Source organism: Nonlabens xylanidelens (assembly GCF_002934445.1).
In the GTDB taxonomy this organism is placed as follows: Bacteria; Bacteroidota; Bacteroidia; order Flavobacteriales; family Flavobacteriaceae; genus Nonlabens; species Nonlabens xylanidelens.
Window position 1 is genome coordinate 178,406 of record NZ_PTJE01000002.1, and the last position, 115,343, is coordinate 293,748.

The 115,343-nt window shown below is 34.1% G+C and carries 105 protein-coding genes and 2 tRNA genes (2 of these 107 running past the window's edge); 58 read left to right on the forward strand and 49 right to left on the reverse strand.

What is annotated here, in order from left to right; all coding sequences use genetic code 11:
- Positions 1–327, reverse strand: the beginning of a protein-coding gene (locus tag LY01_RS05900; RefSeq protein ID WP_104514903.1) for a hypothetical protein. 636 nt of this gene lie to the left of the window's left edge; 327 of the gene's 963 nt are visible here — the first part of the coding sequence; the start codon lies at positions 325–327; the stop codon falls past the left edge of the window.
- Positions 328–428: 101 nt separating this feature from the next.
- Here LY01_RS05900 and LY01_RS05905 point away from each other — a divergent pair, with 101 nt between their 5' ends.
- Together LY01_RS05905 and LY01_RS05910 are read left to right on the forward strand one after the other, a co-directional pair.
- Positions 429–1,028 (forward strand): CDP-alcohol phosphatidyltransferase family protein, encoded by a 600-nt coding sequence (locus LY01_RS05905; protein WP_104514904.1) that lies wholly within the window; start codon positions 429–431, stop codon positions 1,026–1,028.
- A 15-nt stretch (positions 1,029–1,043) separates the two neighbouring features.
- Entirely contained in the window at positions 1,044–1,397 is a 354-nt protein-coding gene (locus LY01_RS05910; RefSeq protein WP_104514905.1) for a hypothetical protein, read from the forward strand.
- Here the strand turns inward: LY01_RS05910 and LY01_RS05915 are convergent.
- Positions 1,389–2,627: a TlpA disulfide reductase family protein gene (locus LY01_RS05915; protein ID WP_104514906.1), complete on the reverse strand. Its 1,239-nt coding sequence runs from the start codon at positions 2,625–2,627 to the stop codon at positions 1,389–1,391. The genes LY01_RS05910 and LY01_RS05915 overlap by 9 nt on opposite strands.
- 95 nt (positions 2,628–2,722) lie before the next feature.
- Between LY01_RS05915 and LY01_RS05920 the strand changes: the two genes are divergently transcribed.
- Complete coding sequence (locus tag LY01_RS05920) at positions 2,723–3,298, forward strand: pseudouridine synthase (RefSeq protein WP_104514907.1); 576 nt, start codon at positions 2,723–2,725, stop codon at positions 3,296–3,298.
- Here LY01_RS05920 and LY01_RS05925 read toward each other — a convergent pair.
- The 7 genes from LY01_RS05925 to LY01_RS05955 all read right to left on the reverse strand — a co-directional run bounded on the left by LY01_RS05925 (position 3,282) and on the right by LY01_RS05955 (position 10,525).
- Positions 3,282–4,088, reverse strand: a complete 807-nt coding sequence (locus tag LY01_RS05925; protein WP_104514908.1) for a hypothetical protein — start codon at positions 4,086–4,088, stop codon at positions 3,282–3,284. The two genes, LY01_RS05920 and LY01_RS05925, sit on opposite strands and share 17 nt — an antisense overlap.
- Positions 4,081–4,692, reverse strand: coding sequence for a hypothetical protein (locus LY01_RS05930; RefSeq protein WP_104514909.1), 612 nt, complete (start codon positions 4,690–4,692; stop codon positions 4,081–4,083). The genes LY01_RS05925 and LY01_RS05930 overlap by 8 nt, the downstream gene beginning before the upstream one ends.
- 184 nt (positions 4,693–4,876) lie before the next feature.
- Entirely contained in the window at positions 4,877–6,187 is a 1,311-nt protein-coding gene (murA, locus tag LY01_RS05935) for a UDP-N-acetylglucosamine 1-carboxyvinyltransferase (protein WP_104514910.1), read from the reverse strand.
- A gap of 197 nt (positions 6,188–6,384) precedes the next feature.
- Entirely contained in the window at positions 6,385–7,557 is a 1,173-nt protein-coding gene (locus LY01_RS05940; RefSeq protein WP_104514911.1) for a porin, read from the reverse strand.
- 2 nt (positions 7,558–7,559) lie between these two features.
- Positions 7,560–8,288: an SdiA-regulated domain-containing protein gene (locus LY01_RS05945; RefSeq protein ID WP_104514912.1), complete on the reverse strand. Its 729-nt coding sequence runs from the start codon at positions 8,286–8,288 to the stop codon at positions 7,560–7,562.
- A gap of 29 nt (positions 8,289–8,317) precedes the next feature.
- Entirely contained in the window at positions 8,318–9,991 is a 1,674-nt protein-coding gene (locus LY01_RS05950; protein WP_104514913.1) for a hypothetical protein, read from the reverse strand.
- A gap of 213 nt (positions 9,992–10,204) precedes the next feature.
- Entirely contained in the window at positions 10,205–10,525 is a 321-nt protein-coding gene (locus LY01_RS05955) for a DUF5063 domain-containing protein (RefSeq protein WP_245890647.1), read from the reverse strand.
- Positions 10,526–11,072: 547 nt separating this feature from the next.
- On the opposite strand from LY01_RS05955, the gene LY01_RS05960 reads away from it, so the two are divergent.
- Positions 11,073–13,157 carry a DUF3857 domain-containing transglutaminase family protein gene (locus LY01_RS05960; protein WP_170034527.1) on the forward strand — a complete coding sequence of 695 codons (2,085 nt, stop codon included), beginning with the start codon at positions 11,073–11,075 and terminating at the stop codon, positions 13,155–13,157.
- A gap of 156 nt (positions 13,158–13,313) precedes the next feature.
- On the opposite strand, the gene panB is transcribed toward LY01_RS05960, so the two are convergent.
- Positions 13,314–14,132, reverse strand: coding sequence for a 3-methyl-2-oxobutanoate hydroxymethyltransferase (panB, locus tag LY01_RS05965; protein ID WP_104514916.1), 819 nt, complete (start codon positions 14,130–14,132; stop codon positions 13,314–13,316).
- A 60-nt stretch (positions 14,133–14,192) separates the two neighbouring features.
- On the opposite strand from panB, the gene LY01_RS05970 reads away from it, so the two are divergent.
- Complete coding sequence (locus tag LY01_RS05970; RefSeq protein ID WP_104514917.1) at positions 14,193–14,681, forward strand: hypothetical protein; 489 nt, start codon at positions 14,193–14,195, stop codon at positions 14,679–14,681.
- Between the two features lie 354 nt (positions 14,682–15,035).
- On the opposite strand, the gene LY01_RS05975 is transcribed toward LY01_RS05970, so the two are convergent.
- The 12 genes from LY01_RS05975 to LY01_RS06030 form a co-directional block, all read right to left on the reverse strand.
- Positions 15,036–16,718 carry a DUF7619 domain-containing protein gene (locus LY01_RS05975; protein WP_104514918.1) on the reverse strand — a complete coding sequence of 561 codons (1,683 nt, stop codon included), beginning with the start codon at positions 16,716–16,718 and terminating at the stop codon, positions 15,036–15,038.
- 111 nt (positions 16,719–16,829) lie between these two features.
- Positions 16,830–17,645, reverse strand: coding sequence for a prohibitin family protein (locus tag LY01_RS05980; RefSeq protein WP_104514919.1), 816 nt, complete (start codon positions 17,643–17,645; stop codon positions 16,830–16,832).
- Between the two features lie 12 nt (positions 17,646–17,657).
- A complete protein-coding gene (locus tag LY01_RS05985; RefSeq protein ID WP_104514920.1) occupies positions 17,658–19,676 on the reverse strand; it encodes a hypothetical protein in 2,019 nt (672 codons plus the stop codon).
- A 15-nt stretch (positions 19,677–19,691) separates the two neighbouring features.
- Positions 19,692–20,438 carry a 3-oxoacyl-[acyl-carrier-protein] reductase gene (gene fabG, locus LY01_RS05990; protein WP_104514921.1) on the reverse strand — a complete coding sequence of 249 codons (747 nt, stop codon included), beginning with the start codon at positions 20,436–20,438 and terminating at the stop codon, positions 19,692–19,694.
- A 78-nt stretch (positions 20,439–20,516) separates the two neighbouring features.
- Positions 20,517–21,389: a succinate--CoA ligase subunit alpha gene (sucD, locus tag LY01_RS05995; protein ID WP_104514922.1), complete on the reverse strand. Its 873-nt coding sequence runs from the start codon at positions 21,387–21,389 to the stop codon at positions 20,517–20,519.
- A gap of 37 nt (positions 21,390–21,426) precedes the next feature.
- Positions 21,427–21,795, reverse strand: a complete 369-nt coding sequence (locus tag LY01_RS06000; protein WP_104514923.1) for a nuclear transport factor 2 family protein — start codon at positions 21,793–21,795, stop codon at positions 21,427–21,429.
- A complete protein-coding gene (locus LY01_RS06005) occupies positions 21,796–22,722 on the reverse strand; it encodes a UDP-3-O-(3-hydroxymyristoyl)glucosamine N-acyltransferase (RefSeq protein WP_104514924.1) in 927 nt (308 codons plus the stop codon).
- Positions 22,723–23,289, reverse strand: a complete 567-nt coding sequence (gene efp / locus LY01_RS06010; protein ID WP_104514925.1) for an elongation factor P — start codon at positions 23,287–23,289, stop codon at positions 22,723–22,725. It lies immediately after the preceding gene.
- A gap of 3 nt (positions 23,290–23,292) precedes the next feature.
- Entirely contained in the window at positions 23,293–24,078 is a 786-nt protein-coding gene (lpxA, locus tag LY01_RS06015; protein ID WP_104514926.1) for an acyl-ACP--UDP-N-acetylglucosamine O-acyltransferase, read from the reverse strand.
- Positions 24,078–25,478 carry a bifunctional UDP-3-O-[3-hydroxymyristoyl] N-acetylglucosamine deacetylase/3-hydroxyacyl-ACP dehydratase gene (locus LY01_RS06020; RefSeq protein ID WP_104514927.1) on the reverse strand — a complete coding sequence of 467 codons (1,401 nt, stop codon included), beginning with the start codon at positions 25,476–25,478 and terminating at the stop codon, positions 24,078–24,080. Before LY01_RS06020 ends, lpxA begins: the two co-directional genes overlap by 1 nt.
- A gap of 8 nt (positions 25,479–25,486) precedes the next feature.
- A complete protein-coding gene (gene lpxD, locus LY01_RS06025; protein ID WP_104514928.1) occupies positions 25,487–26,500 on the reverse strand; it encodes a UDP-3-O-(3-hydroxymyristoyl)glucosamine N-acyltransferase in 1,014 nt (337 codons plus the stop codon).
- A 23-nt stretch (positions 26,501–26,523) separates the two neighbouring features.
- Positions 26,524–27,750 (reverse strand): HD domain-containing protein, encoded by a 1,227-nt coding sequence (locus tag LY01_RS06030; RefSeq protein ID WP_104514929.1) that lies wholly within the window; start codon positions 27,748–27,750, stop codon positions 26,524–26,526.
- 32 nt (positions 27,751–27,782) lie between these two features.
- Between LY01_RS06030 and porX the strand changes: the two genes are divergently transcribed.
- The 6 genes from porX (at position 27,783) to LY01_RS06055 (ending at position 32,226) form a co-directional block, all read left to right on the forward strand.
- Positions 27,783–29,333: a T9SS response regulator signal transducer PorX gene (porX, locus tag LY01_RS06035; protein WP_104514930.1), complete on the forward strand. Its 1,551-nt coding sequence runs from the start codon at positions 27,783–27,785 to the stop codon at positions 29,331–29,333.
- Between the two features lie 6 nt (positions 29,334–29,339).
- A complete protein-coding gene (gene tsaE, locus LY01_RS06040) occupies positions 29,340–29,738 on the forward strand; it encodes a tRNA (adenosine(37)-N6)-threonylcarbamoyltransferase complex ATPase subunit type 1 TsaE (protein WP_104514931.1) in 399 nt (132 codons plus the stop codon).
- A 168-nt stretch (positions 29,739–29,906) separates the two neighbouring features.
- Positions 29,907–30,068: a hypothetical protein gene (locus tag LY01_RS15100; protein ID WP_170034529.1), complete on the forward strand. Its 162-nt coding sequence runs from the start codon at positions 29,907–29,909 to the stop codon at positions 30,066–30,068.
- A 68-nt stretch (positions 30,069–30,136) separates the two neighbouring features.
- Positions 30,137–30,628 carry a hypothetical protein gene (locus tag LY01_RS06045; protein ID WP_211289279.1) on the forward strand — a complete coding sequence of 164 codons (492 nt, stop codon included), beginning with the start codon at positions 30,137–30,139 and terminating at the stop codon, positions 30,626–30,628.
- Positions 30,629–30,644: 16 nt separating this feature from the next.
- Positions 30,645–31,844, forward strand: coding sequence for an alanine dehydrogenase (locus tag LY01_RS06050; RefSeq protein WP_104514933.1), 1,200 nt, complete (start codon positions 30,645–30,647; stop codon positions 31,842–31,844).
- A 7-nt stretch (positions 31,845–31,851) separates the two neighbouring features.
- A complete protein-coding gene (locus tag LY01_RS06055) occupies positions 31,852–32,226 on the forward strand; it encodes a hypothetical protein (RefSeq protein WP_104514934.1) in 375 nt (124 codons plus the stop codon).
- Between the two features lie 11 nt (positions 32,227–32,237).
- On the opposite strand, the gene LY01_RS06060 is transcribed toward LY01_RS06055, so the two are convergent.
- Entirely contained in the window at positions 32,238–33,410 is a 1,173-nt protein-coding gene (locus tag LY01_RS06060; protein ID WP_104514935.1) for a proline dehydrogenase family protein, read from the reverse strand.
- Between the two features lie 141 nt (positions 33,411–33,551).
- Here LY01_RS06060 and aroB point away from each other — a divergent pair, with 141 nt between their 5' ends.
- The 3 genes from aroB (at position 33,552) to LY01_RS06075 (ending at position 35,296) form a co-directional block, all read left to right on the forward strand.
- Positions 33,552–34,616, forward strand: a complete 1,065-nt coding sequence (gene aroB / locus LY01_RS06065; protein ID WP_104514936.1) for a 3-dehydroquinate synthase — start codon at positions 33,552–33,554, stop codon at positions 34,614–34,616.
- Between the two features lie 80 nt (positions 34,617–34,696).
- Positions 34,697–35,002, forward strand: coding sequence for a hypothetical protein (locus LY01_RS06070; protein ID WP_104514937.1), 306 nt, complete (start codon positions 34,697–34,699; stop codon positions 35,000–35,002).
- A 57-nt stretch (positions 35,003–35,059) separates the two neighbouring features.
- Positions 35,060–35,296 (forward strand): L-rhamnose/proton symporter RhaT, encoded by a 237-nt coding sequence (locus tag LY01_RS06075; RefSeq protein WP_104514938.1) that lies wholly within the window; start codon positions 35,060–35,062, stop codon positions 35,294–35,296.
- 89 nt (positions 35,297–35,385) lie between these two features.
- Here the strand turns inward: LY01_RS06075 and sucC are convergent, their stop codons facing one another.
- Complete coding sequence (gene sucC, locus LY01_RS06080; RefSeq protein ID WP_104514939.1) at positions 35,386–36,582, reverse strand: ADP-forming succinate--CoA ligase subunit beta; 1,197 nt, start codon at positions 36,580–36,582, stop codon at positions 35,386–35,388.
- A gap of 201 nt (positions 36,583–36,783) precedes the next feature.
- Here sucC and lysA point away from each other — a divergent pair, with 201 nt between their 5' ends.
- Positions 36,784–38,007, forward strand: a complete 1,224-nt coding sequence (gene lysA / locus LY01_RS06085) for a diaminopimelate decarboxylase (protein ID WP_104514940.1) — start codon at positions 36,784–36,786, stop codon at positions 38,005–38,007.
- Between the two features lie 201 nt (positions 38,008–38,208).
- Here lysA and LY01_RS06090 read toward each other — a convergent pair whose 3' ends face one another.
- A complete protein-coding gene (locus tag LY01_RS06090) occupies positions 38,209–42,849 on the reverse strand; it encodes a LamG-like jellyroll fold domain-containing protein (RefSeq protein WP_104514941.1) in 4,641 nt (1,546 codons plus the stop codon).
- A 341-nt stretch (positions 42,850–43,190) separates the two neighbouring features.
- Positions 43,191–44,417, reverse strand: coding sequence for a glycosyltransferase (locus LY01_RS06095; RefSeq protein ID WP_104514942.1), 1,227 nt, complete (start codon positions 44,415–44,417; stop codon positions 43,191–43,193).
- 200 nt (positions 44,418–44,617) lie between these two features.
- Between LY01_RS06095 and LY01_RS06100 the strand changes: the two genes are divergently transcribed.
- The 8 genes from LY01_RS06100 (at position 44,618) to LY01_RS06135 (ending at position 51,456) form a co-directional block, all read left to right on the forward strand.
- The gene (locus LY01_RS06100) at positions 44,618–45,382 is read left to right on the forward strand and encodes a ParA family protein (RefSeq protein WP_104514943.1); all 765 of its coding nucleotides are present in this window, start codon (positions 44,618–44,620) and stop codon (positions 45,380–45,382) included.
- A gap of 5 nt (positions 45,383–45,387) precedes the next feature.
- A complete protein-coding gene (locus LY01_RS06105) occupies positions 45,388–46,284 on the forward strand; it encodes a ParB/RepB/Spo0J family partition protein (protein WP_104514944.1) in 897 nt (298 codons plus the stop codon).
- On the forward strand, positions 46,277–46,861 hold the full coding sequence (locus LY01_RS06110; protein WP_245890648.1) for a DUF5683 domain-containing protein: 585 nt from the start codon (positions 46,277–46,279) through the stop codon (positions 46,859–46,861). Before LY01_RS06105 ends, LY01_RS06110 begins: the two co-directional genes overlap by 8 nt.
- A gap of 1 nt (position 46,862) precedes the next feature.
- Positions 46,863–47,564, forward strand: a complete 702-nt coding sequence (dapB, locus tag LY01_RS06115; RefSeq protein WP_104514945.1) for a 4-hydroxy-tetrahydrodipicolinate reductase — start codon at positions 46,863–46,865, stop codon at positions 47,562–47,564.
- A gap of 39 nt (positions 47,565–47,603) precedes the next feature.
- Complete coding sequence (gene lepB, locus LY01_RS06120; protein ID WP_104514946.1) at positions 47,604–49,244, forward strand: signal peptidase I; 1,641 nt, start codon at positions 47,604–47,606, stop codon at positions 49,242–49,244.
- A 12-nt stretch (positions 49,245–49,256) separates the two neighbouring features.
- A complete protein-coding gene (locus tag LY01_RS06125) occupies positions 49,257–49,871 on the forward strand; it encodes a WbqC family protein (RefSeq protein WP_104515202.1) in 615 nt (204 codons plus the stop codon).
- Positions 49,872–50,720 carry a DUF1853 family protein gene (locus LY01_RS06130; RefSeq protein WP_104514947.1) on the forward strand — a complete coding sequence of 283 codons (849 nt, stop codon included), beginning with the start codon at positions 49,872–49,874 and terminating at the stop codon, positions 50,718–50,720.
- A gap of 244 nt (positions 50,721–50,964) precedes the next feature.
- Complete coding sequence (locus tag LY01_RS06135) at positions 50,965–51,456, forward strand: Dps family protein (RefSeq protein WP_104514948.1); 492 nt, start codon at positions 50,965–50,967, stop codon at positions 51,454–51,456.
- A gap of 73 nt (positions 51,457–51,529) precedes the next feature.
- On the opposite strand, the gene LY01_RS06140 is transcribed toward LY01_RS06135, so the two are convergent.
- Both LY01_RS06140 and LY01_RS06145 read right to left on the reverse strand, forming a co-directional pair.
- Positions 51,530–52,201, reverse strand: a complete 672-nt coding sequence (locus tag LY01_RS06140; protein WP_104514949.1) for a DUF4290 domain-containing protein — start codon at positions 52,199–52,201, stop codon at positions 51,530–51,532.
- A gap of 63 nt (positions 52,202–52,264) precedes the next feature.
- Positions 52,265–52,552, reverse strand: a complete 288-nt coding sequence (locus LY01_RS06145; RefSeq protein ID WP_104514950.1) for a DUF493 family protein — start codon at positions 52,550–52,552, stop codon at positions 52,265–52,267.
- A gap of 68 nt (positions 52,553–52,620) precedes the next feature.
- Between LY01_RS06145 and LY01_RS06150 the strand changes: the two genes are divergently transcribed.
- The 5 genes from LY01_RS06150 (at position 52,621) to LY01_RS06170 (ending at position 57,139) form a co-directional block, all read left to right on the forward strand.
- A complete protein-coding gene (locus tag LY01_RS06150) occupies positions 52,621–53,148 on the forward strand; it encodes an AAA family ATPase (protein WP_104514951.1) in 528 nt (175 codons plus the stop codon).
- 2 nt (positions 53,149–53,150) lie between these two features.
- Positions 53,151–55,037, forward strand: a complete 1,887-nt coding sequence (locus tag LY01_RS06155; RefSeq protein WP_104514952.1) for a RecQ family ATP-dependent DNA helicase — start codon at positions 53,151–53,153, stop codon at positions 55,035–55,037.
- Positions 55,030–55,983, forward strand: a complete 954-nt coding sequence (fmt, locus tag LY01_RS06160; protein ID WP_104514953.1) for a methionyl-tRNA formyltransferase — start codon at positions 55,030–55,032, stop codon at positions 55,981–55,983. The genes LY01_RS06155 and fmt overlap by 8 nt, the downstream gene beginning before the upstream one ends.
- A gap of 153 nt (positions 55,984–56,136) precedes the next feature.
- Complete coding sequence (locus LY01_RS06165; protein ID WP_104514954.1) at positions 56,137–56,409, forward strand: HU family DNA-binding protein; 273 nt, start codon at positions 56,137–56,139, stop codon at positions 56,407–56,409.
- 169 nt (positions 56,410–56,578) lie between these two features.
- Complete coding sequence (locus LY01_RS06170; RefSeq protein WP_104514955.1) at positions 56,579–57,139, forward strand: YqgE/AlgH family protein; 561 nt, start codon at positions 56,579–56,581, stop codon at positions 57,137–57,139.
- Here the strand turns inward: LY01_RS06170 and LY01_RS06175 are convergent.
- On the reverse strand, positions 57,136–57,972 hold the full coding sequence (locus LY01_RS06175) for an aminotransferase class IV (protein WP_104514956.1): 837 nt from the start codon (positions 57,970–57,972) through the stop codon (positions 57,136–57,138). The two genes, LY01_RS06170 and LY01_RS06175, sit on opposite strands and share 4 nt — an antisense overlap.
- 49 nt (positions 57,973–58,021) lie before the next feature.
- Positions 58,022–58,411 carry an START-like domain-containing protein gene (locus LY01_RS06180; RefSeq protein ID WP_104514957.1) on the reverse strand — a complete coding sequence of 130 codons (390 nt, stop codon included), beginning with the start codon at positions 58,409–58,411 and terminating at the stop codon, positions 58,022–58,024.
- Between the two features lie 148 nt (positions 58,412–58,559).
- Between LY01_RS06180 and LY01_RS06185 the strand changes: the two genes are divergently transcribed.
- Positions 58,560–58,633, forward strand: a tRNA-Met gene (locus tag LY01_RS06185).
- Positions 58,634–59,146: 513 nt separating this feature from the next.
- The gene (locus LY01_RS06190; protein WP_104514958.1) at positions 59,147–64,498 is read left to right on the forward strand and encodes a LamG-like jellyroll fold domain-containing protein; all 5,352 of its coding nucleotides are present in this window, start codon (positions 59,147–59,149) and stop codon (positions 64,496–64,498) included.
- A gap of 77 nt (positions 64,499–64,575) precedes the next feature.
- On the opposite strand, the gene hisS is transcribed toward LY01_RS06190, so the two are convergent.
- Complete coding sequence (hisS, locus tag LY01_RS06195) at positions 64,576–65,946, reverse strand: histidine--tRNA ligase (RefSeq protein ID WP_104514959.1); 1,371 nt, start codon at positions 65,944–65,946, stop codon at positions 64,576–64,578.
- 122 nt (positions 65,947–66,068) lie between these two features.
- On the opposite strand from hisS, the gene LY01_RS06200 reads away from it, so the two are divergent.
- Together LY01_RS06200 and LY01_RS06205 are read left to right on the forward strand one after the other, a co-directional pair.
- Complete coding sequence (locus LY01_RS06200) at positions 66,069–67,310, forward strand: ABC transporter permease (protein WP_104514960.1); 1,242 nt, start codon at positions 66,069–66,071, stop codon at positions 67,308–67,310.
- Positions 67,303–67,836: a methylated-DNA--[protein]-cysteine S-methyltransferase gene (locus LY01_RS06205; RefSeq protein WP_104514961.1), complete on the forward strand. Its 534-nt coding sequence runs from the start codon at positions 67,303–67,305 to the stop codon at positions 67,834–67,836. Before LY01_RS06200 ends, LY01_RS06205 begins: the two co-directional genes overlap by 8 nt.
- 4 nt (positions 67,837–67,840) lie before the next feature.
- Here the strand turns inward: LY01_RS06205 and LY01_RS06210 are convergent, their stop codons facing one another.
- Complete coding sequence (locus LY01_RS06210; protein WP_104514962.1) at positions 67,841–68,443, reverse strand: PhnA domain-containing protein; 603 nt, start codon at positions 68,441–68,443, stop codon at positions 67,841–67,843.
- Positions 68,444–68,697: 254 nt separating this feature from the next.
- On the opposite strand from LY01_RS06210, the gene LY01_RS06215 reads away from it, so the two are divergent.
- The gene (locus LY01_RS06215) at positions 68,698–69,873 is read left to right on the forward strand and encodes a hypothetical protein (protein WP_146080371.1); all 1,176 of its coding nucleotides are present in this window, start codon (positions 68,698–68,700) and stop codon (positions 69,871–69,873) included.
- A gap of 83 nt (positions 69,874–69,956) precedes the next feature.
- Here LY01_RS06215 and LY01_RS06220 read toward each other — a convergent pair whose 3' ends face one another.
- The 6 genes from LY01_RS06220 to aroC form a co-directional block, all read right to left on the reverse strand.
- Complete coding sequence (locus LY01_RS06220; RefSeq protein WP_104514964.1) at positions 69,957–70,790, reverse strand: N-formylglutamate amidohydrolase; 834 nt, start codon at positions 70,788–70,790, stop codon at positions 69,957–69,959.
- 214 nt (positions 70,791–71,004) lie between these two features.
- Positions 71,005–71,883, reverse strand: coding sequence for a hypothetical protein (locus LY01_RS06225; protein WP_104514965.1), 879 nt, complete (start codon positions 71,881–71,883; stop codon positions 71,005–71,007).
- Positions 71,883–73,721, reverse strand: a complete 1,839-nt coding sequence (locus LY01_RS06230) for a hypothetical protein (protein ID WP_146080372.1) — start codon at positions 73,719–73,721, stop codon at positions 71,883–71,885. The genes LY01_RS06225 and LY01_RS06230 overlap by 1 nt, the downstream gene beginning before the upstream one ends.
- 103 nt (positions 73,722–73,824) lie before the next feature.
- On the reverse strand, positions 73,825–75,276 hold the full coding sequence (locus LY01_RS06235; RefSeq protein WP_104514967.1) for a dicarboxylate/amino acid:cation symporter: 1,452 nt from the start codon (positions 75,274–75,276) through the stop codon (positions 73,825–73,827).
- Positions 75,277–75,366: 90 nt separating this feature from the next.
- Positions 75,367–75,879, reverse strand: coding sequence for a hypothetical protein (locus LY01_RS06240; protein WP_104514968.1), 513 nt, complete (start codon positions 75,877–75,879; stop codon positions 75,367–75,369).
- A gap of 1 nt (position 75,880) precedes the next feature.
- Positions 75,881–76,945, reverse strand: a complete 1,065-nt coding sequence (gene aroC / locus LY01_RS06245) for a chorismate synthase (protein WP_104514969.1) — start codon at positions 76,943–76,945, stop codon at positions 75,881–75,883.
- 71 nt (positions 76,946–77,016) lie between these two features.
- Here aroC and LY01_RS06250 point away from each other — a divergent pair, with 71 nt between their 5' ends.
- The 3 genes from LY01_RS06250 (at position 77,017) to LY01_RS06260 (ending at position 79,155) form a co-directional block, all read left to right on the forward strand.
- Positions 77,017–77,787, forward strand: a complete 771-nt coding sequence (locus LY01_RS06250; RefSeq protein ID WP_104514970.1) for a hypothetical protein — start codon at positions 77,017–77,019, stop codon at positions 77,785–77,787.
- Between the two features lie 109 nt (positions 77,788–77,896).
- Positions 77,897–78,361, forward strand: a complete 465-nt coding sequence (locus tag LY01_RS06255) for an energy transducer TonB (protein ID WP_104514971.1) — start codon at positions 77,897–77,899, stop codon at positions 78,359–78,361.
- A gap of 2 nt (positions 78,362–78,363) precedes the next feature.
- On the forward strand, positions 78,364–79,155 hold the full coding sequence (locus LY01_RS06260; protein ID WP_104514972.1) for a chorismate synthase: 792 nt from the start codon (positions 78,364–78,366) through the stop codon (positions 79,153–79,155).
- Positions 79,156–79,291: 136 nt separating this feature from the next.
- Here the strand turns inward: LY01_RS06260 and LY01_RS06265 are convergent.
- A tRNA-Arg gene (locus tag LY01_RS06265) sits at positions 79,292–79,365 on the reverse strand.
- A gap of 131 nt (positions 79,366–79,496) precedes the next feature.
- Between LY01_RS06265 and LY01_RS06270 the strand changes: the two genes are divergently transcribed.
- The 3 genes from LY01_RS06270 (at position 79,497) to LY01_RS06280 (ending at position 81,404) form a co-directional block, all read left to right on the forward strand.
- Complete coding sequence (locus LY01_RS06270) at positions 79,497–80,384, forward strand: phosphatase PAP2 family protein (protein ID WP_104514973.1); 888 nt, start codon at positions 79,497–79,499, stop codon at positions 80,382–80,384.
- 65 nt (positions 80,385–80,449) lie between these two features.
- Positions 80,450–81,049, forward strand: a complete 600-nt coding sequence (gene folE / locus LY01_RS06275) for a GTP cyclohydrolase I FolE (RefSeq protein WP_104514974.1) — start codon at positions 80,450–80,452, stop codon at positions 81,047–81,049.
- 52 nt (positions 81,050–81,101) lie between these two features.
- On the forward strand, positions 81,102–81,404 hold the full coding sequence (locus LY01_RS06280; RefSeq protein WP_104514975.1) for a hypothetical protein: 303 nt from the start codon (positions 81,102–81,104) through the stop codon (positions 81,402–81,404).
- Positions 81,405–81,437: 33 nt separating this feature from the next.
- Here LY01_RS06280 and msrA read toward each other — a convergent pair whose 3' ends face one another.
- Positions 81,438–81,965: a peptide-methionine (S)-S-oxide reductase MsrA gene (gene msrA, locus LY01_RS06285; protein ID WP_104514976.1), complete on the reverse strand. Its 528-nt coding sequence runs from the start codon at positions 81,963–81,965 to the stop codon at positions 81,438–81,440.
- Positions 81,966–82,078: 113 nt separating this feature from the next.
- On the opposite strand from msrA, the gene LY01_RS06290 reads away from it, so the two are divergent.
- The 10 genes from LY01_RS06290 to LY01_RS06335 all read left to right on the forward strand — a co-directional run bounded on the left by LY01_RS06290 (position 82,079) and on the right by LY01_RS06335 (position 93,444).
- Complete coding sequence (locus LY01_RS06290; protein ID WP_104514977.1) at positions 82,079–84,532, forward strand: DUF5916 domain-containing protein; 2,454 nt, start codon at positions 82,079–82,081, stop codon at positions 84,530–84,532.
- A gap of 20 nt (positions 84,533–84,552) precedes the next feature.
- On the forward strand, positions 84,553–85,212 hold the full coding sequence (locus tag LY01_RS06295; protein WP_104514978.1) for an ABC transporter ATP-binding protein: 660 nt from the start codon (positions 84,553–84,555) through the stop codon (positions 85,210–85,212).
- Entirely contained in the window at positions 85,213–85,980 is a 768-nt protein-coding gene (locus LY01_RS06300) for a TIGR02757 family protein (protein ID WP_104514979.1), read from the forward strand. It abuts the gene before it with no gap.
- A 74-nt stretch (positions 85,981–86,054) separates the two neighbouring features.
- Complete coding sequence (locus LY01_RS06305) at positions 86,055–87,257, forward strand: sensor histidine kinase (protein WP_104514980.1); 1,203 nt, start codon at positions 86,055–86,057, stop codon at positions 87,255–87,257.
- A gap of 48 nt (positions 87,258–87,305) precedes the next feature.
- Positions 87,306–89,207: a vWA domain-containing protein gene (locus LY01_RS06310; RefSeq protein WP_104514981.1), complete on the forward strand. Its 1,902-nt coding sequence runs from the start codon at positions 87,306–87,308 to the stop codon at positions 89,205–89,207.
- Positions 89,204–90,454, forward strand: a complete 1,251-nt coding sequence (locus LY01_RS06315) for a dihydroorotase (protein ID WP_104514982.1) — start codon at positions 89,204–89,206, stop codon at positions 90,452–90,454. Before LY01_RS06310 ends, LY01_RS06315 begins: the two co-directional genes overlap by 4 nt.
- On the forward strand, positions 90,447–90,809 hold the full coding sequence (locus LY01_RS06320) for a hypothetical protein (protein ID WP_104514983.1): 363 nt from the start codon (positions 90,447–90,449) through the stop codon (positions 90,807–90,809). Before LY01_RS06315 ends, LY01_RS06320 begins: the two co-directional genes overlap by 8 nt.
- A gap of 5 nt (positions 90,810–90,814) precedes the next feature.
- Positions 90,815–91,489: an alpha/beta hydrolase gene (locus LY01_RS06325; RefSeq protein ID WP_104514984.1), complete on the forward strand. Its 675-nt coding sequence runs from the start codon at positions 90,815–90,817 to the stop codon at positions 91,487–91,489.
- A 32-nt stretch (positions 91,490–91,521) separates the two neighbouring features.
- Positions 91,522–92,118 carry a hypothetical protein gene (locus LY01_RS06330; RefSeq protein ID WP_104514985.1) on the forward strand — a complete coding sequence of 199 codons (597 nt, stop codon included), beginning with the start codon at positions 91,522–91,524 and terminating at the stop codon, positions 92,116–92,118.
- 9 nt (positions 92,119–92,127) lie between these two features.
- Positions 92,128–93,444: a DEAD/DEAH box helicase gene (locus LY01_RS06335; protein ID WP_104514986.1), complete on the forward strand. Its 1,317-nt coding sequence runs from the start codon at positions 92,128–92,130 to the stop codon at positions 93,442–93,444.
- A gap of 262 nt (positions 93,445–93,706) precedes the next feature.
- Here LY01_RS06335 and LY01_RS06340 read toward each other — a convergent pair whose 3' ends face one another.
- Positions 93,707–94,222 carry a hypothetical protein gene (locus tag LY01_RS06340; RefSeq protein ID WP_104514987.1) on the reverse strand — a complete coding sequence of 172 codons (516 nt, stop codon included), beginning with the start codon at positions 94,220–94,222 and terminating at the stop codon, positions 93,707–93,709.
- Positions 94,219–95,022: an MBL fold metallo-hydrolase gene (locus tag LY01_RS06345; protein WP_245890649.1), complete on the reverse strand. Its 804-nt coding sequence runs from the start codon at positions 95,020–95,022 to the stop codon at positions 94,219–94,221. Before LY01_RS06345 ends, LY01_RS06340 begins: the two co-directional genes overlap by 4 nt.
- Before the next feature lie 48 nt (positions 95,023–95,070).
- Here LY01_RS06345 and LY01_RS06350 point away from each other — a divergent pair, with 48 nt between their 5' ends.
- A complete protein-coding gene (locus LY01_RS06350) occupies positions 95,071–96,555 on the forward strand; it encodes a nicotinate-nucleotide adenylyltransferase (protein ID WP_104514988.1) in 1,485 nt (494 codons plus the stop codon).
- A 98-nt stretch (positions 96,556–96,653) separates the two neighbouring features.
- Here LY01_RS06350 and bcp read toward each other — a convergent pair whose 3' ends face one another.
- Positions 96,654–97,103, reverse strand: a complete 450-nt coding sequence (gene bcp, locus LY01_RS06355; protein WP_104514989.1) for a thioredoxin-dependent thiol peroxidase — start codon at positions 97,101–97,103, stop codon at positions 96,654–96,656.
- A gap of 37 nt (positions 97,104–97,140) precedes the next feature.
- Here bcp and LY01_RS06360 point away from each other — a divergent pair, with 37 nt between their 5' ends.
- The gene (locus LY01_RS06360; protein ID WP_104514990.1) at positions 97,141–97,803 is read left to right on the forward strand and encodes an endonuclease III domain-containing protein; all 663 of its coding nucleotides are present in this window, start codon (positions 97,141–97,143) and stop codon (positions 97,801–97,803) included.
- A gap of 105 nt (positions 97,804–97,908) precedes the next feature.
- Positions 97,909–99,210, forward strand: coding sequence for a hypothetical protein (locus LY01_RS06365; protein ID WP_104514991.1), 1,302 nt, complete (start codon positions 97,909–97,911; stop codon positions 99,208–99,210).
- 164 nt (positions 99,211–99,374) lie between these two features.
- Here the strand turns inward: LY01_RS06365 and LY01_RS15105 are convergent, their stop codons facing one another.
- Positions 99,375–99,521, reverse strand: coding sequence for a hypothetical protein (locus LY01_RS15105; protein ID WP_170034531.1), 147 nt, complete (start codon positions 99,519–99,521; stop codon positions 99,375–99,377).
- A 74-nt stretch (positions 99,522–99,595) separates the two neighbouring features.
- On the reverse strand, positions 99,596–100,180 hold the full coding sequence (locus LY01_RS06370; RefSeq protein WP_104514992.1) for an RNA polymerase sigma factor: 585 nt from the start codon (positions 100,178–100,180) through the stop codon (positions 99,596–99,598).
- A 207-nt stretch (positions 100,181–100,387) separates the two neighbouring features.
- Here LY01_RS06370 and uvrA point away from each other — a divergent pair, with 207 nt between their 5' ends.
- The 5 genes from uvrA to LY01_RS14995 all read left to right on the forward strand — a co-directional run bounded on the left by uvrA (position 100,388) and on the right by LY01_RS14995 (position 106,922).
- The gene (gene uvrA, locus LY01_RS06375) at positions 100,388–103,189 is read left to right on the forward strand and encodes an excinuclease ABC subunit UvrA (protein WP_245890650.1); all 2,802 of its coding nucleotides are present in this window, start codon (positions 100,388–100,390) and stop codon (positions 103,187–103,189) included.
- A gap of 91 nt (positions 103,190–103,280) precedes the next feature.
- Complete coding sequence (gene corA, locus LY01_RS06380; RefSeq protein WP_104514993.1) at positions 103,281–104,357, forward strand: magnesium/cobalt transporter CorA; 1,077 nt, start codon at positions 103,281–103,283, stop codon at positions 104,355–104,357.
- Positions 104,348–105,667 (forward strand): SH3 domain-containing protein, encoded by a 1,320-nt coding sequence (locus LY01_RS06385; RefSeq protein WP_104514994.1) that lies wholly within the window; start codon positions 104,348–104,350, stop codon positions 105,665–105,667. The genes corA and LY01_RS06385 overlap by 10 nt, the downstream gene beginning before the upstream one ends.
- Before the next feature lie 286 nt (positions 105,668–105,953).
- The gene (locus LY01_RS06390; RefSeq protein ID WP_104514995.1) at positions 105,954–106,532 is read left to right on the forward strand and encodes a hypothetical protein; all 579 of its coding nucleotides are present in this window, start codon (positions 105,954–105,956) and stop codon (positions 106,530–106,532) included.
- Between the two features lie 111 nt (positions 106,533–106,643).
- Positions 106,644–106,922 carry a hypothetical protein gene (locus LY01_RS14995; RefSeq protein WP_146080373.1) on the forward strand — a complete coding sequence of 93 codons (279 nt, stop codon included), beginning with the start codon at positions 106,644–106,646 and terminating at the stop codon, positions 106,920–106,922.
- Between the two features lie 87 nt (positions 106,923–107,009).
- Here the strand turns inward: LY01_RS14995 and LY01_RS06395 are convergent, their stop codons facing one another.
- The 3 genes from LY01_RS06395 to LY01_RS06405 all read right to left on the reverse strand — a co-directional run bounded on the left by LY01_RS06395 (position 107,010) and on the right by LY01_RS06405 (position 111,695).
- Entirely contained in the window at positions 107,010–108,266 is a 1,257-nt protein-coding gene (locus tag LY01_RS06395) for an aminotransferase class I/II-fold pyridoxal phosphate-dependent enzyme (protein WP_104514996.1), read from the reverse strand.
- 200 nt (positions 108,267–108,466) lie between these two features.
- Positions 108,467–109,507 (reverse strand): PLP-dependent cysteine synthase family protein, encoded by a 1,041-nt coding sequence (locus LY01_RS06400; RefSeq protein WP_104514997.1) that lies wholly within the window; start codon positions 109,505–109,507, stop codon positions 108,467–108,469.
- 136 nt (positions 109,508–109,643) lie between these two features.
- On the reverse strand, positions 109,644–111,695 hold the full coding sequence (locus tag LY01_RS06405; RefSeq protein WP_104515205.1) for a S9 family peptidase: 2,052 nt from the start codon (positions 111,693–111,695) through the stop codon (positions 109,644–109,646).
- A 146-nt stretch (positions 111,696–111,841) separates the two neighbouring features.
- Between LY01_RS06405 and LY01_RS06410 the strand changes: the two genes are divergently transcribed.
- On the forward strand, positions 111,842–112,156 hold the full coding sequence (locus LY01_RS06410; RefSeq protein ID WP_104514998.1) for a YbaB/EbfC family nucleoid-associated protein: 315 nt from the start codon (positions 111,842–111,844) through the stop codon (positions 112,154–112,156).
- Positions 112,157–112,233: 77 nt separating this feature from the next.
- Here LY01_RS06410 and LY01_RS06415 read toward each other — a convergent pair whose 3' ends face one another.
- A protein-coding gene (locus LY01_RS06415) for a PQQ-dependent sugar dehydrogenase (RefSeq protein WP_104514999.1) crosses the window boundary here: on the reverse strand, positions 112,234–115,343 show its 3' portion. Its footprint extends 1,153 nt past the window's final position; the window shows 3,110 of its 4,263 coding nt (coding positions 1,154–4,263); its start codon lies off the right edge, out of view; its stop codon occupies positions 112,234–112,236.

Genomic DNA, 115,343 nt, shown 5'->3' on the forward strand with positions numbered 1-115,343 from the left:
AAAACGCACTCCATCTTTTCCTAGTTGTCTTAGGTTTCTTACTGTTTCTACTAGATATTCTTCCATACTCTTAATAGAATTTACATGAGTAGTAGCCTCGCCTAGTGCACTTAATTTTACATCTTGCACCATAATATTATCCAGTGAGAACTGCCCTGTTTTTGCCAGTTCCATAGCTTCATCTGCTGTTAATTTTGCCTTGCCTTGAATACGTCTATAGGCAGCATCATAACTTATATCTAAGACATTTGCTACTTGTTGTATAAAAGATGTTTGATCGGTTACGCTTTCGCGAAAGCGATTAATAATTAAGTCTTGTTTTTTCATTTTGCGTTATTCACAAATTAAAAGTACGAAATACTTATTTAACGCAAATCTTGTTTTAAAAAACACAATAGATTTGGAATATAATAAAAAAACTACCTATTATGAATATTCCTAAAGTGCTCATTCTATTCCGTTTATTACTTGCTCCCATTATTTTAGGACTTGCCTATTTTATAGGTGACGATTCTAAAACAACCATAATAGTGCTCATGTATCTAGGGTTGATCTCTGACATTCTAGATGGTATAGTAGCTAGAAAACAAGGTGTCTCCAGTACTAGTTTAAGAAGAATGGATAGTCAGACAGATATGGTGTTTTGGCTTTCTATAGGATTTGCCACGTGGATACTCTATCCACAACTTATTGCAAATAATTACGTTTCTATATATGTAATTCTTGTCATGGAGGTAGCATGTTATGTGATAAGTCTGGTTAAGTTTAAAAAGGAGACTTGTACGCATGCATTTCTATCAAAATTGTGGGGTATTACTTTACTCGTTGCTTTTACATCGTTGATAGGTTTTAATCATTCAGGAATTCCCTTTGCACTAGCGATAGTCATGGGAATTATATCACATATAGATAGAATACTTATCACTATCATACTTCCTAAATGGACGCATGATATACCGAGTGCATACCATGCTTATTTGATAAGAAAGGGTATCGATTTTAAAAGAAATGATTTATTAAACGGCTAACTAAAGACAATAATTATGAAAAACCTAGTACAACAATATTATGCCATATTTGAAGAAAAGGTATCTACTACTACATTTACACAACTGTGGATTATGCTACAAAAAAATCTAGGCACAAGTTACTTAGACTTAAAGCTAGACGAATTGTGCAACACAAAGAGAAAACAATTACTCTCTTTAATGCCTAGCCACATAAAGGTAGGAAAAGAGTCGGTATTGAGTATTCAATTAACCAATTCTAAAATTGAAGAATTGAGAATGGTTTTATTAACCTCTGGACTTTCTTTACTTAAATTAATTAGAATACCTGTTACTATGAAAGAGCAAGAACTCGCTATACCACCACAAATAATGAGAGATCTATTCTAGAGTTTCTGCTTGCAGTTCTCCTAAGAACTCGTAGAATTCTTCTTTAAATCGTTCATGCTTCTGACCAGTTGCCAGTCCATTATAACCGGTGTGTATACGTCTCACTTTACCAAATTTATCTATATAAATACTGGTAGGGTATGATAATACATGGTTAAGCATTGGCAACTTTTCATTTGCTGTTTTCTTATCTGTAGAACCATATTGAGCTAATAAAATAGGATACGTAACATTCTCTGCATCAATAAGTCTTTTTATAGATTGCAAAGCAGCTTTTTCGGTAGGTGCATATTCAAATGCTAGACCTATAAATTTTACATTAGGGTTTTGAGAGTTGATATATTCTTGAAAAAATCTAGTCTCTTCTAGACAGTTAGGACACCAGCTACCTAATAACTGCACTACAACAACCTGATCTTTAAATTCTGCATCTTGTAAGCTAACTTGCTTTCCATTTACATCTTTAAAACTAAAATCTACAGAATCATACCCTTCTTTTAAATAAGTAAGCGTTGTAGCATCTGGTAGATTATAATCGTTATTAAGAATTGCAGTAAATGGTTCTTTCCAGTGATTACCACTATAAAAATATCCTTCTAGAACACTGTCTTTTACAGCTGCTTCAAATAGAAAAGCATGAGCACCGTCAAAGGTGGATAACTTTAAAGTATCATTTACCACAGCACCTTCAAGAAATCTATAATCTCCGGTTGTAGTTTCAAAAGTACCTGTAACTTTATTTCCTTCTTGAGTAAAAACACCTTTTGCAATGTAACGATCTGATTCACTGTCTGGACTGAAAACAGTTTCATAGCTACCAGATAAAAAGGAAGATGTTGTAGCATCTTCAATCGACGCAAAACGATAATCTTTTCCTGCAGTCATTGTAAATGGTACTACTCTATCTAGACTAGGTTTAACGTGTTCTCCTGTTATTAACTCATTAGATTGAAATTCACCTTTAAAGTATCCTTCAAAAACTGGAGGTTTTATAAAAATAGAGTCTCCTTCTATGGTGATCTCTGTAACGATAATTTCTTCATTTGCATTAAACATCGTTAAGGTATGGTCTTCATTTACCTTTAATTGTACCGGTAATTCTTTGTCATTACCTAAATCAAAGGTTAGTCTCCAGTTGCCAGGAGATAATGATAAAGCTACGGCTTGGGTAGACTCTTCTTTACAAGAGGAAAGTAGTATAACGAGCGAAAGAAATAGTAATTTTTTCATACTGCAAGTTTATTGCATAATTATCACGTAATTATTACGATTCAATTTATTAATATTTATTTAGTAAATCGGCTATATTTTAAGAACTTCGCCACATGGAGCATCGACACTTTTTAATCTACAAACCTTATAAAATGCTTAGTCAGTTCATGACTAACGACAGGCATCAAAAAAACAAGAAGTTTTTAGGAGAGCTATTTGATTTCCCGACAGATAGCATGGCTGTAGGCAGACTAGATGAAACTAGTGAAGGCCTATTAATGATTACTACAGACGGCAAATTAAGCAGTCATATTAATAAACACGGTAAGGTAGAGAAAGAATACTATGCACAAGTAGATGGAGTGATTACAAAAGAGGCAATTGAAAAAATAACCTCTGGACTAGAGATAAGTATAAATGGCTCTATTTACTTAACCAAAGAATGTCAGGCAAAAATAGTAGAACAAACCCCTGATTTACCAGCAACGTTACAACGTGTACGAGACGATCGCCACGGTCCTACTTCTTGGGTTTCTGTGACTTTAAAAGAAGGAAAATTTAGACAGGTACGTAAGATGTGCGCTGCAGTAGGATTTCCTGTATTGCGACTTGCTCGTGTACGCATAGGAGCATTTACCTTAGAAAATCTTAATAAAAAAACTGTTGTGGAAATTACCGACCTATTATAGTTTTCCTAACGAGAGGATCTACTTCTTTCCATGGATTTGTAATTGATCTCCATTCAGAAGCAGTGTTTTTTAATCCATTCATAGCCATTGCAGTGGATTTTATTTCATAACTCAAATTGGGATCAAATCGCATATTACCACCACATTCCCAATAACCTATTTCAAAATTGCCTTGATAGGGCTTCAAATAAGTCCTAAACATTTCTCCTTTTGAATTTCTTATAGTAACCTCATACCAGACCTTATAACTCAAGAGAAAATAATTAGGCTCGAAGCCCACCAAAAGTGTAAAACCTACTGAAGATGATTGCTTTAATTCCTTTGCACCTACTATCTCTTTGTAATCTAAGTGTAAATCTTTGTGTACACTATAATCCTTTACAGAGTCTACAATAAAAAATTTACCTTTCCATCTTTTTTTTTCAAACCATTCATCAGGTAAGTCAGCAAATTTTTCATCATTATATTTAAACTGAGAATAAAAAAAATACTTAGTTCCCATTTTTAATGGACAGTCAGGCTTTAATAGTATTTGAGCATGTAAATTTATTCTTGTAGAATCAAAAATAAGTAGGTCGATTATTTCACCTTGTTCAGATCTTAAGGAGTAATCAAAATTATTAATAGAAAATAGGCTCTTCTCAGTTTCCATTCCATTTTGTAGCATAAATAGTTGATCTACATCAATATTATGATTTTCAGGAAATAACTGCGTAGTACTTATTCCGCACTCCATTCCTAAAGATAAAAATGGAATAAAAAATAAAATTACTACTAAAGCCTTACTCATTCTTCAAAATAATCAAAGTAGCTTTTACACCAGACGCAAGGTTCCATATGTTTTGTTGTACTACTTTACCTTTAGTATCCATCACTTTAAACTCTGCTGTGTTGGGACCAGAAGACCCTTGGTTTAAGGCTTCAATTTCTATTTTATTGAATCCATCTTTAAGAGGTATACTAACTCCTTGATAGACATTTCTTAGGTATATTTTTTCCACAAGAATCTTATCATCTTGCCATATACGCACTAGATCTCCATCTTCAAATTGGTGATCTCTACAAACAAGCCTAAGTAATTTCTCACCGGTTCTTATTTCGCCTAGAAAAGTATCACTTCTAAAACCTGCACCTACCGGAGCATCTTTTTTAAATTTTTGCTTTTGATACTTAATACCTGGATCTACAAGATCGGTCTCTTGACGCATTTTGATCTCGTTATTTTCTTTGGGTCTGGTATATGTTTTAGTCTCCTTCTTTTCTGGAAACAACATAGATCCACCTGTAGTAGTTTGTGGAACTGGTTCTATAGTACGTGGAGCTGTGTTAGGAATCTCTTGTGCAAAAGAATACCCTGTAGATAAAATAAATATGAATGCAATAACCTTTCTCATACCTGCAAGTTATCAAATTCCCTGCCTAAAATGATCACAGAGAAGTTATTTTAAGTTAAAATGTCGTGATAACTCGTTGTTTTTAAGCAAGATTTAAACAAATGAAATTTATTATTAATTATCTATTCTGGTTACGCTTTCGCGAAAGCGTAACCTAAAACAGAAAAATTATAGCTTTTAAATTTTAATCTAATCGCTTGATTTTGGCACCTATTGCACGCAGTCTGCTATCTATGTTTTGATAACCACGATCGATTTGTTCAATGTTGTGGATGGTACTTGTCCCTTTTGCACTTAAAGCGGCGATAAGTAAAGAAATACCAGCTCTAATATCTGGGCTAGTCATAGTGGTAGCCTTTAATTGAGATTCAAAATCATAACCTATTACACTTGCTCTATGTGGATCGCAAAGAATAATTTTTGCTCCCATATCGATAAGCTTATCCACAAAGAATAAACGGCTTTCAAACATTTTCTGGTGTATTAATACACTACCTCTAGCCTGTGTTGCTACAACTAGAACGATACTCAATAAATCTGGAGTAAAACCTGGCCATGGAGCGTCAGAAATGGTAAGAATAGAACCATCGATGTAATTCTGGATTTCATAACCATCATTGTGTGCAGGAATAAAAATATCATCTCCACGACGTTCTATAGTAATCCCTAGTTTTCTGAAAGTTGCTGGAATGATACCCAACTCGTCATAAGCTACATTTTTAATGGTAACCTCTGACTTAGTCATCGCAGCAAGACCTATCCAGCTACCTATTTCAATCATATCAGGTAGAATGCGGTGTGTTGTACCACCTAATTTTTCCACTCCTTCTATAATCAGCATATTAGAACCTATACCAGAGATATTTGCACCCATGCGCACTAGCATGTTACATAGTTGCTGTAAATAAGGCTCACATGCAGCGTTGTAAATAGTTGTTTTTCCTTTGGCAAGAACTGCTGCCATAACAATATTTGCTGTACCTGTAACTGATGCCTCATCTAGTAGCATATACGCTCCATGAAGCTCGTCTGCCTCTACACCATAGAAATATTCTTCTTTGTTGTATCTGAATTTTGCTCCTAGTTTAATGAAACCTTCAAAGTGTGTGTCTAGACGACGACGTCCTATTTTATCACCACCTGGACGTGGAATATATCCTTTTCCAAAACGTGCTAATAATGGACCTACTAACATGATAGAACCACGTAGTCCACGACCTTGTATTTTATACTCTTCAGACTGTAACCAGTCTAGATTTATATTATCTGCTTGAAAAGTGTAAGATTCCGGACCATTTTTAGTCACTTTTACACCTAGGTTATTCAATAAAGCAATCAGTTTATTAACGTCGATAATGTTCGGAACATTATTAATCTCTACTGGCTGGTCTGTTAGTAAAACGGCACAAAGTATTTGAAGTGCTTCATTTTTAGCTCCTTGTGGTTGTATATCACCTTTTAATTGATGTCCACCTTCTATTATAAATGTTCCCATGTATTTCTTTAATTGTAATTTTTAAAAATAACGAACTCGCCGAAGTTTTTAAAACATTATGAAGGTTATAATTCATAATTAATGAACAAGATTTTTAAGTACTTAATAGAAGTAGAAATCAAGTTCAAATAACAAAAAAAGCTTCAAATAATTATTACTAATTATTTGAAGCTTACTAACTAAGTAGTTTTTATTAACTATAAATTAAATTGCAGCCCTAATCTTATCTGTTGATTCCAGTCCAAAGGATCTAAACTCTCCTGATCGTTTAGGTTATTGAAGTATTGCAATTTTACCATCGCGTCAAATCCATCGATTTGATATGCTATGGCAGCAGACATTCTTTTTGAATCACCGGCATTAAGATCATTAAGATCTAATTGTTCATAACGAACAGAAACAATGGTATTATAATCCTTTACAAAATAATTAAGTTGTGAGAAGTATCCACCTGCAAGGACTCTACCCTCTGTTTGTGCAGGAGTAAGTCCTAAAAATAAAGGATCGTTCTCATTTTGTGGTTGTGCATTAATTTGATGAATTTCAAACTGCCCAGAAAAGCCTTTATATTGAAAAGTAAAATCCATACCATAAGTATATTTTTTACCATCCACAATCTTTAATCCATATTCACCAGCTGCGCCGTCAGGAAAAGCCTCACCATCTGGTAAATTTTTATTAGTATAACGTCCATTGAGACCTAATGAAAAAAGCGGTATCGATGAGTGTACATAATCGATTTCACGATTTTTCATAGGTGCTGGATAAGATACATCTACCCTAGCTACAAATTCTGGATTACCACTAGCATCATTATCACCTGAAAGGGAAGATTCACCTAGACCTGTATAAACACCAGCAAAAGCGTTTACACGTTTTTGCCAGAAATCTTTATAAAGTGTAACTCCTACATCTCTACGACTAAAGAAATCACCACGAACAATCTGTGCTCGTTGCCAGTACGTTGAATAAGGAAATGGAGTTATAGAACTTCTAGAATAAGGTAATTTACTGTAACCTAATTTAATATTGAACGCTTCTAATCCTTTGTAAGTAACAAAAGCATCCATCAGACCTGGGTTTTCAGCATCAATCTCACCAGTGTTATTAGAACCTATGTCTGCAAAATCTACTTGCACTTCATATTCCCAATCGTCTCTGATACGACCTTCAATAATAAGTTGTGCATCTCTTAATCTAAACCTGTTCTTATCGCGCTCTTCTTCACCAGGTTTTAAAAAACGCTGGTTGTAATAAGTAGATATTCTTGAAGAAATCTCTATGTTATGTTCACCATTAGAAATTGATATTTGTGCTTGTCCAAGACTTCCAATCAATAGAATGAAAAGTAAGTAAATTGTTTTTTTCATCTCTAATTATTTTCTGGATTGCTGAAATAGTATAAACGTTGTAATGCGTCAGACGCTACAATGAAATTTCCTTTTGCGTCAAAGGCAAGACCTTCTGCATTTAAAACAGGAATTTTCCATTTAGAAATAACACTGTAATCATTTGGATTTAGTTTAAAAACAGTACTGTCCTCATCACTCAATAACCACAAATGGTTATCGTAATAAGTCGCTGAAGAAATATCTCTAGCGATGTCGCCTAGATTAATTTCATTTACTTTTTCCAACTTCTCATTCAGTTCAAAAACATAAATCGGATCCTTTTCTACTACTAATGTAAAAACGCCTTTGGCTTTGTTATAAGTAAACCCTTCATAAGCCTTGTTTCTAGCACCATTATAAGGCACATTCACTGTTTTTTCCAATACTAAATCTGGCAGTCTGAACATTTTTATTTTACGTGAGAATTCCTCAACAACATAAACATGAGATTCATTTACATAAACAGCCTCATCATCAAGACCTTTATAATCTGCCTTACGTAAAATGGTTCCTTCTAGATCTGTTTCAAACAAATAACCATTATCACTTACCATAAAGAGGCTTTTACCATCTACACTAAAGGCTATGTCTGATGGTTCAGGAACCTGAATGCATTTTTTCTGAGTAGGCTTTAATTTTATGATCTCTTGAGCATGAACGCTAGAGAAACACAATCCTATTCCTAAGATGGCAATTATTGTTTTTTTCATAAGTTTATAATTGGGTAGTCTAATAAAATCTATAAGCTGTCTCCTTCTAGGCTTAAATTGTCAAAACGACTATTTCCGCTAGTTGCCGCTGCACTAATTGCATCAAAGGTTATTCGTACCTTAAAATTTGCATTGTTATTCACATCAGTTATAGAACTTAAATCAAATTCACGCAGTTCATAATCTTCTATAACTGTGTACGTAGTAGGACTAATACCAGTATCTATATAATTGGTTCCATCTACAGTGTAAGCTATATCAAAGGTCTGAGAACCACTTCCAGAACGTGTCACTGCAAATTTGAGAGAGAGATTTTTATATCCTGTAGATGGAAGATTCATGATAAAATCACCTGATGGATTTCTTAATCGCAATGCTCTACCATCAGCATCCATATTTCTTGCGTTGATATCGCTACCACCTACGTCATCAAAAGAAGCGCCATTGTATTCTAACACTCCATTACCTACATTAGGTGTGATTAATGTCACTAAGTCAGTATCATCATTAAAATTCCAATATTGAAACAACTCAAATTGTGAATTAGATGCCTGTGGCGTACTGTTATCCACTTCTCCTTCTACACTTAAATTATCAAAACGGCTATTACCGCTAGTTGCAGTACTACTAGTTTGATCAAAAGTAAGTTTTACCTTAAAATTAGGATTATTATCAACTCCAGCGATACCAGTAAAGTCAAATTCTCTTAATTCATAAGATTCTATAATAAGAAAATTAGAAAGAGAAAGACCAGCATCTGTATATGTTGTACCATCTGTAGTGTAAGAAATATTAAAATCTTGTGAGCCACTACCAGAACGCGTTATAGCAAATTTAACTTCAATATTTTTACGACCTGTAGTAGGTATATTCATTATAAAATCAGCAGACGGATTACGCAATCTCAATCCTTTTCCTGCATCAGCCAGATTTCTCGCGTTTAAATCGCTACCGTTTACATCATCAAAAGTAGCACCAAAATAAGATAAACTTCCATCGCCCACATTAGGCGTTATAAGTGTAATTAAATCCGTATCATCATTAAAATCCCAATAGTGAAACAATTCACTTTGTCCAGCAGCGTCAACTGTAGGAACAGCATCTAGAGTAAAATTATCAAAGCGAGAATTACCGGTAGATCCATCTGCATTGATGTTAAATTCAATTCTTATTTTAAAATTAGGATTATTATCAGCCTCTGGAATGTTTGTAAAATCAAACTGGCGTAAAACATAAGTCTCCGTAACCCCATAGCTGGTGTTTTCTAATCCAGCCTGAGTAAAAGTTGTACCGTCCGTAGTATAAAAAAACGTTTGTTGTTGAGCACCACTACCAGAACGTTTTGCAGCATAAGTAACTATTGCATCTTCATAACCGTTCGTAGGAAGATCTACTGTAAAGTTGCCAGAAGGGTTTCTTAACCTCAAAGCATCTCCTTCAATATCATTATTCCTTGCGTTCAGTAAAATAGAATCATCTACGTCATCAAATCGATCTCCTTCATAAGTCATTAACGCTCCTCCTGTAGTTTGAGTAGGTGCAATCAATGTCTCAAGACTTGATATATCATTAAAATTCCAATAATGAACCAACTCAAAAGTAGGATCTTCAGGAGCTGTTATACTATCAATTTCAAAATCCCTATCTGTCGTGCATGCAAACAGAATTGAAACAAAAGCAATTAGAGCAAGGTATTTATTCATTATAATAAATTTTGCGCAAAACTACTCTGGTATTGATGACCTAATGTTATCTCTACATTAACTTATGGTTAACTTGTAAATGATTTATAAATATGATAAAAAGTTCGCTTTCGCGAAAGAGGAATAGTATTATCTATCCTAATTTATATTTTCATTCAATCAATTATCTAAAATAGTGCTGTAAAAAATAGTCTTTTTAAAGATGGTAATTGATTAGCCTTTTTTGTCTTTTAAGTATTTCAGAAGATCTACAAAATGTTGCTCAGAGTGAATTTGCATTAAATTACAGAAAACCCATATAGCGTTCTTTTGAGTAGTATTTTCAAAACACCATTTTACTTCTAGTAGATCTTTAATTATATCTGTTAAGTCGTTAATGGCATCTCCTGTTACTAAAGAAGTATCTGGCAGGATTTTATGTGATTCTTGAACAGAATGATACCAATCAAAATCAGGGAGATTTGCCTCAACATTTTTCTTTATGATATCATAATCAAAAGATGGTTCTCCGTCAAATTCTGCTTCTAAATTCAAATATTCAGAATAAAGTCTCACCAAGAGTTGCTGGATTTCAAATTCTTTGTTGTTCGATTGAATTTTGTCATTAAGACCGAACAATGTAATTCTATTGATTATTTCTTTTAAAGTATGCTGAGTTCAACCCATAAGTGCAACGCATTTATTATTTATTTTAATCTTGATACTAAAAAAGATTTTCCTACGGCAAGATAAATAATTATGATATCGATTATAGAAGTGTATTTGTGAGAAATTAGGTAGATTTCATTTGTTTTTACTGCTATTATTTACTGAGTTTAATTATTTTAACTGTATATCCGTTAAATATCATAACCCTGTAATGTTAGCAATAACTACTCTTTCAAAGAGTCTGTCTTCAAAATATCTTCGATTGATCTTGTAAACGAACTCGCCGAAGTTTTTAAAACATTATGAAGGTTATAATTCATAATTAATGAACATGCTAGATTCTTACCTTAATATCTATTTTAAAAGCGGTTTATATCTCTTAAAATAGTATAGAATTATATTTTACATTTGTTACCAACCAAAACCAACCTTAGTGAAAACCATTACCTTATCCATTGCCTTTTTACTTACAGCTTTATTCTCAATAGCTCAAGTAGAAACGGGAATCGCACCCAACTGGCTAGAAAAAGTAACTTACAGCCCTACTCCAGATGTTAATTATGATGATTTAAATCAAGGAACCTTAACCTTAATTTACGATCATCAAGTAAACATACCTAAACAAGAGTCCTACACAAAATATGCTACTAAAATATTTGAAAATGTAGGCGTACAACAAGCATCTACCATAAATGTAAGTTATGACCCTAAGTATCAAACCTTAAAATTCCATTCTATAAAAGTCCTTAGAGATGGAGAAGTTATCGATAAATTAAAGCCAGATAATTTTCAATTAATGCGCCGTGAATCTGATGCAGAAAATTATATGTACGACGGTACAATGTCTGCCGTTATGAATATTTCTGACGTTAGGTCAGATGATATAGTGGAATACAGTTATACTATTAAAGGTTTTAACCCTATTCATAAAAACAAATTTTCTGACTCTTATTACCTCAATAGTTATGAACCTATAGGTAAAATGTCTATCACATTACTATCAGAAAATGAGTTACATATTAAAGGTATCAACAACCCTAGTGAGCCACAAATCACTACTGTTAATGGTTTAAAAAAATACCACTGGAATAATGAGAACACAAAAACAGTTACTTATGAAGATTACAGTCCTAACTGGAAAATAGATTACCAACTAGTAATTGTTAGTGATTATGATTCATGGAAAGACGTGGTAAAATGGGGAATCGATACTTTTACCTTAAAAGAAAAACCAAATAAAGAATTATTAAAAACAATTAATAACATCAAACAAGAAAATTCTACTGATGGAGAGAAAATAGCTGCTACTTTAAATTTTGTTCAAGATGATATCAGGTATCTAGGTCTTGAAGACGGTATAGGAGCCTATAAACCTTTTATGCCTAATCAGGTCATTGAGCAGCGCTTTGGTGACTGTAAAGATAAAAGTTTACTCATGTCTTCTATGCTCAATGAAATGGGAATAGAAGCCTACCCTATGTTAGTTAGTAGTTTTTTAAAGCAATCTATCACAGAGTTTCTTCCATCACCTATTTTCTTTGATCACTGTGTAGTAAAAGTTATTGATGCTGCAGGAACAGATTTATATTATGACCCTACCATAAGCAATCAAGGTGGTGTTTATGATAAAACACATTTCCCAGATTACCAGTATGGACTGGTTATTAAACCAGAAAACACAGACTTAGATCAAATTACGAGTCATTCTAAGAACACAGTAGAGGTTTATGATGTCTATGAACTAGAAGAAACTGGCAAAGGAGCTACTTTAAAAATTAAAACTGTCTTCTATGACTATGAGGCAGATGCTATGCGAGGATACTTTAAAAACAATAGTATCAATACGATAACCAAAGAATATAAAAACTATTATTCTAACTATTATTACAATATTGAGTCTACTAAAAAACCAGAGTTTAAAGACGATTTAGAGCTCAATAAATTTGAAGTAACCGAAGAATACAAGATCGATAGTCTATGGAGACCTATGCCAGAAAAAGATGGCTACATCATGGCACATTTTACACCTTCTAGCATAGAAGGTATTTTATATACTCCTAATAAGGAAGAGCGCAATGATCCTTTAGATTTATATTACCCATCAACTAAGCAACATAAAATCAAAGTGATATTAGGCTCTAGATGGGATGTGAATAACGAGCAAGAAGAATTTAACTGTACTGCTTTTGACTATAAATGGGATGTAAAATATAACAAGCGTAAAAACGAAATAGACCTTACCTACTTATTGAAGTACAAAAAAGACCATATCAACCCATCTGAATTTAAGGAATATTCAAAACAAGTAAATAAAGTAAATGAAACCCTAGGTTACCAGATATACATCCCTTCTAGCATGGCTGTAGGAAATAGTTTCATTAATAAAGCTAGTAAATCTTCTAATACAGTAGAGACTTTTATGATCATGCTTTTAGTTCTATTTGTAATCATTGTTATCATCTTATTAATAGTCTGGTACAGTCAGCGTAATAAGAAACATATCGACCCTTTTTATTAATATTAACCCTTTACATTTTTCGACTATTCATTCTGTATAAATAATAAATAGAAAAATATCTGATTAAGTACAAACTTAAAAAGGCTGAAAACTATACCGTATAGTTTTCAGCCTTTTTATATATCAACTATTTAAAGTTCGTAGTAATTAAATTCCTTAATACTGCTCCTCATCATTAGGAAAATCTACAGCCTTAACATCCTTAACGTAATTAGCAACAGCATTACCCATCTCTTCATAAAGATTTAAATAGCGTCGTAAAAAACGTGGGTTAAACTCATGTGTCATACCGAACATGTCGTGAGATACAAGAACCTGTCCATCTACACCAGCGCCTGCCCCTATACCTATTACAGGAATAGTAAGCTGCTCTGCAACCTTTTGTGCAAGTGCAGCAGGTACTTTTTCTAGTACTAGAGCAAAACAACCCCATCTTTCTAACGCTAGCGCGTCTTGTACTAGTTTTTCAGCCTCTTCAGCTTCTTTAGCTCTTACCGTATACGTACCAAATTTATAAATAGATTGTGGCGTTAGACCTAGATGTCCCATAACCGGTATACCAGCATGTAGAATACGTTTAATAGATTCTTTTACCTCGCTACCACCTTCTAACTTCACACTATGGCCACCACTCTCTTTCATAATACGTATCGCACTACGTAAAGCCTCTTTTGGGTCACTTTGATAACTACCGAATGGTAAATCTACCACAACCAGTGCACGCTCCACAGCTCTCACCACACTACTCGCATGATAAATCATCTGGTCCAGCGTTATAGGTAACGTAGTCTCATGTCCAGCCATTACATTACTCGCACTATCACCTACCAGAATAACATCTATACCAGCACTATCGATAATCTTTGCCATGGTATAGTCATAAGCCGTTAACATCGAGATCTTCTCGTTGTTTGCTTTCATTTCAGTAAGTGATTTTACAGTCACTCTTTTATATTGCTTCTTTGCAGTAGACATAAAACTTGTTTTAAGTGTAGCAAAAGTACTAATATTACAGCTCAATTAAATTGTAAGATTATGAGACATCTATTTATTATTGTTTTCGTTCTCGCTTTCGCGAAAGCTAACTCTCAACAAACTGTACCACAAGACACTACACAAGTAGAAATTAAAGAAGAAATAAAAACACCTACCGCTGTAGATGCCGTAAAAAGCTTTTTTAAGAATTTTCATGCCCGCGATACTAGCGCATTGAAAGAATCGATGCTTCTAGATATCCAACTCACGTCTATGACCATAAAAGGAGAAGAACGTAAAATAAGTACTACAGGAACCTCTCTTTTCTTAAAAAATCTAGCCGCAATACCAGACAGCATTCCATTTGAAGAGCGACTTATCGAGCTTAGTTATGACAGCGATTCTCAAATAGCGACCGTTACCGCTACCTATGAGTTCTATTATAATGAATTTCTATCCCACATAGGAACAAATAAGTTCACGCTGTTTTTTATAGACGACAAATGGGTGATCGTAGGTATTGCTGATACTCGTATTTATGGGTCGTAGATAAATTTAAACTTAAACCTAAACTTAAGTTGAAGTTGAAGCTGAAAATTACTTTGCAAACAGATTCAAGGCTTCATTCCTTAGAACATTTTGTAAAGCTCTTTTATTACTTGCAGCAATGCGCATTGCAAATGCTCAGATAGTTCAAACGTATCACAGATGCGCTCGACTTAGTAAAAATTAAAAATGTATTTATGATTGATTAATTTCAGGAGGTAATTATAAAAATATCTAAATACAGTATTTCCCTTCAGATGAAGGGAAAAAAGTTAAGTAGCTTGCTACTAACGAAAAGGGTTTGACACGTTGCTTGTTGATAATCCAAGTGCTTTAACTTCACAACCCAAACAATCTTTATTTCTTAATAAACTTCAAGGTTTCCTGACCTTGATCGCTTTTTACAACAAGAAAATAAACACCTTGATTTAATTTTGCAATAGAAATAGGTGCTTCAAAATCAGTTGTTGACTCATCATATTGAGATTGCAGCCTTCCTTGGACATCATATATCACAAGCGAATTAATCGTGAAAGAAGCATCAAGACTTATAAAGTCTTGAGATGGATTAGGAGATAGTAAGATGCTATTTTCAGAATGTTCATCCACACTTGCGGTATTTGAAATAGTTACTGTCTCTGTATTCGTGATTATAGGAAAGTTGAAGTCAAAATAGATTTCGGCTGTATTATCAAAGCTATCGCCTACTGTTAAAGAACTCAATGTTTTGATTTTAAATAAAACATAACCATCATTTGTCGCATCATTAAAATCTAAATTGATGTCGTCAAAGTGAAACTCTATTTCGTTACCGTTTGTAATACTCGCATAATACTCATGACTGGAGCTAAGCGGCACAAAACTGTCTATATCAAACTTAGAGGTATCGATGACATCTTTAACTCTTACGTTAATAGCGCTTGCCGTTCCTGTATTCTCAAAACGTATCATATAATCCAAGTACTCGCCTATCATATCTGGCCCGATCGTGTTGCCTTGTAGACAAGTTTTATCATTAGGATCGTAGCTGTTCACAAGGGTTTGATACAATTGATCCGTATTATTTAATAAATTCACGTCTGCTCCAGTAAGATAAGTCGATGCGCTGAAATTTATAACATCTCCTCCATTAAGCGGAAAAGTAGGATGCGTAGGCGGATTTAAATTGAAACTTATTTCATAGGTTAAGCTTTGTAAAGGCTGTAAAGAATAATCCCAGCTCAAACTATTTGCGGTTGAAGCGGTAACCGAAGGAACGGCTGTCAATAGATTCATTACATCGTTAGGATAAGTAAATAGAAGAGCATCTGAAACAGGTACTGTTCCTTGGTTCATTACTGTAATTTCATAACTAACATCAAATCCTGGTCTTGCTTGAAACAATGGTATAATACTTACCGCAATATCTTCCTCTATAGCTGTAGGTGTTAAACAAAAGTCTTGTGTAGCACTATTTGTAGCATTAGGAAAATTAATGGTTGCAGACGCTGGTAAAGCCGAAATACTGGAATTTAAAAACACACTGCTTACATTGAATATACCATCAGGAACGTAAAGTGTATAATCACCATTTACATCAGTAACCGCATAAAAATCAATTCCTGAAGAAGCATCTGTAGCAGTAATTAGTAAACCGGTAGCTCCAGGATCTGAAGTCGTACAGCCATTCAAATCAATGTCATAAGAAACATTTCCTGAGATAGAATTATAATTTCCAGGAACTAATAATGGACCAACAAATGTAGACGACTCACTACCGCAAATAGATCTCACATAAAATTCATATTGAACACCAGGAGTTAAACCTGATATAATCATATTGTTTGCCGCTGTGGCAATTATAACTCCGCCAGAACCTTGTGTATAGGGAGCAACACCGAATTCAACTTCCCATAATGTGGCTGATCCAGTACTCTGCCAGTTCAATTGGACAGAAGTACCTGTAAAATTTGAGTACTCAAATTGAGTTGCTGGTATACACTGAGATTGTGTAAATTGAAATCCGAACGTAATAAGAACTAAAAGGAAAAATCTAGACATGGTGGTTGTTTAATTGTTTTTAAAGATAAGAAATCATTTCACAATCAATCTATTAGAAATAAAAAAAGCGCAAATCATAAGATTTGCGCTTTTAAAATTTAATAATATCTGTTACTGATTCCCTAAAATAATAGGTAAACCACCGCTTTCGCCACCACCTACAACAACTACTTTGGAGTTAGGAGATTCAGCTAGTTTTAAAGTTGCCTCGATTCCTTTTTCTGTAAGAATCTTATCTGTTAAAGAGGCGCTTAAAATTTTGTTTGCAACCGCTTTACCTTCGGCATCAATTTTTTGTCTTTGAGCTTCTTTTGTTGCTCTAGCAAGTCTGAACTCGTATTCTAATGCTTCTTGTTCTTGTTCTAGTTTACGCTCAATAGCTGCCTTAATTTTAATTGGTAAAGTAACGTCCTTTACGAGAACTTCACTTACTATTATGTATTGAGAAGCTAGTTTATTTTGTACTTCTTCTAGAATTTCGTTTTGTATCACATCGCGCTTACTAGAGTATAATTGTTCTGGTGTGTAACGTCCTACCACACTTCTTGCAGCAGCACTTATACCTGGTATTAAGATATCGTCTTTGTAAGTACGACCCTTTTCTTGATGTAAATAAGGTAATTTTGAATACTCTGGCTTATACCATACCGTTGCATCTACCGTTACTTCTAGTCCATTTACAGATAGAACTTTCATTTGATCAGAAACAGAAAGTTGTCTTACTGGATAAATAATCATATCATTCCATGGGGCAATGATATGAAAACCTTCGCCATAAGTATTCTCTCTATCGATACCACTATTTAAAGTTTGAAACAAAACTCCTGCCTGCCCAGATTCTATTACTACCGAACTTTTAATAATGACGATAATAAGTAATACAACGCCTGCTAATGCAAACACTACTGCCTTGGGTAATTTTTCCATAATTCTATTTTTTTAAACTAATCCGTTATATTTTCTTAAAAACCATTCTAAACCGAGCAATAATAGGATAATACCTAGTAAGTACTGCCAGTCTATAAGGCTGCTCTGTTTAATCGTTGCTCTCTCGATGGTTTGTAATAAAGGGTCGTTATTTAATTTATTAATTAACTGATTAACTTGTCCTTGATACATTACGTTAGACGGACCGACTAATTTTTTCATACCAGCATCGCTAGCATTTACTTGTTGTTTTTCTATATCGTATTCTAGAATACTGAAAGAGCCCGACCTAGATAATTGATCATTTTCTACTTTTACCGTAAATGTGTAATCACCAGCATTTAAACCACTTAAATCTACCGAGTACGAGTTACCACTCAATACAAATGGTCTTGTGACACTTTCTTTAGATTCCTTATTTTTTAAAACTATATTTAAGATTCCATTATCTTCAAACTCATAGTTTTTATCTAGGTATTGAGCATTAATTTCTATCGCTTTATTTTGATAGTAAAATGTCTCATAAGTAACCTCTAGTCTATTGCGTTTTTTATTACTCGCAAGGTATTGCACCTGACTGCTCACAAGATCATCAAAGTTTTTAAAGTCTTTATTATTTAAAAAGCTTTGAGCTCTCCACCTCCATAACCCACTTGCTAGAGTCACCGCATGTTTAGTTTCTCCATTTTCATACGTAAACCATATAGGTTGTGTAGTCGCAATACTACCTATTTGCTTATAGAAAAGAACATCTATATTAGTATTAAATTTAATATCACCGAATGGTACCGCCACAGGTGGATAATCTTCAAAATTGAGTTGATCTAAATTAAATGTTGCGTAAGAATCATTGAGTATAGGTTGTGCGTCATCATACTCGTTATCTGTTTCTATTTGAAATGCTTTATTATTAGCATTGAGATAACCTAAATCTGGATCTGGTCCAGTAATTACCCAAGTATTTTTATTCAATGCAGCTTGTTGTGAGTACGCTTTCGCGAAAGCGGAACCTACACCATACATCACAACCAAATTATAATCATTAAGATCATAAGATTGAGATGTGTTTTTAATAGTCACTTTACGTTGCTGGTTAGACTCAATAGCCTTTTTTAAATTACCGATATCAGGATGCATGATATCACTTAATATCAACACATTAGTTTGTTGATCGATCACCTCTACGGCAAAGCTGCGGTAATTATTCTTAGTATTTTTTTCACTAGATAGTGTTGCAATGGCAGCAACCATAGACTGTGTACCTACTGAAGTACTGGTCAAATTAAAACTAGCAATAGCAGACCTGTGCGTAGCATCAAAGTTAAACGACTCTTTATATAAGGTCTTATTGCCTTGAGTAATGGTAAAATTGCGTGTCACATTTTCATTTCCTTGATAAGAGATAAACACCTCTACTGGGAACTCGTTATCTAGATAAGAATATCTATTAACGTTTATGTTGGTAATTTGTAAATCGGCATATTGGGTGGTATCACCGTAAATAATAGGATATAAACTAGTCTTAGCATCTAACTTAGAGTATTCATAGCTGTTACCGGTAGTCTGGTTACCATCGGTAAGTACCACTATAGCTTTATTTCTATTTTTGAATAGTTCTTGTGGTTGTGTAATAGCTTTACCTAAATCGGTATCAGCCTTATTAAATCCTAAGGAGTCTATGGGTTTTATATCTTCAGAAAATTGGAAAACCTGAATATCAAATTTAGATTGTAGATCTTCATTTTCTAGTAATAGATCGAGATCATTTTTAATGGTGCTTTTAGCTTCTAAATAATCTACAGATTTAGAATCGTCTACCATAACGATAAGTTGTGGTAATAAAGACTCATAAGTTTTTGAGTCAAATCGAGGGGCAATAAATAGCAATAGAATACAAAAAACCGTGAGAAAGCGCAATAACGCAAACCACGGTTTTTTCTTAGTATTCTTAGTCTTACTTATGTAACCGTATTGAAAAAGAGCTATTAAGGCAGCTACTACTGCAGCAATAATCATTAAAATTACGGTCATGAAATAATTCTTTTATTATGTTAGCATTCCGCCATCCACGTTAAGTGTCTGACCTGTAACGTATGCAGATAAATCACTAGCTAGAAAAACACAAGCGTTTGCAACGTCTTCTGGAGTACCACCACGTTTAAGTGGAATGGCATCTCTCCAGCTTTGTACTGTTTCTTCATTAAGAGCACCAGTCATTTCAGTTTCTATAAATCCTGGGGCTATCGAGTTACAACGTATATTACGAGAACCTAATTCTAGTGCTACAGATTTACTAAAACCTATGATACCAGCTTTACTGGCAGCATAGTTAGTCTGTCCAGCATTACCTTTAACACCTACTACACTACTCATGTTAATAATGCTACCTTTACGTTGCTTTAACATGGTACGTTGTACAGCTTTAGTCATGTTAAAAACAGACTTAAGATTTACTTCTATCACTTTATCAAAGTCGTCTTCACTAATTCTCATTAATAAATTATCCTTAGTGATACCTGCGTTATTGATAAGTACATCTATACTATCAAAATCCTTACTAACAGCATCTACTAATTCTTGAGATTGTGTAAAATCGGCAGCGTTACTTTTGTACGCTTTTGCCTTTACACCAGCCGCAGTAAGTTCTTTTTCTAATTCTAGAGCTGGACCTTCAGAACTGGCATATGTGAAAGCTATATTTGCGCCATGTTGTGCAAATACTTGTGCAATCCCTTTACCTATACCACGACTGGCACCGGTAATGATTACGTTTTTACCTTCTAATAATTTCATAAGTAGTTGGTTTAATATAAAAAGCCAAAATAATTATTATCCACGAAATGAATAATAATTATTCTGGCTCAATAAAATTTATGCTAAAACTTCAGCAACTTTTTTACCTATTTCAGCTGGAGAATCTACTACGTGGATTCCACATTCTTTCATAATAGCTTTTTTAGCTTGAGCAGTATCTTCAGAACCACCTACTATAGCACCAGCGTGTCCCATAGTACGACCTGCAGGAGCAGTTTCACCAGCGATAAAACCTATAACAGGTTTTTTGTTACCAGTTTCTTTGATCCATTTTGCAGCATCAGCTTCTAACTGTCCACCTATTTCACCTATCATAACGATAGCTTCAGTTTCTGGGTCATTCATGAAAAGCTCTACAGCTTCTTTAGTCGTAGTACCTATGATTGGGTCACCACCTATACCTATAGCAGTAGAAATACCATAACCTTGTTTTACAACCTGGTCAGATGCTTCATAAGTAAGTGTACCTGATTTAGAAACGATACCTACTTTTCCTTTTTTGAATACAAAACCTGGCATGATACCTACTTTTGCTTCACCTGGAGTAATTACACCTGGACAGTTAGGACCTACTAAACGACAATTTTTATCTTTAATATAATCTGCAGCTTTAACCATATCTGCTACTGGAATACCTTCAGTAATTGTAATAATTACTTTAATTCCTGCATCAGCAGCTTCTTTAATAGCATCAGCTGCAAAAGCTGGTGGTACAAAGATGATTGTTACATCTGCTCCTGCTTTCTCAACAGCTTCTTGTACGGTGTTAAAAACTGGTTTTCCTAAGTGTTCCTGTCCTCCTTTACCTGGAGTAACACCACCTACTACATTCGTTCCATAGTCGATCATCTGACCTGCGTGGAATGTACCTTCACTACCAGTGAAACCTTGTACTATTATTTTAGAATCTTTGTTTACTAAAACGCTCATTTATATATATTTAAGTTGAGTTTCTATTTATATTTTATTAACTAGTATGACTAGTCTGGTATACTTCTATGATTTTATTTTCTGAAAGCCTAAAGATAGAGATAAAATAGCCTACTGGTATTTCTTCTTGAGGATTTTCTAGTGTTTTTACGAACACTGTAAATCGAGCCACTACTTCGTCCTTTTCACTTAACAAATGTGACACCTCAGATCTTGTACTTACATAAGAAGAAGATACTGCTTCTGTAAGTCTTAGATAATCTTTATAATCAAATTCTCTATATCCAGAACTGGCGTGCCAGTGCATGATAAAATCTGGATGTATGAATTCGCCAAATTCTTTGGGATCTACAAAAACATCTGAATCTAAAAAGCCTTTTACTATTTTCTTAGCTGCTGCTGACATCTATTTATTTTTGATAAAGTTAGGTAACATTCTTATAGCAGCCAGCTCTCTAAACTTTACTTTAGCATTTGAAGCTGGTGAGCCGAAAAGTACATCACCTGGTTGAACATCTTTTGAGACACCACTTTGTGCCATTATCTCGCATCCTTTGCCTAATCGTATGTCACTACGTATACCTACCTGACCCCATATTTTGACTTCATCTTCTATCACCACACAACCAGAAATACCGGTCTGACTGGCTACTAGAACATGCTTACCTAATACGGTATCATGACCTATATGTACTTGGTTATCGATTTTACTTCCATAACCTATAGTAGTATCACCACTGACACCACGATCTATAGTACATAAACCACCTATTTCAACATGATCATCTATGACCACGCGTCCATTACTTAGTAGTTTATCATAACCTTCTGGTCTTCGCTTGTAATAGAAAGCATCTGCTCCTAAAACTGTTCCAGAATGTATAATAACATTATCTCCTATAATACATCTATCATTTATCGACACATTACTGTGTATGATACAGTTTTTACCTACTACAACATCGTTACCTAAAAAGGCATTAGGCTGCACAATCGTTCCTTCTCCTATAATAGGTGGATTGGATTCCGCTTTCGCGAAAGCGGAAAAAGGAGCAAAATATTGTGTTAACTTATTAAAATCTCTAAACGGATCGTCTGATATAAGTAAAGCCTTACCGTCGGGACAGTCTACCTCTTTATTAATTAATACTATGGTAGCCGCACTTTCTAGCGCCTTATCATAGTATTTAGGGTGATCCACAAAAACAATATCACCAGCTGTAACCACGTGAATTTCATTCATACCTTGAACAGGAAATGAAGCATCACCGACGTATTTACAATCGATGATTGTAGCGATTTCAGAAAGCGGATATGTTTTAGCGAACTTCACTTATTTTTTCATTCTTTCGTGATAGTTCCCTTTTTCAGTATCAATTCTAATGATGTCACCTTCGTTGATAAAAAGTGGTACCATAACCTCTGCTCCAGTTTCTACTGTTGCAGGTTTTGATGCATTAGTAGCTGTGTTACCTTTTAAACCAGGCTCTGTAGCTGTTACTTCCAACACTACATATTGAGGCATGTCTACAGATAATGGAGAATCATCTTCTGTATTGATTTGAATTTTAACAACCTCACCTTCTTTAAGTAAACCAGGTGCATCTAGTACAGATTCTTGAAGCTGTATTTGCTCATAAGTCTCTGTATTCATGAAGTGATATCCTTCTTGATCTTGATAAAGAAATTGAAAAGCTTGTGTTTCTACACGTATATCTTCAATCTTATGTCCTGCAGAAAAAGTATTATCAATAACTTTTCCTGTAGTAATAGATTTTAACTTTGTTCTTACAAATGCAGGTCCTTTTCCAGGTTTTACATGAAGAAATTCAATGATTTTAAAAATATCGTGATTATAATGAATACATAATCCTTTTCTAATGTCGCTTGTACTTGCCATATCTTATTGTTTGCTGATGTATCCTCTCATGATACCTCGCTTTGTATTTTTAATAAATTCTAATATTTCATCACGCTCTGGAGTTGCGCTCATCTCTGCCTCAATGATTTCTACACCTTGGGAGACGTTATAATTTTTTTGATATAAAATTCTGTAAATATCTTGAATTTCGCGTATTTTTTCAAGGTCAAATCCTCTTCTACGCAATCCTACAGAATTGATACCCACATAACTTAAAGGTTCACGACCTGCTTTTACAAATGGTGGTACATCTTTACGTACCAAAGAACCACCTGTTACAAAGGCATGACTACCTATCTGACAGAATTGTTGCACTGCTGCCATACCTGCTAATACAACATAGTCTCCTACAGTAATATGTCCTGCTAGAGTACTGTTGTTAGAAAATATACAGTTATCACCTACGATACAATCATGAGCAATATGGCAATATGCCATAATCCAACAATTTTTACCGATTACGGTTTTCATTCTATCTGAAGTACCTCTATTAATAGTAACACACTCTCTTATGGTTGTGTTATCACCTATTATTGTTACTGTATCTTCATCTTCAAACTTCTTATCTTGAGGAATGGCACTTATTACGGCACCAGGAAAAATACTTACATTTTTCCCAATACGTGCACCTTCCATGATGGTTACGTTTGATCCTATCCATGTACCTTCACCTATAACTACATCGTTATGAATGGTAGTAAAAGGCTCTATGACTACATTTTTGGCGATTTTAGCGCCTGGATGTACGTATGCTAGTGGTTGATTCATTATTTAACTTTTGAAATTTGTGCCATCAACTCAGCCTCGGCACAAAGAATACCATTTGCATAAGCATAAGCTTGCATGTGACATATTCCTCTTCTTATAGGGGATATTAAATCACATTTAAATATAAGTGTATCTCCAGGAGATACTTTTCTTTTAAACTTAACATTATCCATTTTCATGAAAAAAGTTAAATAATTTTCTGGATCCGGAACGGTACTTAAAACTAAAATACCACCAGTTTGCGCCATTGCTTCTACAATAAGAACACCTGGCATAACTGGTTGCCCTGGAAAGTGTCCTACGAAGAATGGCTCATTCATCGTTACATTTTTTAAACCTACAACATGACTGTCTGATAGTTCAAAAATCTTATCGATTAAAAGAAATGGTGGTCTATGTGGTAAAACCTCCATTATTTTTACAACATCCATAAGTGGCTCTTGATTAATATCCACTTGTGGCACGTTATCTTTAATATCTTTTTTAATGATTTTAGCTAACTTTTTGGCAAATTGAGTATTCACAAAATGTCCAGGTTTAGTAGCTATAACCTTTCCTCTAATTCTATAACCTGTAAGAGCAAGATCACCTATCACATCAAGTAATTTATGACGTGCCGCTTCATTAGGATGATGCAGTTCTAGGTTATCTAGAATTCCATTAGGTCTAATGGTAATGTTATCTTTATTAAATGCTTTTTTAAGGCTCTCCGTAGTTTTTTCAGAAAGTTCTTTATCAACATAAACGATAGCATTGTTAAGATCGCCACCTTTTATAAGACCATGTTCTAAAAGCATTTCTATTTCATGAAGAAAACTAAATGTTCTAGAACTAGAGATTTCTTCTTTAAAATCTGAAATTTTATTTAGAGTCGCATTTTGAGTACCTAATACTTTAGTACCAAAATCAACCATAGCTGTAATCTGGTAAGAGTCTGAAGGCATGATCATGATCTCGCTCCCAGTCTCTTCATCTTTATAAGAGATGATGTCTTTGATTACATATTCTTCTCTAAATTGCTCTTGTTCAATTTTACCTGCTTTTTCTAGAGCTTCAATAAAGAATTTTGAAGAACCATCCATAATAGGTGGTTCACTACTGTCTATCTCTATTAAACAGTTATCTATTTCTAGACCTACTAATGCCGCCAGTACATGTTCACAAGTGTTTATTTGCACACCTCTTTTATCTAGTGTAGTACCTCTTTTAGTATCTGTCACGTATGCTGCAGATGCTTCAATAATGGGACTTCCTTCTAGATCTACACGTTGAAATGCATAACCATGATTCTCTGGGGCTGCCTTAAAAACTAACGTTACTTCTTTACCTGTGTGCAATCCTACACCAGATAAGGTCACTTCATTTTTAATCGTGGTCTGCTTAAATTCTGTTACCGTCATTTATGCTATTATTTTTTTTCAAGAGTTGAAATTCTTGATTCTATTTTTCTAAAATTCTTAAATAAAACGTATGACCTATTCCAGTCACCAAAATCAAATGCTGGCGAACCTTGTACGGTCTCTCCTTCTTTTAATCTTCTGCCTATACCGCTTTGCGCCTGTATATTTACAAAGTCTTCTATAACTATGTGTCCAGCTATACCTACCTGACCACCTATTTTACAATTCTTACCTATTTTAGTAGAACCTGCTATACCGGTTTGTGCTGCGATCACTGTATTCTCACCTATCTCTACATTGTGCGCTACCTGAATTTGATTATCCAGCTTTACACCTGCTTTTATAATAGTACTTCCTAAAGTAGCTCTATCTATAGTAGTAAGAGCACCCACGTCTACGTTATCTTCTAAAACAACATTCCCTATTTGAGGTACTTTTTTAAAAGTACCATCTTTATTAGGTGCGAAACCAAAACCATCTGCGCCTATAACGCAACCTGAATTTATCACCACATTCTTACCCATTACTGTGTCAGACATAATGTTTGCACCTGCATGGATAATAGAATTATCACCTATAGTCACGTTGCTACCTATATTAACGTTAGAAAATATCTTTACATTATCACCGATTTTGACATTTACGCCTACATAGCTAAAAGCCGCAAGATACAAGCCATCACCATAAGTTACCGTTTCATCAATAAAACTAGGTTGTTCAATGCCTTGTTTATTCATTTTGGCCATTTGGTAAAACTCTAAAAGTTTTGAAAATGCATTATAGGAGTCCTCCACCCTTATCAAAGAACATGATACAGGTTGCTCTACAATAAAGTCTTTATTAACTATTACTGCACTCGCTTCTGTCGTATATAAGTAAGGTGTATACTTTGCATTTGATAAAAAGCTCAAACTACCGGTGGTACCTTCTTCTATTTTGGACAGTTTACTGACCTCTACACTTGAATCACCTTCAATAGTTCCTTCAAGGATTTCGGCTATTTGTTTAATGTTAAATTTCATTACCGCAAAAGTACTAATTTATATCAATCTTGTAGCTTAGGATAGCAACAGTAATATTTTCTTACTTCTTTAAGTAATGCTTTAAAGCTATCTTCTTTACCAGCCTTGATTAATTCTGTCAATTTTCCTTTTTTATTTAATATTTGAATAGGTTTCGCTTTCGCGTAAGCGAGATTAACAACAACACCAGAGAAAACAAAATAAGACGCTTCATGCGCAGAAAGATTGCGATAGGACATCAGGTTTTTAAGATGTTTAGCAACCTTGTTTTCTGAAATAGGCTTATTACTGAATTTAATTTTTAACAATTGTCTGTTTAAAATCATATGGCAAAGTTCACTAAGAACAAAATCTTCATGATCTTTACCCAATTTCAATGTTGCAATAATATCAGAATCATCAAGTGAAGCAAATCTTTCTAGATCATTTGTATTATTTACAAAATCTACCTGATCCGTTTTAATGAAGTATTCTAGATTTTTAGGCAGCTCTACCGGTATATTCTTTTCTATCAATTCTTTGATACGTTTAATAACAGATTGTAATAAATGCTCTGCTCCTATACCTGTCTTGTGAAGATACACCTGCCAGTACATCAATCTACGTCCTGATAAAAAGTTCTCTACACTATAAAGTCCCTTTTCTTCTACCACTAACTGGTCATTCACAACGTTTAACATGGTAATTAATCGCTGGCTATTTATATTACCCTCGGCAACACCTGTATAAAAACTATCCCTTTTGAGATAGTCTAGCCTATCCATGTCTAGCTGACTAGAAATTAATTCTAACATAAAAGGACGATGATATTCTCCCTTAAATATTTGAATAGCAAGAGTTAAACTACCGTTAAATTCATTATTCAAATGATTCATGAAATAGGACGACAATTCTTCATGAGTGACACCATTAACTATTTGATATTCTAGTGCGTGAGAAAATGGACCATGTCCTATGTCATGCAATAAAATGGCTTTATAGAGCGCGTCTTCCTCTGCATCTGATATCTCAACAGACTTAGATCTAAGTACTTGTACTGCTTTTTGCATAAGATGCATACAGCCCAGTGCATGATGAAATCTAGTATGGTGCGCACCTGGATAAACCAAGTAACTTAACCCCATTTGTGTTATCCTGCGCAAGCGCTGAAAGTAGGGATGCTCTACTATTTTAAAGATCTCTTCTGAAGGAATCGAAATAAATCCGTAAATAGGATCGTTTAATATTTTAAGTTTGTTCTGTAGTTTCAAAGGAACAGCTATTTAAACACAAATATAATGATATGGCAGAGATCAAAATACTATGGGTAGACGATGAAGTTGATTTACTCAAACCTCATATAATATTTTTAGAGAAAAAAGGATATACTATAGACACAAGAGTCAGTGGTACTGAAGCATTAGAAGCGATAGAAGAAAATAGATATGATTTAATTTTTCTAGATGAAAATATGCCTGGTCTTACTGGATTGGAGACTTTACATGAAATAAAAGAGAAGCAAGCGCAACTTCCTGTCATCATGATCACTAAAAGTGAAGAAGAATATATCATGGAAGAAGCAATAGGTTCTAAAATTGCAGATTATTTGATTAAGCCTGTAAACCCTAATCAAATATTACTTGCCGTTAAGAAGAATCTAGATCATTCTAGACTGGTTAACGATAAAACAACCAGCGACTACCAGAGAGAATTCCGTAAGATAGCTATGGACATGTCCATGATTAATAGTTATGAAGAATGGGTACAATTGTATCAAAGATTAATTTATTGGGAAATAGAACTGGAAGATGTAGATGATTCTGGAATGTTCGACATACTAACTGCTCAGAAGAACGAGGCAAATCAGCAGTTCTGTAAATTTATTGATAAGAACTATCCAGACTGGTTTGATGGTCATGAGAGTAACCCTACCTTGAGTCATGATTTATTTAAAAAGAGAGTTGTTCCACATCTTAAAGAAAAAGAGCCGGTTTTACTGGTAGTAGTAGATAACCTGAGGTATGATCAATTTAAGGTTTTTGAAAATTTAATTAATAACCATTACAAAAAACTGGAAGAGGAAGCCTACTGTTCTATTCTACCTACTGCTACTCAATATGCTAGAAATGCTATTTTTTCTGGATTGATGCCAGAAGACATGAAAAAACGTCATCCAGACTTATGGCTAGACGATACAGATGATGGCGGAAAAAACATGCATGAGAACGCTTTTCTTATCGCACAATTAAAAAGACTAGGCTTAAACATTAAGCACCAATACCACAAAATAACTAATGAAAACAATGGTCGCAAACTAGCAGATAACTTTAAGTCTCAAAAAGACAACGACCTAACTGTGGTCGTTTATAATTTTGTAGACATGCTATCTCATTCTAAAACAGAGATGGAAGTAATTAAAGAGTTAGCAAGTAATGATAAGAGTTACCGCTCATTAACATTGAGCTGGTTTAAAAACTCTCCCCTACTAGATATTATACAGAGAGGACAAGAATTAGGTTTTAAACTTATTCTTACTACCGACCACGGTACTATTAATGTAACGTCACCTAGCAAAGTTATAGGTGATAAGAATACAAGTTTGAATTTAAGGTATAAAACAGGTCGTAGTTTATCCTATGAATCAAAAGACGTACTAGCCGCAACAGACCCTAGCTCTATCAAACTACCTAAAATAAATATGAGCAGCAGTTTCATTTTTGCTAAGGGTGATTTATTCTTTGCCTACCCTAATAACTATAACCATTATGTAAGTTATTATAGAAACACTTATCAGCATGGTGGTGTATCACTAGAAGAGATGTTAATACCGTTTGCTGTTTATGAACCTAGATAGAAGAAAATGAAATATAAATTAGAAGAAATAGATCGTATCGCACGAGAGATTTTAAAAAGATCAAAATCAAAAGTAATTTTATTTGACGCACCTATGGGAGCAGGTAAAACTACATTGATAAAATCCGTTTGTCGAGAGCTAGGTGTAGAGGGAGAAATCACCTCTCCGACCTTTAGTATCGTTAATCAGCACTCTGGAAGAGAAAATAAAATTTATCATTTTGATTTATATCGAATAGAAAATACTAATCAATTGTTTGATATCGGTTTTGAAGATTATCTAGAAAATGATGCATTTTGTCTGATCGAATGGCCAGAAATATCGATTTCATTATTATCTGATTATCAGAAGGTAAAAATAAATATATTAGACCCTGAGACTAGAGAAATCACTTTTATTAATTAAAAAACTGTTAAAACAATGTAACTTTCGTAAGTAATTAACTATTCCTTTTGTCTAAAATAGGTGTTAGATAGAATAAAAAAGTGATTGAACGAAAAAACAAAAAAATGCTATTACCTTTTTGGATATCGTTTGTAAATTGCTGTCACTTATTTACTTAAACCTTACATTATGAACAACAAGTCAATCAAAGCGCTAGCATTATTAGCAATTTTCAGTGTTTCTCTAGCTGGTGCAGCGGTACAGTTTCAACCTGAAACTACCAAAGAAACTAAAAGTAAAAAAATCGAAAGAAAAATGATGGCAAAATTTAAACCGCCAGTTCACGGTTAAAATTTATTTGTTATTAAATAAAAAGCTCACTACATTTACTTGCAGTGAGCTTTTTTAATATACCTCTTATGACAAATAGCCGAATGCCTTCTAATAAAAAACATGCATTAACCTTAGGCAGTGTTATTGCTATAGTTATGGCTACCTTACCATATGTATTTTATTATTATGAAGCATTACCAGATTGGTTATGGGAAACATCTTTATTTAAAGCATTATCAACCTCATTTGAAGAAAACCAATTAATGGCGTCTTGGATATTATTTCAAAAAATCGTCCCGTTATTACTATTATTAATATGGTTTTTCACTTGTAAACACTGGTGGTATCACACCATTTTAATACCTATTAGTCTGTATACATTTCAATTATACACCCTTTTTGTCTCTGCTAATAGTTTTATTGACTCTGGAGAACTTTACTTTGTAGTCCCAGTTGTTATTTTTTCTCTATCCTTAACATATTTAGCTCGTTTAAAAATATTCGATAAAATACATGGTATCGATATAAGTGAAATAGAAGAAAGTGTCAAAAAACCTAGTGATCGCTGGTTCAAATAATAAATAATTTATTCTCATGCCTACTATCTCTACACCTTTTACTAAGGACCAACTCATACCGCAGGAAGAACGTCTTGAAATTAAGCGTACTAAAAAGGAGTTGTTTATAGGTATACCGAAGGAAACGCAACATCAAGAAAAAAGAATATGCTTAACTCCTGATGCCGTTGCCGCTATTTGTGCACATGGACATCGTATTATTATAGAAAAAGGAGCTGGAACTGCTAGTAATTTCTCTGACAAAGATTATAGCAACGCCGGAGCAAAAATCACTACAGATACCGCAAAAGTATTCTCCTGCCCTACTATTTTAAAGGTAGCACCTCCATCTCTAGAAGAAATAAAATTAATGAAACCGCAAACGGTTTTAATATCTGCTTTACAATTAAAAACACGCGATCAAAATTACTTTAATAAATTAGCTGAAAAGAAGATAACGGCTCTAGCCTATGAATTTATAACAGATGATGAAGGCAGATTTACTGCAGTTAATGCATTAAGTGAAATATCTGGTATCGCCTCGATTCTTCTAGCGTCAGAGCTTTTATCTACAGGAGAAAATAGTACAGGTCATCTCTTTGGCAATATTACAGGTGTTCCGCCCGTAGACGTCGTAATACTGGGTGCTGGTGTAGTAGGAGAATTTGCTGCTAGAACTGCCTTAGGATTAGGCGCTAGTGTAAAATTATTTGATAATTCTATATCTAAGTTACGTAACGTACAAAATAATATAAGCCAGCAGCTTTACACATCTACTATACAGCCTAAGTATCTTTCTAAAGCATTAAGACGTTGCGATGTTGCCATAGGAGCATTAAGCGGAGAGAATAGAACACCAGTCGTAGTATCCCAACCTATGGTAGAAAACATGAAAAAAGGTGCCATAATTATAGATGTAAGTATAGATATGGGAGGTTGTTTTGAGACCAGTGAAATTACCAGTCATGCACAACCTACCTTTAACAAATTAGGCGTTACTCATTACTGTGTTCCTAATATTCCCGCTAGATACTCAAAAACAGCCAGCATTGCGTTAAGTAACATATTCACACCGTATATACTCAACATGGCAGACGATGGCGGTATTGAGCATGCCATACGTATGGATAAAGGTCTTAAATGTGGTATTTATCTATATCACGGTATTGTAACTAATAAATCTGTAGGTGAATGGTATAATTTGCCATATAGCGACGTAAATTTGTTGATCTTTTAAACGAAGTATGAAATTTATACAAAGACTTGGATTTTACGGTGGTGGTTTTGCTATAGGAATAGTATTCTTACTCTTTTTTCTAACAGGAAAACGCACACAATGTACCTGGTTACCAGAAGATCGTGTTATCAACGACATACGTAAAAAGAATGCCATAAGATTCTCTCCAGAAATACGCACGATGTTAACCGATCGTAAACTAGATACACTTACCATTCAACTAATTTTAAAATATGGTAAAGTAGATTTTTCTAAATCAAATACCGATACCATACCCTGTAATTTCTACCACATCTCTGGTAGAGAAGAACTAGCAAACACTAGTTTATGGGTTAGAAATTGTGAACGATTTGTAAGAGTAGAAAAAGTTCTTAGTCAGTAAATGAATTAAGACTAAGAAATTCCTCTTCTTTTCATTTCTTGTTTTATTAAAGTAAGCTCTCTACCAGTCTGCCCTGCTACAGAGGTGTTTTCTTGTGCTCTTCTTATTAAGTAAGGCATCACATCTTCTATAGGACCGAATGGCAATATCTTAAACGTATTATGACCCAAAGCCGCAAGATTAAAGGTTAAGTTATCACTCATACCGTATAACTGACCGAACCACACATCTGTAGTATTAGGTTCAATTTCGTTCTCTGTGAGCACCTTCATAGCGTTTAAAGTACTCAGCTCATTATGAGTACCTATGCATAATTTAATAACATCTAGTCTATCTAGAATAAAATGCATCACGTTATTAAACATCTCGTCGGTTGCTTCTTTACTTTCACAAATAGGACTAGGATAGTTTTCCTGAGCAGCTCTATGACGTTCTTTTTCCATATATGCACCACGTACTATTTTTGCCCCTACTATGTAATTATGAGCCTTTGCATGTTCATAAAGCTCCATAATATACTCTAATCTATCATGACGGTAACACTGCACCGTATTATAGATATAAGCTTTACCATGGTTATATTTTTGCATCATCTCACCGATCAACTCATCTGCTGCATCCTGCATCCATGTTTCTTCACCGTCAAAAAGTAAAGAAATATCATTATCCACCGCTGTTTTACACAATAAATCTACTCGATTATATATGCGCTCCCACTCGGCTTGTTCATCTGGAGTTAGTACTTGATTCTCTGTTATTTTTTGCCATATGTAAAAACGTCCTATTCCAGTAGGCTTTACTACTTCAAAGGGTAAGGCATTATTCTCACTAGCCATATGAATTAAGGTAAGCTTCTTCCCTACCACTGCGTCAAAATCGGCCTCGTTCTCTTTTCCTTCTACAGAATAATCTAATATTGAACTCACCCCTTTTTCAAACATTTTACCAACTAAAGGCATACACTCTTCGTCTGTCGTACCACCGCAAAATTGTTGAAAAACAGTATCTCGTATAATACCTTTTACAGGTAAGTGCCATTTTAAGGCAAGCATGGTAGCCTTAGAACCCAAATTCACTAACCAGGGTTTTGACATAGAACTGAATATAAAATGTGCTTTCTTTAGATCTTTATCAGATTTTAAAGAAAAGGCATTTGCCGTATTGTTAAAAGGATTTTCATTCATGTGGCAAATATAATTCCGAAATCGATTTAGTTAATCATATAGATGGTACTTTTGATAATTCTTAGTAAAGAGATTAAATAATTATTTATATTTCGCTTTCGCGAAAGCGGAATCACCACAATATCACAATACTATCATTTAATGAATTCTATAACAAACTCATCTTACAGCATACATTTTAAGGAAGAATCTTATATACAACTCAATAAATTTATAGCAAAGAAGAAACCTAGCTGTATTTTTATTCTTGTAGACGAGAATACGATGCAAAATTGCTATCCGGTTTTAATGCCTCAAATAGAAACTGAAGCACGTATAGAAATCATAGAAGTAGATGCTGGTGAAGAATTTAAAAACATAGAAACATGCACTGGTGTATGGAACGCAATGATAGAACTGGGTTGCGATAGAAATAGTCTAATGATTAACTTAGGTGGTGGCGTCATTACAGATCTAGGTGGTTTTATAGCCGCAACTATTAAAAGAGGAATTTCTTTTATTCACATACCTACTACTGTTTTAGGAATGGTAGATGCAGCTATAGGTGGAAAAAATGGTGTGGACATAGGACATCTTAAAAATCAAATAGGTGTTATTGTACCACCAGTTATGACTTTAATAGATTCTACTTATTTAAATACTCTGGATAATAGACAGTTGCTCAATGGTTCTATCGAGATGTTTAAACACGGACTCATTGCAGACCGTGATTACTGGAAAAACATGAAAGACGTAGGTGCAGATTATTATTCTGTAACGTTTGATAAACTTATTCATCAAAGTGCAGTTATTAAAAGTGATGTAGTAAAAAGCGACCCTTTTGAAAAAGGACCACGCAAAGCACTTAATTATGGTCATACTATAGGTCACGCTATAGAATCTTTCTGTTTATCGAGCGACAGTCATGACTCTCTATTACATGGAGAGGCGATTGCAGCTGGACTGTATCTAGAATCTTACCTAAGTAATTTACACGCAGGCCTGTCTGACACGGATTTTGCCGAAATTGGAGACTGGTATAAAAGTCTGAAAATGAATCTTAACTTTAGCCCGCAGGATATTGAGAACATGCTAGAGTTAATGACTCATGATAAAAAGAATGTAAATGGCGAGATACGTTTTGTTCTTATAGACACAATAGGTTCTTTTATAACCGACCAGACAGTACCAGAAATAGATGTTATCAAAAGTTTCAGCCTGCTGTAAAGTTTAACAATAACTTCATTTTACAGCTTAGTAAATTATCAAAAATGATATAATTTAGATTTACCTAAAATGATATGGTAATGAGAAATATTATTGTTGATTATAAAAAACTAACTCCAGAGCTTCTTGCTTTACTTGTAGAGAAATACCCTGATGGCTATGGTGATGACGATGTGATTACTTTTAAGAATCATAAATATGAAACCATAGAAGCTGTAGAAGTTCTTACAGAAGATACCAAGTATCTCGTAAAGATTTCAAAACGCTTATCCATGCAAATGGAATCCTTTGACGAAGAAGACTATTCTGATAGAGACATGTCAGACCCTGATGCGTTACCAGAAATAACCGCTGACGATCTTAAAAAAGTTGAAGAAAACCTCTAAAAATTATTAAAAAAAAAAAGATCTCTTTTTATTATATTTGGAAAAACTAATTCTAAAATGGAGAATAAAAAACATTATAGAAAAGCTTTACTGATCATAATTCTAGTTAGTTTTTTATTAGGTAGCCTTTTTTACATGAGTAATATCAATTTTCAATTAGAATACTTCAATTGGAAACAATATATGGGTATGATGTTCTTTATGGGTGTTCCTATCACCATAACCGGAATCATTACTATCTATATGTCTAGAAAAGCATTGATAAATAGAAAACAAGATGACACTATTAAATAGCTAGTAATTTTCTTAAATGATTAGAACGCATAAAAAATCCCCTTAAGGCTATCGCTTTAAGGGGATTTTTAATAATATCTATATGATAATTACTTAGCTAGTACAGCCTGTACTTTATCTGCAGCTTCTTGAAATTCAACAGCACTTTGTACATCCATACCACTGTTGTCTATTAATTCCTTAGCGATTTCTGCATTAGTACCTTGTAATCTCACGATCAATGGTACATTCATAGCATCACCCATATTTTTATAAGCATCTACGATACCTTGCGCTACACGGTCACATCTTACAATACCACCAAAGATGTTTACAAGAATAGCCTCTACTTTATCATCTTTAAGAATGATACGGAAAGCCTCTTCAACACGTTTAGCATCTGCAGTACCACCTACATCTAAGAAGTTTGCAGGTTCTCCACCAGCTTGCTTGATAAGGTCCATTGTTGCCATAGCAAGTCCAGCACCATTTACCATACAACCTACGTTACCATCTAGATCTACGTAGTTTAATCCTACCTCTCTAGCTTCTACTTCTGTTGCATTTTCTTCTCTAACATCTCTTAATGCCTCAAGATCTTTGTGACGGAATAAAGCATTTTCATCTAGAGTGATTTTACAATCTACTGCGATGATAGTATTATTAGAAGCTTTAAGAACTGGGTTGATTTCAAACAAAGCAGAATCTGACCCTAAGTAAGCATTGTATAAAGAGTTAACAAACTTTGTCATTTCTTTAAACGCTTTACCGCTTAATCCTAAGTTAAAAGCAATACGTCTTGCTTGAAAACCTTGAAGACCATGTGCAGGATCGATAGTTTCTGTAAAGATTAAATGCGGAGTTTCCTCAGCTACAGTTTCTATATCCATTCCACCTTCTGTAGAATACATGATCATATTTTTACCTTGTCCACGATCTAAAAGTACAGACATATAGAATTCTTCTATTTCTGCCTCTCCTGGTTCGTATACATCTTCTGCAACAAGAACTTGGTGAACTCTTTTACCTTCAGCCGTAGTCTGAGGAGTAACAAGGTCCATTCCTATAATCTGTCCAGAGATTTCTTTTACTTGATCAAGGTTTTTTGCTAGCTTTACACCACCACCTTTACCACGTCCACCTGCGTGTACTTGTGCTTTGATAACGTGCCATCCAGTACCAGTTTCTTCAGTTAATTCTTTTGCAGCAGCTACTGCCTCGTCTGCAGTTGTTGCTACTTTACCTCTTTGTATAGTTACACCATAACTAGCGAGAATTTCTTTTCCTTGATATTCGTGAAGATTCATAAATGTTCTTTAATGTTCAATTTAAGTCTAGCAAAAGTAAGAAAGTGAACCTTGAATTTGAAACAAATCCTTCTAAAAGAATTCTTATTTTATAGATATTCCTCAATTATGCACAAGTATCTTATAATAAATGGAATTTTTAAGAAAATATTGACTTTTAATTCCTCTAGTCTATTACTTTTGTGGGCTTAATTTTTTAACATGAATAATCAAGATTTATTAAACATAGCCCGAGAACACGGTAGTCCGGTTTATGTCTATGATGCAGAGGTCATTGTAGCACAGTATCAACGTTTAGTTTCTGCCTTTGATAAGGCTAAGAATCTAAGAATACATTATGCTGTAAAAGCGCTGTCTAACATCTCTATCTTGAAACTTTTTAAACAGTTAGGCGCTGGACTCGATACCGTGAGTCTACAAGAGGTAGAATTAGGTCTGGCCGCTGGTGTAGACCCTAAGAAAATTATTTTTACTCCTAACGGTGTATCACTAGAAGAAATAGAAAAGGTTGCAGAAAAAGGCGTACAAATAAACATCGATAACCTTTCTATACTAGAACAATTCGGTTCTAAGCATCCTAACACACCTGTTTGTGTAAGGATAAATCCACACGTTATGGCTGGTGGAAATGCAAATATTTCTGTGGGTCACATCGATAGTAAATTTGGTATATCCATTCATCAAATACCACACATCCTACGCATTGTAGAAAACACAGGTATGAATGTAAATGGTGTGCACATGCATACTGGTAGCGATATTCTAGATATAGGTGTATTTCTATATGCAACAGAAATTCTTTTTGAAACTGCTGCAAAATTTAAGGATTTAGAATTCATAGATTTTGGTAGTGGATTTAAAGTACCTTATAAAGAAGGTGATGTTTCTACAGATATTGAAGATCTAGGAGCTCAATTAAGTGAGCGTTTTAATAAATTTTGTAAAGAATACGGCCGTGATATTACCATGGCTTTTGAACCAGGAAAGTTTTTAGTTAGTGAATCTGGTCAGTTTCTTGCACAGGTCAATGTTGTAAAACAGACCACATCTACTGTATTTGCAGGGATAGACTCTGGATTTAATCATTTAATAAGACCTATGTTATATGGTTCTTACCATGGTATAAGAAATATTTCTAACCCAGATGGTAAGAATAGATTCTACAGCATTGTGGGATATATTTGTGAAACAGACACATTTGCAAACAACCGCCAGATAGCTGAAATTACTGAAGGTGATATTCTTTCATTCTCTAACGCTGGTGCTTATTGTTACTCCATGGCTAGTAATTACAACTCTAGATATAGACCTGCCGAGGTACTTTGGTACAATGGTAAATCACACGTTATTAGAGAGCGTGAGACCATGGCAGACATTCTGAAAGGACAGGTTCAGGTTAACTTTGAAGAATCTGTTACAGAATAACGTTACAGTTTCATTTATACTATTAAAGCTCGGTTCATAGAATCGAGCTTTTTTTGTGTTCCGCTTTCGCGAAAGCGGAATTATAACGACTAAAACTCAATTAAATACATACCAGATCGTACTACCTTTTAAAAGTTTGTATAAAAAAAGTCTGTGTTATTGTAAACACAGACCTTTTAATTCATCAAGCGAGTTAATCGTTTATTTAATAATTACCTTTTTAGTAACTACTCCTAGATTGGTATTCATTTTTATAAGATAATTACCACTAGCTATTTGTGATACATCCAATTTAAGGACACCCATTTTTCCAGTCATGTCATATGTTCTTACTTGCTGGCCCAGCATATTGATTAAGTATAAATCACTTATTTCTATTTCTACAGGCTTTTTAATGTGCACCTCAGTAACATGATTAGGAGTAAACACCACAAGATCTGTTTCATCTAGTTGTTCTAATTCATTGCTCAAAGTTTCTGGTAATGTAAACACTACAGAAAACCTGTCTTCATAAGTACCAGCAGTTAATACTGGACTTGTGTAATCGCCGTTCATTAAGTTTACATACGTATTTAAAACATTATCCCTAATAAAAATATTTTGAGTAGGTAATACATTAAGTAAATCATCTATGGTAATACTAAAGTTACTATCATCTTTTAATTTAATAAATAACGGTAACGCTGCTCCGTTCTCAATAGATGGCACTCCTTGTATGGTAAGTTTATCTGTGTTTACTATCCAGGACATATCATCTATTTGCTCATCTAACAGTCTACCATCATAACCTCTATCTACTTGATAAGTAGTCAAAGAATCTACCGTAAGCAATAGCTGTCTGTGAATTAAGTTAGAAGAGTCAAAACCTAATCTTATCTTTAATCTAGTATCTCTTGATGTGTTGATAGCACCATCGCTAAGAATAGGGTCACTACCTGGTGCAGCTACAAATATACTCTCTCCGTCAGATTCTTTTTCAAATTCTCGTTGGCCGTTTCTAAATCTAATTTGTCCACCATCGTTAATACCAGTTACAAAGAACCCCTGACCTACTGGTATGTATCGTTTAGGCAATTTAGTCGGGACACCACCTTGATTTACATCTGGATTAGAAGTTCCAAAAGTCGCATTACCTACACCTCCAGAATAGTTATAAGTGGCATAACCACCTTGATAACTGGCTAAAATATGAGTGTCACCACCCCAATGTTCCCAAAAATAAACTGTTCCATCTGTATCTGGATTATCTGAAATAAAATCATGAGCATCCAAAGCACTAGGATATGGATTACCGATTAAATAATCATTTCCATTATCTATGTCAAGGTTTATATCTCCATTATTAGGCTTACCTACAAAAATGTAGTTCTGTATAGGACCTGAGGCTCCGGTTCCTTTCATAGTCCAACCTTCTCCTGCTAGCTGAATTCCTGTAGGACCAGCATACTCCCAGTTTGCATAGGTATTACTAGTAGTATTACCATATTTATACAACCATCTACCTGAAATGGTAGCAGCAACTGATGCGGTACCAGGTGCACCATCTCTAACTCCTGTACCAGTAAAGGTTATATCTCTAGGATTATCGATTAAAGTACCATCTTTAAGAACACTAGCAATATCAAAACCATTATTGTTAACTCCATCAGTAATAATACTCACTGGTGATGTCCAATAGTTATAATCATACGTATTAGAAGTACCTTGTTGATCTATTTCTATCTTACCTGTAGTAGATGGTATCAAATCACTATCTCTACTTTGAACTAGTTGAGACTCTCCTTGTAAATCGATAAAGCCATCTAAAGTCAAAATATGAGAAACAATTATTGCTCTATCATTATCTGTAGATAACTTACCTGTACTGCTTACATCTAATCCTAGAAACTTATAGTTCTTATTATCGGCAACCATTTCATGATCTACCTCTACTATATTCCAATTAATTACTTTGTTAACGCCATTAATAACTCTTCTTGCACCTGGTACAAAATTAACACTACCATTAACCCAACTACTATCATTATTCCAATTACCGTCTGTAGTAGTAATATATGGTAATGGTGCTGTTTGCTCATTAATACTAAAATTATCTGGCTGTATTAAACTACCTCTATGTCCATTACCAGACGCATCATTTAAGTGAGTACCTATATAAGTATTCATATTAAAATAAGCCTCTAGATCTGTCCATAACATTCCAGAGATATCATTTCTAGTTATAGTTTCTGGTATGACAGAACCTTTTATCCCTGTGCCGCTTTTCTCTAGTTCCTGATTCATTATAAAGCGTAATTCTCTTTGAGTAATACTATTTGAAAATATTCTAATTTCATCTAGACTACCTGAAAAATTATCTACGATAGTATTCTTATCTACATATCTAGATCCGATACAAAATCTTGAATCATTATTTATAGGACTAAGAATATCTTGAGTTATGTCTAAAACGCCATCTATATAAATGTTTGCTGTGCTTCCCGCATAGGTAAAGGTTACATATCTCCATACATTGTTAGAAAGTGCTGTATTTGACATTATGGTAGAAACACCATTATGCGTCATAGCAACACGATTATCATCAGTAAGATAGAAATGATACCCATCTACACCGTTTGCTCTTTTAGAAACAATGGTTTTATTAGTATTACTATCGTTAGACCCATTAGTATTAACCCAAGCAGATATAGAATAATTACCAGTAAATTCAACCTCGTCATCCATTGCTACATAATCATCAGAACCGTCGAACAAGATATCTCTAGGCTCAATTACTTCGTGTGCAACACCGAATTTCACGAACTTAACATTATCAAAATCATGATAAGCCTCTTGATTTGCGCCTACAGTCTTCAAAAACTTAGTTTCAATATTTGTGGTAAAATCTTTATCGTCTGCAATAATCATAACATAAGCATCATTACCGACTAATGCTGGTAAAGAAGCTAAACCTGCAGTAGAAACAGAAATTTTAACCTCTGGTATATCGTTAGCATTTTGTGAAATTTCCTTAAACTTCCAGGTACGTTCTGTTACATCTGTAAATGTAGTTACTAGGCTAGGTCCCAAATTTACTTCTAGAGGACTAGGTAATGCATTTAATGTAGAAATGGTACTACCCCACATTAAGAAATCTCCGCTATCTTCAAACGTATTAGGGTTATTATGGTTAGTGTCATATATATCACCTAATCCTATGGTGATAAAAGTATTAGGGTCAATACTTTTTGCCTGTTTTTGATTTAAAACATTACAGTCATCGCGACCTATACCGGTGACATTATAAGTAAAACCTGGGTGTAAAGTACTATTCCATAGATCATTACCATCAGAGTCTACATAAAAACCAGGCACATGTGGTAGACCTAGAGTCGTGTCAGGAAATAAACCTAGAGTTATACCAAATTTCATGGCTAGATAAGATTCTATACGCTTGCGGTCTACATCTGACTTACGCTCTGAATAGGACATTATTTCAAGAATATCTCCTGTATAACTAGGTCCAAAAAACTCTGACCTACCTAACCAATATCTTGAATTTAAAATATTATTGAAAGTGGCAAGATTTACTTCTTCTGAGAGAGATGGGTCTAAAGTTGCTCCCAAGTCTACACCATCCAGATATAAATCCATAGCATCTCCAGCTGCATTTAAACGAGCGTTAAAAATAACAGGTCGATCATAAACTAATGTTGGATGTATAATGGCTTTACCATATTTGCCCTGTGCTCCTTGATTGTAGGCTACAATATCTTTAGAGGCTCCATATCGTGCAGAAGTATCATTAATTGAAACTCCAGTAATATCTTGATTTTGATCGTCTGAAGTATAGTCATCTCCTAAAAAAACATCTTCTGTAGCTCTTGCTGCACTAATAGTAGCAGTAGGATTTATAACTAAATAAATGTCTTTATTAAAAAAGCCAGATTTCCCAAACATAGACTTTGTTCCATCAAAAGATACTACAGGGTTAAAATTTGTATTATTAGCGACATTATCGTGGTAAGTAGGTTCGCTACCGTTAGTAGACTTGGCGTTAGTCCACTCTGCACTAATATTAGAAACAGGGACTAGTGTAGCACTATTAGTCCATTCACTAACTAAATCACCATCTGACAGACTATTCAATGTTTCTGCATTTAGCCATAATTCTAAATCTTCTTGGATTCCAGAACCACAAGCAGAATAATTATGATTTAATTGAGGATAACCAGTAATTTTAAAATTATCAAAAGCTACACCTACATTTTGAAAACTACCGTTACTATCAAAATTGACACGAAAGTGGACGGCAGATTGATCATCAAAGGCTTGAGAAGGCAAGTCTATTGATGCAGTAAACCAACCACTGCTATTTCCTTGCCAAACACTACGATTAACAGTTGCACCTGAAACAATAAAAGACCTAGAAGTATTATACCAATTAATAGCTTCATCATTTATTTTCCCTAATTTATGCCAGTTTACTCCATTATCATTGGTATACTCTATCTCCATTCCATCGTTAGTAAATGTATTTATGCTAATGTCTAACGATAAAATCAATCTTTCGTAACCTGTTAAATCAATATTAGGCGATGTGGTAGAGATATTTGTATTGTTATTATAAAGACCAGAATTCATTCCTGTAAATTGATAACTAGTTATGCCACCAGCATGAGAACCAGTTGTACCTCTTTGAAAAGGTAAACCGCTAACTGTTTGGTAAGTCCATGCACTGTCTCCTAACCCTGTAGTAAAATCTGCATTAAAAACAGTGATCTGTCCATATGCAGGTATCGCAAGGATTATCAGTAATCCTAATAGAAAACTTTTCTTTTTATTGAGTAATTTTTTAATCATATCCCTATACTTTAAAACAAGTCAACAAGTATAAATAATCGATGAACTACAAAAAAGCATTTCATTATGCTATGCATACACAATAATCAACTACCTTACCTAAAACACTGTATAACAGCAATATAGTTTAAATTTAATTTTAAATATTCAGTTAAAAATACGTTTTTCATCGATAAAATGAGTAATAGTTAAGTTTTTATACGGTAAAACCTATTGTTAATTTTCCCTTTTTAAGTGAATAAAGAGAATGTATTACTCTCAAAAAGCATATAAAACGACATACCGTTTTAATTATCGATGAAATACGTAGTGGTTAATCAATTGTAAAAACAACACCATAATTAATAAGAATTATTCTTTAAATCGATCCATTTAGAAAGGTATTTGTAACGAGAATTTGAATGAAAATTTAGCATTTTTATAAAAAAATCATCCTTGCTTGATAAATCATTATTAACATTTGTTAAACTAGATATTTTAAATAATAACGCTTTCGCGAAAGCGGAATGGGAATAATTATTTTCTAAAATTCTTGAAGAACTATCGCTTAACTCATGCCATTTTCTAGGATTTTGATACAAGCTTATCACTTTACCTACATAAGCATCTATATCGTCCTCGGTAAAACCAAATTCTTGCTTACCATTAAACATTCCTTCGGCTGCTATTTGTGACATTGCTACTGGTGTAGCGGCATGCAAAGCGTCAAATATCTTACCCTTCAAACCTGCACCAAAACGTAATGGAGCTAATAACAATCGATATTCCTGCAGTGTTTTAATAGCATTTGTTGCAAAACCTTTAACTATAAAACCTTGCTTAAGGTTGTGTAATTGTTCTATGCTTTGATTTTGATAAGCACCGTAAATATGTACTTCTACATCTGGTAATTGCTTTCTAATCTGTGGCCATATCTCATTTTTAAGATACAAGATAGAATCATAATTAGGTTGATGGAGAGAATTACCTATCATCACAACATTAGATCTCTCGTTAAAAGATTTAGGTAAAGAGGTTTTTAATTTATCAGCCTTATATAAGAAAGGAATGTAAACTAGTTTATTTACCGGTATGTCAAAACTGTTTATCAAAACATCATGCTCTACCTTTGATATGATTATACTAAGATCACAGCGATAAATAGCTGCAATTTCTCTTATGGCAGCATCATTATAAAAACTAACATCAGTCCCATTTTTAACAGCTACTTCCCTAGCCTTTCTTAAAAAATGTAAATCTTCTGTATCTAGAATATGTAAAGTATCTGGACTGTTATCTTTTACTCGCCAGCTGTATTGCTCTTCGGTCATGAAGCGATCATATAACACTATATCAGGTCTTAATTCCTTTATATATTGATCAAAACTAGAGTCATTAAGCAAGATCTCTTTTTCAATAATATCTAAGGCTCCTAAATCTACAGAGTATGCCGATTTAAATCCTGCGCAACTAAAAATAACTTGATAACCATCTTCTTGAAAAACCTCTAATAACTGTAATATTCTATATCCTGCAGCAGTGGTTTGCGGTTCTGGCCAGTTTTTACCTATTACTAGTAGTTTTTTCATTTTACAAAGTTAGTTCTTAAGGAGAACTAGTGCGATAAAAGTTAAAATGTATATTTTCAAAATTACATTCTAGAGCTCAAAATCAATGAAATAACGATTTCTATTCTTTATTGTTGAAAAGCAAACTACCTAAAAGAAGATTATTGATAAAAATCCGCTGTAAAATATTTACTTTAGCGTTTTAAAATCATAAAGATTCCATGGGTAAAATAATTGCTATAGCAAATCAAAAAGGTGGCGTAGGTAAAACAACTACAGCAGTTAATCTTGCAGCATGTCTAGGAGTATTAGAAAAGAAAGTATTGTTAATAGATGCAGATCCGCAGGCTAATGCTACTTCTGGACTAGGCTTAGACGTTGAAGAAATAGAACAAGGTACTTACCAACTTATTGAAAACTCTGTCCCTGCCGCAGACCTAGTGTTACAAACAGAATCTCCTAATGTAGATATTATACCTGCTCATATAGATCTAGTGGCTATAGAAATAGAACTAGTAGACAAAGAGAGTCGTGAATACATGATGCGTACAGCACTTGCTAGCATTCAAGATAACTATGACTATATTATTATAGACTGTGCTCCTTCACTAGGATTATTAACTTTAAATGCCCTTACTGCTAGTAATTCTGTTCTTATACCTATTCAATGTGAATACTTTGCACTAGAAGGTCTAGGTAAATTATTAAACACAGTAAAAAGTGTACAGAAAATCCATAATACAAATTTAGATATAGAAGGTCTATTACTAACTATGTACGACAGCAGGTTAAGGCTTTCTAATCAGGTAGTAGAAGAAGTAAATCAACATTTTGAAGGATTAACTTTTAAGACAATCATTCAACGTAATGTGCGTTTAAGTGAAGCACCTTCTTATGGTGAGAGCATTATTAATTATGACGCATCTAGTAAAGGATCTGAGAATTACCTGAGCCTTGCTAATGAACTTATACAGAAAAACGCTTAAGCAAAATGGCCAAAGCAACTAAAAAACAAGCGCTAGGAAGAGGATTATCTGCTCTTTTAAAAGACCCTAGCAACGATATTAAATCTACTGCAGATAAAAATGCAGATAAGATAGTAGGTAACGTGATCGATCTTCCATTGAAGGATATCGACATGAACCCTTTTCAACCTAGAACTAGTTTTAATGAAGAGCAACTTAAAGAGCTGGCTTCTTCTATTAAAGAACTAGGTGTTATACAACCTATTACAGTACGTAAGAAAGGTTTTGGTAAATATGAACTAGTTTCTGGAGAACGTAGATGTCGTGCTTCTAAGTTATTAGGACTAGAAACTGTACCAGCATATGTACGTCTAGCAAACGATCAAGAATCACTAGAAATGGCACTGGTAGAAAATATCCAGCGTCAGGATTTAGATCCTATTGAAATAGCTCTTTCTTATCAAAGATTAATTGAAGAAATAGATCTTACACAAGAGCAAATGAGTGAGCGTGTAGGAAAATCTAGAAGTGCTATTGCAAACTACTTGCGCCTTTTAAAGTTAGACCCTATCATTCAGACAGGTATGAGAGATGGTTTTATCTCTATGGGACATGGACGTGCTTTAATCACTATAGACAGTCTGGACCAACAGCTAGATATATATCAAAAGGTATTGAGTGGTGGTCTTTCTGTAAGAGAAACTGAAAAAATGGTTAAGGAGTCTAAAACGGACTCGCTTCCGCGAAAGCAGACTAAAACGAAGTCCCTGCCAGAAAATATATCTCAAAAAACATCTGAGCTTAATTCTTTACTAGACACAAAAGTTACTACGACTATGTCAAGCAGTGGTAAAGGAAAAATTACTATTAACTATGCTTCTAAAGCGGACTTTGAACGCATTGTAAAGTTAATCAATGAGTAAATACATAATTTACATAATACTTTTTATAGGCTTTGCTGGATTTGCACAAACACAGCCAGATCCTAACCCTAATTTTGGTCCATTACTTGTGGCACAGGATAGTGTTGCCACTGTATATGATGCAAACCGACCTGCAAAAGCTGCTTTTTATAGCGCTATTGTGCCAGGTTTAGGTCAGGCATACAATAAGAAGTATTGGAAAGTACCTCTTGCCCTAGCTGCAGTAGGTATTCCTATTTATGTGTATACAGTTAATGATAAAGAATACAATCGTTTAAGAGATGCTTTTAGAATACGTCTAGCTGGTGGTACAAATGATGAGTTCTCTAATGCAGACGGAACTCCCATAATAACTACAGAAGGGCTAGAAAGAGCGCAAAGAACCTCACAACGTAATAAAGAATTAAGCCTTTTAATTACAGCAGGTCTATATGTATTGCAAATAATTGATGCAAACGTAGACGGGCATTTGAGCCAGTTTAGTGTAGATCGTAATTTAACTTTTCTACCTTATATGGATTACAACACACTAGCTATAGGTAACACCTACGGATTTAATCTCACCTATAATTTTTAATATGAAAATTGCATTATTAGGATATGGTAAAATGGGTAAAACCATTGAAAAAATAGCTCTAGAAAGAGGACATACTGTGGTTACTAGAATAGGTCGCAATGACTCTATGGAAGACATCACAAAGGCAGATGTTATTATAGAGTTTACTAGTCCAGAAAGCGTAATGAATAACCTCAAATATCTTATTCCTACTCAAATACCTATTATTTGCGGTACTACTGGGTGGAATGAAAATTTAGGCGAGGTAACTGATATGATTAAAGAACATAAATCAAGTATGGTTTATGCGTCTAACTTTAGTCTAGGAGTTAATATTTTCTTTGAACTTAATAAAAAACTTGCCGCAATGATGAGTCAGTTCAAAGAATATGATGTTAAGATGCAAGAAATCCATCATACAGAAAAGAAAGATGCGCCTAGTGGTACGGCTATAACTTTATTTGAAGGACTAGCAAAAAGCGTAAGCAAAGAAAACTGGCATTTAGGAACAGATCTCAAAGAAGATTCTGTTTCAATTGAAGCTTTGAGAGAAGAAGATGTCAAAGGAACTCACAGCGTTACCTATCAAAACGAAATAGATAGTATAGAAATAACTCACACCGCACATACTAGAGATGGTTTTGCATTAGGTAGTGTTATAGCTGCAGAGTGGATTATTAATAAAAAAGGAATTTACACAATGAAAGATGTTTTAGGGTTATAATAATCTCTACAACTATCTATCATACTACAATATAACAATATGAATTGGACAGAATGGTTAATCGTATTTATCTTAATCCAGTTAGTTCACGGATTAGGAACCTGGAAAATGTATGTCGCTGCAGGTTTTAAAGCATGGCAAGCATTTGTACCTGTATTTAATGCGGTTACATTAATGAAAATAATGAATAGACCATGGTGGTGGACTATTTTACTTTTCTTACCGGTAGTAAACCTTTTAATGTTTATAGTTATATGGGTAGATACCTTGAGATCCTTTGGTTACAATAAAGCGATAGATACGACTCTAGGAGTGGTGACTTTTGGTTTTTATATCTATTACATCAACTACACGCAACCACTTAATTATATACATGATAGAAGTTTAGACCCTAGAACTAGTGCTGGAGAATGGACTAATTCTATTCTATTTGCAGTAATAGCAGCAACTATAGTTCACACCTATGTAATGCAACCATTTATTATTCCTACTTCTTCATTAGAAAAAACATTGCTTACAGGTGATTTTCTTTTTGTAAGTAAATTCCATTACGGTGCTAGATTACCTATGACTCCTATCGCCGCACCTATGGTACACGATACCATTCCTGTCTTAGGAGTAAAAAGCTATCTAGCAAGACCACAGTTACCATACACTAGAATACCTGGTTTTCAAAAAATAGAACGCAATGACATCGTGGTATTTAACTATCCTACAGATACCATTAATTCTTATCCTAATGACGATGGTAAATACCATTACAAACCTATTGATAAGAAATCTAATTATGTAAAGAGATGTGTTGCTATAGCTGGTGATACCATGTCTATGAAAGATGGTGTTATATACATTAATGGTGAAGAACTTATTTTACCAGAACGTGCCAGACCACAGCATATTTATAGCGTAATCACAACAAGATTAGATCTTATGGCAGATCAAGCTTATATGATCGAGAAATATGATATAACTGAAAACATATATCAGCCAGATAGAGATGCTAATCCTAACAAACTACAATTAACAGCAACAGATAAAGCCATCGAGCAGCTTACTAAGGATGGTATTATCACGTCTGCCGAAATGCGAAATCAAGAACTAGCAACACCTTATCGCAAAGATTTAAGAGACCGCAATGACATATCTACTATATACAATAAGCCCAATGCTTTTCCATATGATGGTAGATTATCTAACAATAATGATGACCGCGATCCATTTTTAATTCCTGCCGAAGGTATGACCGTAGACATCGACTACAAAAACATCTCTTACTTTGAGAGAATCATTGAAGTTTATGAAGGTAGTGAGATGAATATCTTTAACGATATAACTCTTAAAGGAAATAAAGTGTTACTAAATGGCCAGCCTCTTACCTCTTATACATTTAAGCAAGATTATTACTGGCTCATGGGTGATAATCGTGATAATAGTCTAGATAGTAGATTCTGGGGTTATGTACCATTTAATCACGTAGTTGGTAAACCAGTATTTGTATGGATGAGTTATGACGGTAATAAATCATTTACGTCTGCATTTAGGTTTGAAAGAATGTTTACTACAGTAAATGGATCTGGACAGCCTACTTCTTACTTAGTTTATTTCTTAGTAGTATTAGGTGGTTACTTTGTGGTTAAAAAGATCATGAGTAATAAGAAAAAGAATCAGGAAAACTCTTAATAATCTATGGCTATGAATGATTTGATTATTCATCCCTCCTACTTTGTGGATGTCATTACACTCATTCATATACATCATGCTCAGAATATTATTCTCGAGCAGCAGGATAGTTATGTAAAACAAACTTATAGAAACAGATGTTACATTGCTGCAGCAAATGGTAAACTAGCACTTAACATTCCTATTGTTCATCAAAAAAAAGGACATTCTGTACTGTACAGTTCGATAGAAATAGATAATTCACAAGCCTGGGCTTCTACGCATTTAAAGAGTATAAAGAGTGCTTATTACAGTAGTCCCTATTTTGAATATTATCAAGACGACCTAGAAGAATTATTTAAGGAAATACCATCTTCATTATTAGAGTGGAATATAAAAACCCTTCATTTTTTGATGCACCATCTTCAAATAGATCGCACTATAAATAGAGTTGTTAATTATGAGGATAACGCACTTGCAAAAAGACTCATTACGGCCAAAGGTGATGCCTTATTTCAACTAGACTCATACATTCAGGTATTTCAAGAAAAGCATGGTTTTACACAACCATTAAGTGGCTTAGATCTATTATTTAATCTAGGACCTGCAGCTGGCAGTTATCTTAAAAAACAATACCATAAATTATAAATGGATAACAGTCTAACAAGATTTAAAAACTTTTATAGCACTGCTACCCTATGGTCAGGAACATTATTAGGCCTTGATCAATTTCATTTCTCTAGTCTCAAATTTGACCATTTAAATGAGAAAGCCTCTATTGATTTACCTATAATACCTCAAAAAACAGTTTTAGGTAAAAGAGCTGAACATTTTTTTAAATTCTGTATTGAGCAGTCTAGTAACTATAACTTACTAGTGTCCAATCAACAAGTTTTTAAAGGTAAAATTACCATAGGTGAACTGGATTACATCGTACAAGAAAAACGCAGTAAACAAATTATTCATGTAGAATTAGTTTACAAATTTTATATCTATGATATCGATAAAGATGTACGTGATAAAGACCCAATAAGACAAGAGCTTAGTAAGTATCAAGGGCCTAATGGAAAGGATAATTTAGTCCGTAAAATCGACCACCTTAAAAACCACCAGTTACCCTTACTTTACAATGAACATACACATGATATATTAGATCAATTTGACCTGGACGTTCATAAAATGCATCAGGAGGTCTGTTTTATAGCGCATGTGTTTATTCCTCATAGGCTATGGAATCATTCCTTTAAGTACATTAATAAAGCTAGTATTGTGGGATATTACTTTAAGTATTCCGCTTTCGCGAAAGCGGAAACATCAAACATCTATTTCTTACCTAAAAAGTATGAGTGGAAAATGAAACCTCAAGAGTTAGAGGAATCTTTTACATTTCTTCAAATTTTAGAACTAACTACAGCCAGTCTATCACGTGGATTTGCACCGTTAATATGGATGCAATTAGAAGACAGCACCTTTGAGCGATTCTTTGTGATAAAGTAAAAATCGCTGCATAGAGTTCTACTATATTTTAATCACTCACACCTATTTGTGATTTCATAAACACATTTTAACTCAATATTCAAAACATGAGTTGTTATGTCTAACTACCTTTATATCATCATAAAACCATAAAATAGTCTTCTAGATTTTTAATTAATCTTAGAATTCAAATCGATAATGGTAAAGTAGCGTCTTCTATTAGATGTCAGTGATATAATGTTTAAAAAACTAAAATAACCAAGAAATGAATTATTTAAATTTTGATTTAGAAAAAGCAAAAAACACCAGTAAAGAACTTAATATACTCCTAGCAGATTATCACCTATACTACCAGAAATTGAGAAATTACCACTGGAATATAGTAGGTCGTTCTTTCTTTGATCTTCATGTAAAATTTGAAGAAATGTACAACGACGCAATTTTAAAAATTGATGAAGTTGCAGAGCGTATATTGACCTTAAGATACCAACCTACTTCTAACTACAGTGATTATTTAAAATTATCTAACTTAAAAGAAACTAAGTCAGAGCTTACCGATATAGAAATGGTGAACAACCTGATTGAAGATCATGGAAGTATTCTTACACAAATGGCAAAAGTGGTAGAAACTGCCGGAGAATGTGAAGACGAGGGTACTATTGATTTAATAGGCGCTTATATCAGAGAGTTAGAAACTACAACATGGATGTTAGACGCATGGAGAATGAATACAGAGAGTACTAGAAAGTCTGTATAACTCTCAATTAACACATAAAAAAGTCCCTTTTTATTGCAAAAAGGGACTTTTTTATGTTTAAGAATTAAAAGAATTAGTTTCTTCTTCTTCTATTATTGTTGTTATTGTTATTACTGCGACCACCTTTTTTATGATGACGATGGTTTTTATTACTAACACGATTACTACTCGTGTTACGGTAAATCAAAGACTTAGATTCCAGAAGATCTTCTTCTTTGGCAGCAAGATTAATCTCTCCATTACTTAATTCAAACAAGTGTTTGAAAATAACAGCATCATCTACAGAGTCTTTATTCCAGTTAAGGAAAGATTTCTTCATGTGATTTGCTATTATATAACTTAAAGCCTCTCGCTTCTCTCCTTTCTCCCATCCTAAAGCGATGTTAATCATGCTCTGGATATTATTTCCATAAAACCTATAACGAGGTCTTTTTTGAGGATAAGTCATTCTCGCTGGTCTCGCTGCAAGAACTTCCTTATCTGGAATAGGATAAGGTGAGTCTACATCTAGATCAAAATTTGCAATTACAAATAATTGATCCCACAGTTTATGTTGAAAATCTGCTACATCTCTTAAATGCGGATTCAGATTTCCCATCACACCTATAATGGCAGTTGCCATACGGTTGCGTTCTTCCTTAGTTTCTAGCGCTCTACAGTGCTCAACTAGTTTTTGAATATGTCTTCCATATTCAGGTATAACGAGCTGGTTACGCTCTGTATTATATTCTAGTGATGATATCAAATTGAAAATGTATTACTTGTTGTGAAGTGTTGCAAAATACATAAAAAGTTGTAATTAATCTACTTAAAGTGATATAACACCTTCTACAGTACTTACCTCTTTGTATTTTTCTATAACAGCATCAGGATCTTTTAACTTTACCATGATAGAAACACTTGTATAAGTTCCTTTACTAGATTCTTTAGTTTTAATCACAGCACCTGTATTATCAAATATATCTTCTATCTCTTTAATTTGCGTCCCTTGAGACGGAACTATAAATTTATATAGATATTTTGCTGGCCATGAACTGGTATCAGCAAGTTGTAGTTTCAACTTTGCGTAAAATTCTTCAGATTTTTTTCCTTCCATCATATCGATGCAAATATAATTCATGATAGACACGATTACTAAGCATAGATTTAGTTATTTTGTACTTTATGGAAAAGTTGAAAAGAATCTTAATAATAGGTGGTCCAGGATCTGGTAAAACTAGTGTCCTTAAAACGATAGAACTTAATGGTTTTAAAGTCCATCATGAAATATCTAGAGAAGTAACCGCAAAGGCTCAAGAAGAAGGCATCGATCAATTATTTTTAACAGACCCTTTTGCTTTTAGTAATCAACTACTTGCTGGCCGTATTATTCAATATAACGAGGCAGTAAATGGAATAAACTTTTATGACAGAGGCATTCCAGACGTACCTTCTTATCATGTATTTACCGGTGATGATATCCCAGATGAATACATGACTGCATGTGACGACCACAGGTACGACCAGGTGTTTTTCTTACCACCATGGGAAGAAATCTATGAAAGCGATGCAGAGCGTTATGAAAGCTATGAAGAAGCGGTCGTATTAGGTGATATTCTTAAACGCTTTTACACTAAATTAAACTATACTCCTATAGAAGTGCCTAAACTAGACATAGAAGGCAGGTTTAACTTTATAAAGAACCATTTATAATATTGATCAACAAATCGTTAGACATATTAAACACGGTTTACGGTTATGAGAACTTTAAACCTTTACAAAAGGACATAATCTCTAACGTATTAGATGGTAAAGACACGCTTGCTCTATTACCTACAGCTGGTGGTAAATCTATTTGTTATCAAATACCAGGCATACAATTAGATGGAATATGTATAGTTATTTCGCCTCTTGTTGCATTGATAAAAGACCAGGTAGACCAACTTAAAAAACGCAATATAAAAGCGGTAGGTATTACAGGTGGTATATCCTATCAAGATCTAGATAATGTTTTAGATAACTGTATTTATGGCAGTTATGATTTTCTATACTTAAGTCCAGAGCGTTTACAGCAGTCATTAGTAAAAGAACGCATTCTTAAAATGAATGTGAACCTTATCGCTGTGGATGAGGCACATTGTATTAGTGAATGGGGACATGATTTTAGACCTGCATATCGAGAGATACATATATTAAAAGAATTACATCCCAGAGTACCTGTTATAGCTGTTACCGCTACAGCAACTCCTACCGTAGAAAAAGATATTATAGAAACCCTAGAATTTGATAATTATAGAGTTTTTAAATCTAGTTATGAGCGATGTAATATAGATTATCATATCCATAAAACTGGTGATAAAAGAAGCTCGCTCAATAGTTTTTATGCGACACATCCAGGTAGTAGCATTACCTATGTAAGAAGTAGAAAAAATGCTGTAGAATACACGCAACAGCTGTTACATAATGGTATTACAGCAGGATTTTACCACGGCGGTTTAAACAATAAATTAAGAGCAAAAACATCAGATCAATGGCTTCATAATCAGTTGCTGGTCATGGTAGCGACTAACGCCTTCGGTATGGGAATAGATAAACCAGATGTGCGTACAGTAGTCCATATGCAATTACCAGATAGTATAGAAAGTTACTATCAAGAAACAGGGAGAGCCGGTAGAGATGGATTACCTAGCATAGCCTACAGCATTTATAATCGCAACGACCTCGAGCATGCTTATAATCAGTTCATAAAATCACAGCCTACTCCTGCTTACCTCAAGTTTATATACCGCAAATTATCTAATTATTTGAGAATAGCACTAGGTGAAGGTGAACAAGAAACACATCCTTTATCATTTTCACAATTTTGCAGTACCTATCAATTAAACGGTATGCAAGCCTACAGCGCATTAACCGCATTAGAGCGATTTAGTGTCATAAGTCTTTCTCAAGGTTACCATAGACGGTCTAGTGTCCGCTTTCGCGAAAGCGGAAAACAAATCATGTACTTTGCTCAAAACAGGCCTGTCGTTAATGCTATCATACAGTCCATTTTGCGCACCTATGGTAGTAGTGCAAATCAGGTGCTACAAATCAATGCAGCATTAATTGCAACGAGAAGTAATACTAGTGAGAACGAAGTTTACGAGACCTTACAATTATTACATGATCAAGAATTAATAGAAGCCACTATTACTAACACAGATCTACAAATAACCTATTTAATACCTAGAGATGACGAGCGTGTAATCAATAGTTTTTCTAAAGAACTAGAACGACAGAATGAATTGCGACTGGATAAGTTAAAAGCACTCGTAAGATTGATAACTAATACAGACACCTGTATTAATAGTATGTTACTAGCTTATTTTGGAGAAAAACCAACCTCTAACTGTGGTAAATGTAGCAACTGTTTAAAAGATAAATCACTTACATCTATATCACATAAAGTATGGCATGTTTTACAAAAAGAACCTCTAGATATAGTAGAGATAGAACGACTTATTAAACAGCCCAAATCAATAATCATAACAGAAATAAAATCATTATTAGAAAGCGGTAAAGTAACCGTAACTAATGATAATAAATACCTATTAAATGAATAAATCATTGAGAATTGTATTTTTTGGAACCCCAGAATTTGCAACTGGAGTTTTAGATACTTTAAATAAATCACACCATACTATAGTAGCTGTAGTTACCGCGCCAGATAAACCTGCCGGTAGAGGTAGAAAAATTAACCAAAGTGACGTAAAAAAGTACGCCGTAGAAAATGAGCTACCAGTTTTACAACCTACTAATTTAAAATCAGAAGATTTTTTAAAAGAACTAGCATCTTACAATGCAGACCTGCAGGTTATTGTAGCTTTTAGAATGTTACCACAGGCCGTGTGGAAAATGCCAGAACTAGGTACCTTTAATCTACATGCTAGTTTATTACCTCAATATCGAGGTGCTGCACCTATAAATTGGGCTATTATCAACCAAGAAAAGAAAACTGGTGTCACCACTTTCTTTATCGATGAAAAAATAGATACCGGTGCTATCATTGCAAATCAAGAAACTAATATAGCACCACTAGAAGATGTAGGCTCACTTTATGGCCGTTTAATGGCTATGGGTGCTTCATTAAGTTTAGAAACAGTAAATAATATAGCAGCAGGAACCATAACTACTACTATACAAAAAGACTCGCAGGACTTAAAAGATGCACCAAAATTAAATAATAGCAATACTTTAATTGATTTTAAACAACCTGCAAGCACAGTAGATGCACTTATAAGAGGTTTATATCCATATCCTGTTGCAAAGGCAACCTTAATTAATAAAGAAGCTATGGTGGTTAAGATTCATAAATCTACCGTTATAGAAAAAGACCATAAAATGACTCCTGGTAGTTTTGTTATAGAAGAAGGAAAAATGGTGATAGCATGTGGTAAATACATGATAGAGATAGATGAGATACAAATACCTAATAAAAAGCGTATGAAAGTAAAAGATCTACTCAATGGATATACATTTGATCCTGATGCTAGATTTGACGTGGCTTAAGCGCATTTACCTTCTAAAAGCATATAGTTATTAACAATCTGTCGGTTTTATGAACAAATCATCGAGTTTTACGCTCTAATCCTTGTGTGGTCGCATATTCCGTATAAATTTGTTTCACGTTTTAGTTTAACCAACATTAATTTAAATTCAATTATGAACAAGACAGATTTAATCGAAGGAATGGCAGAGCATGCTGGAATTTCAAAAGCAGCAGCAAAAAAAGCATTAGAATCATTTTTAGGAAATGTAGAACAGTCTCTTAAAAAAGGAGATAGAGTATCTCTAGTAGGATTCGGTTCTTTCTCAGTTTCTAAAAGAGCTGCACGTGAAGGTAGAAACCCACAAACTGGTAAAACTATTAAGATCGCTGCAAAGAAAGTTGTAAAATTCAAAGCAGGTAGTGATTTACAAAAAGCTGTAAACTAATTTTAAATTAGTTTAAACATTTAAAAGTCCCGACTTAACTAGTTTAAGCTCGGGACTTTTCTTTTTAACCTACTTTTTTGATTAATTATCACTAGATACATTCTAAATTGATAAAATTAGTAGGAAATTGGTAAATTTTTATTAAGTTTATTTTAACTAATTAAACTCTATGAAAAATGTAATTCCAGAAAAAGGAAATCTTTTGGTTTCAGAACCGTCTGTTATCGGTGATGATTCATTCTCAAGGTCGGTTATATTACTTACTGAGTTTAATACAGAAGGTGTGGTGGGTTTTATACTTAATAAACCACTAGACTGTACTCTTGATCAATTGATACCTGAAATCTCATTAAAACTAGAAGTCTATCAGGGCGGCCCAGTAGAAACAGATAATCTATATTTCTTACACAACATTCCAGACCTTATACCAGAATCTCATTTAATAGAAGATGGTATATACTGGGGCGGTGATTTTCACGCTGTAAGTGATCTTTTAAAAAAAGGGATTATTACTGGTGAAGAAATAAAGTTCTTTCTAGGTTATTCTGGTTGGGAACGCTCTCAACTAGAAAATGAATTAGACTCTCATTCTTGGGTAGTGGTAGAAAATACAGACAGTAAAGACCTACTATCTGACAATATGCATGATATCTGGAAGAAGAAAATGAAAAACCTAGGTGGTGCTTATGAATTATGGTCTAACGCGCCAGAAAACCCTTCTTACAATTAATGAAAGAAGGTGTCGTTAAGTAATTCTGTTAATTCATTTGCCGTATCCAGGCTATATTCTTTTTTACGATATTTAGTAATGCTTTGAACACCTTTAACCATATTAGTAACAAAGATTTCATCTGCTCTTTGTAATTCAAATGGTGTGATAGTTTCTTCTACAAATTGATAATTAAGCATTTTCTTAAGTTGCTTAATTATTTGAGCTCTCATTATTCCTGTTAAACAACCATCAGAAATAGGTGGTGTTTTAATGACATCACCTTTACGTAAGAATACATTTCCAGATATGGCCTCTACAATCATTTTATTTTGATTGAGTAATAACAAATCATCATAGCTATTCTCTTTGGCAAAAATACCAGCTAGAATATTGATCGCTTTATTAGTAGATTTCAAATTGCTAAGCATAGACGCATAGACTAGATGATCTTTGAATAAGTCTACCTCTTTCTTTCCATCATTTATGTATGTATGTTCTAATGGAGTACAAGAAATAGAATAGTTAACACCGAGATCTTCTGGCGTGTAAAGTCCACCAGATTTTCTCCAAATTGTGATTCTTACTCTAGCGTGATTTTTTTCTAGACCTTTGTTAGTTAAAAGTTCTAAAATACTTTCTTCTAAAAACTCTGGTGTAAAAAAATCTGGAATATCCATACGCAAAATGCGCATGCTAGACATTAATCTAAAATAATGATCTTCAAATAATAATGCTACGCCATTATAGCATCTTAATGTTTCAAACACACCATCACCATAAAAGGTACCTCTATTATCAAAAGGAATTAATGCATCTTGTTCTTCTAAAAATTCTTGATTAACTATTACCATAAAAAAAAGCCCTGTATTTCAGGGCTCAAAATTAATTCTTAATTATCTATTATCTGGATCCTATGACCTTTTTTAGAGCACTAATTTGATTTTCCCAGAACATTTTTTGTTCTTCTACCTCGTCATCATCATCACCGAAATCAGTAATCATTAAGGAAACATCTTTAGTTATTTCATCAACTTGAATTCTGAGTTCAAAGAACTTTTCAGTATCCTCATCATAATCCCATTGAAAACGAGCTCTTTCTCCCGCTACTCTTTTAATTATTTTTGCTACTTCCTCTTGTCCGTCCCAAATAAATTTGAAATATTCTCCACGACTATTTACATTATCAGCAAACCATTCAGACATTCCAGAAGGAGTCGCAACGTGTTGATATAATAAAGTAGGTGAAGCTTGTATAGGAAACTCTAGGTCAAATTTGATTGGTTCTTGCATTTAATAAACTTTTGTGGCAATATAAGGCTTAATTTGTTTCATTAAAAAACAAATTAATCTAAATTTTTAATGAATAACATTTGGATTTCAAAAATTAATTAATGTATATTTGCAGCCGCTTAAAAACGGTAATGTAATTAAGTAAAATGGCGTGGTAGCTCAGTTGGTTAGAGCGCAGCACTCATAATGCTGAGGTCGGCGGATCGTGCCCGCCCCACGCTACAAATCCCTTATTATTTTTAGTAAGGGATTTTTTTTATTTACATACTCTTCTTCCCTACTTAATTTTACCAGCAACTAGATTAGATTTTAGACTTCCTACAATTAAAAAAGAATTTTAAAGTTGAACATTACAACATTTACCTATTGATAAAATAAATTAAATACTTAAATATGGTTATCAATACATTGTTTCTTTAAGATTCTTCCACTCCTATTTAATACATACCTCATCATAGCATCAATTTAGATCAATTTAGATCAATATCTCTTTATACAAATGTTAACCTCCTAAAAAGAATCTATATTTTATCATAAATTCCATTTAACAGTGTATAGTACTAATAATTAGCACGTTTAAACCGATTAAACAACAATTTATCGATACAACCGTACTACTAACAACCGATGAATGGTAAAATAAATGGGTAATTCATCGATATTATTGCTCAAATACAATTTATATCGATAAATGACATTTAAATTCGTGTACCCTGAATTCAATTTTAAGTACACATGAAAAAAATTACCCAACCTGAACAAAACTATTCTCTTGTATTTATTTTATTCTTTCTAATAAGCGTTTCTAGCATAGCACAAACTAGTAGAGTCACTCTGGATATCAATTGGCCCACAAATTCTGGTCAAAATTACGTATTGGTGTATGATCCAGCTGGAACTGAATTAGGTAGATACTGTAATCCTACTAACTGTTATAACGGAGCCAATACATCATACTCAACGACTATCGACTTTGGGTGCCTTCCTGACGCAAACAATTATAGAGTTAGACTTTTTGATAGATTCAATAACGGATGGGGAACCAGCTCTGTTACTGTAAATTCTGGCGGAAGCCCTGTTCTAACTTCTACAATAACTGGTGGTCAAAGTGGCGCGTCCTTTTTCTTCAATGTTTCTGGTGGTGGTTGTGGTGCACCTACTCCAGAAATAGATATCATAGGTAACGGATTAAGCATTTCTAATAATGACAGCACTCCAGATACTGCAGACTCGACCGACTTCGGTACTGCAGATGGATCAACTTCCTTATCAAAAACATTTACTATTGAAAATACTGGAACTGGACCACTTACCTTGTCAGGAGCTCCTGTAACCATTAGTGGTGTTAATGCTGGAGACTTTGCTGTAACATCACAACCTTTAAATAGTATACCTGCAGGATCTTCTAGTGATTTTACCATTGAATTCTCGCGTAGCGTTCCTGGATTAAGTCACGCCACCATAGAATTAAATTCTAATGATGCTGATGAAGGTACTTACAACTTTAATATAACAGCTAGCTCTGCTGGACCAGTATCTACTCTTTATTATGAAAATTTTGATGCTGGGACTGGTGGATGGACCTCTACTTCTATTAGTGGTTTTGAATTTAGCCTTGGTACCGTTTTTAATGAAAAAGGTGAAGGAGATTATTGGTATACTGATAACTGGAACAACTTCCCTTCTAACGCTAGCGCTACCGTAACGAGCCCTATAATATCCACATTAGGTTATACAGATTTAAAATTCTGGATAGATTTCAGGACTAATACTAACGACGGTGATGACGGTATGAGAGTACAATATAGTAGTAATGGTGGTGCTACCTGGAATACTTTGGGGACAGATTCATCTGGCGAGAACTGGTATAATTCTGGAGATGTAGATGGTTTTGCAAATAATGCAGACGGCTGGACTGGTGATAATTCAAATTTAGATAACTCATTAAGTAGATTTGAAGAAGCTAGCCATGACTTACCTACTATTGCTTCTAATAATCCTAATTTGAGATTTAGAATAGCATTTGCAAGTGATGGTTCTAATACAGATGATGGGGTCCTTTTTGACAATATTATTATTACTGGACGCAAAATTATTACAGACACCGCACCTGACGGTCCAGCAGATGTTAACGATAATCTTACTCTGTGGTTAAGATCACAAGATATTGCATCTACCGACGGTACTTTGTTGCCATTATGGGAGGATCAAGCTCTCGATAACGATGCATTTGAAGTCCCTGCCAGCGCACCTGTTTTTGCTAATAACGTCACCAACAATATTAACTTTAACTCTACTGTTGCATTTGATAGATCTCAACAACAACATTTAAGAGGTAAAGGAGGATTTAACTCAAACGATTATTGGATAGTTGTTAGAAGTACCATAGATATGACAGGAGCACTAGCTGGTGAGACTATGTTATTAGGTGCAAAATATGCTCCTGTTAATCCTGCAAAAGATCCTTCTGGATTAGGCTGGGGACCTGTATCTGCACGTTATGATGACGAGGTGATTGCTCATAGTGTTGGAACAGTATCTGAAAATGACCCAGCAGATGGTAGTTATGGAAGAGCACTATCTGATGCTTCAGGAACTTTTGATGATGTACATATTCTGAATGTGAAAAACAACCCTGCAAATAACCAAACTGAAATTTATTTAAACGGTCGTAAAATCGATAATCAGACAGGTGTAACACAAGTGACAAGACAGACATTAAATTTTAGTGGTTTTTCAAATAAACCTTTTTATATAGCTGCTGGTAGATATCAATTAAACGGTCTTCCTTTTGAAACACACCTCAACGGTGAGATTACAGAAGTTTTCAGTTATCGCGATAGAAAGTCAGAATTAGTACAACAAAGAATCTATTCATATCTAGCTATTAAAAATGGGGTTTCTCTTCATCAACCTAGTAGTACACTAGATGATCATAGAGCTGACTGGGATTATCTAGATTCTGATGATAATGTTATATGGGATTATAGCTCAAACACACAATTTAATTATGATGTTGCTGCCATAGCGCGTGACGATAAATCTGAATTATTTCAAAAACAATCTAAAAGCGAGAACTCTACAAGTATAGTAGCAATAGGTCTAGATAAGGTGGAAGATTTAGGTTCTCAAAATTTAGAAGTATTTGAAAATGACAAGGACTTCCTTTTCTGGGGACACAATGGTCAGGACTTGAACGCATACGCTACTGTTATAAATCACGACTTAGGTATTGCAAATTCAGTATCTACTAGTCTCACTAGGGTAAATCGCATATGGAAAATAGAAGAAAAGACTGCTACTGACATTGCTACAACAGAAGTAAGAGTAGCTACTTCTGATTTTTCAGGTTTACCAGCACTAACCGCCAATAGAGAATACGTATTAATAGTAGCAGACGATGCTAATTTCACAACTAACCTAGAAACTCGATTTTTCTCCAATGATGGGTCTTATGAAAGAGCGTCATATAATTTTGACGGAATCAAATACTTCACATTAGGTATTACCGATGTAAAATATGACGATAGAAGTGTTTCTTTTGATGGTGTAGATGACCATATCATCATCGATAATCCACAAGGTTTAGGTAGTAACTTCTCTGCAAGTGCGTGGGTACTTAGTGCAGGACTCAACAGTACTAATACAGAAAGAACTATCGTTGCAAAAAGAGCAGACGGTACTGGTTTTCAATTATCTCTTAAGAATGACAACCGCATTTCCCTAAGATGGAATGGAAGTACCTTACAAGAAATGGTATCTAATACTGCTTTGAGTGATGGTGTATGGAGACATATAGGTTTCTCTTATGATGGGACTACTGCAAAAATTTATATAGATGGTGTTCTAGATATTCAAGAACCCTTCTCTACTCCTTTACCAGATGGAAACCTATTAGGCATAGGTGCTAGAATAGATGAAGATGAAACTGCTCATGATCATTTTAATGGAGAAATAGACGAAATTAGAATGTGGGATATTGCACTAAGTCAAAATCAAATACGATTTATCATGAACCAAGAGCTACAAGAAAATTCAAATCTTGTTGCTGGTAAAACCATACCTACTACCATTACTAAGAATGATATATCTGGATTAAACTGGAATGATCTTACTGCTTACTATAGTATGAACAGCTTTATAGGAACAGCATTAAATGATGAGTCAGTAAACAAAGGATATGGTAGAATGGCAAATGAAAATTATTTTGAATTAAGAAATCAAACGGCGCCATTACCTTACATCAGTGGTGCTGATGGAGTATGGGAAAATACTTCTAGTTGGGAAAACGGCTCTCTTCTCTATACACCTGGTAGTACGAGAGTAATAAATGGAGTCGTTGAAAAGATAAATTGGAACATTGTTAGGACTAAAGACGAAGTAACTATTTCTAATACAGATATAATTCTATTAGGCTTATTTGTAGAAAGTAAAGAAATGAACGTAGATAATGATCATGGTTTAACCATAACTCATGTTCTAGATCTTCAAAGCTCTATAGATTTAAAAGGAGAATCACAATTAGTACAATTAACTAATAGCGATTTATTAGAATCTACAACAGGTTATATAGAAAGAGATCAACAAGGAACAGGTATAACATATGATTATAATTACTGGAGTTCTCCTGTAAGCATTACAACTGTTAACAGCAACAATAATGGATATACTCTAGATAACGTACTTAAAGACGGTACTCTAGTAAATACCCCACGAGATCTCAATTGGACAGGAACTGGAGTAAGAGATGGTATTCCTGGAGACGCTACAACAGCAGCAACTATTTCTGGTAGATGGTTATATAAATACAGTAATTTAACCAGTAATACTTATTCTAACTGGCAGTATGCCGGATCTAATGGGGCTATTAACTCAGGAGAAGGATGGACTATGAAGGGAACAGGATCTGCTACAGAACAGAATTATGTATTTGTAGGTAAACCTAATAATGGAGATATAGATCTTCCTATCAATGCTGGTAATGATTACTTAATAGGTAATCCCTACCCTAGCGCACTAGATGCCCATGAATTTATATCAGATAATCCTAATCTAGATGGTACCTTATACTTTTGGGAACACTGGGGTGGAAACACACACATACTAGCTAGATACCAAGGTGGATATGCGATGTACAACTACTCTGGTGGTGTCGCAAATGCAACGATAGGAACCTCTAATCCTGATGTGAACCAAGGAGGTATTCCTACTAAACGTCCAGAACGTTTTGTACCGGTAGCGCAAGGTTTCTTTGTAACAGGTATAACAGACGGTACTATAAGATTTAGAAATGATCAAAGAAACTTTGTTACCGAAGCCTCAGGTAACAGTTTATTTGTTGCTGCACCTGGAGCAAGTTCTGGTAACGTCGCTTATGATGATTACAACGGTATTAATGACCCTAGACCTAAAATAAGATTAGGTTTTGATAGTCCTAGTACGATTCACAGACAGCTATTACTTACCATAGATGCAAATGCTTCTATGAGTTATGATAATGCTTTTGACGGTGTTCAAATAGATGAACAAATAGACGACATGGCATTTATTTTAGGAAATCAAAACCTTTCCATTCAAGGAATTAATGCTATGGATCCTCTCGTAGAATTACCTCTTATGGTAAAACTAGATGCCGCAGGAAGTATTACTATAAAACTAGATGATATTAAAAATGTAGAATCAACGCAAAAAATATTCTTGAAAGACGCTGTATTAAATACCTATACTGATTTAATGAATGGAGATTACCACAGCCCAATCCTTGCTGCTGGTGTAAACTCTACACGTTACTCTATAGTATTTAACGATCCAGTAACTTTGAGTAATGAAGACGTTGTATTACAAGAAAATGATCTTATCGTTTACACGCCTGCAGGTACAGAAACTCTCAATATAAAGAAAGGACAACAGATTCTAGTAGAAACTTTAACCCTTACTAACATGTTAGGACAGCAAGTAAAAACATGGGACGTTACCGACCAGGATGGTATCATATCCGTGCCAGTAGCTAACCTAGCAAGCGGTAATTACATCATTGTACTAGACACTAACTTTGGTTTACAATCTCGCAAAGTGATTATTAAATAAAGAAATAGCCTGCTATATAATGACAAAAGCCTTTGATTAATTTCAAAGGCTTTTGTTTATATAAAAAATTTACTATTTTAAGAAAATCTAGAAATAATCTCTTCTGGAGTTAATTGTAGTTGTTCACCACTAGCCATATTCTTCAAATTTAGCTTTCCATCATTTATTTCATTCTCACCAGCTAGAATCACATAAGGTATGGCATTACGGTCTGCATAGCTCATTTGTTTCTTCATTTTTGCACTATCTGGATAGAGCTCTGTTTTAATTCCGCTTTCGCGAAAGCGAGATAACCATCCAGCACAATATTGCGCTTCAGACTTACCAAAGTTAATAAACAACACCTCTACTCCTGCTCTAACAGAGTCTGGGAATAGATTTAATTGTTCTATCACTAAATAAATACGGTCCAGTCCAAAACTGATACCTACACCACTCACATCTTTTAAACCAAATATACCAGTAAGGTCATCATAACGACCACCACCGCCTATACTTCCCATAGCAACACCTTCTGGCGCGGCAACTTCAAAAATGCAGCCTGTGTAATAATTAAGTCCACGTGCAAGTGTGATGTCTAGATCTAGAACGGCACTTTTTAATGGCATTTGAGTTATAGAGGAATTTATAAATTCTAATTCTTCAATACCCTTAAGCCCTATTTCAGAATCTTTAAGCAATTCCTTCATGCTTGCAATCTTCTCTGCATAGCTACCGGTAAGTGAAAAAACAGGATCTAAAAGATCGATCGCTTTTTGATCGATTCCCTTGGAAAGCATCTCTTCTTGTACTTTCTCTTTACCTATCTTATCTAGTTTATCAAGAGCTACAGTAAAGTCTATCAACTTATCCTCAGCTCCCATCACCTCGGCAATACCAGCAAGAACTTTACGGTTGTTTATTTTTATAGTGCACGCTTTAAGATCTAGATCTGTAAAAACGGCATCATATAATTGTACCAGTTCTACTTCTTGTAATAAAGAATTACTTCCTACCACGTCTGCATCACATTGTGTAAACTCTCTAAAACGCCCTTTCTGTGGTCTATCTGCACGCCATACATTTTGCATTTGGTAACGCTTAAATGGGAATGTGATATCATTTTGATGTTGTACTACATACCTAGCAAATGGTACGGTAAGATCATAACGCAGTGCTTTTTCAGAAATTTGAGAAGTCAGCTGGTTTTCTTTTCCTGTTTCTAATAGTTCTGGGCTAGCTTTTTTAAGATACTCACCACTATTTAAAATTTTAAATATAAGACGGTCACCTTCTTCTCCATATTTACCCATTAAGGTATCAGAGTTCTCAAAACTAGGTGTTTCTATAGGCATGAATCCATACAACTCAAAATGATGCTGAATTTTATTCATGATGTACTGTCTGCGCTGTACTTCTAGTGGACTAAAATCTCTTGTACCTTTAGGAATGGATGGTTTCTTTGCCATAATAATATTTAAGGATGCAAATATAAACAGTTATCTCATGCTTGTTCATAAACTAATTTTAATAAAAAGATAATTTATACCTAGATCTTGTAACTTTCTATCGATTTATAAGTCTTACTTCCATGTTAGGATTACTACGCCAAAATATAAGCATCGCACAACAGAGCATTAAAGGTCAGTTGTTGCGTACCATACTTACCATTATCATTATAGCCATAGGTATAACTGCCCTAGTAGGTATACTTAGTTCTGTAAATGCATTATCCTCTACCCTTTCCAATGGATTTTCTGGAATAGGGACTAATACGTTTTACATACAGCGGTATGCACAAACTTTTCAACGACGTGGTGGTAACAAGCGTACTGTTGTTAATCCTATTATAACTTATAGAGAGGTTAAGGAATTTGAAGAATTATATGATCCAGCTTATACACAGGTAGGACTTTCTTTTCAGGCCACTAGCGCTGCAGAGGTAAAAAGTGAAGACCGTAAAACAAAACCTAACGTAATCGTTGCAGGCGTTAACGAGCATTATGCAGAAAATGCAGGGATTAAACTAGGAGAAGGACGTATGTTCTCTTCTCTAGATATTAAAAACAAATCAAAAGTCTGTATCATAGGTAGTGATATGGAAGAAGAACTTTTTCAAGGTTTTAACCCTATAGGTAAGACATTAAGTATAAGAGGTAATAAATTTACTGTAGTAGGTATACTAGAAGCAAAGGGTTCTACCTTTGGTAACAATGTTGATTTACGTGTATTAATACCTATCGATGTTGCCCGTGGTATTTACACCTCTCCTAACATTAATTATGATTTAAGTGTTAAGGTGTTTGATCAGAATCTTATGGATACTGCAAAGGATCAGGCTCTTGTTCTTATGCGTAATATTAGAGGTCTATCTCCTGTAGAGTCTACTAACTTTGGTGTTATACAAAGTGACCAATTAATGAGTCAGTTAGATGATCTAAAAGGTATTTTAAATTTTGCCGCTATTATAATAAGTGTCATTACCATCTTTGGTTCTTCTATTGCATTAATGAATATCATGCTGGTTTCTGTAACAGAGCGTACCAGGGAAATAGGTGTAAGAAAAGCTCTAGGTGCAAAACGTAGTACCATCTCATGGCAATTTTTTATTGAGACCTTTTTAATAAGTCAGTATGGTAGCTTTTTAGGTATTTTACTAGGTATGTTAATAGGTTTTCTAGTCTCTTCTGGATTTGAAATACCGTTTGAAATACCGTGGAGTGCGATTATTGCAGCAACCATAGTATCTATCGCCATAGCTATAGCATCTGGTCTTATACCTGCTATTAAAGCTGCAAGACTTGACCCTATCGAGTCATTGCGTTATGAATAACATTATTACAACCTATTATAAATCTCCTGTAGGTGAATTAATTCTAGGCGTCTATAAAGATCAATTGTGCCTAGCAGACTGGCGCTATAGAAAACAACGTCACCAGATAGACACTCGTGTTCAAAGTATTTTAAACTCTAACTATAAAGAAGGGCAACACTCACTTCTAGAATTTACTATAAAACAATTAGATCTCTATTTTAAAGGCGATCTTCAAATATTTGATATACCGCTTTTACTTCTCGGTACAGATTTTCAAAAAACCGTATGGAAATCACTACAGACTATTCCTTATGGAAAGACTTGTAGTTATGTTACCCTTTCGCGAAAGCTAAATAATGAAAAAGCTATACGAGCAGTAGCTGGTGCAAATGGAGCAAATGCCATTTCTATAATTATACCATGTCACCGCATTATAGGTGCCGACGGATCGTTAACTGGGTATGCTGGTGGACTACCTGCCAAAAAAAAACTCCTTCACATGGAAGGAGTTGATTTATCAAATGGGCAACAAAGCCTATTTTAAATTTCTAATCTTCTTTAGAAGTTTTCTTTACAAATTGCGTTAATAAAACCACTTGTGTAGGCCCTACCTTACCTTCTATCTGGTTTGCGTTATCATGCACTAAAGAGATATTACGTACCGCTGTACCTCGCTTTGCGATAAGACTAGAACCTTTAACCGGTAAATCTTTAATGATTACGATACTATCACCTCTTTGAAGAATATTACCATTTACATCTTTATGAATGATTTTAGGACCACGGTGTATACCATCCTCGGCCCATTGTTTAGTACTGTCTTCTAGATACATCATATCAATAAGGTCTACAGGCCATCCATGAGGTCTTAATTGATCTAACATGCGGTAAACTACTACTTGCACAGCAGGCACTGGACTCCACATAGAGTCATTAAGCGCTCGCCAGTGATTTGCGTCTACTAGAGATTCATCTTCTAGTTGTGTTCTACAAGTCTCACAAGCTAGAATAGCTGTGTCTTTAACATTCTTAGGAGAATCTGGTACTTGATAAGTATCGAGGTTAACCTTTACTTCTAGTGTATCTGTTGCAGCACAAAGCTCACAAGCGTTTCCTGATCGGTCTTCTAACTGTTTACGTAAATCTGACATAGCTATTTTTTGGTGTTTGCAATATTACATATTCTCTGAGAGGTACACCTATTTATAGTAAGGTTAATTACCTTGTTTTTAATCTTAATATACATGAAATAGTACTGACTTTGTAGGCTCTTAAAAAATGAGACGATAAAATACCTTTTAATAGGTAATCCTTAATAACTCCCTTTTTAATATATTTAAATTTTAAAATATCAAATAGAAAGTTCTTAAATGCGTTTTAAGAAATGAAAACCAAATTTATTCCCATGCAAAAATTGTTATCGCTCTTACTATTTTGTACCATTACTTTTACCGCACAAGCCCAAGACGACACTATTTCTGAACAGATTAAAACAGAAAGAGATGTTGAACTCAATAAACTACAGAAAGAATTAAATAACAATCAATTCAAAATTACCAATTTAACCGAGCAATTATCGCAAATAAGTGGTAAACAATATGGTCGCAAATTAGACTTGCAAGAACAGATACAGAAGGAACTAGATAACCGAATTAAAATACTAGAAGAAAGTCCTAAAGTAAAGATTAAATCTAACGGACAACTTGCTTTTACTGAACTTATCAAAATCCAAAAAGATATACAACCTGCAAAGTTATATTTATCCTCAAATGGGTTTTATACCAAACTAGGTAAATTTGATAACCTACAAGGCTACTCAGAATTTACAGCATGGAAGTCTGAGTATGATAAATGGTATGTAAAGAAAAAAGGAGACAACGCTACACTCGATTTTATTAATAGAACCGTCTCTTTGATAAGTGATTCTACTAATGACATCCCACTTTTTGGTTCTATTTCACAGTCGGTAACCTCTGGAATCACATTAATTTTATCACAGTTAAAAGGTAGAGACAAAGACCTTATAGAAAAAACACCGAGAGTTTTAATGCTCTTAAACTCTATTGGTCAATTTGAATCTGAAAAATCTATACTCGACAATGAATGGAAAACCATAGACAGCGAGTTAAAAGAACTACAGTCAGAATATGAGGCGCTAGTAGATAAGCAAATTGCTTTTTACAATATAGATAGAACTAAGTACAAGACTTTCCTAACAGCCACTCTAGACTCAGATATCGATGCTTTTAAGTTGTACAGTAGAGATAAAATATTATTGAAATTAAATACCTTAGAAAACGGTAATAATCAAAACTGGATGGGTAATGTAGAAACCTACATGTACCAGGTACAATCTATAAGAATACGTTTTGGAGAGCTTACTGGTCGCATGCTCAACAATATTGAGAAGTATGAAAAGCTATTTGTTAAATTCTCTAATGAAGATAATTTCTCCAAAGAATTTGTAAAAAGAGCCAAAGAATTAAGAGAGGACTTAAAACTTGTAAAAGAAAATTTTATCTTACAATTTAAGCCTACTAAATACATTGAAGACTCTGCAGTGATGTATATTAAGAGATAAGATATACGTACTTATTGCATTATTTTTGGTAATTCCGCTTTCGCGAAAGCGGAACAGTAAAACAACTTCTCGTTATTTAAATATTAATAAGCATCATGTCTATCATAAAAACGATGGGCATGAGCTTTTATATAATATTTGAAAAGATCTTGTATAGAATGCACCACTTCTGGATAAATTTTTCCAGACGTTTCATTACAGTAAATTTTTGCCACATGTGTCGTTAATACTAAAGAATTTAATGAATTTGCAGTTACGTATCTCGAGAAGTAACCATTTCCTTCAAAAACATCGTTTATCTTACACACTACTTTTTGATCTATAGGTAACGACATTCCATCTAAAATATCCTGCCATTGCGTTATAGCGGTGCCATATTTTTCTTTATCGACATTACTAGTACCTATGTTAAAAACAGGCACTACTCTATCCCATCTCTTATAATTATAAGAATGTAAATCATAAAAAACCGTACTCCCGAATAGTTCTTCTAGCTTTACCATAAGGGTGAGCACTACCTTATAAAAATTATCATGTTTACGGATGGATCTATCATGTTGATCTGAATTTAACGGTTTTCTCCAAACATTTTTTCCCAAAGCTGTTTCATAAATAGCATCTTGTGGGTGTCTGTTTAAGTCATACTCAAATCTACTATCTAGAGCTATTAAAGTTATAGGTAAACCAGCTATCATCTGCCCAGTACTAGGGTCTTCTTCATACCAGCGCTCTTGATTATTGAGCAAACAATTATCCCATAGATTTTGTGAAAAATGATGACCGTTATTAATCGCAGCACAAGCATATGGTACGTAGTCATCTATCTTTATTGAAAAAGAATAATCATCTACTACGGCATGGAATATTTCTTCGTTTTCAATTCGTTCTATGATTTCAAGAATAGATAATTTAACCATGTAATGAGATGCTATGAGGGTTTTAAATATATATTAACTAATAAATGGTCTCACTTTTACAAAAAAGCAACAGACCGATAAATAATGATATAAGTAAAATTAACCCTTTTAAGGATTTGTTTTCATAAGATGCATTAAATCTAAGAAGGAATTAACATAATTCATGAATAATCATTTCTTTCTCATAAAATACGATTAGAAAAAAGAATTTGGATTAATTACCTAATACTTCTATGTTGTCTATGTAAAAGAATTCATCACCAGCCCAATTTTGAAATTGAACTCTTATCACTAAAGAAGAACCACTTAAACCGGTAAAAACAACGGTGTCATTTGGGAAATATGGAGCACTACCAGCACCACCGCTTACATAATAAGGTAGCAATGTATGATTTACATTACCATTACCGTTAAAGTCAGTTATGGTAACAAAAGGACTATTATCTACTGAATAAGATACGTTGACATAGTCATTTACCATATTGGTATCGTCAGTTGCATGTAGAGAGGGATTATATTCTAGTGTACCTGATCCACTAATGTCTAGGCTAAAAGAAATATTTGAATACCCAGTAATATCTATAGACTGCGTATCAAATTGTATAGGTCCATTAGTATCATTTGCTTCTAAAACACCAGATTGAGTTTCTACATAATCTGATGACGCTAGGCTCCCCAAAACATCATTGAGAATCCATTTAGACACTGACGAAGGATAATCACCTGAACCACCAGAACTATTAATACCTGTGCCATCTACATAACTTTCAAAGTCTTCAGAATAAAGTATGACTGGGTCTAAATTTAAACAGTTGATTTTTTGCCATACATTTTGAGTACCGTCATAAATTTCTAAACAACGAACTCCACTAGGGTACGTCACAAAAAGCAGAGTACCTTCTGACTCAATAGTCGTTAAAACTAAACTTTTCTGTGCTTCTAGTATGCTCGGAATTAACAAACCGCCAAAATTGATGGTGTTATTACTATCAATATCTAAGACAGTTGAAGGGTGAGGTGAATCTGTATTCACTCCAACCTGAGCTGAGATCATGAAAGGTATAAGGATAAAAAGAGTTTTAAAATATTTCATTATTGATAAAGTCTAAAGTTATCAAAAGCGGCAAGGTCACTACCACCATTAAATCTACCGTACATAACAACACTAAAGGTGGTTACTGTCGCAGGAATATTAACAGTAATCGTTCCTTGTAAGTCAGTATCACAACCAGCGCAAATATTTATCTCACCCTGACTTACTCCATCATAAAATAACTCGTAGCCATATCGGTCTGCTCCAGCGTTTAAATCTTGTGATTCATAATCAAAACTAAAAATAGGATTAATTGCGCCAGAAACATCTACATCTGCAAATGTTAATGTATGTAGAAAATCACCACCTCCAATATTATTATTAAGATCCCGCATACCCCAAAAATTATTATTTAAAGTAGATATAGAGGTCATAGAATTTACAATATCCCAGACATCCTCACCCACATGATATGCATTAGGAGAAACGGTGTATCCCCAATTAACATTAGAGTCAAAATCTTGATTCATTTCCACAAATAATGGTATCTCATCATCAATTATTGTAAATGTAGTAGAAGCATTAGTGCCTATCTCTGCACTTATTCCTCCACTTATATTTTGTAAATCTAAGATTACAGTTTCATCTCCCTCTGACAATAAATCATTAGTAATAAAAAAATCAACTTGTTGAGAGGTAGAGCTACCAGCAGGAAAGGTTAAGGTTATAGGAAAGGTCAATGACGTACCTAGTCCATCAGTATCATAATCAGTACCGTTAACAGCAGTTGAAGATCCATTTAAAACAACCTCTACTGATGTAGCTGTCATACTAGACGGATTTATTATATCCACATCTATAGAACCTACAAGTCCGTCTTCAGTCTCAGAATAAGCAATACTATTAAATTGAACCTGAGTAGCACTATCGTCATCGTTCATTGTAATAGTATGAGATGCATTAGTACCTATTATCGTATTAATTCCTCCTGACTGATTCTGCATATCAAGAATCAAAATTTCATCTATAGCATTTTCATCATCTGCATAGGAGTATATGTCAAAGCTTATCGTTGTTGCACCTGCTGGTACAGTAACCGTAAAAGGATAAGAAGTTACAGTATTGCTATTATTATCTATGTCATAATCGACACCTAATATACCTATCGTACTACTAGAATTAAGGTTCAGTTCTACAACAGTATCTACAGAAGGACTTGGGTTTATTACATTTATAGTAATAGTAGTGACATCATCTTCTAACAAATTAGTAGATACAGATGCAAAATCAATTTCTGTCTGTTTAAATTCAATCTCTCTATAATCACTTAACATTTCTACACCAGGACTAGCTCCAGAACTTGCATAAGGAGTAATTCCTAAAGAGATAAAGAAACCACCATCTGCAGCTACAGTTGTATAATTAAGACTAGTAGCACCAACTATAGCAACCTGATTAGTTCCACTCACGTCATCTGCACGATACCATTGAAAGACAGAACCTGATTCTGAATCATTTTCTCCATCACTATAAGAATAACTACCATTTAAACTTTCTCCTACTTCTAAAACTCCTGTATAATCAACACTCGATGCTTCTGGCACTTCATTCATACAGTACCAATTCATCCATTGACTTCTTGTTTCATCAAATATCTGAACGCAACGTATGTTTCCGTCCTTAAGATATATCATCAAACCGTCAGGTATAGGTGTTGCTATAGTTGCTCTTTGAGCGATGGTAACAGTCGGTAATTTTAAACCTCCATAAACACCACTTTCTATTTCAGAATTGATATCTAGAACAGCGGCTGGATCTGGAGTTGCGGTACCTATTCCTACCTGTGCCATTAATAAATGAGACAGCAATAAGGTGGTAATGAGTATTAATCTATTCATCTTATGAGCTTTAAGAACTATAAATATAGCTTTTAAAACTCATAAACACATGAACTATATGTTACCTTATTGATAAATAATTAACAAAGCGTTAACAAAATTATTATGAAGTGACCTCGTTTAGATTATCATCCCAGTCTTTTACTTTGGGTTTACCAAATTTACCGAGTGACTTTGCTACTACTGACGCGACTGTGGCATCACCAGTGACATTTACTGTTGTACGCAACATGTCGAGAGGTCTATCTACAGCAAAAATTAATGCTAGAGCAACTGGTAATAAGTCGCTAGGAAAATCAATTGATTCTAGCACGATTACTAACATAACCATTCCAGCACCTGGTACGGCAGCACTACCTATAGATGCTAGCAAGGCAGTTAAGACAATTGTTAACTGTGCACTCAAAGATAGATCAATACCCAAGGCCTGACACACAAATACGGCTGCAACTGCCTGATAAAGACTCGTACCATCCATATTAATGGTGGCTCCTACCGGTAGCACAAAACTAGCAACCTCTTTCTCCACACCCATATGCTCTTCTACACGTTCCATAGTAACTGGTAATGTAGCCGCGCTCGAACTAGTTGAAAAGGCAAGTAATTGTGCTGGTGCAATTTGTTTTAAGAACCACAATGGAGATTTTTTAACGTAAAGCGCAAAAATCACACAGTAAACCACTATCATTAATACTAGACCAGCCACTACAGTAAGTGCATAATAAAGTAAAGCAAGAAGCACCTCTGGATCGTCTGACGTTACTACTACTGTCGCTAATAATGCAAATACAGCAAATGGAGCAAAAAGCATGATAAGATCTACCATTTTAAGAACAACATCATTTAAACTATCAAAAAAGTCTTTTAACGGTTGTGCTCTTTTCTCTCCTATTAATAGCATAGAAATCCCTAAGAATATTGCAAAGAAAATTACTTGCAACATGAGACTATTGTTAGACATCGCAGCAACGGCATTGCTAGGTACCATATCAACCAGCGCTTGCAATGGCCCAGCATCTTTTTGAGCTGCAGCAGTCGCTAGTTTTCCTTGAATATTTGAATTACCCACATACGTAGCACTAAGATTGTCTATAGTTTGTTGAGAAATTCCTTCTCCTGGTTCAAAAACGTTTACTAACACAAGACCTATAGAAATAGCTATTACCGTGGTTGCAATATATATAACCACAGTACGCAATCCCATATTACGGAATTTTGCAATATCCTTAAGGTCGGATATTCCTTTTATAAGAGATGCCAGAATTAATGGTACAGCTATTAATTTAAGAAGGTTGACAAAGATTTTACCAAAAGGCTCTATCCAACGACTAACAAAATGACGTGCATTAGAAATATAAACATCTTTAGCTGGTATAATAGATTCTGTAGTAATAATTTTACCATCAACGATACTATTCTTAATATCTACCTTTGAGGCAATAGTTTTAACAAAAATTTCTTCTTGTCCCCAACCTAGTTGCATAAGAATAAACCCAAATGCGATTCCGAGAATCATTCCTATTAATATCTGCCAGTGTAATGCTAATTTCTTCATGTAAAGACGTCTTCTTTTTTTCTATGTGGTGTAATATACTTAAAGTTTTTGTGGTGTTTCCGCTTTCGCGAAAGCGAAACTAAAACTATCTTAATCTAACAAATTGATTATCTGCTTTCTAAGCAAAATAACGAGTAGTCCTATGAGTAAATAAAAAATATCATAGGTAATGTCATAAGTGACTGATCCTGAATAAAAGTCGTTTAAATATAAATCGTTAGTGCTGTGAGAAACATCACTTTGAAACTTTTTAAATACCCAATGCAAGAAATCTGGAAGTACATCAATGATATTCATCATTCCCAAAGTGAACAAAATCACTTCAAATATTTTTTCTGTTTTCACAGCTCCTAGTGTGATCTGTGTAGTATCAAAACCTTTATCCAATTTTAAAACAGTTATAAGCTGGTCTACAAACACAAAAAAAACAAAGTAAATAACTATACTGACTAACAATAAGGATGCAGCCATTAATAAAATACTCATTGTGTTTTCACTTTCCATAATAGGAAATACTAATGAAAACAAACTGATAAACACGTAGAATAAACTTACTACCCCTATACTTTTAAATACTAATCTAAATAAATCTCGTACCGACATATTAAATTTTTGATGTACGTGCTCTCAAAAAATGATCTGCAAGAACTAAGGCTGCCATAGCTTCTACAATAACTACAGCTCTAGGCACCACACATGGGTCGTGCCTACCTTTACCTTGCATCTCTACTATATCACCATTAGAATTAATGGTTTCTTGTGATTGCATAATAGTTGCTACTGGTTTAAAAGCTACTCTAAAATAGATGTCCATACCGTTAGAAATACCACCTTGTATACCACCACTTAAATTAGTTTTGGTCGAACCGTCTGTATTATAAAGGTCGTTATGCTCACTACCTTTCATTTTTGCACCGCAAAAACCACTACCGTACTCAAAACCTTTTACCGCATTTATGGATAGCATCGCTTTTCCTAAATCTGCATGTAGTTTATCAAAGGCTGGTTCTCCTAATCCTGCCGGTACTCCTTGCACAACGCAAGTTATAGTACCACCTATGGTATCTCCTTCTTTTCTTATTTGGAGTATTCTTTCTTCCATAGCTTTTGCAGTAACTGGGTCTGCACAGCGTACGATATTGTTTTCAATTTCTGAGAAGTCAAGTGCTTGATAAGGTTTATCAATAAAAATATCACCTACACTACTAGTGAACGCAGTCACTTTAATTTGTGAAAGCATTTGTTTTGCGATAGCACCTGCTACTACTCTACTAGCCGTTTCTCTAGCGCTGCTGCGACCACCACCGCGATAATCACGATGTCCATATTTATCTTCATACACCTTATCTGCATGACTAGGTCTAAAAGTATCTTTTATATGGGAATAGTCTTTTGACTTTTGGTTCTCATTTACAATCTGAAAACCTATAGGAGTTCCTGTAGTTTTCCCTTCAAATATTCCCGAATAAAACTGCACCGTATCGCTTTCTTTGCGTTGTGTAACAATTTTACTTTGTCCTGGTTTGCGTCTATCTAGATCGTATTGAATTGCTTCTAGATCTATATCTATTCCTGCTGGGCAACCATCTATAACACCACCTATTGCAGCGCCATGTGATTCTCCATATGTTATAACGGTAAAGTTTTTACCAAAGGTATTTCCTGCCATGTGAGCAAATATAATGCATCAATAGCATTAGCTTTGTAGGTAACAATCACTTTTACATGTAAAATATCTTTATGAAAAACATTCTATTTATAATTGTCGCTGCGATACTTCTACTACCGTCTTGTAAATCTAAAAAAGTAGCAACAGTAAATGAGGTTGTAATTTCTAATTATTCAAAGGCAAAAATGGCTTTATCTTCAGGAGAAATTGACTTAGGTACAGATCTTATAGACAAAGCTCTTCAAGATAATGATCCAACAGAATTAGAAGAATTGTATTACCTAAGAGGTTTTATCTTACACGCTTATGGTAAAACTGAAGACGCTAGAACTTATTATCAAAAGGTTTTAGACATGAATACCACTTATTCCTCTTACTCTAAAAAAGCACAAATACTTCTAGACCTAACTTATGAAGAAGAAGCTTATAAAAAATCAAAGATGGAAGAAGATGAAAAAGAAAGCAACCATGATGATAAACCCATAAATATTGAAGATTTTCAAGTGATAGAAAAACAACCTAGGTTTGAAAGTTGTCCAGATACTACAAATACAGAAATTCAACGATGTACTAATCACACATTACAAAGACACATAAGTAGGAATTATGACAGTTCTATAGGAAAACAATTTGGAGTCCAAAAAAGAACAAGAACCTATGTACTATACTCGGTTAATGAAGAAGGTATAATATCAAATGTAAGAGCACGAGGTTCTAACAAATTCTTAGCTTTGGAAGCAAAAAGAGTCGTTTATAGCATCCCTAAAATGATACCTGGTTTACAAAAAGGAGAACCTGTGTCGGTGCCATATAGCATACCAGTGACCTACGCACCTTATTAATTAAGATAAACAGTTAATAAATTAGGATAAAACCACATGAAATAAAAGCTACACTACTTTTAACTTAATGCTTGCTAAATCTAATATATTTGAAAAAAAATAATAGAAAATGAAAAAAATACTTATAATCGCAACGCTTCTAGTAGGATCAATAGGTTATGCTCAAAGCTCATCCTTAGAAGCATTATCGATGGACAACGTTGATCAAGCACCATTATTTGATAACTGTAAAATAGAAGATTCTAAAAACTGTTTTTCAACTAGCATTACAAGTTTTATCAATAAAAACATTAATAAAGATCTTGCTAAACAAAGTAACCTTTTAGGAAAACAACGAGTTGTATCTCAATTTTCAATAAATGAAGAAGGTCGTATAGAAGGTATTACTTCTGTTTCTACTCAAGACATTTTGAAAAAAGAAATGAGTCGTGTTTTAAATATGTTGCCTACTTTAAAGCCTGCTATGAAAAATGGTAAAGCAGTAACGGTAAGTTATAGTGTACCAGTAGAGTTTGCTTCAAAACTAGACTTCCCCATCTCAGCTCCTAATCCTAATAAAGTTCAAAACAACTAATTATGTTCAACAAAATCCTATTTGCTTTTTGCTTAATAGCTGTCATATCATGTGATTCTAGCGATGATAATGACGGCAACATGACTAACACAGACTTTAATTATTTTCCACTGTCTGTTACAAATACATGGAATTTTGAAATAACAACAGGTACAGACACACCTTCTAACGAATCCCTTACGGTAGAGACAGTCTCTGGTACAGAGTTCACACTTACATCAGATCCCACTGATCCTGCAGGATTCATGACACGTATTTTAAGTGGTGGAGCTTTAAAGGATGAAAACGGTACTTTAATAGGCAATGGAAACATTGACTTCGGCTTACAAGGTTTAAGTAATTTTAATGTAGCTATTGTAAATGGTACCTTATATGATCAAAATGCAAACGTTAACACTGAGCTGTTCTCAACAACTGGTACTACCTCACAAACAGTAGATGTTTATGATCTAGATATCACGTATCAAGTTAGAACTGTACAACAGGCAGATGTAGCTCAAATGGTAGTAGAAGGTGTTACTTATAGCGATATTATACACTCACAACTTATTATCAACGCAACAATATCTACAGATGTAACAATAGGTAATTTTACTCAACAAGTACCTTTATTAGATCCTCAAGACGTTATAGTTGTAGATAATTACTGGTCAAAGGACATAGGTTTAATAAAATCAGATAATCAACTAGATTATGAATTAAGAGATTATTCAACTTTAGGTCTTACGTTACCAGTACCACAAAGTGCTAGTATTTTAACAACTCAAAATTTAACGACTTACACAGTTCAATAAATCAGTTAATTTTTATAAAAAAGTGCTATTGTCGATAAAAAACAAAAGCACTTTTTTTATGCTTTATAAGAAAAGATTAAGTAGGAAATTGATATAAAGCAAAAAACGTCCTTACAATTAAGTAAGAACGTTTTTGTGAGCCCGATAGGATTCGAACCTATGACCGCCTCCTTAGAAGGGAGGTGCTCTATCCAGCTGAGCTACGAGCCCTAATGCTTAAATTATCTCTAAGCGGTTGCAAATATAATACTATTTTATAAAGTGCAACAATAAAAATGAAAAATAAAAATGACTTAATTCGCATAGGTTAATAACTACTTGAATTACTTAATTTTGCATCTATGAATTTTTTGAAAAATATTTTTACGTTAGTGCTATTATTGGCTGTTTCCAGTCTTTATTCGCAAAATTTCAAGCCAGATTCTTATACAGCTGTAGATGTAGAAGAAATGAATACATGGCAATTACTTAAATACGATGGTCTTAATGCACTTAATGGTGTTGGCTACTCCTATCTGAGACCTTTTAATTGGCAAAAAAATGACTTCTATAGAGCTGGAGCCACTGGATTATTAGTTGGTGGTCTTTATACATTTGATAATGAATCTAGTGATTACTTTAGAAGACAAGAAAAAGACATCCCTACTTACATCAAGGATTTTGGTTGGTACTTTGGTAGTCCACAAAACAATTATGGTGTTACTGCTGGTATTTATGCTTACGGATTAATAACTAAAGACCCAGAATGGAGACGTACTGGTGTCTTAATGATATCTAGCGCAACAGCTGGTGGACTTTTACAACAAATATTAAAGACATTAACAGGAAGAGCTAGACCAGAAACTGATCTAGGGAGAAATGAATTTAGACCATTTTCAGGAGAGTCTGGTTTTAGATCATTTCCATCTGGGCACACTGTACTTGCATTTACCACAGCTTATGCCCTAGCAAAACATTTTGATAACCCATTTGTAAAAGCTGGTATTTATACGGTAGGTCTCATATCGCCAGTATCTAGATTATGGGCAGGAGCACACTTTTTAACAGACGTAGTTCTTAGTATGGCTATTACTATTGCTACTGTAGAAGCTGTAGACAGGTACTTAGATACTAGAAATGGATATGGTGAGAAAAGGTACGGTACAGGTAAAACTGGCCAGAATCCAAAAAAAATGGTGTTTAACATAACAGCCACCACGAACACTTTAGGTGTAACTTTAAATTTTTAAACGTTTAACATCTCAATTATTTAGTTAAACGATTTTGGATTAACTTTGAATCATATATCAATATTATGGCGCCATATAGAGTTTTTGAAGAGTATAACATTAAGATCACCGAAGAGATTCAGGACAAGTATCGCGACGTTATTAAAGAAATAGGAGAAGATGTAACTCGAGAAGGGTTAGTTAAAACTCCTGAAAGAGCTGCCAAAGCAATGCAATTTCTAACGTCTGGTTATGATATAGACCCAGCTGAAATCCTTAAAGGAGCCATGTTTGCAGAGGATTACAATGACATGGTAATCATTAAAGATATAGAGTTATATTCTCTATGCGAGCACCACATGCTGCCTTTCTTTGGTAAAGCGCACATTGCTTATATACCTAATGGACATATCGTAGGGCTTTCTAAGATACCTCGTATAGTAGACGTGTTTGCACGTAGATTACAAGTACAAGAAAGACTTACTCACGATATATTAGAGTGCATTGATAAAACATTAAAGCCGCAAGGTGTAGCTGTAGTAATAGAAGCTTCTCATATGTGTATGATGATGCGCGGCGTACAAAAACAAAACAGCGTTACTACCACTAGTGGTTTCAGAGGTCAATTTGAAAAAGTAGAAACGCGTAGCGAGTTTATGAACCTAATTAGCTCAAAATTACACTAAAACCTCTTTTTGGAACGTTATTTGACTATACACTAGTATTAAATTCAAATATATGTTTCAATCAAAACGTTCAAAATTAATTGCTAGTATTGTATTAGACCTAATTGGTATGGCATCTGTACCACTAGGGTTTACTGAAATACTGGATTTAGGTTGGGCACCCATTGCAGGTTATTTAATGACCAAATTATATCCAGGTAAATCTGGAGTAACAGCTGGGGTACTTACAACCATAGAAGAATTAATGCCAGGTATGGACGTGATTCCATCATTTACCATAATGTGGTGTTATACTTACCTGATCAAATCAGGTGTAGAAAAAGAAGAAAACGTCATAGATGTAGATCATTCATAATAAAAAAGCTCCATAAAGGAGCTTTTTTTTATTTTACACTGCGAGCTCTTTAAAGCCATCCATTAATTTCTTAATCTTAGGATCTATAATCACCTGACAGTATCGTTGATCACGATTATTATTGTAATAATCATTATGCCCTTCTTCGGCTAGATAAAACTCAATTGCAGGTGCTATTTCAGTAACAATAGGATCGTCAAATGTAGAAGATGCATCGAGTTCTCTAACCAGCTCTTTAGCTATTTTCTCTTGCTCTTCATTTACATATAGAATAGCACTTCTATATTGTGTACCTACATCATATTGTTGCCTATTTAAAGTAGTAGGATCATGAGTAGCCATAAATACTTGTAATAATTCTTTAAATGAAACTATATCATTGTTATAAGTTATTTCAATAGCCTCTGCATGACCAGTTCTTCCTTGCATCACCTCTCTATATGGAGGGTTTTTAATAAAACCACCACAAAAACCAGATCGCACCTGCTCCACTCCTTTCACTCTTTGAAAAACGGCTTCGGTACACCAAAAACATCCACCTGCTAAAATCGCTTTTTCCATCATCCTTTTTTTATTTACAATTTACAACCAAGAGCTCAATTTTTACTTTAATTAACAAGTCTTTAATGAATTCATTTTTTGTAGTCCTTAGATTTGCTTTTTGTTTAAATTTTATGAGTAAAATTCATTATTTTTTCTTTGCAATCCTTTTTTGTTCCGCTTTCGCGAAAGCGCAATCATCTACAGCAACCTCAGACTCTCTAGTAGTTAAGAGAAAAACGTACCATGCCACAAGAGTTACAACTACACCTGTTATTGATGGGAATCCATTTGAAAGTTTTTGGGACCCTATTCCTGTAGGAAATAATTTTATAATGACAGAACCTACTAATGGTTTAAAGGAAAGAGATACTCATAAGACAGAGTTTAAAATAGCCTACGATGATAACGCTTTATATGTTGCTGGCTTTTTATATGATAATGATGCACAAAATATTGCGAGACAGTTCTCTCAAAGAGATGATGTAAACGCACAAGCAGACCTTTTTGGATTCTTTATAAATACCTATAACAATCAGATTAACCAGACTAGGTTTTATGCAACTAGTGCAAACGCCCTAGGTGATGCCATTGCCGAGGGAGATCGTGAGGATTTTAGTTACAACGTAGTTTTTCAATCAGAAACGAGTATTAATGAACGTGGATGGTATGTAGAAATGAAAATCCCTTATCGCACCCTACGTTTTCCAGAGGTAGATATTCAAAACTGGAGTTTTCAAATATTTAGAAAAATACGTTCTATTAATGAAGAATACACTTATAACTTTCTAGACATAACAAAAGGTGTAGGCACACAATATGATGCTTTACTTACTGGTGTAGAAAAAATCGATCCACCGTTAAGATTAAACTTGTATCCTTATGCTTCTATTATTCACGATAATTTTGATGGTAATTCTACCACAGAATACAGCGCAGGAATGGACCTTAAATACGGTATAAATGATGCATTTACCTTAGATGCGACACTTATTCCTGACTTTGGACAGGTTGCGTTTGATCAGGTAAGGCTTAATTTAGGACCATTTGAACAAGCCTTTGGGGAGAACAGAGCATTTTTTAATGAAGGTACAGACCTTTTTAATAAAGGAGGCATATTTTTCTCACGTAGAATAGGAAAAAGACCTAGTGGATCTGGCAATCTAAATTTACAAGAAGATGAGTCTGTGGTTGAAAACCCTAGTAAAGCACAATTGCTTAACGCTATTAAAATTACGGGAAGAACTAAAGGTAGACTAGGTGTAGGTTTTCTAAATGCCATTACCGAAAAAACTGAAGCCATAGTAAACAACGATCTCGACGGTACTACTCGTAAAGTGGTAACAGAGGCGCTTACTAACTATAACATGTTAGTACTGGACCAACAGTTCAGTGCAAATAGCTCTATCTCTCTAGCTAATGCCAGCACCATAAGAAATGGAAGTTTTACTGATGCAAACGTGACCGCTATTGTCCTAAATCACAACGATAAAAAAGCAGCAAATAATTATGGTACTGAGTTAAAAATGAGCAATCGTTTTACACCTACCGGAACAGATACAGGTTATCAAGCTCAGGCTACATGGGAACGCACAACTGGTAAATGGAGGCCCTTTTTAGGTTATTATTATACCGGTGAAAACTGGGATCCTAACGACCTAGGTATAAACTTTGAAACCAACTCTAGCATTTTTGCAGGAAATCTAGATTACGTTCAATTTACCCCACAAGGTATTTTTAACAGATATGAATTAAGAACGAGAGTTAGACACCGTAGACAGGCCAGTCCAGATTTACATTTAAACAGTCAGCTTACCTTTAACCCTTTCTTTTTCACACGTGAGCGTCTTGCCTTCGGTGCTACATTTGATATTACAACTAGAAATTTAAATCAATTTGAATCTAGAATTCCAGATCAAATTGTTCGTTATAATTCTTCTTACTATACAAGCGGTTTTATCTCTACAGATTATCGTAAGAAACTCGCACTAGACATGAGCATATCTAGATTTAAAAGATTTAACGACCTAGAACACAGTTATGATTTTGATCTAAGCCCTAGGTATAGATTCTCTGACAAATTTTTACTTATCTATAATTTTAATTGGGATAAGAGCGATAATAGATTAAGCTATGTAACCATAGATAACGATCAGGCCATAATGAGTAGAAGAAACACACACTCTGTGGAAAATAGAATTTCAGGGACGTATAACTTTAATAACAAGCAAGCATTGAGTCTTTCTTTTAGAAACTTTTGGTCTAAGGCTAGATTTAATCGTGATTTTCTAGAACTACAATCAGACGGTACAAGTGAAGAAAGCGATTATGCTCTAGACGAAGGTGTGAATCCAGATGCAAATTTTAATATTTGGAATCTAGATCTATCCTATTCTTGGAGATTTGCACCTGGTAGTGAAGCTACATTATTATACCGCAATAGTATCTTTAATCAAAATGATCAAGGAACCATTTCTTATCAAGAAAGTCTAGACGATTTATTAAAGCAACCTACTAGAAATAATGTATCGTTGAGAGTTACGTATTTCTTAGACTTTAATAATGCAAAAAAATGGTTTAAAGCATAAAAATCCATTACTTTGTACTTATGATTAAAGCAACACAGATTTATAAAAGTTTTGGAGATTTACAAGTATTAAAAGGTGTAGATCTAGAGATAAAAACAGGAGAGATAGCTAGTGTTGTAGGTAGCTCTGGTGCAGGTAAAACAACACTACTGCACATATTAGGTACACTAGAACAACCAGATTTTAAACCAGGTAGTAGCCTAGAAATAGACGGCACTGACATTATAAAATTAAAAGGAAAACAACTCAGTAAATTTAGAAATAATTCTCTAGGCTTTATATTTCAATTTCATCAATTATTACCAGAGTTTACGGCATTGGAGAACGTATGCATTCCAGCATATATTGCAAATACCGATAAGGCTGCCGCAGAGAAAAGAGCCAAAGAACTTCTATCCTATTTAAAACTATCTGATAGATTTAATCATAAACCTGGAGCACTTTCTGGTGGTGAACAACAACGCGTGGCAGTAGCTAGAGCATTGATCAATAATCCTAAAGTTATTTTTGCAGACGAGCCTACAGGTAATCTAGACAGTGCAACTGCAAATGATCTTCACCAACTCATATTTCAACTGAGAGAAGAATTGAATCAGACTTTTGTAATCGTCACACATAACGATGAACTTGCAAACCTTGCAGATCGTAAACTAGTAATGAGCGATGGTAAATTTTTATAAATGAATCGTAAAGAACTTAAAGAATTTCTAGATATAAAAGTAGAGCAATACAACACGCCAGATTTTATACCGCACGATCCTATTCAAATTCCTCATCTTTTTACCGATAAGAAAGATATAGAAATTGCTGGCTTTTTAGTCGCTACCATCGCATGGGGAAATCGTAAATCCATAATCAACAATTCTAACAAATTGATGGAATTGATGGATCATTCTCCAGCAGATTTTATAAAGAATCATGAAGAAAGTGATCTCGATAGATTTGATGGTTTTGTCCACCGCACTTTTAATAGTGAGGACTGCAAGACCTTTATGCGATCTCTACAACATATTGAGAGTAAGTATGATGGTTTAGAGCACGCTTTCGCGAAAGCGTATCTAGAACAAAACAATTTACAAAAAGCGATCTCACAATTTAAAACCATCTTCTTTGAGGTAGATCATTTGCAACGTACACAAAAACACGTGAGTGATCCCATGAAAAATAGCAGTGCAAAAAGGATCAACATGTACCTGAGATGGATGGTGAGAAAAGATAATGCAGGTGTTGATTTTGGGATCTGGGATTCTATACCTATGAGCGCACTTTCATTACCACTAGATGTACACACTGGTAATGTAGCTCGTAAACTCAAGTTATTGAAACGCAAACAAAACGACGCAAAATCTGTCGCAGAGTTAGATAAAGTATTGCGCAAGTTTGATCCAGTAGATCCTATAAAATATGATTTTGCATTATTCGGCCTAGGAGCATTTAAAGAATTGTAGGAAAAAAGAATTTATTTTCATCATATTTTTAATTAATAAGACTAACTTTGATGTAATCTGTTTAATCTAATCATATGGTAACTGCTCCTTTACATCCTAAAGAAGATGAACGTATTGCATATTTGGAGTCGTTTCATATAGAAACAGATCGTGAAAAAGTACTGGACGAATTAACCGAACTAGCCTGTAAACTTACTAAGGTACCTAAAAGCCTTATCTCTATAGTAGATAAAAACGAGGTGTGGTTTAAATCACAAAACGGACTAAAATTAGACAGTTCTCCTAGAGAATTAAGTTTTTGCGCCCATGCCACCAGTATGGACGAAGACAACTTTTTTTACATAGAAGATGCTAGCAAACATAGCGATTTTAAAGACCTTCCTTATGTTAATGTAGAGAATGGTGTTAAGTTTTATGCAGGTGTACAACTTAAAGATAGCAACAACTTACCACTAGGTACTGTTTGCGTTCTAGATGATAAACCTCATAGTCTAGATGATTCTCAAAAACAGTCCTTAATCATGATAGCAGATCTGGTTATGAGACAGCTAGAACTCAACAAACGAAATACTGATCTCTCAGAAAAAACTCGATTATTAGAAGAGAATAACGAGATGCTTAGAAATTTTGCTCACGTAGTTTCTCACGACATGAAAATGCCACTTGCAAATATGATACTTACTAGTGATGTGATGTCTCATAAATACAGCGATATTTTAGATGCAGATGGTAAGCGATATTTGAAAACGATAAAAGACTCTGCTTTTTCTATGAGTCATTATGTAGATAATATATTGAGCCATTATGAAAGTGATCAACTAGCTATAGAAGAAAAAGATCAATTTGATATTTACTCCATTATTGAAAAAGTAGAAGAGTTGCTAGGTCGTAAAGATGATATTCAAATAGTATTTCCAGAAGATAATCTGGTTATATATAGTAATAGTGCTGCCATAGAACAAATACTTCTTAATCTTATAGGCAATAGTATTAAGTACAACAACAGTGACCTTATAAAAATTCAAATTCTAGCTACAGAAACGCCTAAATATTATCGTGTTGCTGTAAAGGATAACGGTATAGGGATTCCTAAGGATAAGCAAAAAGACATCTTCAAATTATTCACTACTCTTAATAAAACAGACCGTAGTGGTAAAAAAGGTAATGGTATAGGGCTTTCTACTGTTAAATTACTAGTCGATAAACTAGGCGGTGTTATTAAATGTGATTCTCAAATTAACTGTGGAACTACCTTTATATTTACCGTAAGAAAATAGAGGCTTTTTTAAGCAAAGGCAGTATCTTTGATATTGCAATTTCTATAGATGTTATTTAAAAACCCAATAATTCTTTACGGCCTATTTTTTCTAATAGTTCCTATTATTGTTCATCTTTTTCAACTGAGAAAATTCAGTAAAGTCTCTTTTACTAATGTTGCTTTTCTTAAACCGCTTATTTCTCAGACTAGAAAAAGTCGTCAACTTAAAAAATGGCTTACTTTACTAGCTAGATGTGCTGCTGTTGCTTGTATAGTTATAGCATTTGCCCAACCTTTTTTACCTGGTAGTAAAACTGCTACTCAAGAAAAACAGACTGCTATCTACCTAGATAACTCCTACTCCATGCAGTTAAATGGAAAAAATGGAGAGTTATATAAAAATGCAACCAGCCAGCTATTAGAAAAATTACCTGCAGACAAAGTCTTTACACTTTTTACTAATGACAAAGTATTTGCACATACTAACAGACAGCAAATTACTAACGAGTTGCTTAGTAACAACTACTCTAGCACTGTCCTTTCATTTGATCAAATACAGCTTAAGGCTGCTTCTTTACTAGACGATAAAAACGCGGTCAAGGAAATAATTCTTATATCTGATTTTCAAAACAGTACGGCAACTGATTTTCCTGACACACTTAAAAATGTAAAAAGAGAACTGGTTAAATTAGAACCTCAAGAAATCAATAATATTTCTATAGACACTGCATTTATAGTTAGCCAGGCTAGTAACAGTATTAAAATACAAGTAGACCTTAGATCTAATTATAAAATAGAGCAACCAGTTACCGTATCTCTAGATAACAATAACATTCTACTAGCAAAAACATCTACCGTATTAGAAAATAATAAAGGGACTGTGATTTTTGAAATTGAAGCTAATGAGCCTATTACAGGAAGAATATATCTAGAAGATCAAGGTCTTAGCTATGACAACGAGCTTTTTATAAGTACAGGATCTAAAAAGAAAATCAAGGTATTGAGCATCAATGGTGCCGACTCTAATTTTTTAGACAGACTGTATAGTGATCAGCAATTTGATTACACCAGTGTTAAGGAAAGAGATGTCAACTATAATTTAATTAAAGAACAGAACATCGTTATTCTCAATGAAGTAATCAATCTACCAGCTAGTCTAAGTAAAGAGATCAACTCATTAACTAACAAAGGTGGCTATCTAGTACTAATACCGTCAGATAAAGCAACGGCTAATTATACTTCTATAGGTTTACCTGGTATAGAGTTTAATGAGATTTCCAAAAAAATAACCACCATTAATTTTAATCATCCATTATTTAAAGGTGTGTTTAATAAACGTATATCTAACTTTCAATATCCTAATGTAAATAGTGTCCTAAAAAGTACTAACGCGCTAGACCCTATTTTAAAGTATGGAGATGGCAGTAGCTTTTTATACAAGAATCAAAATACTTATGTATTTACTAGTAGCTTAAATGTAGAGAACAGTAATTTTCAAAACTCGCCGCTTATAGTTCCAGTTTTTTATAACATGGCTATTAACGCGTTACCGGTCCCACAGCTGTACTATGAACTAGATAATAATAATGAGATTGCTATTAATACCGCAGTTAATCAAGATGATATTTTGAATCTTTCTAATGAGTCTACTCAAATCATACCTAGACAGCAAGCGTATGATAATTATGTTTTACTTACCGCTGGTAAAGAACTATCACTTTCTGGTAATTACAATGTGACGGTTAAAAATGAAAACATTTCTACCTTAAGTTTTAACACAGCTAGGGCAGAAAATCAACTAAAATATTACTCTGATGCAGATTTAGGTAACAACCTATTAGAATCTATAGACGATTTGCTGTATAAACTCAATCAAGAAGAGAATATTCTTTCCTTGTGGAAATACTTTGTTATGGGAGCATTATTCTTCCTTATTTGTGAACTATTGATTTTAAAGTTTGTAAAATGATATTACTAAAGAACGCTACAATTATAGACGCTACTTCTACCCTAAATGGTAAAAAGCGAGATGTCCTTATCAAAAATGGTAAGATTGAAAAGATAGCGTCGTCTATAGAAAATAGTGACGCAAAAATCATTCAAAAAGACAACCTACATCTTTCTATAGGATGGATGGATACCAGTGTGAGTTTAGGAGAACCAGGATTTGAAGAAAGACAGACACTCAAAAATGGTATCAAGGCTGCCGCTGCAGGTGGTTTTACAACTATAATGCTCAACCCAAACAATCAGCCTAATCCACAAGATCAATCTGGTGTCATGTATTTAAAGAATGTTACGGCAAATCAAGCAGTGAGCATTTTACCTGTAGGTTCTTTTACTCTACATCAAGATGGAGAACACCTTGCGGAATTGTATGATATGCAAAAAGCAGGTGCCGTTTCATTTTATGACTACAAACATGAGGTGACTAATGCAAATCTTCTTAAAGTAGGACTTCAATACACTTCTTCCTTTAACAGTGTCGTACAGTCTTATCCTCAAAACAAAGACATTGCTGGAAAGGGAATAGTAAATGAAGACTTAGTAAGTACCAACCTAGGTCTCAAATCCATGCCCAGTCTAGCCGAAGAATTACAGATAGCCCGAGATTTGAGAATAGCAGCCTACACAAAAGGTAGATTGCACATCCCTACCGTAAGTACTACCGAAGGTTTAAAACTAATCAAGGAATATAAAAAGTCTTCTAAAAATGTAAGCTGTAGTGTGTCTATACATCATCTTACTTTGTCAAGTAATGAATTAGAAAGCTTTGATGCTAACTTTAAATTACAACCACCACTAAGAGATGATAAAGAAGTAAAGCAACTACAGAAATTCCTAAATTCTGACGTGATAGATGTAGTGACCAGCGACCATATGCCGCTTACTATAGAACATAAAGATCTAGAATTTGATAGAGCAACTGCAGGTACAATAGGAATGGAAAGTGCCTTTGGCGCTTTAAATAACTTAATTGCTACAGATAAAGCTGTAGAATTATTAACTAACGGTTACACTGTCTTTAATCAAGATAGACCACAAATAGAAGAAGGACAGATAGCAAACCTTACTATTTTTGAACCAGATACGAGTTATACCTTTGAAAAAAGCAATATTGTTTCTACATCAAAAAACTCGGCATTTTTAGGTAAAACTATGAAAGGAAAGGTAATAGGAATTATCAATAATAAAAAAGCCCTCTGGAATGAGTAAAAATCCACCAGCAAAAAACCTAGCCATATTAGCTTATGCCAGCGCTATATTTCTATACATTCATTTTATAGTATTCGTTGCCGTTTTCGGAATTGCCGTTATTCTTAATTACAATAAAGGAAACAAATTTGCCAGCTTTCACATAAGACAAATGTTCGGTATAGGGATTATTGCAGTAATCATTTCTGTATTTTCTGGAGCCATACCAGAAGACCAACTATTACTACCGTTAATTATCATAACCATGATGGTTTTACTAGCTCTATTAGGTCTAGTAAGCGCATTGCGCAATCAACAAGATTTATTACCATACATAGGAAAGTACTTCCAAGAATGGTTCAACTTTATTAAATAAAAACAGTGAATACTTCTCTTACTTTACAACATATCACACGTCCTGCACGCAAAGAAAACGCTCCTTTACTCCTACTACTTCATGGTTATGGTAGTAATGAAGAAGATCTATTCTCATTTGCGCCAGAGATAAGTGAAGATATTTTTATAGTATCTGCACGCGCTCCATATGACATGCAACCACAAGGCGCCGCGTGGTATGCCATTAATTTTGACGCTGCAGGCGGCAAGTTTAGTGATAACGACCAGGCTAGAGAGAGCATGATGAAAATCAATACTTTTCTAGAAGAATTAAAAACAACCTACTCTATCGACCCTAACAACATGAACGTGTTAGGCTTTAGTCAGGGCGCGATACTTTCTTATGGACTTAGCCTTTCTCAACCAGGCTTATTCCGCAATGTTGTGGCGATGAGTGGTTATATTAATGAAGATATTATTGCAGGTAGAGATGGATTAGGAGTACGCTTTCGCGAAAGCGAGATCAAAACCAACTATTTCATATCACATGGAACCGTAGATCAAGTTGTACCTTATGAATGGGCAAAAAAAGCACCATTGCTTATGGAGGAAATAGGTGCGGGATATGTTTTTAAAGACTACCCAATAGGTCACGGTGTTTCTAGAGATAATTTCTATGACATGAAGGAGTGGCTCGAAACTAGGGTTTTGAAAAGTTAAGTGATAATTACTAAAAGCAATGAGATATTGAGATGACCGAATTTAAAGCAACAGGAAATAAAAATGATAAATTAAAATGGGTTATCTATATCGTATTAGGTATAAGCCTTTTAATATTTATTTTTAAATATCCTGAATGGCATCTTATCTTCAAACTTATAATTTCAATTCCTATAATAATTAATTTATTATTTGATTTTTCTTATTTAAATAAAGAAAAGCATATCATATCTGAATTGAATTTTACCGATACCGAAATTGTAATTAGAGAAAAAAAAACAATTACCATTAAATATTCTGATTTAAAGTACTCAATTAGAAAAAGGAAGTTCGATAAACAAAAAACAGAAATTGAATTAAAAGCTAAAAAGTTTTTAAAATACAAAACGATAGGCAGGATACATATTAAGAATTGGGACCATATATTTCAAATTGAAAAAGAACTAGAAAATAATCGCGTCTTAAGAACTGAATGGAAACCTAAGACCCTTTGGGGTAAATATTGGGGCATTTTTATTGACTTACTTTTCTTTGCAACCGGGCAAGATGATCTAGGAATGCTTGAATATCAAGAACGTTCTGAAAAGGAAGCTACAGAAAACCCCATTGAAAAAGAAAACAATTTTTAAAATTTAACAATGAACAATTCCATAAAATCACGTCAGCAAATTCTAGATAAATTAGGAATTGTTTCACTTAACGATATGCAGCAACAGGCGCATAGCGCAATCACAAACCATAGAGATACTGTGATTATCTCTCCTACTGGTACTGGAAAAACCCTAGCGTTTTTACTGCCAGTTATAGAGTTATTAAATCCATCGATTACAGAAGTACAAGCCTTAATTCTGGTACCTTCTCGTGAGCTTGCTATACAAATAGAGCAAGTTATAAGAGAAATGGGAACTGGTTATAAAGCAAATGCTATCTATGGAGGCCGTGCTGGAGCAAAGGACAGAGAAGATTTATCACATACTCCTGCCATTCTAGTAGGAACTCCTGGTAGAATAGCCGACCATTTACGACGTGAGACCTTTGATCCTTCTTTTATTAAAACACTTATTCTAGATGAATTTGATAAATCTCTTGAGACAGGTTTTGAAAAAGAGATGAAAGAAATAGTATACGCACTACCTCATGTAGGGCGTAATATATTAACTTCTGCAACTTTTAAAGCTGAGGTACCTTCATTTGTCGGTCTACAAGATCCACAGGTTTTAAAATTTGAAAAGAAAACCGATAGTGTTCTACAAATTAAAACTCTAGCATCTGATTCTAAAAATAGATTCTTAAATCTAGAACAAATCATTGCTCGTACTAATAAAGGTAACGGTATTATATTCTGTAATTTTAAGGATTCTATTGAAGAGGTAAGCGAATTTCTTAATGGAAAAAACATATCTCACTCTGTATTTTATGGTGGTCTAGAGCAAAGAGACCGTGAACGTGCTTTGATAAAATTTAGAAATGGTACGCACCAGTTATTACTAGCAACAGATCTTGCGGCTCGTGGTATCGATGTGCCAGAATTAGATTTTATTATCCACTTTGAATTGCCTTTTCACAAAGAAGAGTTTACACATAGAAACGGTCGTACCGCTAGAATGCATGCAGACGGTACCGCTTATATCTTACACAATAAGAAATATAAACTACCAGATTACATAGAAAATAGTACTCCATTAGAATATTCAGAACGCTTAAAAGTAGACCAAGTACAAAAATGGGAAACCCTATTTATTTCTGGTGGTAGAAAGGATAAAATATCAAAGGGCGATATCGCTGGTTTATTCTTTAAACAAGGTAATCTAGATAAAAATGAGTTGGGTAATATCGAGTTGAAACAGGACTGTGCTTTTGTAGCCGTTCCTTTTGAAAAAGCATACCAACTTTGTCAAGATCTAAATAACTCTAGGATTAAGAAGCGTAAAGTGCGTATTTATAGGCTGGATTAAAAGATCTAATAGATAACCATATTTAATTAGTACTGAGAAAACGGATTTGTAAATAGTAAGTCAAAACAATTAAAAACACTCCCATAAAACCATTGTGGAATCTATCTAGTGCTACAATTCTTTTTTTGATTCTAAAAAGACGCAAGAAATTATCGAGTATCGATGGTAATCCCTTATAAGTAGCGTAAAAAAAATACAAACTGAATAGAATAAAAAGTATCTGTAAAAGTCTGTAATTCATAAATGGATTTTAAATACCTACCTACTTCCTATTTCTATCATACAAAACTGAAGATACCGTTTCCATGGTTACATTTTTATCTACGTCAAAGTCGTAGCGTATAAGCACATCACCCCAGCGATCGTTATCAGTAAAGTTAGCCAGTACCCATTTATGATTGATAAATTTTGTGTCTATAATTCTAAAACCACGACCTTGTCCTTCATATGGTACCAAAGGGTTGCCATTAGGTTTTACGTTTAGATCTAAAAGCTCTTCACCTATTATATATTCCACCTCTTCTGGTGTAAGTCCTATGTTGTATAAGTAATTCTCAGCTTCTGGGTTTCCTTTAAGAGAAAAAACAGAATTCTCATAATCTACTTTGTACGGTACAGACTCTGCTTCTTTTCTAGCTTGGTCTTTTTTATAAACCTCAGTTCTCAGACTTTTTACTTGACTTTCTAGTTTTTCTTGATACTTTCTACCATTTACATAGATAACTAGTGCTATAAGTGACGCAAAGATGAACAGGTATAAATAAATGCTTTTTTTCAATGTGATATAATTTGAAGGTTATCGTATGCCAAAAATACATTTTCAGGAAGTGTTTTCTCTACTTCTTCATGAAAACCTAAGTGATGGCTTATGTGTGTAAAGTAAGTACGTTTAGGTTGCAATTCCCTTACTAATTCTAATGCTTCTTCTAGATTAAGATGTGTCGCATGCTCTTCTTCTCTCAACATATTGAGAATAAGAACGTCTAGATTTTTAAGTTTCTCTTTTTCGCCTTGAGCGATAGTCTTAACATCTGTCATGTAAGCAAAATTGCCTATTCTAAATCCATGAACTGGTATATAACCATGGTCTGCAAGAACTGGAGTCACCTGAATACCATCTATAAGGAAAGGCTCATTTTCAAATTCATGAACATCTAGGGTTGCTACACCTGGATATTTATTTACCGTGGTAAAAATATAACTGAAACGCTCTTGCAACGCTTTATGAACGCGTGCTGTCATGTGGCATTGTAAATTACCTTGTCTAAAATAAAAAGGTCTTAAATCATCTAGCCCAGCGGTATGGTCTGCATGTTCATGAGTAAAAAGCAGTGCGTCTATACTAGAAATACCTTGAGTAAGCATTTGCTGACGGAAATCTGGACCACAATCTATTATAAATCGTTTATCATTTACCTCTACCATCGCACTTACCCTAAGACGCTTGTCCTTAGAATCCTTACTTAAACACACTGGATGTGAGCTACCTATAACAGGAATACCTTGTGAAGTCCCTGTTCCTAAAACCGTAATTTTTACTTCCATAATTGTTTTATAAAAGTATTGATATTTTTTCATTTAAGTACGGCTGTTTGCTACCTTTGTGAGAACAGCAAAAGATATATAATGGGAATTACCTTACCAGGAGATCATGATTTTGAATCAGTTCCGTCTATAAAGAATAAAGTTTTAAGAATTAACCTGAACCGTAATATTTACGGAACCTTTGCTGAAATAGGCGCTGGACAGGAAACCGTACGACAGTTTTTTAGAGCTGGTGGTGCCTCTGGTACTATTGCAAAAGCGATGAGTGCTTATGATAAGGACTTTTCTGACTCCATTTATGGTGTACAAGATGACGGCCGTTATGTAACAGAATCTCGTTTAAAGAAGATGTTACAACACGAGTCTAATCTTATAGAAGAAAGACTATCGAGAGAAAAACATCCAGAAAAATTATTCTTTACCTATGCAAATACGGTAGCAACTATAGATTTTGCAAAGCGTTATTTAGGTCACGGATGGGTAGGAATAAGATTCCAAGCTTCTCCAGAAGAAGAGTATTCTGAGATTATTCTTCATGTTCGTTTTAAAGAACGTGATGCACGTCTACAACAAATAACACTAGGTATTTTAGGTACTAACCTTATATATGGTGCTTTTTATAAGCACGATAACCCTAGAAAATTATTAGAATATTTATACGATCATATCGATAAGGATAAGATTGAGATAGATATGATTAACTTTTCTGGCCCACGATTTAAGCAAGTTGATAACCGTTTAATGAGTTTACAACTTCTTAAACACGGTATGACAGAGGCGGTAATGTTCGGCCCAGATGGTAATAATATTTTAAGTGCGCGTATTCTTTATAAAAAGAATGTACTGGCGTTGCGTGGTAGTTTCCGCCCGGTGACTAAAGTGAACATGGATATGTTTGAAACCGCACGTCGCAGATTCTTAAAATCTGGAACTGTAAAAGAAGAAAATGTAGAAACCATTTTTGAAATTACTCTTTCTAACTTAAGGTCTCAAGGAGAAATAGATGAAGAAGATTTCATGCACAGAGCAGAATTGTTATGTTCTCTAGGACAAACAGTTATGATATCTAACTTTAAGGAATACTATAAGCTAGTAGAATACTTTAACAACTATACAAAAGCACGTATAGGACTGGTAATGGGTGTTAATAATCTAGTAGAAATATTTGATACAAAATACTACACTCATTTAAGTGGTGGTATTCTAGAGGCCTTTGGAAAACTATTCTTTAAAGACCTGAGAGTATACCTATACCCTATGCTAGATAAAGAAACTGGCGAACTTACTACAAGTGAAAATCTAAAAGTACACCCACGTATGAAGGAACTTTATAAGTTCTTTAAATACAACGGTAAACTTAAAGATCTAGAAGACTATAATCCTGAAATACTTCACATATTCTCTAGAGAAGTATTGCGTATGATAGATGCAAATGAAGACGGATGGAAAGAAATGCTTCCTGAAGGTATACCAGCATTGATGGAAAAAGAGAACCTCTTTGGCTGCAACAATAAAGTAACTTCTCATAAAGATACCGACTCTCACGTAGAAGACGCACCTTTATAGTATAAGTAACTTTTAAATATAAACCCCAAATGGTTGATGAAATTCAACTATTTGGGGTTTTATAATTTTAATAAAACTACATTAATAAGTTAATAGCCTTATAAAATCTGAGCTGCGTGATCTTTAGTTTTCACTTTACCTATCACATCGGTAATCACGCCATTTTCATCAATAACAAAAGTAGTGCGGTGAATACCATCGTATTCTTTACCCATAAACTTTTTAGGTCCCCACACTTGAAATGCGTTTAACAACTTGTGATCTTCGTCTGCAAGAAGGTCATAGGGTAGTTCATATTTAGTTTGAAAATTCTTCTGTCTCTTAGGACTGTCTGCACTTGCTCCTAGTATTTCATAACCGCTTGCGCGAAAACGATCTACATTATCCCTTAAATTACACGCCTCGGCCGTGCAACCTGGCGTACTTGCTTTAGGGTAGAAGAATAAAACCAATTTCTTACCTGAGAAGTCAGACAAAGAAACTGTTTTCTCATCTTGATTAATAACCGAAAAATCTGGAGCCTTATCTCCTACTTTTAATGAAGTCATATCGTATTTTTGAATGAATTAAAGCATAAAGATAGGAATGAACAAATCAGAAAAAGTTGAATTTATCATAAATAAATTAGCAGAGTTATATCCAGAAATTCCTATACCGCTAGATCACACGAGCCCTTATACCTTATTAATAGCGGTTTTAATGAGTGCTCAAAGTACAGATGTACGTGTTAATCAAATAACTCCACTCCTATTTGACCGTGCAGATAATCCTTATGATATGGTAAAATTATCTGTCGACGAGATACGTGAAATCATAAAACCAGTAGGACTATCACCTATGAAAGCAAAAGGTATACATGGACTATCACAAATTTTAATTGATAAACACAATGGTATAGTACCTAGAACTTATGAAGAGCTAGAAGAATTCCCTGCAGTAGGACATAAAACTGCAGCTGTTGTTATGGCACAATCCTTTGGGATCCCTACATTTCCTGTAGACACACACATACACCGATTAATGTACCGCTGGAATCTGACTAATGGTAAGAACGTCGTACAAACAGAAAAAGATGCTAAACGTCTCTTTCCAGAAGAAGTATGGAACGACCTACATCTTCAAATTATCTGGTACGGTCGTGAATATAGTCCCGCTCGCGGTTGGGATCTAGAAAAAGATATCATCACAAAGACTGTTGGTAGAAAGACTGTTCTTGATGAGTATTATAAGAAGCTGAAGAAAAGGTGAAAACGTAAAACACAATATTTAAATTCTTAATAATAGAAAATGATAAAGATATTTAGTTACCTTATAATTATATATATTCTAGCAATTAGTTGTCAATCTCCCAAAATGAATAATCAGTTTGAAAAAATTGATTTCCCTACGACTAGCTTTATAATAAATCAAACAAAAGACACTACTCTATTTGGACCAGAAGGAACAAGGATTTTTATAGGTTCTAAAACATTTGAATTTCCTAACGGTACTCTAGCAAAAGATTCTATTAGGTTAGATTTAAAAGAATTTTATAAAAAATCAGATATAGTTCTTGCCGAATTATCAACTGTTTCAGATAGTAAATTACTTGAAACAAGAGGGATGATAAAGATAGAGGCATCCTCAAACGGTGAGATACTTTCCTTAAAAAAAGGGAAGGAAATTGTAATTCATTTTCCGAAAAAGAAATTTGATTTCACTAAAAAAATGAATCTTTTTTATGCTGATGAAACTGCAACAGACAGCTCTGCTTTAAACTGGAAAATTGACACTGTAAATCTTGTTAAAAAGACTCTTAAGCTTAGCTCATTTGGCTGGTGGTATCCTTCTACAAATGACTCAACAAGCTATAATTTCATTCCTAAAAAACGGATAGATACTTTATACAGCTGGAACCCTCTTGATTATTATATAAGAGCTTATGATTTCACCTCAGAAACGAAAAAAGAAATTGAGACTACTCTTAACAAAAACGATTATCCGAATTTTGAGAATTGGAATGATTACGGTGTGGAATGCGAAATGGAAATTTCTAAAAATGGCCGTCTCAAGAACATTAAGATAAATACTAAAGTTTCAAATTCTACAAAACAAGAAATAGTAAAATTCTTAAAAAACTTACCCCTACTCGAACCTGGTAGAAACAAAAATGGTGATATTATTGAAAGAAAAGGTTTATTATTTATTCAAGGAGGAAATGTAATACCTCTCTATCAAACTAAAAAAGAATATATCACCTCATTTGATCGGAAATATTCAAAGTTTGAAAAAGAAGTTATAAAAGACATTGATGATGCAGAGTTAGAATACTACATATTCAGTGTTACTAATCTTGGCTGGATCAATTGTGATATATTTATTGATTTTGATGAAAAAATGGATCTAATAGTAGACACTCCTCTTTCTTCTAATACAAAATTAAAAATGGTTTTTAATGAGTTTGATGGTGTATTGAAAGCAAATACAAAAGATGGAAAATATACATTCCTAAATGTTCCCAAAGGGCAAACAGCAACCATCATTGGGATACAAAATAATAATGGTAAAATAATGGTTGCTTTTAAAGAAATTAACATCTCTATTAACCAAATTAATGGTTTAAAATTTGAAGAGACAACTCTTTCTGAATTAAAAAATAAACTTGATAACTTATAAAAGTACACGTAATTAGTTTTACCAATAAAAGTAAATCTAGTCTAGGAGTAACTAAAATATTTTTTTCGCGAAAGCGAAAACATCATTAAAAAAGAAATCCACTCTCAATAGCAATGAGAATGGATTATCTAACTGAAAACATAATTGATAATAGGCTGATAATATCAATTATTAAATGTCTCAAACGTCATATTCTTGTATCGAGTCACACTTAATGCTTTTGAGAAACTAAGTAAAAAGTTGATAGTTTCTTTTTTGGGTCCTGTTGGTTTCACTGGTTCAGGTAATGATTCATTGTAAAGTTTTGCCATGTGCAAGTAAGTTTATTTTTGAATTAAACGCACTTTTCAAAACTATATTATAAGAAATGACCAGAAAAAGTTATTTATCTTGTTAATACGATATTATGCTTATCAATTACTTTACGTAAGTTAATTAAGGCATATCGCATTCTCCCTAAGGCTGTGTTGATACTCACGTCTGTAGATGCTGCTATTTCTTTAAAGGACATCTCTTTAAAGATGCGCATAGTAAGTACTTCTTTTTGATCTTCTGGCAGTTCTTCTACCAGACGTCTTACGTCTTCATGTACCTGACTGGTAATCATGTCAAATTCCATGCTCTCTTCTCCATCGCTTATTACATCAAAAATATCAAAATCATTACGAGATTGAAATTTAGGCATGCGTTTATTGCGACGGAAATGATCGATGACTAGATTATGCGCAATACGCATCACCCAAGGAAGAAATTTACCTTCTTCATTGTACTTACCTTTTTTAAGGGTACGTATTACTTTTATAAATGTATCTTGAAATATATCTTCAGTAATGTCGCGATCCATTACTTTAGAAAAAATAAAACTGTAGATTCTTTGCTTGTGACGTACGATAAGAGTTTCTAATCCCTTTTCATTACCTTCCATATACTGCCTTACCAACGCAGCATCTTGTACATTTTCTAATTTCATATTATAACAACTTAAGTGACCTCAGATAGAGCCTTAGATCAGATTTTTTAAAGTAGTGTTATAGTATAAGCAGTATGTTTAGAAATTGTTACCGGGATAAATATACCAACATTTATTCCACAAATACAAAAAGTGACAACATTTTTTAACATTTTTATTACAATAAACGATTTTTTGAAGGACAAAGTCCCTCTTATCTTTGTAGTTATGCCAGAAACAAAATTGTTTGCCGATATAGACCAGTTAAGCCCTAAAGAGAATATTCTTATTAAAGGCGCACAACTACACAACTTAAAAGATTTAGATGCTGTTATCCCTAGAAATAAACTTGTTGTAATAACCGGTTTATCTGGTAGCGGTAAGTCTTCTCTAGCTTTTGACACGCTATATGCAGAAGGTCAACGTCGTTATGTAGAAAGTCTTTCTTCTTATGCAAGACAATTTTTAGGTCGTTTAAATAAGCCTAAAGTAGAATATATTAAAGGTATTGCACCTGCCATCGCTATTGAGCAAAAGGTAAATTCTACTAACCCTAGATCTACGGTAGGAACTACTACTGAGATTTATGATTATTTAAAATTATTATTTGCTCGTATAGGACGTACCTACTCACCTATCTCTGGCGACGAGGTGAAAAAAGACACTGTAACAGACGTTGTTAATTATGTAAAACAACAGGACGAAGGTTCTAAATTGCTATTAACTACCAGACTTATAGTTAAAGGTAAACGTGATATTGCTGCACAACTGCAGGTACTCTTACAACAAGGTTTTACACGTATAAAAATAAACGACAGCGTCCATAGAATAGACGAAGAAGATTTGACTTATTCTAAAAAAGACGAAGTAAAAATAGTCATAGACCGTATAATCGTACGAGATAATGAAGATTTCTATAATCGACTAGCAGACGCTATTGATACTGCTTTCTTTGAAGGAAAAGGAGTTGCCTTTATAGAACACATGGACGGCAGCAAAGTGCGCGAGTTTACTAATAAATTTGAACTAGACGGCATAGAATTTCTAGAACCTAATCCGCATTTGTTTAGTTTTAATAATCCTTATGGCGCCTGTCCTAGATGTGAAGGTTATGGAGATGTAATAGGTATAGATGCAGACCTGGTGATTCCTAACACCGCACTTTCTGTATATGAACAAGCTGTTTTCCCATGGCGTGGTGAGAGTATGTCTTTTTATAATAACCAGCTTATTATTAGTGCTGGTAAGTTTGACTTCCCTATTCACCGACCATGGTTTGAGCTTACTGAAAAGCAAAAACGACTGGTTTGGGATGGAAATAAATACTTTGAAGGAATTCATTCCTTTTTTGAAGAACTAGAAGCAAAAGCATACAAGATCCAGAATCGTGTCATGTTATCTCGATACCGTGGTAAAACTAAATGTAGCAACTGTAATGGCGCTAGATTGAGAAAAGAAGCAGACTATGTAAAAATAGCTGACACTACCATAACAGATCTGGTAACGTTACCTATTAAAGAGTTGGTCTTATTCTTTAAAGATTTACAATTAAACGATCACGATCAACAAATTGCAAAACGTTTACTTATTGAGATCAATAATAGACTTGCTTTTTTATCTGACGTAGGGCTAGATTACTTAACCCTTAATCGTAAATCTAATAGTCTTTCTGGTGGAGAATCTCAACGTATCAATCTAGCGACATCTTTGGGTAGTAGTCTGGTAGGTAGTATGTACATTCTAGATGAGCCTAGTATAGGTTTACATCCACGAGACACAAAACGATTGATTAAAGTACTCAAGAATTTACGTGATTTAGGGAATACGGTCATCGTCGTGGAGCATGATGAAGAAATCATGCAAGCCGCAGACCAAATTATAGATATAGGTCCAGAGGCTGGTACTCATGGTGGTGAAGTGGTTGCTGCAGGAACACTGGACGAGATCTTAAAATCTGACAGTCTTACTGCAAAGTATTTGAATGGATCTATGGAGATTCCGCTTCCGCGAAAGCGAAGACCTAACAAGTATTATATAGATATAAAAGGTGCGAGACAGAATAACCTGCAGAATATAGATGTGCGTTTCCCACTAGGTGTTTTAACTATGGTAACCGGTGTTTCTGGTAGTGGAAAATCAACTCTGGTAAAACAAATTCTATATCCAGCAATCTTAAAAAAACTAGGTGGTTATGGAAAAAAAGCAGGACAATTTACAGAGATATCTGGTAAGTTTGAAAATGTAAAAACAGTAGAATTTATAGATCAAAACCCTATAGGTCGCAGCTCTAGATCTAATCCTGTAACCTATATAAAAGCTTATGATGACATACGTAATCTATTTGCAAATGAGAAAGTTGCAAAAATAAGAAACTATAAGCCTAAACACTTTTCTTTTAACGTAGATGGCGGTAGATGTGAGACTTGTAAAGGAGATGGTGAAGTAACTATCGAGATGCAATTCATGGCAGATGTTACTCTCAAATGCGAAACCTGTAATGGAAAACGTTTTAAGAAAGAGATTCTAGAAGTGAAGTTTTTTGATAAGAATATAGACGATGTTCTCAACTTAACTATTAACGATGCAATAGCGTTTTTTAACACCAATAAAGAAGCTAAAATCACAAGAAAACTACAACCTTTACAGGACGTAGGATTAGGATATGTAACCTTAGGACAAAGCTCTTCTACCCTATCTGGTGGAGAAGCTCAACGTATTAAGTTAGCTAGTTTTTTAGTAAAAGGAACCACGTCAGATAAAACGCTTTTCATATTTGACGAGCCTACTACTGGACTTCATTTCCATGATATCAATAAATTATTAGATAGTTTTAATGCATTAATAGAAAAGGGACACTCTGTAATTGTGATAGAACACAACATGGATCTGGTAAAATGTGCTGACTATGTTATAGACCTAGGTCCAGAAGGCGGTAAACTAGGTGGTAAATTAGTCGCCGCAGGAACACCTGAAGAAGTGGCTAAGATTAAAGACAGCTATACCTCTCCTTACCTGGCAGAAAAATTATAATTAAACAGACTCTCGCGCTATATAAATGAGTGCGATTTATTCAGTTTAAACTTATTACATTTGATTAAGTCTGCATTCTAAAGTCATATTCATGAGAAAACCTAATATAAGATTGCGTCGTAAAGCGACACCTAAGTCTAGAACTAACGTATTCCAGCCACCTGGAACCATTTCTTATGTAGGAGAAGATAGGACTGGCGAAGTTAGCGCAGAGACTATTCTGTATGATGAGACCCATTTTTCTAAGCAAAATGGTATATTCTTAGATCAATTAAAGGAAAATCGTGTTAATTGGTTTAATGTAGATGGAGTACATGATATCGCTATATTAGAAAAGATAGGTAGTAAATTTCATTTACACCATTTACTACTAGAAGACATAGCAAACACTACGCAACGTCCTAAAACTGAATTTTACGGAAACTATATATATCAATGCATTAAGATGATTTCTTATGATGCAGAGAATCATGAACTTAATGAAGAACAAGTAAGCCTAATACTAACTGAAGACGCTGTTATTACTTTTCAAGAGAAGACAGGAGATGTATTTGAAAATATTAGAGACCGCATAGAAAACAGTCGTGGTCGCATAAGATCTGTTAAAAGCGATTATTTATTCTATGCTCTTATAGACAGTATAATAGATCACTACTTCATAGCTGTTGAACAAATAGGAGAATATCTCGATCAACTAGAAGACGAAATTTTTGATAACCCTCAAAAAGATTCCCTGAATAAAGCACAAAAGAATAAAAGGATGCTGCTTCAATTGCGTCGTGCTATTTTTCCTTTAAGAGAATCTATTTCTAGGTTGCTTAAAGAAGACAGCGCCCTGATAGAATCTAAAACACATGCTTATTTTCAAGATGCCTATGATCACTGTATTCAAATTATAGAAACCGTAGAATCTTATAGAGAAATAAATGCTGGATTACGTGACATGTACCTATCTAGTGTAAGTCATAAGATGAATCAAATCATGCAGGTACTTACTATTATGTCTTCTATATTTATACCACTTACTTTTCTAGCAGGTATTTATGGAATGAATCTACCTGACATGCCAGAAATGGGATGGGAAAATGCTTATAGTTATTTCTGGATTGCTTGTGGAGTCATATTCTTCTCATTACTGGGCTTTTTTAAGTGGAAAAAATGGCTTTAGGCTTATCAACATCTGTAAAAATTGTTTTTGCGGCCTTCATCCTACTCTTAATTTTAAGTTGTGAAAATCAACCACAAGAAATAGAGATTGCTTTAAACGACATTTCTTTAAGCGGTAACACAATTGCAGTAGGGTTCGATAATGAACCAACTAGAAGTTCCCAAATAATATCGATACAAGACAAAATCTATAAATATGTCGATGCACCTTCTGGTTTAAATTTTAGAGATGCGCCTAAGGGGAAATTACTTGGCAAATTTCCTGATAATTATAGATTAGAAATTCTTGAAATGACAGATGTTTCCAGCATTGTTAAAGATGGGAATAAAGAAATCTCTGGCACATGGGTAAAGGTTACCACTGGTCGTGTAATAGGTTATGTATTTGATGGTTATTTATCAGATAACTATAAAGAGATAGCATATGAAAACAACATTAATAATCTCTCTATTCTTACCATGGATAGTTATGAAAAGAAGAATGATGAAACTATTCCATTTATATCCTTGACAGACGGTTATTGGTCTAATCGTTTTCCTAAAGTTCTAGAAGAATATCAAAATGAATCGAGCATAAATAATGACGAAAAGCAAAACGAAATCTATTACCATATAAAAGGTGAAGAAAGAATTACTTTTTTAAACAATAGAGAGATAGACGAATCAGATTTTTTATTCATTTATAACTATCAAACAGATCAATTAAAACAATTTAAAGTAAAAGATGTACCTCTTTTTACTCATGAAAGTATTTATGGTGGTGGTGATTATCTTACCGGTTTTAACCTAGAAGGATTAATAGAAACTAACAACTACTCCTATTATAATTCTTTTGCACATGTAGACAAAGAAAACCCCTTCCTGACAAATTCATTAAGTAGCATTAATTGGAAAGCTATAAATACAAGCAAAGTGCCTAAAATCGAATTGGCCTATGGAGAATTTTTTAAATCTACTCAATACGATATAAAAGTAGCCTATCACTATGTAATAGATAACAACGATTACTACTACACACGTAATAGCTTTGACAATGGAACTTACACGGCAGACTACATATTTGCATTATCTCCATCTAAACAGGTCTTATACATGACAGAAGTAACTGACAGTGAAAGTCACAGTCCTTCTCTTTACCTTGAAGAAAACACGGAACTGCCAAAAGAGCCGAATCATTATGCTGGCAGATTATTTAAAGATAAACCACCTGTTATTTTCGGACTTTACTATACTAGTTTTGGTTGTCCATTTATCGCATTTTTAGACGATAAAGAACGTATTATTTATATACAATGTGATAATAGACATTAAAGGTTAAAGAAATAAATCATTATTGATAATAAAAGACCTCAAATTTTTAGAATATGACAATAAACGTAAAAATATATTATGCGCGCATAACACTTTGGCACAGGTATTGCTTTATTAGTTATGAAGGTTAACAAGAGTAATTTTCAAAAAGTTTTTTGGTTGGTTAGTAAGAATTCCTGAGTTGTCATCTTGATAGCTCGGGATTCTTCATTTTATGACAATTTGTATTTTATGCCCAAAACAAATCCATACCAATAACCATTTAAATAATAACTACTTTTGATATATGAAGCAAATAATCACCATAACCTTACTCCTATTATTTATAAGCTGTAAAACAGATTCAAAAAAACCTGTCGTAGAAAAATCTGTAAAAACTGAAAAGGTAAAGAAAGAACTTATTTTTCCTAATGACTTTTTAGGCATTTATAAAGGTAATTTAGTAAACACAACCAGTAATGGATTAGAAGATATTCCCATGGAATTTCATTTACTTGCTACAACTGACAGTTTAAAATATGATTATAAAATATTTTACGGTACAGAACGAGAAGAAAGAGCCTACACTCTTATACAAACAGGAAATAAGAATATTTATGAGCTAGACGAGAACAATGGTATTATTTTGCCTATAGCACAATCACGCAACACCTTATTTAGTACCTATGAAGTGGCTGGTAATTTAATAAACAACAGCGAGGTGTTTTATGAAGACCGTATGGACTTTATGATAACCATGTCTAGTTTAGAAAACAAAGAAGAAACAGGAGAATCTGCTGGTTACAAGGTGAATAGCTATCCTATTTTAGTAATGCAACAAGCTACGCTTTATAAAGTCGAAGTTGAGTTACATAATGGTAAGTAATATTTAATGACGTAGAATTGAACTTGATCTTTTGAAGATTAATATTTTAAAAGCAAAATTAAAGTTAGATTTTTAGCATTATAAATTTATTAACCATAGAAAAATTAAAACATGACTAACTATAGAGCATGGGCATTTAGATTATTTTTATATCTAGTCATTATAAATATAATTGCAACCATAATTGTAATAAATAATGATTTTACTATTATAAATAAACTTTCAAACATTTTAAATATTACATCTATTCTAGCTATGTTTTTTTTATTTACTGGAATAATTCTCACCATAATTATGGTTATTAAAAAAGAAGCAAAGGACTATAAATATTATGTTTCTGTAATCGGTTATCCTTTATTGATTTTATTTCACTTATCGTCGTTGCTATAAATTCATGAAACTCTACTAAAATATTAACCATAAAAAAAGTCCTGTTTAGACAGGACTTTTTTTTTATAAATATAATCTAGTTATCATTTATGCAAACGCAGCAGCAACACTAGCACTTAATCTTTTATAAACACCACTATCTAGACGCTCACGTATACCTTCAAAGGCAGTTAACGTCTCTTCTATGTCTGCCATAGTGTGTGATGCAGTAGGAATTAATCTCAATAAGATTAACCCTTTAGGTATAACTGGATATACAACTATAGAACAAAAGACACCAAAGTTTTCACGTAAATCTTTTACTAGAGCCATAGCTTCAGGAATACTACCTTTAAGATAAACTGGTGTTACACACGATTGAGTAGTACCTATATCAAAACCACGATCTTTAAGTCCACTCTGTAATGCATTTACGTTTTCCCATAGCTTTTCTTTAAGCTCTGGCATAGTACGTAACATATCTAGACGTTTCAAAGCACCTACTACAAGTTGTGATTGTAACGACTTTGCAAACATTTGAGAACGCAAGTTATATTTTAAGTAATCAATTATTTCTTTATCAGCTGCAATAAAAGCACCTGTACTAGCAAGAGATTTTGCAAATGTTGCAAAGTACACATCTATTTGATCTTGTACACCTTGCTCTTCACCTGCTCCAGCACCAGTTTTACCTAGAGTACCAAAACCGTGAGCATCATCTACAAACAGTCTAAAGTTGTACTTTTCTTTAAGAGCTACTATTTCTTTTAATTTTCCTTGCTCTCCACGCATACCAAAAACACCTTCAGAAATCACAAGAATTCCTCCACCAGTTTGTTCTGCTATTTTAGTAGCACGTTGAAGGTTCTTCTCGATGCTTTCTAAATCATTATGCTTATAAGTAAAACGCTTACCATGATGTAAACGTACACCATCAATAATACACGCGTGTGCATCTACATCGTAAACGATAACGTCATCTTTAGAAACTAAAGCGTCTACAGTAGACACCATTCCTTGATAACCAAAATTCAATAAATAAGCTGCTTCTTTATCTACAAATTCTGCAAGCTCATTTTGTAGTTGTTCATGAAGATCAGTATGACCACTCATCATACGTGCTCCCATAGGGTAAGCACTTCCATACTCAGCACCAGCCTCTGCATCTACCTTTCTTACCTCTGGATGATTTGCTAATCCTAAATAATCGTTAACACTCCAAGTAATTACTTCTCTACCGTTAAATTGCATACGGTTAGAAATAGGTCCTTCTAACTTAGGAAACACAAAATATCCTTCAGCTACACTCGCCCATTTCCCTAGCGGTCCTTTGTCCTTGTATATTTTATCAAATAAATCTTTCATATCACTAATTAAGCTCACAAAGATACGACTTTCGCAGCAATTCATCTATAGATTATGCATGCATAGTATTTTGTGATTTGTTAATAATGTGTTGAAGAATATACAGTTAGAAGTGGATCTCGCTTTCGCGAAAGCGTAATAAAAAATAAAACCCTAATCGTTTATAGATTAGGGTTTTAAATTATAAAATATTTAAAAGACTACTTAATGTACTCTATATGTTGTTGATCTGCAGTCGATTTTGAATCAAAAAAGCCTTGATCTTGCATCCACTCATCATTATAAATTTTACTCATGTAACGAGATCCGTGATCTGGAAAAATAATTACCACATTAGAATTCTCATCAAAAACACCTTCGGCAGCTAGTTGTTTAGTTGCTTGTAATGCAGCACCACTTGTGTACCCTACAAATAGACCTTCAGTTTGGGATATAAAACGTGCCGTATGAGCAGCCTCTTCATCCTTCACCTTTGTAAAACTATCGATAGCATCAAAATCTGTCGCAGTTGGGATTAAATTTTTACCTAATCCTTCTATACGGTAAGGATAAATTTCATCCTTATCAAATTCTTGAGTTTCATGATATTTTTTAAGAACACTACCGTAAGCATCAACTCCTAAGATTTGAATATCAGGATTTTGCTCTTTTAAAAAACGTGCCGTACCAGATATAGTACCACCTGTACCACTACAGGCTACTAGATGTGTAATCTCTCCAGCAGTCTGGTTCCATATTTCTGGACCAGTAGATAAGTAATGAGCCTCCATATTCAACTCATTAAAATACTGATTGATATAGATGCTGTTCTTAATTTCATCATGCAAGCGCTTTGCTACTTGATAATAACTACGTGGGTCGTCTGCACTTACATTTGCTGGACACACATAAACTTTGGCACCCATAGACTTTAACATGTCTATTTTATCTGCACTAGATTTTGAACTTACTGCTAGAATACAGTCGTATCCTTTTATGCGGCTTACCATTGCGATACTAAAACCTGTATTACCAGATGTTGTTTCTATTATAGTATCTCCAGGTTTAAGAATTCCCTTGCGCTCTGCCTCTTCAATAATATGAAGAGCGATACGATCTTTTGAAGAATGTCCTGGATTGAAAGCCTCTACTTTGGCGTAATAATTACCTGGAAAATTTTCTACTGTTTTAGAAAGTTTTATAAGAGGTGTCTCTCCTATTAATTCCAATACATTATTGTACGCTTTGATATTGTCGCTCATATATAGGGTTTTGTTAAGAACCTGTACTGCGTTAGACTACAATTTTAGGAAAAGGTTGCATCCTAACTTTACAGAACCTGCTCTTTTGCACTTTAAATTTTAGCACAAAAACTTTGCAAATTTACACAAAAAAAAACTAGTTGTTAATATTTTCTAAATCTAATAAAAAAGCAAAATCTATAGCAACCTCTTTTAAAGCATCATATCGCCCTGATGCTCCACTATGACCACTAGAAAGATCTGTTTTAAATAACAATAAATGATCGTCCTTTTTAAGTTCTCTTAGCTTTGCAACCCATTTTGCAGGTTCCCAGTACTGTACTTGTGAGTCGTGGTAACCTGTTGTTACTAACATGTTAGGATATGACTGCGCAATCACTTGATCATATGGAGAGTAGCTTAACATATACTCATAACTGTCTTTATTATTAGGATTTCCCCACTCGTCATACTCACCTGTAGTAAGTGGTATACTGTCATCTAACATGGTAGTTACTACGTCTACAAATGGTACCGCACTTAAAATACCGTTATAAAGTCCTGGTGCCATATTAATAATAGCTCCCATAAGAAGCCCTCCTGCACTACCGCCTGAAGCGTATAAGTGTTGTGAAGTTGTATATTTTTCTTCTATTAAAAATTTACTACAGGCTATAAAATCTGTAAAAGTATTGCGCTTTTCAAACATTTTACCTGTTTCATACCATTCACGCCCTAGATATTCTCCACCACGTATGTGTGCGATAGCAAATACAAAACCACGGTCTAATAAACTTAATCTGGATATTGAAAAATAAGGATCTATCGTACTTCCATAACTACCATATCCATATTGCAATAAAGGATTACCGTCTGGATTTTTCTTATCTTTTCTGTACACTAAACTGATAGGCACTTTTACACCATCTACTGCAGTAGCCCATACACGCTCAGACACATAGTTATCTGGATTAAAGTTAGGGTCTTCTATAGGTTGTGTTTTAAGTACTATTTCTTCTCTAGTTTCCATATCAAACTCTATAACCGACGGTGGTGTGGTCATAGAATTATAATTGTAACGCAATTTATTAGTCTTAAACTGAAAGTTTGCACTGGTAAAAGCAGTGTATGTCTCGTTGTTAAAGGGTAGGAAATAATCTACTGTATTATCCCATGCTTTAATTCTTATGCGATTTAAACCATTAAAACGGTCAGATATAACAAAGTAATTCTCAAAAAGGTCAAAATCTTCTAGAAGCACCTCTGGATCATGAGCAATAAAATCTACCCAATTCTCCATTTGCGGTGTCTCGATAGCGGTTTTCATGATTTTAAAGTTAGTCGCCTCATCTTTATTAGTCATAATATAGAAGCTGTCTTTGTAATGAGACACACTATATTCCATTTCTGGCAGGCGCTCTTGTACTAACTTAAACTCACTATCTGGCTGGTCTGCATCGATAAATCGTACCTCGTCAGATAACGTAGCAGATGATTTGATCATGATAAAGCGCTCTGACATGGTTTTGTAAACAAAGCAATTAAAGATCTCGTCCTTTTCCTCAAATATCAATTGGTTAGATGCAGCTGGTGTACCTATTTGATATTTATAAATTTTATTGGCGCGCAGTGTTTGCTGGTCCTTGCGTGTAAAGAATAATGTTTTATTATCATTTGCCCACACAGATCCACCTGTTGTTAATTCTAGATAATTTTCAAAAATCTCACCGGTCTCCAGATTCTTAATGTAAATGGTGTACTCACGACGTCCTTTAGTGTCTACTCCATAGGCTACTAATTTATTATCGGGAGAAATATTCATAGAGGTAAGTTTATAATACTCATTCCCTACTGCCATTTCATTTACATTAAAAAGCAACTCTTGTTCTTCACTGCCGTCTTTACGTCTGTAATAGTATGGATAACTCTCGCCAGTTTCCATCTTACTTATATACCAGTATCCATTTAATAAATAAGGTACAGACTCGTCGTCTTCTTTTATACGGCCTTTGATTTCATTAAAAAGATCGTCCTTTAATTGATTTGTATGTGCAGTACTGGCATCATAATAATCATTTTCTTTTTTTAAATAATCGATAACTTCTGGAGCATCACGCTCTGTCATCCAGTGGTAGTTATCTATTCTTTGATGTCCATGAATGTCATGAACGTGAGATATTTTCTTTGCAATCGGAGCTTTATGAGCCATATAAATCTTAAAATTAAAAAGCATTGCAAGATATAAAATAGCTTTCCATTTGCTACTATAGTTAGTAGAGAGTTATTTTTGTTCTCGCTTTCGCGAAAGCGGAACTACAACAAACATTTTACACATTTAATTTAAAAAGATAAATTATGTTCGGAGATATGATGGGGAAACTGAAGGAGACCCAAGCAAAAGTAGAAGAAACTAAAAATAGAATGAATACTGTTCTTATAGATGAGCAATCTAGTGATGGCTTATTAAAAGTAACGGTAACTGCTAGTCGTCAGATTAAAAATGTAACTGTCGATCCAGAACTTTTGGAAGATAAAGAGCAACTAGAAGATTATCTAGTTATGGTAACCAATAAAGCGCTTGCCAAGGCTGAAGAAATTTATGAAACTGAAGTTGCTGCAGTTGCCAAAGATGGAATGCCTAACATACCTGGAATGGATATGTTTAAATAATTCTCTGAATCTTACGGAATAAAAAAAGGGCTGTTCTCTTAATAAGAACAGCCCTTTTTATGTGAATTATAAATTGATTAATTAACAATCAATTGTTTACTCGTTGTAATACCTGATGCATTTTTAATTTGCAAGATGTAATTACCTACTTTTAAATTATTACCTAAATCTAATTGAGCCTCGTTGTTAGACGCATCGATCTCATTCCAGTTAATAATTTGCTGACCTAACATATTATATAATGAAGCAGATTTTATAGTCTCTACACCAGTACCTGATATATAAATAGTCTTATTTGCAGAAGTAGGATTAGGATATATAGTAAATTCTACCATATCAAGCTCTTCTAAAGAAAGGACTGCATTTGAGAACTTAATTTCAAATCTATTTGCGGCACTAGAAGAAGCATCTGTAGACTGTATAGAATAATTATAGATATTATTACCATCGTTTAATAAAGTGTACGACCCTAAGAAATTATCTTTTAAGTATACTGGTAAACCTACTGTAGTTACATCTAGAGATAATGCATAGTCTACTGATCTGTAGGTTACTATATCTAGAAAAAGTGTTTCATTATCTTGAGGTGTAAAACGATTTTCAATACTTAATTTATCAGTTCCATTCATAAAACTAAGAGTTTCATCTAGGTTGCTGAATTTTATAGCATCATTACCATCCACACCGTTAGAGCTAGCTGGGTCAAATCTTACCACTACTCCATCACGAGCAGACATACCGTTTTGCAACTCTGTTTGCTCATATAGTTGTACAGATATAGAACCTGTAGTGGCACTGTTTCTTGCGCTATTAGAAAAACCAGCCGTTATATCTTTATCAGATTCTGTAAAAGAAACACTTGCTGCACCATCTGCTAGTGTAGAAATAAAGAATGACGTGTTAGGTTGTAAATACTTATCCATAAGAGAACTAGCGTTATTTGAGCTATTTGCACTTACATCTACGGTAACATAAGCACCTCTAGTATTGATAGCTGGGTCCCATAAATATACAAATGAACTGCTCACGTTATTGGAAGCAGCTAGCACAGTACTTAAATCTACTGGTGCCTGGTATGGATTACCTACAAAGTTAAACTCTCCTGCTACGGCGCTTAAACTACCGTCAGTTACATTTCCTGTAACTAGATTACCTGTCGCAGTAAGAGTAGTATTAGAAGGTGTTGCAGCATTATTTGTTAAATCTACTGTTCTATCACCTCTCACTAACATACGGTATGCTTTACCAGCAACTAACCCTAGTGTAGAAGTGTTTGCAATAGCCTCCCATTGTTGACCTGTATTATTATAAGTAAATAATGAAGGAGCACCAGAACTAGTCATGTCAAAACCATTTGCTCCAGTATCAGAACCTGTAATATGTGTTCCAGCACCACTAGTTAGACCAGAATCGTTTTGCCAGTTATCTGCTATACTGTTTGCTGTAGTTAAGGATGGGCTCAAGAATCTAAAAGATCTTTTTGCAGGTACATAATGCTCTACAGCAAAGTTACCAGTTATAGATCCATTTACTGGTCCTACATAAGCCGTGCCTGTAGCGTTACTAGTAAGCAACATCATATTTGCAGGGTTTACAGTTAAATCATTATTAACTGTCAGTAAATTATTTATTGATACATCTGTATTAATCACAAGCTCATTATCTACTATTAAATTATTTAGACCAAAGCTGTTACCACTAATTGATTGACTAGAAGTTCCTGACACAGATAAAGTTCCTTGAGAACCAATAAAAGTTCCATCTACTTGTAAGTTTTCTCTCAAATCGATTCCTGTAGTACCTAAATCTAGCGTTGCACCAGTTTGAACAGTAACATTATTAAATAAAGACATTGCAGTTAAACTTGCAGTACCATTCATTACTGTAACATCTTCTGCCTGATATTCAGAACCGCTTGGGTCATAAGGTGACCAAGAATTATTGTAAATAAAGTTAATGTCTTCACCAGCATTAGCCGTTACATCATTAAAACTTGATATAGTTTCTATAATCCATTCTGAAGCTGTCCAAGTATCGTTAGCATCTGAAACTGTGATTTTTCTAATGGCACGAGAATTAGAGTAATCCCAAGCCTGCCCACTTCCATTCTGACCTAGTACACCATAAATATCAATTACTTCATCTGCGCCGTTGAACAATACATAAGCGTCATTTCCATCTCCATTAATAACATTGTATTCTGTTAAATCTGGAGTAAAAGAACCTCCTGGTCTACCAATAGTATAATATTGCCCAGGTTGCAGTGTAGCTGTTATATCAACATTATTACCTGCAGAAGAACCTCCATCATATGCGATTCCTAAATAGTAACCTTCAGCACTAAGATCTACTGATACAGTACCGTAATTAAAAATTTCTACATAACCTTCGTTAATCCCATTAGAACCGGTACTAACAACCTCTGTAATTATAATAGTTGGATCTAGAGAAATGGTAGTTGTTGCATTTGCTAGAGGAGCTGTTGAATTAAGATAGTCGATATCTTTACCTACGTTAGAAAATGCTATAAGCTGGAAGTAATAAGTAGTATTAACATCTAGATCGTTGAACACATAATTCTCAACACCACTATTTACTTTTACAAGACCACTTCCATCAGAAAAATCAAAATCATTTGAAAAGTCTGTTCCATCTGTAAAAGTCGGAAAACTACCTGATGTAGTACTTACTGCAAGTGCATAACCATCGGCACTATTTGTACCTACAGCATCATTCCAACTTAGGTTGATGTCTACACCATTTGAAGTAGCTACCAAACTTGTTGCTTGATTTGAAGGTTCTGGAAAACTTTGATACTCAAATTTAAACACAGCACCAGGATTTGCAACACCTAAAGAAGATGTCCCTGAAGGTCCTGAAGTAGAACCACCACTATCAGTTACTGCATAAATAGTATTACCATCTGCAGAAATAGCAATATCTCTATATCTATCTATGGATGAGTGAAACTCAATAAGGTCTGTTGTTATATTATTAGATGCATCGACACCATAACGGTAAAGAGCTCCTTTTTTAAGTGTAGGAATGATTAAATTTTTAGAAAAAGGTAAGTTACCATTACCCTCATACACATCAATACTTGAAGGTGCTACAGTAGGCCATGTTAAAAAGCCTCCTTGTGGCACAGCAGTGACTGTACTACCATAAGTTGCTATAGGTCCTTGAA

What these genes read in the sequence shown, in the direction of transcription:
- lpxD (WP_104514928.1), bottom strand. Translation starts at nt 26,500, where the DNA reads ATGAAATTTAACATTAAACAAATAGCCGAAATCCTTGAAGGAACTATT.
- LY01_RS06350 (WP_104514988.1), top strand. Translation starts at nt 95,071, where the DNA reads ATGGGAATTACCTTACCAGGAGATCATGATTTTGAATCAGTTCCGTCT.
- hisS (WP_104514959.1), bottom strand. Translation starts at nt 65,946, where the DNA reads ATGGCAAAGAAACCATCCATTCCTAAAGGTACAAGAGATTTTAGTCCA.
- LY01_RS06170 (WP_104514955.1), top strand. Translation starts at nt 56,579, where the DNA reads ATGAAAAATGTAATTCCAGAAAAAGGAAATCTTTTGGTTTCAGAACCG.
- aroC (WP_104514969.1), bottom strand. Translation starts at nt 76,945, where the DNA reads ATGGCAGGAAATACCTTTGGTAAAAACTTTACCGTTATAACATATGGA.
- bcp (WP_104514989.1), bottom strand. Translation starts at nt 97,103, where the DNA reads ATGACTTCATTAAAAGTAGGAGATAAGGCTCCAGATTTTTCGGTTATT.
- panB (WP_104514916.1), bottom strand. Translation starts at nt 14,132, where the DNA reads ATGTCTACTGCAAAGAAGCAATATAAAAGAGTGACTGTAAAATCACTT.
- LY01_RS14995 (WP_146080373.1), top strand. Translation starts at nt 106,644, where the DNA reads ATGACTAACTATAGAGCATGGGCATTTAGATTATTTTTATATCTAGTC.
- LY01_RS06345 (WP_245890649.1), bottom strand. Translation starts at nt 95,022, where the DNA reads ATGAAAAAATATCAATACTTTTATAAAACAATTATGGAAGTAAAAATT.
- LY01_RS06045 (WP_211289279.1), top strand. Translation starts at nt 30,137, where the DNA reads ATGACAAATAGCCGAATGCCTTCTAATAAAAAACATGCATTAACCTTA.
- LY01_RS06190 (WP_104514958.1), top strand. Translation starts at nt 59,147, where the DNA reads ATGAAAAAAATTACCCAACCTGAACAAAACTATTCTCTTGTATTTATT.
- LY01_RS06210 (WP_104514962.1), bottom strand. Translation starts at nt 68,443, where the DNA reads ATGTCAGATTTACGTAAACAGTTAGAAGACCGATCAGGAAACGCTTGT.
- LY01_RS06220 (WP_104514964.1), bottom strand. Translation starts at nt 70,790, where the DNA reads ATGGTTAAATTATCTATTCTTGAAATCATAGAACGAATTGAAAACGAA.
- LY01_RS06280 (WP_104514975.1), top strand. Translation starts at nt 81,102, where the DNA reads ATGTTTCAATCAAAACGTTCAAAATTAATTGCTAGTATTGTATTAGAC.
- LY01_RS06295 (WP_104514978.1), top strand. Translation starts at nt 84,553, where the DNA reads ATGATTAAAGCAACACAGATTTATAAAAGTTTTGGAGATTTACAAGTA.
- LY01_RS06260 (WP_104514972.1), top strand. Translation starts at nt 78,364, where the DNA reads ATGTTCAACAAAATCCTATTTGCTTTTTGCTTAATAGCTGTCATATCA.
- LY01_RS06240 (WP_104514968.1), bottom strand. Translation starts at nt 75,879, where the DNA reads ATGTCGGTACGAGATTTATTTAGATTAGTATTTAAAAGTATAGGGGTA.
- aroB (WP_104514936.1), top strand. Translation starts at nt 33,552, where the DNA reads ATGAATTCTATAACAAACTCATCTTACAGCATACATTTTAAGGAAGAA.
- corA (WP_104514993.1), top strand. Translation starts at nt 103,281, where the DNA reads ATGAGAAAACCTAATATAAGATTGCGTCGTAAAGCGACACCTAAGTCT.
- LY01_RS06060 (WP_104514935.1), bottom strand. Translation starts at nt 33,410, where the DNA reads ATGAATGAAAATCCTTTTAACAATACGGCAAATGCCTTTTCTTTAAAA.
- LY01_RS15105 (WP_170034531.1), bottom strand. Translation starts at nt 99,521, where the DNA reads ATGGCAAAACTTTACAATGAATCATTACCTGAACCAGTGAAACCAACA.
- LY01_RS06145 (WP_104514950.1), bottom strand. Translation starts at nt 52,552, where the DNA reads ATGGAAGGAAAAAAATCTGAAGAATTTTACGCAAAGTTGAAACTACAA.
- LY01_RS05915 (WP_104514906.1), bottom strand. Translation starts at nt 2,627, where the DNA reads ATGAAAAAATTACTATTTCTTTCGCTCGTTATACTACTTTCCTCTTGT.
- LY01_RS06055 (WP_104514934.1), top strand. Translation starts at nt 31,852, where the DNA reads ATGAAATTTATACAAAGACTTGGATTTTACGGTGGTGGTTTTGCTATA.
- LY01_RS06310 (WP_104514981.1), top strand. Translation starts at nt 87,306, where the DNA reads ATGTTATTTAAAAACCCAATAATTCTTTACGGCCTATTTTTTCTAATA.
- lysA (WP_104514940.1), top strand. Translation starts at nt 36,784, where the DNA reads ATGAATAATCAAGATTTATTAAACATAGCCCGAGAACACGGTAGTCCG.
- LY01_RS15100 (WP_170034529.1), top strand. Translation starts at nt 29,907, where the DNA reads ATGAACAACAAGTCAATCAAAGCGCTAGCATTATTAGCAATTTTCAGT.
- LY01_RS06405 (WP_104515205.1), bottom strand. Translation starts at nt 111,695, where the DNA reads ATGGCTCATAAAGCTCCGATTGCAAAGAAAATATCTCACGTTCATGAC.
- LY01_RS05985 (WP_104514920.1), bottom strand. Translation starts at nt 19,676, where the DNA reads ATGACCGTAATTTTAATGATTATTGCTGCAGTAGTAGCTGCCTTAATA.
- sucC (WP_104514939.1), bottom strand. Translation starts at nt 36,582, where the DNA reads ATGAATCTTCACGAATATCAAGGAAAAGAAATTCTCGCTAGTTATGGT.
- LY01_RS06320 (WP_104514983.1), top strand. Translation starts at nt 90,447, where the DNA reads ATGAGTAAAAATCCACCAGCAAAAAACCTAGCCATATTAGCTTATGCC.
- LY01_RS06020 (WP_104514927.1), bottom strand. Translation starts at nt 25,478, where the DNA reads ATGACGGTAACAGAATTTAAGCAGACCACGATTAAAAATGAAGTGACC.
- LY01_RS06090 (WP_104514941.1), bottom strand. Translation starts at nt 42,849, where the DNA reads ATGATTAAAAAATTACTCAATAAAAAGAAAAGTTTTCTATTAGGATTA.
- LY01_RS05920 (WP_104514907.1), top strand. Translation starts at nt 2,723, where the DNA reads ATGGAGCATCGACACTTTTTAATCTACAAACCTTATAAAATGCTTAGT.
- LY01_RS06395 (WP_104514996.1), bottom strand. Translation starts at nt 108,266, where the DNA reads ATGAAAGATTTATTTGATAAAATATACAAGGACAAAGGACCGCTAGGG.
- msrA (WP_104514976.1), bottom strand. Translation starts at nt 81,965, where the DNA reads ATGGAAAAAGCGATTTTAGCAGGTGGATGTTTTTGGTGTACCGAAGCC.
- LY01_RS06335 (WP_104514986.1), top strand. Translation starts at nt 92,128, where the DNA reads ATGAACAATTCCATAAAATCACGTCAGCAAATTCTAGATAAATTAGGA.
- LY01_RS05910 (WP_104514905.1), top strand. Translation starts at nt 1,044, where the DNA reads ATGAAAAACCTAGTACAACAATATTATGCCATATTTGAAGAAAAGGTA.
- tsaE (WP_104514931.1), top strand. Translation starts at nt 29,340, where the DNA reads ATGAAATATAAATTAGAAGAAATAGATCGTATCGCACGAGAGATTTTA.
- uvrA (WP_245890650.1), top strand. Translation starts at nt 100,388, where the DNA reads ATGCCAGAAACAAAATTGTTTGCCGATATAGACCAGTTAAGCCCTAAA.
- LY01_RS06390 (WP_104514995.1), top strand. Translation starts at nt 105,954, where the DNA reads ATGAAGCAAATAATCACCATAACCTTACTCCTATTATTTATAAGCTGT.
- sucD (WP_104514922.1), bottom strand. Translation starts at nt 21,389, where the DNA reads ATGAGCGTTTTAGTAAACAAAGATTCTAAAATAATAGTACAAGGTTTC.
- LY01_RS05940 (WP_104514911.1), bottom strand. Translation starts at nt 7,557, where the DNA reads ATGAAAAAAACAATTTACTTACTTTTCATTCTATTGATTGGAAGTCTT.
- dapB (WP_104514945.1), top strand. Translation starts at nt 46,863, where the DNA reads ATGAAAATTGCATTATTAGGATATGGTAAAATGGGTAAAACCATTGAA.
- LY01_RS05905 (WP_104514904.1), top strand. Translation starts at nt 429, where the DNA reads ATGAATATTCCTAAAGTGCTCATTCTATTCCGTTTATTACTTGCTCCC.
- LY01_RS05975 (WP_104514918.1), bottom strand. Translation starts at nt 16,718, where the DNA reads ATGTCTAGATTTTTCCTTTTAGTTCTTATTACGTTCGGATTTCAATTT.
- LY01_RS06400 (WP_104514997.1), bottom strand. Translation starts at nt 109,507, where the DNA reads ATGAGCGACAATATCAAAGCGTACAATAATGTATTGGAATTAATAGGA.
- LY01_RS06165 (WP_104514954.1), top strand. Translation starts at nt 56,137, where the DNA reads ATGAACAAGACAGATTTAATCGAAGGAATGGCAGAGCATGCTGGAATT.
- LY01_RS06130 (WP_104514947.1), top strand. Translation starts at nt 49,872, where the DNA reads ATGGATAACAGTCTAACAAGATTTAAAAACTTTTATAGCACTGCTACC.
- LY01_RS06410 (WP_104514998.1), top strand. Translation starts at nt 111,842, where the DNA reads ATGTTCGGAGATATGATGGGGAAACTGAAGGAGACCCAAGCAAAAGTA.
- LY01_RS05950 (WP_104514913.1), bottom strand. Translation starts at nt 9,991, where the DNA reads ATGAATAAATACCTTGCTCTAATTGCTTTTGTTTCAATTCTGTTTGCA.
- LY01_RS05970 (WP_104514917.1), top strand. Translation starts at nt 14,193, where the DNA reads ATGAGACATCTATTTATTATTGTTTTCGTTCTCGCTTTCGCGAAAGCT.
- LY01_RS06125 (WP_104515202.1), top strand. Translation starts at nt 49,257, where the DNA reads ATGAATGATTTGATTATTCATCCCTCCTACTTTGTGGATGTCATTACA.
- LY01_RS06070 (WP_104514937.1), top strand. Translation starts at nt 34,697, where the DNA reads ATGAGAAATATTATTGTTGATTATAAAAAACTAACTCCAGAGCTTCTT.
- LY01_RS05925 (WP_104514908.1), bottom strand. Translation starts at nt 4,088, where the DNA reads ATGAGTAAGGCTTTAGTAGTAATTTTATTTTTTATTCCATTTTTATCT.
- LY01_RS06205 (WP_104514961.1), top strand. Translation starts at nt 67,303, where the DNA reads ATGAATAACATTATTACAACCTATTATAAATCTCCTGTAGGTGAATTA.
- LY01_RS06365 (WP_104514991.1), top strand. Translation starts at nt 97,909, where the DNA reads ATGAATAATCAGTTTGAAAAAATTGATTTCCCTACGACTAGCTTTATA.
- LY01_RS06180 (WP_104514957.1), bottom strand. Translation starts at nt 58,411, where the DNA reads ATGCAAGAACCAATCAAATTTGACCTAGAGTTTCCTATACAAGCTTCA.
- LY01_RS06225 (WP_104514965.1), bottom strand. Translation starts at nt 71,883, where the DNA reads ATGAAATATTTTAAAACTCTTTTTATCCTTATACCTTTCATGATCTCA.
- LY01_RS05930 (WP_104514909.1), bottom strand. Translation starts at nt 4,692, where the DNA reads ATGAGAAAGGTTATTGCATTCATATTTATTTTATCTACAGGGTATTCT.
- LY01_RS06100 (WP_104514943.1), top strand. Translation starts at nt 44,618, where the DNA reads ATGGGTAAAATAATTGCTATAGCAAATCAAAAAGGTGGCGTAGGTAAA.
- lpxA (WP_104514926.1), bottom strand. Translation starts at nt 24,078, where the DNA reads ATGAATCAACCACTAGCATACGTACATCCAGGCGCTAAAATCGCCAAA.
- lepB (WP_104514946.1), top strand. Translation starts at nt 47,604, where the DNA reads ATGAATTGGACAGAATGGTTAATCGTATTTATCTTAATCCAGTTAGTT.
- LY01_RS06250 (WP_104514970.1), top strand. Translation starts at nt 77,017, where the DNA reads ATGAAAAACATTCTATTTATAATTGTCGCTGCGATACTTCTACTACCG.
- LY01_RS06075 (WP_104514938.1), top strand. Translation starts at nt 35,060, where the DNA reads ATGGAGAATAAAAAACATTATAGAAAAGCTTTACTGATCATAATTCTA.
- efp (WP_104514925.1), bottom strand. Translation starts at nt 23,289, where the DNA reads ATGGCAAGTACAAGCGACATTAGAAAAGGATTATGTATTCATTATAAT.
- LY01_RS06315 (WP_104514982.1), top strand. Translation starts at nt 89,204, where the DNA reads ATGATATTACTAAAGAACGCTACAATTATAGACGCTACTTCTACCCTA.
- LY01_RS06270 (WP_104514973.1), top strand. Translation starts at nt 79,497, where the DNA reads ATGAATTTTTTGAAAAATATTTTTACGTTAGTGCTATTATTGGCTGTT.
- LY01_RS06175 (WP_104514956.1), bottom strand. Translation starts at nt 57,972, where the DNA reads ATGGTAATAGTTAATCAAGAATTTTTAGAAGAACAAGATGCATTAATT.
- LY01_RS06105 (WP_104514944.1), top strand. Translation starts at nt 45,388, where the DNA reads ATGGCCAAAGCAACTAAAAAACAAGCGCTAGGAAGAGGATTATCTGCT.
- LY01_RS06360 (WP_104514990.1), top strand. Translation starts at nt 97,141, where the DNA reads ATGAACAAATCAGAAAAAGTTGAATTTATCATAAATAAATTAGCAGAG.
- LY01_RS06300 (WP_104514979.1), top strand. Translation starts at nt 85,213, where the DNA reads ATGAATCGTAAAGAACTTAAAGAATTTCTAGATATAAAAGTAGAGCAA.
- LY01_RS06230 (WP_146080372.1), bottom strand. Translation starts at nt 73,721, where the DNA reads ATGAATAGATTAATACTCATTACCACCTTATTGCTGTCTCATTTATTA.
- folE (WP_104514974.1), top strand. Translation starts at nt 80,450, where the DNA reads ATGGCGCCATATAGAGTTTTTGAAGAGTATAACATTAAGATCACCGAA.
- murA (WP_104514910.1), bottom strand. Translation starts at nt 6,187, where the DNA reads ATGGGAACATTTATAATAGAAGGTGGACATCAATTAAAAGGTGATATA.
- LY01_RS05945 (WP_104514912.1), bottom strand. Translation starts at nt 8,288, where the DNA reads ATGAAAAAAACAATAATTGCCATCTTAGGAATAGGATTGTGTTTCTCT.
- LY01_RS06200 (WP_104514960.1), top strand. Translation starts at nt 66,069, where the DNA reads ATGTTAGGATTACTACGCCAAAATATAAGCATCGCACAACAGAGCATT.
- LY01_RS06290 (WP_104514977.1), top strand. Translation starts at nt 82,079, where the DNA reads ATGAGTAAAATTCATTATTTTTTCTTTGCAATCCTTTTTTGTTCCGCT.
- LY01_RS06255 (WP_104514971.1), top strand. Translation starts at nt 77,897, where the DNA reads ATGAAAAAAATACTTATAATCGCAACGCTTCTAGTAGGATCAATAGGT.
- porX (WP_104514930.1), top strand. Translation starts at nt 27,783, where the DNA reads ATGGCAGAGATCAAAATACTATGGGTAGACGATGAAGTTGATTTACTC.
- LY01_RS06330 (WP_104514985.1), top strand. Translation starts at nt 91,522, where the DNA reads ATGACCGAATTTAAAGCAACAGGAAATAAAAATGATAAATTAAAATGG.
- LY01_RS05980 (WP_104514919.1), bottom strand. Translation starts at nt 17,645, where the DNA reads ATGGAAAAATTACCCAAGGCAGTAGTGTTTGCATTAGCAGGCGTTGTA.
- LY01_RS06305 (WP_104514980.1), top strand. Translation starts at nt 86,055, where the DNA reads ATGGTAACTGCTCCTTTACATCCTAAAGAAGATGAACGTATTGCATAT.
- LY01_RS06110 (WP_245890648.1), top strand. Translation starts at nt 46,277, where the DNA reads ATGAGTAAATACATAATTTACATAATACTTTTTATAGGCTTTGCTGGA.
- LY01_RS06385 (WP_104514994.1), top strand. Translation starts at nt 104,348, where the DNA reads ATGGCTTTAGGCTTATCAACATCTGTAAAAATTGTTTTTGCGGCCTTC.
- fmt (WP_104514953.1), top strand. Translation starts at nt 55,030, where the DNA reads ATGAATAAATCATTGAGAATTGTATTTTTTGGAACCCCAGAATTTGCA.
- LY01_RS06235 (WP_104514967.1), bottom strand. Translation starts at nt 75,276, where the DNA reads ATGAAGAAATTAGCATTACACTGGCAGATATTAATAGGAATGATTCTC.
- LY01_RS06150 (WP_104514951.1), top strand. Translation starts at nt 52,621, where the DNA reads ATGGAAAAGTTGAAAAGAATCTTAATAATAGGTGGTCCAGGATCTGGT.
- LY01_RS06215 (WP_146080371.1), top strand. Translation starts at nt 68,698, where the DNA reads ATGCAAAAATTGTTATCGCTCTTACTATTTTGTACCATTACTTTTACC.
- LY01_RS06050 (WP_104514933.1), top strand. Translation starts at nt 30,645, where the DNA reads ATGCCTACTATCTCTACACCTTTTACTAAGGACCAACTCATACCGCAG.
- LY01_RS06370 (WP_104514992.1), bottom strand. Translation starts at nt 100,180, where the DNA reads ATGAAATTAGAAAATGTACAAGATGCTGCGTTGGTAAGGCAGTATATG.
- fabG (WP_104514921.1), bottom strand. Translation starts at nt 20,438, where the DNA reads ATGAAATTATTAGAAGGTAAAAACGTAATCATTACCGGTGCCAGTCGT.
- LY01_RS06095 (WP_104514942.1), bottom strand. Translation starts at nt 44,417, where the DNA reads ATGAAAAAACTACTAGTAATAGGTAAAAACTGGCCAGAACCGCAAACC.
- LY01_RS06000 (WP_104514923.1), bottom strand. Translation starts at nt 21,795, where the DNA reads ATGTCAGCAGCAGCTAAGAAAATAGTAAAAGGCTTTTTAGATTCAGAT.
- LY01_RS06135 (WP_104514948.1), top strand. Translation starts at nt 50,965, where the DNA reads ATGAATTATTTAAATTTTGATTTAGAAAAAGCAAAAAACACCAGTAAA.